The following is a 111,389-nucleotide window of genomic DNA, read 5'->3' as shown; positions in this document are numbered from 1 at the left end:
GGACATAACACCATCAAAGCAGAAGGGTCCGACAAAAAACGGAAACGCGCTACCCAGTCAAGGTCGACAACGAAACCGACGGATCAGCGAGCGCTCCGGCGTCGACCGGGCGGCGGGATCTGATGAGTTTCTTGATGTCGTCGAGGCCTTCCCAGATGTTGACGTTCATCCCGGCCAGTACCCGGTGCCCACCGTCGAGCCAGAACATGGTGAACTCGCGCGTGCCGAGATCGCCACGGGTGATCGACGCCTGGTACTGCGGTGCGTAGCCGACATACTCCATTCCGAGGTCGAACTGGTCGGTGAAGAAATACGGCAGCTCGTCGTAACTGCTTGGGGTACCGAGCATTCCATCGACTGCGACCGTGGGCTGCTTGAGGGCGTTGGCCCAGTGCTCGGTGCGGATCGGGACCCCGAACAGCGGATGTTCCGCGGCCGCGATGTCACCCACGGCGTAGATGTCACTGTCACTGGTCATCAATGTTTCGTCGACCGCGATACCGCCGTCGGCGATCACCAGTCCCGAGCGTTCGGCGAACTCGATATTCGGCGCGGCGCCCACCGCGACGAGAACCGCGTCGGCCTCGACACTGGACCCGTCGCCGAGTCGCAGTCCCGTGGCTTTGCCGTCAGCGGTGGTGATCTCCTCGACTGCGGTGCTCAACCGCAGGTCCACGCCGTGGTCCCGGTGCAGGCCGACGAACACCTCACCAGCCTCGCGGCCCAATGAGGACAGCAGAGGTAATGCGGCCGACTCCACCACTGTTACGTCGGTGCCCAGTCCACGCGCACTGGCTGCGACCTCGAGCCCGATCCAGCCTCCGCCGACGATCGCCAGCCGCCGTCCGTTGCCGAGTTGTGCCAGCAACTCAGTGGCGTCGTCGACGGTGCGCAGGAAGTACACGCCGTCGGCGTCCGAACCGGGGATCGGCGGTTTCCGCGAGCGGGATCCGGTGGCCAGCAATAACTTGTCGTAGTGTTCGTGGTCGCCGTCGTTGAAGGCCACCATGTGCGCGGTGCGGTCAAGGGTGGTCACCTCTGTGCCGAGCCGCAGATCGACGTCGTGCTCGGCATACCAGCTCTTCGGATGCACGGTGAATTCCTCGAGGGTCTTCTTGCCGGCCATGAATTCCTTGGACAGCGGCGGACGTTCGTAGGGCAATCTGTCCTCGGCAGCGAACAACACCACTTGTCCCTCAAAACCCTTCGTGCGCAGGGCTTCCGCGGCCTTGGCGGCGGCCAGTCCGCCGCCGATGATCACGAATGTGGGTGAGCCGGCCATATCGAGTCTTCCCTTCGGTAATCGAGATGTGAATCAGTACTTGAGAAATCAGTTTTCGATACGTCGGCGCAGGGTCTCGTCGAGCGATACCCGGACGAGTGCGGCGGCGAGTCGCGCATTGTGTTTTGGGGCCAGGCTCCCGAGTTTCCGCGCATCGGTGGGCAGACCCAACTCCTTCGCCGTGGACAGCGCGCGTTCATCGAAATACGGTTGCACCCAGGTCCAGACGTCCTGGATTTCGCGCAGGAAGATGTCGGCACCTGTGTGGCCGATGCCGTCGAATCCCTGCAAGGCCTTACTCGCCGCGGCCACATCGTGGCGGGCCCTGACCCGTAGGTTGCGAAGGTCGCCACCGTATTCATCGTTGACCCGGTTCGCGATACGGGTCATTCGGGTCGCCGAACTCTCGTCGTACCTGGCGTAGCCGGCGCGACCGAAGGCGGCGATCATGTCACTGCGGTCAGCCTTCAGCACGGCCGACGGAGTGCGAATCCCGGCGCGGAACAACTCACGGGCCGCGGCCACCGCGGTGTCCGCGGAGATGGGCTTGCTGGCCAACATGCACAGCGACAGCAGCTTGAACAGCGGCATCGGCTTGTCGCGGAGCGTGATCCCGGCATCCTCGGCATACGTGGTACCGGCTGCGTCGAGCAACCGCGCGACGACCTGTCGATCCCGTGCCATATCTCCACGCATACCCGTCCGCGCGGTGCGCAAACGCTACTTGGGGGGCAGTGCGGCCGCGTACCCGACGCCGCGGTCGACCCAGCTCTGCAGCTGCCGTTTGGTTTTCAGCCCGTCGGGCGCGACCCGCAGCCAACCGCGCATCTCGCGGCCGCCCATCACCATCAAGTCGACGTGTTGGCGTCGCAGCAACGTCTCGGTGTCGCCGGGCGCAACCCGGACCAGCAGGCCACCATCTCGGCTGGCTGCCACCGACATGTTGCCGTTCAACAGAAACGCGAGCCCACCGAACATCCGCTTTTCGTCGATGCCGCCGATCGGGCCGAGCAGTTCCCGGATCCGGTGGGCCAGATCCTCGTCATAGGCCATGCGGCCAGTCTCGCACTAATCAGCCGTCGGCTTTGGCTATCTTGCCGCTGCACAGTCAGCGAACACGTTAGATTCCTCAGGTGCTGATCGCGGCGTTGCGGGACCTGCAGTGGCGGCGGCGCCGATTTCTCATCGCGGTCGTCGGAACTTCCTTCGTGTTCGCGATGACGTTGGTGCTCACCGGACTGGCCAACGGTTTCCGGGTGGAGGCCGGTAACACTGTCAACTCGCTTGGGATCGACTACTTCATGATCCAGAACGGCGCGGCGGGCCCGTTTCTGGGTTCATCGCCCTTCGCTCAGACCGAAGTTGAACGCGCACAAAAACTTCCGGGTGTCCAGGCTGCCGCAGCGGTGGTCTACGCGGGAACAACGGCCCTCGACAACGGGACGCCGCGGACCATGAACCTGTTCGGTGCACCCACCGCCGGGCCCGGCATGCCGGCGATGTCCCTGGGGCGCGCGCCCGCCACACCCGACGAGATCGCGGTGTCATCCACACTGGGGCGCAAGATCGGCGACCAGATGCACATCGCCTCCCACACATTGCAGGTGGTGGGAATCGTCAACAATTCGACCGTGCTGGCGCAGCAGCCCAACCTGTTCCTGACGACGGTGGGCGCGCAGCGCCTGGTGTACGGCGGGCAGCCCGTCATCGCGTCGGTCGGAATCCGGGGCAACCCCACCAAGGCGCTCGACGGCTACCGTCTGGTTGACCGTCGCGGTGCCATCGACGACATGATGCGGCCGCTGAAGGTCGCTGTTGATGCCATCAGCATCATGGCCGTCCTGCTGTGGGTGGTGGCCGCGACGATCATCGGCATGTTCATCTACATGTCCGCGATGGAACGCACCCGGGACTTCGCGGTGTTCAAAGCCGTTGGGGTGAAGACGAAATCGATGATGGCCGGGCTGGCGATGCAGGCCGTGTTCGTGGCCGTCTGCTCCGCGGCGATCGGAGTTCTTTTGGCCATGCTGCTCGGGCCGATGTTCCCGATGCGGGTGGACGTCCCGGCCGGGGCCTACCTGTTGTTGCCCGTCGTGGCCATCACCATCGGACTGATCGCCAGCCTGGCCGGCATGCGCAGAGCGGTGACAATCGATCCAGCGATGGCATTCGGGGGGCCATAGACCATGAGCGGCTTACAGATTCGCGACCTGGTGGTGGAATACGGCAAGTCCGCCGACAAGGTCAGGCCGATTGACAATTTCGAGCTCGAGCTGTCGGCAGGATCGCTGGCGATCCTGTTGGGGCCCAGCGGTTGTGGGAAGACGACGCTGCTCTCGTGCATGGGCGGGATCCTCAAGCCCACGTCGGGCCGGATCCTCTTCGACGGCATCGACGTCACCGCGCTCGGGCCCAAGGCACTCACCGACTACCGCCGCAACACCGTCGGCATCGTGTTCCAGGCGTTCAACCTGGTGCCCAGCCTGACCGCCGCGGAGAACGTCATGGTGCCGATGCGGGCCGCGGGTATGAGCCGGGGCGCAGCCCGGCAGCGCGCTGCGGAGCTGTTGGACCGCGTCGGACTGTCGCATCGGATGACACACCGCCCCGGTGACATGTCCGGGGGACAGCAGCAGCGGGTCGCGGTGGCCCGGGCCATCGCACTGGACCCGCCGCTGATCCTGGCTGACGAGCCGACCGCGCACCTGGACTTCATCCAGGTCGAAGAGGTCCTGCGGCTCATCCGAGAGCTTGCCGACGATCGCGTCGTGGTGGTCGCCACCCATGACAGCCGCATGCTGCCGCTCGCGGACCGGGTCGTCGAGCTCGTCCCGACCGTCGCCAGCACCGAGCGGGAGCCCGAGGTATTCGAACTCGACGCGGGTGACCTGGTGTTCGAGCAGACGACCATCGGCGACCTGATCTATGTGGTCAAGCAGGGCCGTTTCGAGATCACCCGGGAGATGCCCGACGGGGCGACGATGCTGTTGTTCACCGCCGGGCCTGGTGAGTACTTCGGCGAGATCGGGCCGCTGTTCGGCATACCGCGCACGGCGACGGTTCGCGCGCTCACCGACGGGGTCGTCGTCGGCTACACGGTGAAGGATTTCCGGGCCCGGCTGGGCCCGGATCGAATCCACGAACTCATCGAGCACCGCGCGATTCATCTGGCCGACGAGCCGCCGTCGGCCGACATCGCCTGAGGCTCAGTCCAGGTCGACGCGGACCGACAGCAGATCGGTGCCCATCACCCGCACCACGGCACTGTTCAGCTGCGGAAGTTGCCGCAGCCTGGCGGCCGGGTCGTCATCGGGCATCAGGTGCGCCGTGCCGCTGCGCCATTCGCCGTTGATACGCACGCGCACAGCGGGATTCGCCTTGATGTTGCGGACGAAGTCAGCATGCTCGCCGTGCTCGGACACCAGCCAGAAGGCGCCGTCGATGACCCGGCCGCCGATCGCGGTGTGCCGGGGTTCGCCGGACTTGCGCCCGATGGTCTCGAGCATGGTCACCGGCAGCTGCCGGCCCACCGGATTGACCAGGCGCCGCTGCACGGTGTGGACCACACGCCGCTTGAGTTCATTGAGGTTGGGCATGTGCCCATCTAACGCGAACGGACCCAAAAGTCCCACCACCATGAGGTGAACAGGAGCATTTGGGTCCGCTCGCGTCATTCAGTTGTCAGGCGGCCACCGTGGCGGTCTCCGCCGCCGGCTCCAGCGCCTGGGTGATGATGTCGGCGACGTCGGTCATGGGCCGCACATCGAGTGCGTCCAAGACCTCGGCCGGCACGTCGTCCAGGTCGGGCTCGTTGCGTGACGGGATGAAAATTGTTGTCAGCCCGGCACGTTGGGCTGCCATCAGCTTCTGCTTGACCCCGCCGATGGGCAGCACCCGCCCGTTCAGCGTGACCTCGCCCGTCATCCCGACGTCAGAACGCACCTGCCGTCCGGTGGCCATGGACACCAATGCGGTCACCATGGTCACGCCCGCCGACGGACCGTCCTTGGGCACCGCGCCCGCAGGCACGTGCACGTGGATGCGACGATCCAGCGCCTTCGGATCGACACCCAACTCCGCCGCGTGCGACCGCACGTACGACAGCGCGATCTGCGCCGACTCCTTCATCACATCGCCCAGCTGGCCGGTCAACTGCAGGCCCGGTTCACCGTCGTTCGAGCCCGCCTCGATGTACAGCACATCGCCGCCCATGCCCGTGACGGCCAGGCCGGTCGCCACCCCCGGCACCGCGGTGCGTTCGGCAGACTCCGGCAGGAACCGCGGACGGCCGAGGTACTCGACCAGATCCGGTTCATCGACAATGACGCCCGTCACTCCGCTGGCAGCCAGCCGCGTGGTCACCTTCCGCAGCGCCTTCGCCAGCAGTCGCTCGAACTGCCGGACACCCGGCTCGCGGGTGTAGTCCGCGGCGATCTTGCGCAGCGCCGCATCCGTCACCGTCACCTCGTCGGTGGTCAGCGCCGCCCGTTCGGCCTGCCGGGGCAGCAGGTAATCCCGAGCGATGGCGACCTTGTCGTCCTCGGTGTAGCCGTCGAGAGTGATCAGTTCCATGCGGTCCAGCAGAGCCGAGGGGATGTTCTCGATGACGTTGGCCGTCGCCAGGAACACCACGTCGGACAGGTCCAGATCCAGGTCCAGGTAGTGGTCCCGGAACGTGTGGTTCTGCGCCGGGTCCAGCACCTCCAGGAGCGCCGCTGCCGGATCGCCACGGTAGTCGGAGCCCACCTTGTCGACCTCGTCAAGCAGCACAACGGGATTCATCGAGCCGGCTTCGCCGATGGCCCGCACGATGCGGCCCGGCAACGCGCCGACGTAGGTGCGACGGTGCCCACGGATCTCGGCCTCGTCGCGCACGCCGCCCAGGGCCACGCGGACGAACTTACGACCGAGGGCCCGCGCCACCGACTCGCCCAGTGACGTCTTGCCGACGCCGGGAGGACCGGCCAGCACCATGACCGCGCCCGAGCCGCGCCCGCCGACGACGGTCATGCCGCGCTGTGCGCGACGGGCCCGCACCGCCAGGTACTCGACGATGCGGTCCTTCACGTCGTCCAGACCGTGGTGATCGGCATCCAGCACCGCACGAGCGGCCGTCAGATCCGTCGAATCCTCGGTCCGCTCGTTCCAGGGCAGGTCCAGGACGGTGTCGAGCCACGTGCGAATCCAGCCGCCTTCCGGGGTCTGCTCGCTCGAGCGTTCCAGCTTGCCGACCTCGCGCAGGGCGGCTTCGCGCACCTTCTCGGGCAGATCGGCCGCCTCGATACGGGTCCGGTAGTCAGCGGGTTCCTCCGCCCCCGTAGAACCGTCGAGTTCGCCCAGCTCTTTGCGGATGGCGTCCAACTGCTGGCGCAGCAGGAATTCCTTCTGCCGCTTGTCCATGCCCGCGCGGACGTCCTCGGCGATCTTGTCGTTGACCTCGACCTCGGCCAGGTGCTCGCCGGTCCATTCGATCAGGCGGCGCAATCGCGCGGCCACGTCCGTGGTCTCCAGCAGTTCGCGCTTCTGCACGTCGGTCAGGTACGAGGCGTAGCCCGCGGTGTCCGCCACCGCGGACGGCTCACTGATCTGGTTGACCGCGTCGACGATCTGCCAGGCCTCCCGCCGCTGCAGGATGGCCATAAGCAGCTTCTTGTATTCGGCTGCCAAGGTCCGGGTCTCCTCGGTGGCAGCAGGCTCCTCGAGCTCGTCGACCAGAACCCACAAGGCGCTGCCCGCGCCGGACGTGCCGGATCCGATGTGCGCACGTCGCTCACCACGGACCACGGCCGCGGCACCGCCGCTGGGCATCCGGCCGACCTGGACGATCGACGCCAGGACGCCGTGGGTGGGGTAGCGGTCGTCGAGGCGGGGCGCGATGAGCAGCGTGCCGGCCTCACCGGCGGCAGCGGCGGCCTGGGCCGCATCGACCGCGGCCCGCGCGGCCTCATCGAGTTCGATGGGCACGACCATGCCCGGCAGGACGATGGGCTCGGTGACAAACAGGACGGGAACAGCGATGGGCGCTGTTGTGGCGTCGGACATCCGTACCTCCAAAGTTGAATCTCCTGCGCTCAACCTTTGAGGGCCTCGATTTGTTCCGTGATCACCGGCCCGCGCTGTACCCGCGCTTCCCACCGCGCCCCGGCCCGCTTGCCGATGACGAACGTCGCTGTCATCAGGACGGCGGTGGTGACGAGCGCCAATACCGAGGTCACGGCATTGGCGACGTCCACCGACGTAGAGAAGATGACTGCGAGATGAAGTGCGGTCCCGATGATCAAACCGACTCCCCACATCGCTGAGAGCAGAATGTGCACTCGCCGGCGATAGGCGACCGCAGCAGGGCTGGTATCGGGTTGTCCGGCCTGTACCCGTTCCGAGACGACGACACTATGTGGCGACCGTGATTCGCGCACAAGAGCGGGAGCCTGCCGTCTCGGGGGTAACGGCAGGCTCCCGTGCTACTAGTGAAGCACCCAGAGCACTGACCTGCGGTTGCCGATACCGAAGAGTGACGTCGCAGTTGGCTAACGGTTGGGACTCGGAACCGGGCTCATGGGTGGAACCGACCCCACCCTCGACAGCATGATTAGAACGTGTTCTAGTTCAAGGGTGCTCGAGGACACCTTGCAGAAGCTCAGCGCCGACGAGGTCGCGCGGCTACGGGCCATCTATGAACCGTTGACGCAGTCCGTGCGCGAGCTGATCGATGCCACCATCCGGACGGAGACCGGTGCCGACACCGTTGCGGCCGTCAAGGCCGAGATCGACGCCGCCACCGCCCAGCTGCGGGCCAACCAGCTCGAGGGCTCGTTCGGCATCCGGTTCGGGGCCCACGGCAGCGAAATGCCTTGGGGCAACGCCGTGATCGGGGTGCGCAACCCGATCGCGCCGCCGGTGGACCTGATCCGGGCCGAGGACGGCAGTGTGTCGGCCGACTTCCATCTCGGCGCCGCGTACGAGGGTCCGCCGGGGCACGTGCACGGCGGGGTGTCGGCGATGATCCTCGACCATGTGCTGGGTGAGGGGGCGAGCCTGCCGGGCCAACCACGGCTGACCGGCACGCTCACCATGCGCTACCGGCGCATGACGCGGCTCGGCGATCTGCACACCGAGGCGCGCATCGTGCGGACCGAAGGCATCAAGACGTACTGCGTCGGGCACCTCGCCGATGCCGAGGGCGTCACGGTCGAGGCCGAGGGCGTGTTCATCACACCGCGCTGGGCGCGGGACTGACCGGGAGGTTCCATGGAGAAGGTCATGGTCACGCTCCGGCGTGACACGGCGGACGACGCCTGGTGTGCGCGTCTGCGTACCGAGGTCGCCGATGAATTGCTGGCGCTGGGCGTGCCCGGCCTGGCGGTCAACGTCAAGGACGCCGCGGTACGGGACTCGCTCATGTTGCTGACCACGCTCGACCCGCCGGTGGTGGCGGTGATCAGCGTGTGGACCCAGCAGTACTACGGCGCGCAGATGACCGCGGTGCTGGAGCGGCTGCGCGCAGAGTGCACCGAGTTGGCGGCCTACCTGGTGACCGAATCGGTCCCGATGGCCGGTCCGGCCATTATCCTCGGTGAACGTACCACCGGCCTCGCGAACGTCGCGCTGCTGCGCCGTCCGGACGGGATGGACGAACGGGAGTGGTTCCGCCGCTGGCATATTGACCATACTCAGATCGCGATCGACACCCAGTCCACGTTCGGTTACACGCAGAACGCGGTGGTGCGTGCACTGACGCCCGACGCCCCGGAGCTCGGCGCGATTGTCGAGGAGTTGTTCCCCATCGAGGCGACCACCAGCCTGCACGCCTTCTTCGGGGCGGCCGACGACGCCGACCTGGCCGACCGCGCGGGCAAGATGGCCGCGAGCACGTCGGCCTTCGGTGCCAACGTCAACGTGGACACCGTGCCCACCAGCCGGTACATCATGCGAAACCCGTTTGGAGACAACCTGTGACCGACCCCGCCGCGCTCGTTCAGATCGACGACACCAACAGGGTGCGCACCCTGACCCTGAACCGGCCCGACGCCCTCAACGCGTTCAGCGAGGCGCTGTACGACGCCACCACGATCGCGTTGACGGAGGCTGCGGCCGACCCAGACGCCTCGGTCGTCCTGCTCACCGGCGCCGGCCGGGCTTTCAGTGCCGGCAACGACCTTGTCGAGATGCAGGAGATGGTCACCAATCCCGAATATCAGATGGGGGAGTTCGGCTTTCCCGGGCTGATCGAGGCGCTGACGGCGTTCCCGAAGCCGTTGATCTGTGCGGTGAACGGGGTCGGTCTGGGAATCGGCACCACAATCCTCGGCTACGCGGATCTGGCGTTCATGTCGACGACCGCGCGGCTCAAATGCCCGTTCACCAGTTTGGGGGTGGCATCGGAGGCGGCGTCGTCATACCTGTTGCCGCGGTTGGTGGGCCGGCAGAACGCGGCCTGGCTGCTGCTGTCGTCGGAATGGGTGAATGCCGAAGAGGCCCTGCGCATGGGTCTGGTGTGGCGCGTGTGTGAGCCCGACGACCTGCTGCCGGAAGCTCGCCGGCATGCGGAAATCATTGCAGCGCGGCCGCTTTCGAGCTTGATGGCGGTCAAGCACGCGATGGTCGAGCCGACCCGTGACGCGATCGTCGCGGCGACGCAACGGGAGTCCGGCCAATTCGCCGAGTTGCTCGGTGGTGCTGCCAATGCCGACGCGCTGAGCGCGTTCGTGGGGCGTAAAGGCTAACCCGCTTTATGCACCGGGCAGTCGGTGCGGGCCGCTTCGATGATGGCCCGCACCGTCCGCCGGCAGCGGCCGCAGTCCAGGCCCGCACCGCATTTCTCGGCGATCTGCTTCGAGGTGGTCGCGCCATCGGCGACCAACTCGGTCACGACCTGACTGGTCACTCCGGTACAGAGGCAGACGAACATCAGCCGGCCTCCTCATCGAACGACTCGACCGACGTGAGGTGGGCCAGGGTGCCCACGAAAACCGTCGGATAGACACCGAAGCCGGCCGCGGACATCCATTCGGCAGCGGCGTCGGGGTGATCGATCCAGCGGCGCGCGGCGGCTTCGCTCTCGATCTGCTGCAGGATCAGCACCTCGTGGCCGTCATCGAAGGCCCGGTACACCCAGACCTTGCACACACCGGCATCCCGGAAGCGCCCGGCGGCGTCGTGCACCTTGTCCATGAGGGCGGGGACGTCCTCGACCGCGGTGACGACACCGACGATGACGGACGCAACGGCATGCTCGCCTGGGGGCGGCTCGGCCAGGTCGATCTTTTCGACCACCTCACCGGCGAATACCGCCGGGATGTCGTCCACGCCGGACGCATCGAAGAATTCGAATATCGCGGGTGAGCGCAAGACTTCGCGCACAGAATTCGGATTGCGAATACCGACGGTGGCCAATACCCGCCCCGGCTCCCACAGGGACGAATACACGACGACGTGGTGTGCCGAGAGCTCGGTCAGAATCGATCGGTGCGACTTCAGTCGCAGCCACATCGCTTCCACGTCGTCGACGCGATAATCGGCGGCAAGGATCAGCGAGTGCAACGGCTGCTCGCTCATCGGTCCTGCCATTCGGGGTCGCGGGGACCGCGGACGCGCGGCCCGCGGCGGTTAGTGCAGTCTAACCTTACTTAGGGCAGCCAGTCCATAGCTGCTGGCCAGCGCCGGAGTCGCGAATCGGGAAATCGGGCAGGCGCGGCAGAATCGCGGCGGAAACGCGGGGCGATCCGGTCGCCCGCAGGGGACCCGCTGCACTAGGTTTGCACAAGGCGCGACGTTGTTCCGCGCCAGTGACACTTGACCCAGCCCCGATGGTGTTTAGGAGCCGAAATGCAAGGCGACCCCGAAATCCTCAAATTGCTCAACGAGCAATTGACCAGTGAACTCACCGCGATCAACCAATACTTCTTGCATTCCAAAATGCAGGACAATTGGGGCTTCACCGAATTGGCGAAGCACACCCGTGAAGAGTCGTTCGAGGAAATGCGCCATGCGGAAACGCTCACCGATCGCATTCTGCTGCTGGACGGCCTGCCCAATTACCAGCGGCTGTTCTCGCTGCGCGTCGGGCAGACGCTGCGCGAGCAGTTCGAGGCCGACCTGGCCATCGAGTACGAAGTGGTCAACCGGCTGAAGCCGGGCATCATCATGTGCCGTGAGAAGGGCGATGCCACCAGTGCCAACATCTTCGAGGCCATCCTGGCGGACGAGGAAGGCCACATCGACTACCTGGAAACCCAGCTGGAGTTGATGGACAAGCTCGGTGAGCAGCTCTACGCGGCCCAGTGTGTGTCGCGCCCGCCGTCATAGACCGGTTTCGTGACTGCGGCCTCGCCCTTCGGGGCGGGGCCGTTCTCGTCTGCGTCGCCGGATTCATCGTCGAAAAAACTAGAACTTGTTTCAGTCTTGGCGTAGCGTGCGAAAAGTGAGCCGAATCGGAGATTTCACCGACGACGACGTAACCGCCTGGGTGCTCAAGTCACCCGACATCGCTACGGCCATGGCGGGTTTCACGCACGCTGTGTACACCAAGGGTCGGTTGCCTTTGCGGGTTCGCGAACTGGCGCGTGCGGTGATCGCGCTCGACAACGAATGCGTGACGTGTCAGAACACCCGCGACGCGGCGGGCCCGGCGGCCGGCGTCGACGAGGACCTCTACAACCATGCGGGCGTCTGGCAGACCTGGCCCGGTTACTCCGACCAGGAGCGCATCGCGGCCGAGTTCGCCTACCGCTTCGCCACCGATCACACCGGCCTGCGCGACGACGAGGACTTCTGGGCCCGCGCCGCAGCGCATTTCAGTGACGAGCTGCTGACCGACCTGGCGCTGTCGTGTGCCATGTGGCTCGGTATGGGCCGGATGCTACGCACCCTGGACATCGGTCAGGCCTGCAAGATCACCCTCTGAGAGGCCCAGAAGTCAGACCAGGTCCGTCGCGTCGAAAATCCACGACATGTCGGCGGTCGCGAAGTTCTCCAGCCAGGACGGCGGTGCGAAGTTGGACAGCGCGCCCATGTCCCAGTAGTCCTTCCACAGCGTCACCTTGCCGTTCTCCACGCGATGCACCGTGACGAACTTGAGGACCGCGGATTCCCCGGTCTCCCAATGCCATTCCTCGTGATGCTCGTACATGGCGTCGGCGCCGTTGGACAGCAGCAGACCGTCGAAGTTCTCATATGACGCCAGCGGTGCCAGCCCGATCTTGAGGCGCTTGACGATGTCCTCGGGTCCACGCGCGGCGGCGGTCGGGCCGACCGGCATGTCCAGGTAGATGCAGTCGTCGGACACAAAGTCCTTCAACCGTTCCCAGTCCCGCGCTGATAGCGCGTGCCACAATCCGTGGATCGTATCCTCAACCGACACTGGCGAATTCACCTTCCTTGGCGACGGGCAGGGCTGGGCTCTGGCGGGCGAACCGCAGGAAGCGGCCGGTGCGGGTGGTGCCGACCAGCTCGGTCGGCACGCCGTCTCGGATCACCTGCCGGCCGCTGATGAATAGCGCGGCGACGGCGGCGTCGTTGCGGTTGACCATGCGGGACAGTCCGCCGTACTGCTCGACGGGAGCCTCGGCGTAGGCGTCCAGTGAGTCGTCCAGGCGCTCGGGGTCGATGATCACCAGGTCGGCACGGTCTCCGACGCGCAGATGTCCGGCGTCCAGGCGGTACCAATCGGCGAGTTCGCCGGTCAGTCGATGAACGGCCTGCTCGACAGTCAGGAAGGGAGCTCCGGCGCGTTCGGCATCGCGCACGTGCCGTAGCAGGCGCAGACCCATGTTGTAGAACGCCATATTCCGCAAGTGTGCGCCGGCATCGGAAAAGCCGAGCTGGATGCCGGGATCGCGGGCCAGCTTCTTGAGCACCTCGGGGCGGTGGTTGGAAATCGTGGTGCGCCAACGAAGGTCGCGGCCGTACTCGAGTACCAGATCCAGAAAAGCGTCCACCGGGTGCAGGCCGCGCTCGACGCCGACCGCGCCGAAGGTCTTGCCGGCCAGGGATTGGTCGGGGCAGCCGACGATCTCGGCGTCGAAGAAGTCACGGTGCCACACCCGGACGCCGAACTTGTTCTCGTAGTCCTTGCGGAACCGGCGGCGGTAGTCGTCGTCTCGCATCAACGCGTTGCGCTCGACCTCGTCACGCAGGTGCAGCGCCGCTGCGCCGGAACCGAATTCCTCGAACACCACGAGGTCGATGCCGTCGGCGTAGACCTCGAACGGCACCGGCAGGTGCTGCCACCGGAAGTTCCCGCCGAGCTTGTTCACCAGCCGGGCCACTGGGCCCATGATGGTGATGGCGTAGGGGTTGGCCTTGATGTCGGCCGCCGACAGCAGGCTCGTCTTGAGGTTTTCCCGGAACAGGCCGAGCGACTGGGCCAACTGGGACACCAGGTTCAGCGGATTCTGTAGGTCGGGGCCGGACTGCAGGATGCGGCCCGAGCGCCGCAGCTGCGTCTTGAGCCGGCGCAGTTCGCGTGCCTTGGCATAGGTCGACGGCAACGTGCGGGACCGGCAGGTGTCGCCGTCGATCTTGTCGAAAAGTAGCTGCTGCGAGGACATTCCGACGAAGCCGGCCTGCAGCGCGGCCGCCAGCATCTGCTCCATCTCGGCCTGTTCGCCGCGGGTGGGGCGGACGTCCTTGCGGGTGGCGCGGTCCAGACCCATGACGGCGGTGCGCATGTCGGAATGGCCGATGAACGCGGCCACGTTCGGCCCCAGCGGGCGAGCCTCGAGCGCGGTGACGTAACCCTCTGCGGTGTCCCAGGTCTTGTTCTCGTCGACGGCGGCGATGACGTGATCGCGCGGGATGGCCTCCACGCGGCCGAACAGGTCACCGGCGTCTTCAGCGCCGACGTGCACGGTCGAGAGGGAACACGAACCCAGCATCACGGTGGTTACGCCGTGCCGCAGCGACTCGGTCAGTCCGGGACCGGCGAGGACCTCGACGTCGTAGTGCGTGTGGATGTCCAGCAGGCCGGGAATCACCCACTTGCCGGTGGCGTCGACGACGTTCGGGCATCCGGTGTCGGCCAGATCCACCCCGATCGCCACCACGTGTCCGTCGCGAATTCCGATGTCCCGGATGGCCGCAGGCGTACCGGCTCCGTCGAACCAGCGTCCATTGCGGATGATGGTGTCGAACGTCGATGCAGAGGTCACCTAACTATAGAAGCCTGCCGCTCAGTCCCGTGTCAATGAAAAAGTGAACACTTTCTTGAAGATGTCTACTCGTCCTGGGGAAACCTGGGACGTCGCTCAGGATCAGGGCGGATACTGACTCGGGTGACCCCCTTGCAGCGGTACATCGCCGAGGAAATCGCCACCGACCATGTCGACGGGTTGCTATCCCGCCGGGAGGCCATGCGCAGACTCGCCCTCTTGGGCGTGGGCACCGCGGCCGCGACCGCACTGATCGCCGCGTGCGGCGAGAGTCGAGGTCCGACCGCGGCCCCGACGTCGACGACGGCGAGCAAGCCGTCGATCGAGCCCGGGCCGCCGCCCGGCCTGGAGAACGCCGTGCAGCCCGCGCCGATCACCTGGGCCGACGGCAAGCTGCAGGGATCGTGGGCCGCGGCCGCCCAGCCCCGCGGTGCGGTACTGGTGATCCACGAGAACAAGGGCCTGAACGACTGGGTCCGCTCGGTCGTCGGGCGCTTCGGCGGCACGGGGTACTCGGCACTGGGCATCGATCTCCTGTCGGCGCAGGGCGGGACCGCGGCGTTCAAGGATCCCGCGGAAGCGACTGCGGCACTGGGCAAGATCCCTGCGGACCAGTTCGTCGCCGACCTGCGTTCGGGGCTCGACGAACTGCAGCGACGGTCCCCCGGCGTCAAGCTCGCGGTGATCGGGTTCTGCTTCGGCGGCGGGCTCACCTGGCAGCTCCTGGCCGCCGGCGAGCCGAGGCTGGCGGCGGCGCTGCCGTTCTATGGGCCGCTGCCGGACCCGCATGATTTCGCCGGCTCGAAACAGGCTGCGGTGCTGGCCTTTTACGGCGCCAAGGACGAGCGGGTGACGTCCAGTAAAGACGCCGCGGCGGCTGCGCTGGAGCAGGCCGGCATGGCGCATCAGATCATCGTGGAGCCCGACGCTGATCACGCGTTCTTCAATGACACCGGTCCGCGGTACAACGCCGCGGCCGCCGCGGATGCGTGGCAGCAGACGCAGTCCTGGCTGGAAAGGTACTTGGCATGACGACGACGCGGATCGCAGTGGTGCTCGTGGCGATGTCGCTGGCGACCGGAGCGGGCGCGGGGTGTTCGAGCCCGGCACCGGCGCCGAACAGCACCCCGTCGGCGAATGCGGTACCGGTGACCGGCCCTGTGCAGGGCCCGGCGATCACCATCACCGCGCTGAATTTCGGTGATCCGCTGACCGTGCCGCCCGGCGCGAAGATCACCGTGGTGAACAGCGACGACGTCGCACACACCGTGACGTCGAAGGTCAAGGGACAGTTCGACGTCAAGGTCGGCGGCAACGCCCAGGCGACGTTCACCGCGCCGACGACGCCGGGACGCTACCCGTACTACTGCGTGTATCACCCTGGGATGGTCGGGGTGCTGATCGTCCAGTAGCCGGTCAGCGCGGCGGCGTCCAGCTCACCGGCAAGCGCTTGATGCCGTGGATGAACTGCGACCAGAGCCGGTCGGGCTCGTCGGTGGCCGTCAGGTCTGGCACGCGGCGGTGGATTTCCTCGAACGCCACCGCGATCTCGCGGCGGGCCAGGTTCGCACCGAGGCAGAAGTGTGCGCCACCGCCACCGAAACCCAAGTGCGGATTGGGGTTGCGGTGCACGTCGAACAGCCAGGGCCGGTCGAATTTCGCCTCGTCCCGGTTGGCCGAGCCGTACCACAACGTAACTTTCTGCCCGGCTTGCATTTTCACGCCGCTCAGCTCGAAATCCTGTGTCAGGGTGCGGCGCATGTAGATCACGGGGGAGGCCCAGCGGATGATCTCCTCGACGGCGGTGGGTGCCACCGCGTCGTAGTCGGCCCACCACCGCTCGCGCTGCTCGGGGAACCGGCTGAGTGTCAGCACCCCGTGGCTGATCGCATTGCGCGTGGTCTCGTTACCCGCGACCACCAGCAGGATGAAGAACGACGCCACCTCGCTCGACGTGAGTCGCTCGCCGTCGACCTCGGCCTGCACCAGGGCCGTGGTCAGATCGTCGTGGGGGTGGACGCGCCGATCGTCGGCCAGCGCGGTGGCGTAAGCGCCGATGTCCATGGCGCAGCGGAAGAACTCCTCGTAATCGGTGGTCAGGTCGGGGTCACCGAAGCCGAGAATGATGTTGGTCCAGTGGAAAATCCGTTCGTGGTCCCGCTCCGGAATACCCATCATGTCGCAGATGATCTGCAGCGGCAGGGGTCCCGCCAGGTCAGCCACGATGTCACCGTGACCGTCGGGGTGGCGCTCGATCATCGACTCGACCAGGCTGCGCGCCCGGTTGCGCACCGACGCTTCGGTCCGCGCCACCACTTTCGGGGTGAACGCGCTGCGCACGATGTTGCGTAGCCGGGTGTGCCGCGGGTCGTCCAGCACGATCATCGACCCGAAGTACTCGGCGAGTTCGGGGGCTTGCTCAGGGATCGTGATGCCTCCCGCGGAGCTGAAGATGTGCGGGTGGCGGCTGGCGAAGAACACGTCGTCGTAGCGGGTCAACGCCCAGTGGCCCGGACCCGGTTCGAACCCTTCCTGAGCCAGTTCGGCGTGAAATGAGATGGGTGCTTCGCGCCGCAACGTGGCGAACGCAGCGTCCCGGAACGCGTCGCGCCGGCCCCAGAACTTGATCGAACTGAGGTCGATGTCGGACAGCGCGAGGTCAGCCGGCGCAGCGCCGTTGTCGAGTAACGCTATGGCCATCTTCGGAGCGTAAGGCCCGGCCGGCAGTGGCGCGGCAGAATCAGCTGCGAAGAATCCGCTGAACATGATAGGCCGTTGGGGTGCGTAACCCACATGCAGGACAACCATTTACGACCTCCGATGAGGAAATCGCCCGGGCTTTACTGGACGTCAGCATCCCCACGCTGATGCTGTCGCTGGTGCACATGTCGGGTGATCCGGAGCTCATCCGCGGTGCGCTGCGCCCGGCCGGGCTTTTCCTCAACGAGGTTCAGGGCTACATGTCCGAAGACGACAAGGCGGCGGTACGCACGCTGGCTCTCACGGTGATCGCGGACTACCGCGACCGGGGCTGCCCCGAGCCGCAGCCCGTCGGCGCCGAGCTGCTCAAGGAGATGATGGAGTGGCTGGTCTGTGAACCGGTGCCCGACGAGTACGTCCCGATGGTGCTGGAGGAGATGGAGCTCGACGGGTTGGACATCCGAGCTGTCCGGGCGACTGACGCTGCCGGCCGTGACGCCGAATCGACCGCGAACTTCCCGGTGCTCGTCATCGGCTGCGGCGAATCGGGACTGCTCGCCGGGATTCGGCTGAAAGAGGCCGGGATTCCGTTCACCATCGTCGAACGCGCTGCCGGTGTCGGCGGTACCTGGTGGCACAACAGTTATCCGGGCGCCCGGGTCGACGTGGGAAACCACTTCTACTGCTACAGCTTTGAACCGAGCGATCACTGGACGCAGTTCTTTGCCGAACAACCCGAACTGCAGGCGTATTTCGAACGAATCCTGGACAAATACGAAATCCGCCCGTACGTCCGGTTCGAAACCGAGGTCACCGGCGCCACCTGGGATGAGGCGACCGCGACGTGGCAGGTGGCCGTCCGTGGGCCGGATGGGTCGGCAGAAACCGTGTCGGCCCGTGCGGTCATCAGCGCCGTCGGGCAACTCAACCGTCCTTATCTGCCGCCCATCCCGGGGCGCGACGACTTCAACGGGCCGTCCTTCCATTCGGCCGAGTGGGACCACGACGTCGACGTCACCGGAAAGCGCGTCGCGATGGTCGGCGCGGGCGCCAGCGGCTTCCAAATTGCGCCGTCCATTGCCGATAAAGTGGCTTCGCTCAACATCTTTCAGCGCACCGCGCAATGGATGTTCCCCAACCCCAACTACCACGAAAAAGTCGGCGACGGCGTGAAGTGGGCGCTCAAGCACCTGCCGTTCTACGGCCGCTGGTACCGCTTCCTGCTGTTCTGGCCCGGCTGTGACAAAGGCCTGGCCGCGGCCCGCGTCGATCCTGACTATCCCGACCAAGGGCGCGCGGTGAGCGAGATCAACGACGTCACGCGAATCATGTTCACCGAGTGGATCAAAGGCCAGATCGGTGATAATCCGGACCTGCTCGCCAAGGTCATCCCGGACTACCCGGCGACCGGCAAACGGACGTTGCAGGACAACGGCAGCTGGCTTCAGACGCTCACGCAGGACCATGTCGAACTCATCCGGACGCCTATCGCACGCATCGAACGCGACGCGGTCGTCACGGCCGACGAGCAGCGACACCCGGCAGATGTGATCGTGTATGCCACCGGATTTCACGCCGGAAAGGTGCTGTGGCCCATGGCCGTCGTCGGCCGCGACGGTCGGGTGCTGGCCGAGCAGTGGGGTGAACGCCCGACCGCCTACCTCGGCATCACCGTGCCGGGATTCCCGAACTTCTTCTGTATGTACGGACCGGGCACCAATCTCGCGAGCGGCGGCAGCCTGATCTTCCATTCGGAGTGCCAGATGCGGTACATCTCAGAGTGTCTGGACCTGCTGCTGTCCGGACACGGTCGGTGGATGGAACCGCGGCCGGAACGCCTCGACGACTGGGTGCAGCGCAGCCAGGCGGAGATGCGCAGCATGGTCTGGTCCCAGCCGTCCATCCGGCACTCGTTCTACAAGAACGCCGACGGCGACGTCTACACGCTCAGCCCGTGGCGTCTGGTCGACTACTGGACCTGGACGCGCAACGCGGACCCGGAGGACTACACCTTCGGGTGAGGGGCGGACGCGCTCAATTCACGGACTGGTCGTCAGTCAGGTCATGCCGGACCACGCGCACATGCCCGCGGGGCAGGCACGCGGCGTAGCCATGGTGCTTGCCGTAGAGCTCCCACGAGGTGTGCTCCTGGTCGGTGGGCACGTCGATCCGGTGTCCGTCCGCGAACGCCAGATGCAGGCTGCCGTTGTCATCCCACTCGGCGTGCGTGCATTTCTGGCCGGCGAAATCGAACAAGGGCCGTTCCTGGTTGCGCACGTCCGCCGGATTGATCGTGACCACTTCCTGCGGGTCGGTCTCGGTGGCAGGCAGAGTCAGGGCCAGGGGTGCCGAGATGACGAGCTCGTTGTAGTCCTCGAGGTTCAGCACCAGTCCGTCGCGGAATCCGATCCGCTGCACTGCGCATCCTTTTATCCACTGTTCGGTCATAACCCACTGTGTTCCGACCTCGCCTGGCGCGCAACATCGCGGGACAGCTGAGCGCTACCGGTTGACGAGGGGAAAGGCCAGTGCGCAGCCGGATTCGATGGAGTGTGTCCACGCGTCCTGCTCGGCGGAGGCCCGCAGGTGCCGGGGGCGCGCGGTCCACCCGCAGGTGCACGTCGCATAGGAGCAGCCGAGGCCGCGGACATGTACGCCCACCTCGTCATGGGAGATCGCCGTGGGCGGGGTGAGTGGCGGTGCCGTCATGATGCTGACCTCCAGGCCGTTCTTGTCGACAATTCTCGCGCCGCCCCATCACAGGATCGCGCAGCGACAGGTCACAACTAGGCCACTGGATACCTCACCCTGCCTGCCGTCGAACTTCCGGTGCGCCCCCCGGGCACGCCGGCCGGCCGTGAACAAGGTGGCAAATACTGATAACGGTTTGAACACAGGGCAGTTGGAAGCTGGCAAATATCCCCAGGTCGGTGGCCTGCGGAGGGATGCACTGTGGTCCAGGTAACGGGTAAAGTCACCGGTCAAAGGGTGGCTTGTCTCACCGCGATTCCGCGGTGGTTTCCGCGTGCCGAAGCACGCGTCATCGCCGGTCGTGCGGCGCCGCCATGCGGTTTTTGAAGGGGTTGTTTGCGTGGATGCGGTGCTCGGTTTGGCCATGACTCCGTCGTCCATGGGGCTGGTCCTGGTAGAGGGCAATGACGTCGACGGATTCACCATGGACCACGACGCCGTCGAGATCATGAACTCGGCAGATGCCACCGCCGCCGTGTTGCGCAGTGAGGCTCTGGCGGCGACGCGCGGCCTGCGGCTCAAGTCGATCGGGCTGACATGGAGCGACGACGCCGACGCCGAGGCCTCGATGCTGATGCGGTCGCTGTCGGAATCCGGGTTCGACAACGTGGTGCCGGTGCGGTTCCCGGAGGCCAACGAGGCGGTGGCCCGCGGCATCGCCGACGCACTGGGCTGTGGGACCACCGCGGTGTGCACCATCGAGCCCGAATTTGCGATCACCATGATCGTGCATGCGGCCAGCGGGGCGGTCCACACCGCCGTGAATCACTCCGTCGGCTCCCGGTCGGGGCTGACCAGCTGGCTCAGCGCCGTTTTCACCCGCGCGGACTGGCAGCCGGAGGCACTGGTGGTCATCGGCTCCGCGGGGAACTTCGAGGCCATTCTGCCGGGGCTGCAGGACGCACTTTCGGTACCGGTCTTCACACCGGAAGAAGCGGATTTGGCGCTGGCCCGCGGTGCGGCGCTGGTGTCCGTGCGGACGGGCGATTCCGACCTGTCCGAGCCGTACTACTTCGGCGACGTCCCCCGCCCCGACGAATGGCGTGGTGAGGATTATGGCTGGGACCCGACCTTCGACGCGTTCGAGGCCGCCGACGCGTTCGAGCGCAGAGCGATGATGCCGGTCGGCCGGCATCGGTCGACGGGATCATCCCGCTGGCAGCAGGTGTCGACTTCGCCCGCGCTGCCCCTCACCATGCTGGCCGTCGGATCGACGGCTTTCGTGGCGTCCGTGTCGATGGCGGTCACGCTGCAGTTCCTGCCCGGGCACGGCGCCGCGTCGACGTCCGTCACCAAGAGCCCGCGGCCCGCGGCTGCCGAGGAGGCGGTGGCCCCGGCAGAGCCTGCGGCGGTCCACGTGGCGCCTGCTGCCGAGCCATCGGCGGCGGTGTCGGCACCGGTCGAGGCGCCACTGCCTGACGCGCCTGTCGTCGAGCCGCAGGCCGCCCCGGTTGCCGAACCGGACCCAGCGGCGCACCCCGAGGGCCTGCCGGCGGCCGACGCGCCGCCCGCGGCGACCGACATCCCTCCGGCCGAGGTCCCGCCGAATTCGGTCGTCGTCGCGGTGCCCGCCGACGCTCCTGCACCGGCCGCTCCGGCGCCCGCTGATGCTGCCCCGCCGGCAGACCCCGCCGCGCCGCCTCAGTAAAGGGCGGGGTGAGGCCGCAACTGGCCGGCTACCGGCGTGCGGCTAACGAAAGTAGCGCCGGCGCCGAACTACGATATGTAGTGAACGTATCTCGGACCTGAGGATGGACCCCTTGCCCAAAACTGTGCGTTATGCGCTGGCCGTTGCCGCATCTGCGGTGATGATGCTGAGCGGCTCCGTGGGTGCTGCCGTCGCGGCGCTGCCCGAGTCTCTTCCGGTCGCCATGATCACGCCTGGCAGCGCAGTCGCGGTCGGTGTGGGTATGCCTGTCACGGTGACCTTCAGCCAGCCGGTGGCAGACCGGGGGCGCGCCGAGCGCACCATCGAGTTCTCCTCGGCGAAGATGACGAAGGCGCCCGCCGGGAAGTTCGCGTGGTTGGCGGACAACAAGGTGCAGTTCACGCCGAGCACATACTGGCCCGCACATTCGTCCATCACGGTGTCGGTCGGCGGTTTCAATCAGGATTTCCGGACCGGCTCGGCCACGCTCGGAGTCGCGAGCATCAGCGGGCACACCTTCACGGTGAGCATCGACGGCCAGGTCGTCAAGACCATGCCGGCGTCCATGGGCAAGCCCAAGCACCCGACACCGGTGGGGTCGTTCACCGCGATGGCCAAGGAGAATCCCGTGGTGATGGACTCGCGGACCATCGGCATCCCGCTCAACGACCCCGAAGGCTACAAGCTGACGGTCTACTACGCGGTGCGGGTCACCTCAGGCGGGGTCTACGTGCACGCGGCGCCGTGGTCCGTTGCGCAGCAAGGCAATTCGAACGTCAGCCACGGCTGCATCAACCTCAGCACCGATAACGCATCGTGGTACTACAACCAGGTGAACGTCGGCGACCCGATCGTCGTCAACGCCTGAGTGCCTGTGCCGTCGACTCGTCGGCGGGCAGGAACGCTTCGAAGCTCAGCTCCGCGGCGGTCAGGTCCAGCGCTGTGCCGAAGGTGGTGACGGTGCTCAGGAAGGTCAGCACCTGGCCGTCGGGACCGTCGATCTCCAGCGGCACCGCGACGCCGCCGAGATCGGACGATTCGACGTCTCCGCCGGGATAGGCCTCGATCTCTGTCAGCAGGTCGTGGAGCTCGGCCGACGCACTGGCGGCCACTTCGCGGCGCAGCCGGCCGATCACGTGGTGGCGCCACTGTCCGAGATTGCGTATTCGCGGCGCCAGCCCGTCCGGGTGTAGCGAAATGCGAAGGGCGTTCGGCGAATCCAGCAATGCCGGCGTCACGCCCTCGAGCAGCACGACAATGCCGGCATTGCCCGCGACGATGTTCCACAGGTGGTCGACGGCCAGGCACGGGAAGGGCTCGTACGCGGCAAGGACGCGGTCGATCCCGGTGCGCACGGCGCTCATCTCCGGATCGTCGAGTGAGCGTTCGGCGTACACCGGCGCGTGCCCGGCGGCCAGCAGCAGCCGGTTCTGTTCTCGCGCAGGGACATCGAGCACGCTGCCGAGCTTGAGTACCATGGCCCGGCTCGGCGTCGAGCGGCCGGTTTCGATGAAGCTGAGATGGCGGGCCGACACGTCGGCCTCGATCGCCAGGTCGAGCTGGCTGATGCGCCGCCGCTGACGCCACTGCCGCATCAGTGTTCCGAAGGGCTGTGGCGAGTGTGGCGGGGCGGCGCTGGCGACGGTCACGCCTCAAGTGTTGCGGCTGGCCGGCTCGGTGGCGACTACCTGTTAGGTAATTGTGGCGTTTACCTGATGGGGACAGCATCGAATCGTCCGGCAACCCCACAGGAGACGATCGAGATGCGCACTCATCCAGCCGAACCGTCGACGCAGGTGCCGCCCGTCTGGCTACGGGCGGTCATGGCGGCCGACCGGACCGGATCCGCCTGGTACGTCGGTACCGGATTCTTCTTCGCGCCGGTGTTGATGCTGGTGTCGCCCTGGCCGGCGCTCACCGCGGTGCTGTGGGTGGTCATCGCCGTCACCGGGTTGTGGCTCGGCCTCCTCGGCGTGGCGATGGCGACTGGTTTGGCGATGGTGTTGCGCTCGGGCCACGAGTTGCCCGACGACTATTGGCAGTCGCTGCTCGACTACCCAGATCGGCCCAAGATCACTGCGCGGCAGCTGGTCTCGCGTTAGCGCCGGTGTAGTCGACCTGCCAGTGCTTGATGCCGTTCAGCCAGCCGGACCGCAGGCGTTCCGGCTCGCCGAGTGGCCGCAGATCAGGCATCTGGTCGGCGATCGCGTTGAACATCAGATCGATGGTCATGCGCGCCAGGTTCGCCCCGATGCAGTAGTGGGCGCCGGTGCCGCCGAAGCCGACGTGCGGGTTGGGGTCGCGCATGATGTTGAACGTGTACGGGTCGTCGAACACCTCTTCGTCGAAGTTGGCCGACCGGTAGAACATCACCACCCGTTGGCCCTTCTTGATCGGCACGCCGCCGAGTTCGGTGTCCTCGGTTGCCGTGCGCTGGAATGCGGTGACCGGCGTTGCCCAGCGGACGATCTCGTCGGCGGCTGTCGCCGGACGTTCGCGTTTGAACAGTTCCCATTGGTCCGGGTGCTCGGCGAACGCCATCATGCCCTGGGTGATGGTGTTGCGGGTGGTCTCGTTGCCCGCCACCGCCAGCAGGATGACGAAGAAGCCGAACTCGTCGTCGGAGAGTTTGTGGCCCTCGACGTCGGCCTGGACCAGTCGGGTGACGAGGTCGTCGCGCGGGTTGGCGCCCCGGTCGGCGGCCATCGCCATGCCGTACATGATCAGTTCGACCGATGCGGTGATGGCGTCGTTGCCGGCGAATTCGGGGTCCATGTCTCCGACCATCTGATTGGACCAGTCGAACAGCTTCTTGCGGTCTTCCTGGGGAACGCCCATCAGACCGGCGATCGCTTGCAACGGCAACTCGCAGGACACCTGCTCGACGAAGTCGCCGTAGCCCCTGGTGGCCGCCTCTTGCGCGATCTGTTGTGCGCGCTTGCCCAGCTCGTCGCGGAGCAGCTCGATGGCACGCGGGGTGAACATGCGCGAGATGATCTTGCGCAGGTGCGTGTGGTGCGGTGCGTCCATGTTCAGCAGTACGAACTTGCCGCGTTCGATCTGCTCGGTGACCGTGCCGTCCTGGTAGCGGGGGATGGCGGTCTTGGTCTGGCTGGAGAACACGTCGCTGCGGCGGGATACCTCCTTGACATCCCTGTGCCGCGTCACCACCCAGTAGCCGCCGTCGTCGAAACCGCCCTTGCCCTTGGGCTGTTCGTTCCACCAGATCGGCGCGACATGGCGCAATTCGGCCAGCTCTGCCACGGGCAGTCGCTGGGCGTAGATGTCGGGGTCGGTGAAGTCGAATCCGGGTGGGATGTTCGGTGCCGACATGTGGCGCTCCTCACTCTGCAACGTGTTTCAATTTAGTACCGCGTGGCAGTCGGGGCCGCAAGGTTATGCCGATATTTCGGCTCAGATTCTGGGTGAACGCCGATGGCCGCCCATTCGCATCGGACTATTCGTCGTAGCCGGGCCGCTGCAGGAGTGCTCCGGGCGGCCGAGGTGGCGGTGGGATATTCGTACGGCCGCACCAGATTGATACGGCGAATTCCCAGCAATACCGCAGTCACCTGTAGCACCATTGGTTACCGGAGATGGACGGGAGGGCATCAGATGAGAATCCTGGACGACACCAGAACCCACGCCAAGATCCGCGTCGTGGGGTTTGCCTGCGCAGCATTGCTGCTGCCGCTCGGTAACGCGGCAACGGCCTGGGCCGACGGGCCGGCAACCGATACCAAATCCAGCGACACAACGGCGGCGGCGCCCGCGCCGGCTCCGATAGGAAAACCGGTGCCCGTGCCAGAGGCGGCCCCGGTCCCGCACCTGTCCAGCCCGGAAAATCTGCCGCCGTACACGACGTCCACTCCGGACGGTTCGCAGGACCCCGACCAGTTGTCCTATCTGAAGGACGTCTGGCATGCCGTGCAAAACCGTGAGATCAGCCCGAAGGAAGCGCTCGTGCTCCTGGCGCAGCGGCCCATGGACGCCAACGCGGCACCACCGGCGGGGATGCCCGCCGGACCGCAGGCCCTGGTGCCGGTCCAGCCGCCGGCTCCGCCGGACGCTCCTGCCGGTTAGCCGGCCTGACCGGCGTTGCGGACGGCCGTCAGCGCGTGGTCCACAACTCGATAGCATTCGCACGCGACCTGTCGCAGTGCGACTCGGTCGACGATTTCGATGTTTCCCCGCCGATAGGTGATCATGCCTTCGCGTTGCATGCGCGCCGCCGTCTCGGAGATGGTGGGGCGCTGGACGCCCAGCATCTGTGACAGGCTTTCCTGCGTGCTGGAGAACTGTTTGCAGTCGTATCGGTCGTGAGCGGCCAGGAGCCAGCGGGCCAGCCGTGCACGGACCGAGTGCTGGCTGGTACACAGCACGTTTTGTGCCAGCTGGATCAGCAGATAATCGGTGAACCGATCGATCGCGTCGTGCCAGGGGCCGGCGGCGGTGGTCACCGCCAGGAATTCGGCCACCGGAACGTACGCGGTATCACCGGCGCACCAGCAGACGACGGTCTGGCGGCTATTGCGCGCACCCAGGTGGCCGGCGACGCCGACCAGGCCTTCCGAGCCCACGCTGCCCACTTCGACGCCGACGCCGTGCTCGGATTCGGCCAGTACCGAGTACACCGAATCGAGGGGAAAATGGATGTGGCTCAACGGAGTTCCGGCCCGCTGGGCGACGTGGCCGATGGGGCTGAAGTCGACTTGGATATGCGGCATCAACTGATCGATGCCGCCCTCATCGAGGGTGGCGAGCACCGCATTGCGGTGTAGATCGCTCGAGCGGACCCCCATGGCAGCAAAGCTACTAGACCACGCGCTGGTCGCCGCTGGCGAGCCAAGTCGTGTGACACAGCTACGTTGCTATGTCAGATAGCCGACATAGCAGCTACTATTTTGGTCGCCGTTCCGTCAGTACAGCACGGCATAACCCTTATAGCGATCAAACGATTAGGTTCCGCATGTCTGATGCACTGGCCGACGACGCCGGCGCCGCGTCCGAACACTGGGAAGTGGCCGCGGTACTCGCCGGCGGCGATTCGCCGACAGTCGGCGGGTTCAGGTTCTTCGTCAACGAGCAACGGTGGGTGTGGTCCGATGAGGTGGCCCGCATGCACGGATACGCACCGGGCAAGGTGGAACCCACAACCGAGTTGCTCCTGAGTCACAAGCACCCCGACGATCGGGCGCGAGTCGCCGAAATCCTCGAGCGGGTACGGTCCGGCGGCCTCTTCAGCGGACGGCACCGGATCATCGACACCAGCGGCAAGACCCATTGGATGGTGGTGGTCGGTGACCACATGGTCGATGCGTCGGGGGAGGTCATCGGGACCCAGGGCTACTACGTCGATGTCACCGACGGCATGCAGGCTGACCTGACGTCGGAGGTCAAGCAGGTCGTGAAATCCCGCGCCGTCATCGAGCAGGCAAAAGGCGTGCTCATGGCGGCATACGGAATCGACGCCGACCGCGCGTTCGACATCCTGACGTGGCGATCACAGGTAACCCACGTCAAGGTCAAAGCCGTTGCCGCGCAATTCCTGGCGGCGGTGATGCGCGATGGTCTGTCGCCTGAGACCGTCAGCGCCATCGATCGGTTGCTCCTGCCGAATGATCCCGTGCCGAGCTAGTCAGGCCGTCAGGGCCTCGATGCGGGCGGGCACATGCTTGTGCCACGGGGTCCCGGCGAATTCGTCGCGCCAGTCGGCCGAGGTCAGGTTGTTGGGCGCGACCCCGGGCACGCGTTGTTGCCCGTCGGCGTCGGTGAAGTCCAGTCCGAAACCGTTCGGCAGCGCGGCATGCCCGGGCAGCATGACGTCGGTGACTTCGACGGACGCTTCCGCGGTGCCGGCGGCGGTCGTGATCCGGGCCCGCCCGCCGTCGACCAGGCCCAGCGCCGCAGCGTCTTCCACGCTGACCCGCAGCGCGCCGTCGGCGTCGCGCTTGCGCCAGCCGGGATCGCGGAAGATGTCGTTGGCGGTGAACGCCCGGCGCTCGCCGGCCGACAGCACGATCGGGTACTCGTCGGTGACCAGTGGTAGCCGGTCGGCGCCGAGCGCCGCGAGCTCGGCCAGCATCTCGGGGATCTCGAGGGCGATGCGCTTGTCACCGTGGCCGATCAGGCCCCAGTCGTCGTCGTACTCGTGCACGGTGAACGTGACGCCCGACCGGCTCTCGAGGATCGCGGTGAACAGCGCGTTGCCATCGGCGTGACCGGCCCGGCGCACCGCATCGGGATAGGCCATCGCGGCCTTCTGCGCCAGCCCCCACAAAGCTGCCGCACCGGCCAGGCCGTCGGGCAGTGTCGGGCCCAGGGTTTCGTAGAGGACATACGGGAGTACGCGGCCCAGTGCCGGGTTGGTGCCGACTGCGCCGAAGAATGCTCCCAGGTACGCGTCGAGGCCGTCGCGGGCGGCCCGGCGCAGCGGGTCGAGCTCGGCGTCGTCGACGACGCCGAGTGCCCGCACCAGCCGCGCCCAGATTTCCGGCTCCGGCAAGGTCCCGGACAGTGGCGTCATCACCGGGTGCCGCAGGTGAAAGGTGTTGTGCGGGAACTCGAGATTGAAGAACGTGGCTTCGGGCTTCTCGAACTGGCTCGCCGCGGGCAGCACGTAATGGGCCAGCCGGGCGGTCTCGGTCATTGCGACATCGACGACCACCAGCAGTTCGAGTGCGCTGAGCGCCTCCTGCACCGCGGCCGAGTCGGCGATCGAGTGGGCCGGGTTGCTGCTCTCGACGATCATGGCGCGGAAGCGGTCCGGATGGTCGGTCAGGATCTCCTGGGGCACCACGTTGGACGGCAGCAGCCCGGCGATGATGGGAGCGCCGGTCACCGGGGACCGGCCGACGCCGCCTGCCGCGAACAATGGCGCGAACGACGAATGTAGATGCTGTCCGCCGCGTTTGGCGAAGTTGCCGGTCAGGATCCACAACATCTTGTTGAGGTAGGAGCACAGGGTGCTGTTCGGCGCCTGCTGCACGCCGAGGTCCTCGAACACCGAAACGCTGGCCGCGCCGGCAATCCGGCGCGCCGCGGCGCGCAACAGCTCGGCTTCGACGCCGCAGCGCTGGGCGAAGTCGTCGACGTCCACGGTGCGCAGTGCGGCCCGCACCGGTTCGACACCAGTGACGTGTTCGGCGAGAAATGGTTCATCGCAGAGGTTTTCCTGGACCAGAACCGCGGCGAGTGCCGACAGACACCAGGCATCGGTGCCGGGCCGTACCCGCAGGTGGAAGTCGGCCATCTTCGCGGTGTCGGTGATCACCGGATCGATGACGATCATGGACCGCCGCGGGTCTTTGGCAATGTCCTGCAGCACCGTGCGGGCCCGTGGGAAGCTCTGCGACATCCACGGGTTCTTCCCGATGAACACCGACACCTCGGCATGTTCGAACTCGCCGCGGGTGTGCCCGCCGTAGAGCTGCGCGTCAACCCAGTACTCGCCGGTCTTCTCCTGCGCCAACGCGTTCGACCGGTATCGGGCCCCGAGTGCCTTCAGGAACGCCCCGCTGTACGCGCCGCCCAGGTGATTGCCCTGGCCACCACCGCCGTAGTAGAAGATCTTGTCGCCGCCGTGCTCGTCCCGGATCCGCGAGAAGCCTTCGGCGATCTCGGATATCGCAGTGTCCCAGTCGATTTCCTCGTAGCTGCCGTCGGGCCGGCGACGCATGGGAGCGGTGAGGCGGCCCGGGTTGTTCTGGTAGTGGTCCAGGCGCAGTGCCTTGTTGCACGTGTAACCCTGTGACGCCGGATGTGCCTTGTCGCCACGGATTTTCGACAGTGTGCGGCCGTCGACCTGGACCACGATGCCGCAGTTGCACTCGCACAGGATGCAGGCGGTGGACTGCCAGTCGGCCTGGGTCGCGGTCATGAGGTCGCCTTCCGTTGTGTTGTCGCGGCAGACACCAGGGCGCGCAGCTGCCGATGCACGAGGTCAAGGGGAGCGGTGGAGCCGGTGGTGCGGGCCACCAGAACGGCGCCTTCGATGGCGGTGGTGGCCAGCATCGCCAGTTCGGCGGCTTCCTCTGCCGGGGCGCCGTCGGCCCGGAGCTGTTCGTCGAGCTGGGCGAGCCAGCGGGTGAAGGCCGCGGCGGCGCGTTCGAGCACAGGCGGGTTGTCGGCCTCGACAGCGACCGCGACCACCGGGCAACCGGCCCGGAATTCGGTCTCGGTGAGTTGGGTGCGGAAGCCGTCGATCAGTACGTCCAGCGCTTCGAGTGCCGAGCCTGCTCTGGCGATCCGGCGCGCGATGTGGTCGCTGGCGAAATCGATTGCCTCACAGAGGAGTTCGGTGCGTCCGCCGGGGAAATGGTGATAGGCCGAGCCGCGCGGCGCGCCGCTGTGGGCGAGCACGTCCGAGATGGCCGTCGAATGTGCGCCGCGCTCGCGGATGAGCAGTGCCGCTGACACGATCATGCGTTCACGAGGACCAGGCATCCGTGACCTTCCGTCGGATTATGTATGCAACCATACATAATCCGACGGCATGGGTCTACGCCCGTGTGTGCACCGCTTGTGCCTCGGATTGCGGTCGCAGGCTGACCGCAATCCGAGGCACAAGCAACGTCAAGCAAGCCGCCTAGGCAAGGCGGCAGCCTCGATCAGACGGACGCGGCTTCGTTCAGCGCCTCGAGCCGGCTGGTGGCCTCGAGGTACTCCCGCACCCAGCGCTCGATCACCGCGGCGGTCTTCTCGACCTTGGTGAACTGACCGACCACCTGGCCGACGGGGTTGAAGGCGACGTCGACGCTCTCGTTCGGGTATTTGTGAGTGGCGGCCACCGCCATGCCGGAAACCATGTACTGCAACGGCATTCCGAGCGGCTTGGGGTTGCCCTCCCGCTCCCAGGCCTCGGTCCAGTCGTTGCGCAGCATCCGTGCCGGCTTGCCGGTGAACGAGCGGCTGCGCACGGTGTCCTTGCTGCTGGCCTTGGCGTACGCGGCGTGCTGCTGCTCGGTGTGCTCGCTCTCCTCGACCATCACCCACTGCGAACCGGTCCAGGCGCCCTGGGCGCCGAGCGCCAGCGCCGCGGCAATCTGCTGGCCGCTGCCGATGCCGCCGGCGGCCAGCACCGGAACCGGCGCGACCTCCTTGACCACCTGGGGCCACAGCACGATCGAGCCGATCTCACCGCTGTGCCCGCCGGCCTCGCCGCCCTGGGCGATGATGATGTCGACGCCCGCGTCGGCGTGCTTGCGGGCCTGCGACGGCGAGCCGCACAGCGCGGCGACTTTCCGGCCCTCGGCGTGGATGTGGTCGATCATGTCCTTCGGCGGCGTGCCCAGTGCGTTGGCGATGAGCGTGCACTTCGGGTGCTGCAGTGCGACCTCGACCTGCGGGGTCGCGGTCGCCTCGGTCCAGCCGAGCAGCTGCAGAGCGTCGTCGTCGCTGTGGTCGACCGGCACGCCGTGGTCGGCGAGGATCTTCTTCGCGAAATCCAGGTGTTCCTGGGGCACCAGGGCGTTGAGCTGCTTCTTGAGCACATCGGGATCCAGATCCACCTGGTCCATGCCCTCGTACTTGTTGGGGATGACGATGTCGACGCCGTACGGGTGGTCGCCGATGTTCTCGTCGATCCACTTCAGCTCGATCTCGAGTTGTTCGGGGGAGAAGCCGACCGCACCCAGCACGCCGAAGCCGCCGGCCTTGCTGACTGCCACGACGACGTCGCGGCAGTGGGTGAAGGCGAAGATCGGGTATTCGATGCCGAGCTGGTCGCAGATAGCGGTGCGCATATGAGTTCCTCGTGCTGGGGCCGTCGCAAAAGCGGCAAAACTGAAACGTGTTCTAGTTTACTACCTCGTGACAGTCTGGCGCGCAAGACTAAGCACGCATTTCGGCCGAGATTCTGGGGCGAATGATGTTCCGGAACGTCATCGCGGCACGAAGTGCCGTAGCCAGCCGGACCGGTCGCGGGGTGGGGCGGCGGCGCGCACCACCGTCCAGCCGAGCCGCTCGGCTTCGGCCGCCAGCCCGGGGCGCGGATTCACCGGAATCGGATGTCCCACGGCGTGCATCAGCGGCAGGTCCTCGTCGCCGTCGGCGTAGAAGTAACTCTGTTGCAGGTCAACATGATTGGCCCGGCTGAATTCCTCGACCGCCGCGGCCTTCCGGTGCCCCCAGACGATGGGCCGGACGATGTCTCCGGTGAGCGTGCCATCGCCGTCGACGGTGAAGTGGTTGCAGATGACGTGCTCGACACCCAGAGCGCGGGCCAGCGGCATGACGTGCATGGTGAGCGCCGACGAGCTCAGCACCACCGTGTGGCCCGACCGCTGATGGGCGCGCACGACCTCGCGCATGGTCGGGAAAATCCGGGCCTGCACATGGCTGTGGAACAGCTGCTCGCCCAGCGATTCCTGTTCGGCCAGCGACTCACCCCGCAGGTAGCCGCCGGCGCGCACCAGCAGCCGCTCAAACTCAATGCGGCCCAGCTTGTATCGGAGGGTCGCCTCGAGAATTCCGGTGAGCTCGCCGAAGGCGGCCTGGCGCTGCCGGAACCGGTGCGCGGCATGGATCGTCGCGATGAATCCGGACACCAGCGTGCCGTCGACGTCGAAGAAGGCACCGACGTTCGAGCCCGTCGCGCCGGGGTCATCGGCGTCGACCGCAGCGATCGGCCCCGTAATCGGCCCGGCGTTCGGCGCAGACATGCGACCAGTATGCCGGGATTTTCCCCGTCGCTTCGCTCGCCCCAGGTGACTTTCCCCGTCGCTTCGCTCGCCCCAGGTGATTTTCCCCGTCGCTTCGCTCGCCCCAGGTGATTCGCGCGCGGCCTCCCGGCTACCCGTCGGCCGGGCGGTAGCGTGACCCGTCATGGGACGCGTGGACGGCAAAGTTGCACTGATCACTGGCGGCGCACGGGGGATGGGTGCGGCGCACGCCCGGATGCTGGTCGCCGAGGGCGCCAAGGTCGTGATCGGGGACGTCCTCGATGAGCAGGGCGAGGCACTGGCCGCCGAACTCGGCGACGCCGCCCGCTACGTGCACCTCGACGTCACCGACGCCGACCAGTGGATCGCCGCGGTCGGCACTGCGACCGAGCAGTTCGGCCTCCTCAACGTCCTGGTCAACAACGCCGGCATCACCGCCCTCGGCAAGATCGGCGAGTTCGACATGGCCAAGTGGCACAAGTGCATCGACGTCAACCTCACCGGCACCTTCCTGGGCATGCAGGCGGTGGTGGCGCCGATGCGGGAGGCCGGCGGCGGCTCGATCATCAACATCTCGTCCATCGAAGGTATGCGCGGCGCCACGCTGCTGCATCCCTACGTCGCGTCCAAGTGGGCGGTGCGCGGTCTGACCAAGTCGGCGGCCATCGACCTGGGCAAGGACAAGATCCGGGTCAACTCGGTGCTCCCCGGTTTCATCCGCACGCCGATGACCAAATATTTTCCGGACGACATGATGACCGCGCCGTTGGGCCGGCCCGGGCAGCCCGATGAGGTAGCGACCTTTGTGGTGTTCCTGGCCAGCGACGAATCGTCGTTTGCCACAGGCAGCGAGTTCGTCGTCGACGGCGGTCTGACGACCGACGTGCCGCACAAGTTCTGACCTCACCGATTCCGAAACTGCGGGTCTGACGGGGCACAATGAGGTGCCCCCACATCGCGTATTCGGTTGTAGAAGCGCGTTCAGATGCTGACGTTTTCGGAGGGAGCAGGGCTATATCAACCGAGTTGCGCCGCGGTGCAGTGCTGGGTGCCGTCATGTCCCTGGTGCTGCTGTTCGCGTGCACCGGTGATCTGCCGCGCCTGCTGAAGCCCATGAGCGCGGCCACCGAAGTCGAGCTCGCGCAAGGCTGGCAGCTGGCGTCCGCGCAGGGCATGGTGGCCAGCGGCGCGCAGCTCAGCCTCGACGGATTTCCCGCTTCCGGTGCCGGCTGGCACCAGGTGCGGCACATGCCGGCGACGGTGCTGCAGGCGCTGCAGGACGACGGCACGTACCCGGACCTCTACTACGCCGACAACCTGCTGACCAAGGTGCCGCAGGACCTGTACAAGCAGGACTGGTGGTACCGCACGACGTTCGTCGCACCGACCGGGCACTCGACCTACCGCCTGAACTTCCCGGGTATCAACTACCGGGCCGAGATCTGGCTGAACGGGCACCAGATCGCTGACAGCCACCAGATCGCCGGCATGTACGTCGACCACACCCTCGACGTGTCGAAGTGGATCGACCCCGGCCGCACCAACACGCTCGCGGTCAAGGTCACCCCGGAGCGGGCACTGCAGGACGTCGACGGTGTGGAGCTGGCCGACAGCTGGTTCGACTGGATCAACTGGAACTATCTCGGGTACCAGGGGCCGGGTAAGAACCCGGCCAACGGCAACTCGTTCGTGGCCGATCGCAATGCCGGCATCTTCAAGCCTGTCACCCTCAAGATGTCGGGCGACGTGGCGATCACCGACGCCACCGTGAACAGCCAGCTGCCGTTGCCGCGTACCGACAGCGCCCAGCTCAGCGTCCGGTCTGGCCTGACCAACTACTCCGGCCAACGGGTCAACGGCGTGGTGCGGGCAACGATCACCCGCGCCGGTAAGCCGGCCATCGACATCGAGCGACCGGTGTCGCTCGGCCCGGGGGAGAGCCGCGACGTCACGTTCAGCCCCAATGACTACGAGGCGCTGCGGGTCCAGCACCCCGATCTCTGGTGGCCGTACACGATGGGCAAACCAGACCTGTACGACCTGCGGCTGCAGTTCCTGCAGTACGGCCAGGCCACCGACGAGTTCAAGCAGCGGTTCGGTATCCGGTCCATCGAACAGGGCCGCGACGGTAGTGAGGAGTTCCCGCAGCTGGGTTCCGGCGGCAACTTCTACCTGAAGGTCAACGGCCGCGAGTTCCTGGCGCGCGGAGCCACCTACACGCCCGACCTGCTGTACCGCGACGATCCCGATCGTGACGACGCGATCCTCCGCTACGTCAAGGACCTGGGTCTGAACATGATCCGCATGGAATCCAAGATTCCCGCTGCGCGCTTCATCGAACGGGCCGACGAGCTGGGCATCCCGCTGATGGTGGGCTGGATGTGCTGCAACCAGTGGGAGAAATGGCCGCAGTGGGGTCAGGAGGACCACCGGGTCGCGCAGGACAGTCTGCGCTCGCAGATCATGATGTTGCGTTCGCATGCATCGGCGTTCGTGTGGGCCAATGCCAGCGACGGTCACCCGCCGGCCGACATCCTCACCGAGTACCACGACATCCTGCGAAAGCTGCACTGGCAGAACGCCGTTGTCGACACGGTGTCGTCATACGCCACTGATCCGCAGGGCAACCGGCTGTGGGACGGTATCCAGATGGCCGGCCCGTACACCTGGCGGCCCCCGACGTACTGGTTCAGCGGCGACTACGCCGCCGCTCGCGGCGCGTCGGCCGAGCAGGGCGACAACGAGCACATCCCGCCGTTCGCGAGCCTGCGCAAGTTCATCCCGCCGGACAAGCTCTGGCCGATCAACGACATGTGGTACTTCCACGCCGGTTCCAACCCCGGCAACGAAGCGCTGGCGAGCATCCGCGACGCGGTCGTCCAGCGCTACGGATCATCAAGTGGCGCAGAAGAATTCACGCGCAAGGCGCAGCTCGCGCACTACGAGGCGACGCGGGCCCAGTTCGAGTCGTTCGCCGCGCTGGGCTGGGCCGACCACAAGATGACGATCTACTGGATGCTCAACAACCACTGGCCGTCGTTCTTCGGCAACATCTTCGACTACTACCTGCGGCCCGGAGGTGCGTACTACGGCGCGAAGAAGGGCCTGCAGCCGCTGTCGGTCACCTTCGACTCGTACGCCACGGGCGACCACAGCACCGCCAAGATCAGCATCACCAACCAGAGCCCGGAGAATGCCGTCGGCCTGCGGGTGCGCACCCGGATTTACGACATCAACGGAACGGTGCGCGACGACCGCACCAGCGACCCGTACGACGTGGTCTCAGGTGCCGCCGCGGTGGCCATGACGCTGCCGCGCGAAGTGCCCGACTCACGGGTGTTCTTCGTCCGGTGCGAACTGCTGAATCCGATCGGTGAGGTCGTCGCCGACAACGACTACTGGCAGTCGCAGCAGGACGACATCGGCAATCCCCGCAAGGACGACGCCTTCGACCTGCACCAGACCGGTTGGGCCGATATGACGCCGCTGAACTACATGACCAAGGCCGCCTTGGAGGTCAGTGCCGTCGGTTCGGTCAACGGCGAAGGCCAGCAGGTGGTCGACATCGCCCTGCGCAACCCGACCAAGCAACTCGCGTTCTTCGAGCGGGCGGAGCTGACCACTGCGCCGGACGCCGACGAGATCCTGCCGATCGAGTACAGCGACAACTACGTGACGGTCTACCCGGGGGAGACCGCGCACGTCCGGGGGCTGGTGCCGAAACCCGGCGTGAACGCGGGCTGGGTCCGGGTCGGGGGTTACAACACCCCGCCCGCGACGGTCCCGGTCACGGGCGGCCCGGCACCGCAGTCGGCAGCCGATGCCGCCTCTCGCGCCGCGGTCGCCGATCCCGGACTTGCCGAGCCGGACGTCCGGCCCGCGGCGCCGGACGTCGTACCGCGGGTTTCGCGGCCTGGCGCATAAGACATGATGAAGGCACACATGAAGGAGAGGCCGATGGCTGACGAACGATCCGCACTGGCCGAGCACACCGCCGAAACCGGGTGGCAGCGCCGCCAGGACGACCGGGTGGACGTCTACCTGCGTGGCGCTTCTCGGGTCCGCGTGATCTGGCAGGGCGACGACGCCATCAGCGGCAGCTCGCGCTTCCAGGACGGGATGATGGAGTCCTACACGCGCGAGCTCGGCACCGTGCGCGCCTGGCTGGCGGGCTGACTCAGTCCGCAGGGCCCTGCGGTAGCGCCGTACTGTGATCGCCATGGGCGTGCGTGCGGGCATCGTGGTGACCGGGACCGAAGTTCTCACCGGGCGGGTCCAGGACCTCAACGGGCCGTGGCTGGCGGATCGGTTGCTGGAACTCGGCGTCGAGCTCGCCCACATCACCATCTGCGGCGACCGGCCCGAAGACATCGAGTCCCAGCTGAATTTCCTTGCCGCGCACGGTGTCGACCTGATCGTGACCAGCGGTGGACTCGGGCCGACGGCCGACGACATGACTGTCGCCGTGGTGACCCGGTTCTGCGGCCGCGACCTGGTGCTCGACGAAGCACTCGAGGAGCGCATCGCGGAGATCCTGCGGTCCTTCATGGGCCGGTTCCCTGGCGCCGATTTCGACGCGGTCCGGGCCGCCAACCGTAAGCAGGCGCTGGTGCCCAAGGGTGGCAGCGCCGAGGGTGTCGAGATTCTGGACCCGGTCGGCACCGCACCCGGCGTCGTGGTCACCCGGGCCGGGGGCGCGCCGACGGTCATCGTGCTCCCCGGGCCGCCCCGTGAACTGCAGCCGATGTGGACCCGCGCCATCGAGACGGCCACCGCCCAGCGGGCGATTGCCGGGCGCACCATCTACACCCAGGAGACCATCCGGATGTTCGGTCTGCCCGAGTCGGGGCTGGCCGAAACCCTGCGGGAAGCCGAGACCCTGGTCGCCGGTTTCGCCGGCCTGGAGATCACGACATGCCTGCGTCGCGGCGAGTTGGAGATCGTCACCCGCTACGAACCCGACGCCGCCGAGAGCTACCGGCAACTGGCCGCACTGCTCCGTGAACGCCACGGGCACGAGGTCTTCTCCGAGGACGGCGCGCTGGTCGATGACCAAGTGGCGCAGCTGCTTTCGGGCCGTACCATCGCGACGGCCGAGTCGTGCACGGCGGGCCTGCTGGCAGCTCGGCTGGCCGACCGGCCGGGTTCGTCGGCCTATCTGGCCGGTGGCGTGGTGTCGTACTCCAACGAGGCCAAGGCCGACCTGCTCGGCGTCGACCCCGCATTGATCGCGGCGCACGGTGCGGTTTCCGAACCGGTTGCCGAGGCCATGGCGGCCGGCGCGCTGCAGCGGCTGCGCGCCGACGTCGCCGTGGGCATCACCGGCATTGCCGGCCCAGGCGGTGGGAGCGACGAGAAGCCGGTCGGCACAGTGTGTTTCAGCGTACGGCTGGCCGACGGCACAATTCACACCCGGACCATCCACCTGCCGGGCAACCGGGCAGACATCCGCGAGCGGTCGACGACGGTCGCCATGCACATGTTGCGCCGGGTGCTCAGCGGTCAGGCCGTCACAGCCTGACCGGCGCTACTGTGCGGCCGCCAGGTCGGCGGCGTCCCAGACCTCGAGAATCTTGGTCAGGATGTCTTCGGGCACACCAAGACCCGCGAGGTGGCTTTCGCCCGGCAGCGTGTACAACTCGGCATCGGCAATACGCGCCACCGCGTGCTGGCCGTGGGCGTAGGGCACGATGTGGTCGGCGTCGCCGTGCCACCAGTGCACCGGCACCTTGATGTCCTCCAGCCGGAAGCCCCAGTCGCGCGCGAACACGACGATGTCGGCGAACGGTGCCGCCAGCTGCTTGCGGCTGCCGTTGAGCAGATCGTCGAGGAACATGGCCTTGAACTCCGGACGGCTCAACAGGTTTCGGTCACCGTCGGGCGAGATGCGGGCATACAGGTCGAGGGCGGGGGAGCCGAACGGTCCGATCAGTTTGATCACCGAGCCGGCGACCCACCGGATGGGGGTGTCGGCGACCTCGATGATCGGCCGGGCGATCTTCGCCAGCTCCATCAGCCCGCTGCTGATGCCGTCTTCACCGATCAACGGAGCGACGCCACCGAGCACCGCGGCCAGCACCACCCGGTCGGGCATAGCTGCCGCTGCGGCCAGGGTGTAGGGGCCGCCGCCGGACAGCCCGATCACCGCGAACCGGTTGATGCCGAGGGTGTCGGCAACCGTGCGTAGATCGTCGGTGAAACCGAGCACGTTCTCGTACTGGTAGGGCGTCGACGAGCCGATGCCCGGCCGGTCGATGCCGATCAACCGGATGTCCTTGCGCGCGGCGAAGGAACGGGCCTCGGTCGGGATCTGCCGCCGCGCGCCCGGCGTCCCGTGCAGCCAGAACACCGCGCGTCCCTGCGGGTTGCCGAACTCGGCAAAACTGATCTGGCGGCCCTCGCCGACGGCAATGTTGCCTTCCAGCTTGGGGCGATCGATCGACATGGCCATGGCCGAATTGTCGCACGCCGCAATGGGCGGGCTCAGGGGCGCGGGTAGCGGTCCGCCCAGGGCGCGGCTTGCTCCAGTTGCCGGGCCAGTTGCAGCAAGATGGTCTCGTCCGGCGCTACCAGCTGGACGCCGATGGGCAGTCCGTCCGCGGTGCGGCCCAGCGGCAGGGAAATGGCGGCCCAGCCCGTCACGTTGGCCAGCGACGTCCAGCCGGTGGTGGCGAATTCGACGTCGAAGAATTCCCGGGTGCTGGCGCGGGGCTGGTCGAGCAGGCCGTACGGCGGCGGTGCGGACAGCAGTGTCGGCACCAGCAGGACGTCGTGGCCGGCCATCCCGGCGGCGAACCGCCGGGTCTGGTCGTGGACGGCCGCGATGGCTTCGGCGTAGGCCAGGCCTGTGGTGGCGAATCCCTCGCGGATCATCATCCAGGTGCTCGGTTCGAACTCGTCTTCGCGTGGCGGGCGGCCCAGGTGCGCCGCGGCCAGCTCATGCAGTTGGACGTTGCTGACCCGGTGCAGCACCGCGACGGCGTCGGCGACAGCGTCTGGATCGATGCTCGGCGCCGACGGCTCGACCTGATGGCCCAGACCCGCCAGCAGCGCGCCGGTGGCCTCGACGGCGGCGGCGACCTGCGGGTCAGTGCCCGGCCCCGGGAACGGCGAATCCACCGCGATCGCGATTCGTTGCGCCGCCGGGGTCTGCGCGATGGCGTCGAGGAACGGCTGGGCGGGCCGGGGAGCAGAGTACGGGTCGCCCGGTGCGCTACCGGTGACGGCGTCGAGCAGCGCCGCGCAGTCGCGGACGGTGCGGGTGAGGGCATGCTCGTTGACCAGCCCCTCCAGCCCGTGCCCGCCGCTGGGCGCGAACGAGGTCCGGGCGCGGCGAGGTTTGAGGCCGACGACGCCACAGCATGATGCCGGCACCCGGATCGAGCCGGTGCCGTCGCCACCAGAGGCGGCGGACACGATGCCGGCCGCGACGGCGGCGGCGGACCCTCCGCTCGACCCGCCTGGGGTGACCTCCGGTGACCACGGATTGACCGTAGGCCCGAAGAGGGACGGTTCGGTGGTGCAGTGGTTGCCCCACTCCGGGGTGTTGGTCTTGCCGAAGATCACCAGCCCGGCGTCCAGATACCGCTGCACGATCCAGGCGGTGTGGTCGGCGACATGGCTGCGCAGCGCCCGTGACCCCATGGCCTCCGGGGCGCCGGCCAGCGACGCCCCGAGGTCCTTGAGCAGGAACGGCACCCCGGCCAGCGGTCCGGCCGTGCCGGTGCGCAGCGTGCCGGACTCATCGAGCCGGCGGGCCTGTTCGCGGCCGCGGTCGAACAGATCGGTGACCACGGCGTTGAGCGGGCGCGCCGATTCGAGCCGGGTGATCGCGGCCTCCAGCAGCTCGGCGCTGGTCACCGCGCCGCTGGCCACCAGCTGCGCCTGCCCGATGGCATCGTCCACGAGATCGGTCACCAGGGCATCCTGCTGGCGCGTAATCGATCTGGCAACCGCGACCGGTTTGGCTCGGTCAGTCGATGCCGGCCTTGCTGTCTGCGCGGGTGCGGTAGAGGCTCGCCACTGTCGTCACGACGAGCGTGACGATGATGACGGCCAGCGACAGCAGCGTCGGGATCTGTGGCACATGCACAGGCTCACCGCCGTTGATGAACGGCAGCGTGTTCTCGTGCAACGCGTGCAGGACCAGCTTCACACCGATGAACCCGAGGATGAAGGCCAGGCCCTGCGACAGATAGACCAGCCGCTTGAGCATGTCGCCGAGGAGGAAGTACAGCTGGCGAAGACCCATCAGTGCGAAGACGTTCGCGGTGAACACGAGGTACGGCTCCTGGGTGAGGCCGTAGATCGCCGGGATCGAGTCGAGTGCGAACAAAAGGTCCGTGGTGCCCAGCGCGACGATCACCAGCAGCATCGGGGTCAGCACCCGCCTGCCGTTCACGGTGGTGTGCAACCGGTTGCCGTCCCACTGGTCGGAGGCCTTCAGGTATTTGCGGGCGAACCGCACCATCGAGTTCTCGGCGTCGTCGTCGTGCTCGGTGTCCCGGGCCAGCTTGACGGCGGTGTACACCAGGAAGGCGCCGAAGAGGTAGAAGATCCACGAGAACTGCGAAATGGCAACGGCGCCAAGGGCGATGAAGATGCCACGGAAGATCAGCGCCAGAATGATGCCGATCAGCAGGATCTCCTGTTGCAAGACCCTGGGCACCTTGAAGCTGGCCATGATGATCAGGAAGATGAACAGGTTGTCGACCGACAGGCTGTATTCGGTGAGCCAGCCGGCGAAGTACTCCACGCCGTAATCGCCGCCGTGGAAGTTCCACACCCAGATTCCGAAGGCGATTGCGAGGCCGACGTAGACGGCCAGATAGCCGGCGGTTTCCCGGGTCGTGGGCTCGTGGGGGCGGCGGCCGATCACCACCACGTCGAACAGCAGTACGGCGATCGTCACACCAAGGGTGATCGACCATTCCAGCGTAGAAACATTCATGCGAGGGTGCCTCCGGGCGTCAGTGAACGACCGAGGTCTCTACCGCCGCCGCAGCGGCCCGCGATACCGGCTGCCCGACGTTGGACAACGTGATGACGACACCGCGGCGAAGGAATACTCCCCTCGAGAGCCATTATCGCAGACCGGCGGCGACCCGTCGCGCAGCCGGGGTCACGCCGTGACCAGAACGGTCAGTCGAGAGCTGTCACGTTCGACGCGCATTCCGGCGCGACGTGCGGCGGAGGCGACGGCGGCGGCGTCGTCCGGCTCGGCCCGGCTACCGGCCAGCGCTCGTGCCAACCGTCCTTTGTGGGCCTTGTTGAAATGGCTGACGACGGTGCGGCGCCCGTCGGCGTGTTCGGTGTACACGTCGACCGTCACCGCGCCAGGGATCTTGCCGAGCGCCTCGTACGAGCCGGACCGCAGGTCGACGATGAGCTCATGCTGCTGGAGTTGGGCCAGGACAGGCTCAAGGACGGGCTTCCAGCGGCTGGCCAGGGTGCCGCCGGCGGGCAGCTTCGACGATGCCGACAGGCGGTACGCGGGAATCGGATCGTCCGCGCGCAGTAGCCCGAACAGGGCCGATCCGACCGCCAGCCGGGCCCGGGCGCGGATCGCGGTGGCACCGCGCAGCGAACCGACATCGAGGGCGTCGTACAGCACCCCGGTGTAGCGCTCGATCGCCGGCATCGTCGGCGCGCTGTGCAGTTCGGCGTTGCGCTGTATCTCCGCGTCTTGCGAGGCGGAGATGGCGAGGGCCTTGCGGCTGGCTTCCGGGTCGGCTGCCAGGGCGACAAGTTCGTCGACCAGCGTCTTCCGGAGCGGCGTGAGTTCCGGCACACTCAACGTGCCGAGCTGCAGCGGTGGTCCGTCGCCACCTGGGCGCTTGGTCTCCGAGGGCGGCAGCAGCACGATCACGGCGAAGACGGTAGCCGACGCTGGTTGGTACGGCGCGTACCATCTACCTGTCAATCGTTGGTGTTTGCTTTGCCGCTGTTGTCACGGTGGCCTAAAGTTCGGTACCTACTGACGTCGGGGCCGAGGTCGGTAGGCCGAGGTTCCGTACCTGCGGTGATTACCAGAAATGCTGGGGTGGTTATGGGTAGGAACGCCAAGTTTGCCGTTGATATGCGGGTTCGCGTCAACCGGGGCGACGCCAAGGACGTGCACGGCGTGATCGTCGAGGACTACGGCGACCATGCGGGCTATTCCGTCGATGTCGGGGAAAAGCACATTGTCGACGCCGCCCGCCGCTGGGCTGTTCTGCTGGACAGCGGATCACTCGTTTTCGCCGACGACGCGCATCTGAAGCCGGAGTAGTCCGGCGCCATCAACCACATGCGATGAGCAGCGGGACCAGCTGCTCGGCATCTGTCCACGATCCGTGCTGTCCGATCAGAGCAGATTCAAGAGGTTCCACCTTCCTGCGTAGCAGTCCCGCATTGTCTCGCGCCGCCGCGACGACGTCGCCGATCCGGCTCCGCGCCGCGTCACTGACCCGCGCACCGAACCACCCTTCGTCGATGGCCTCGTCTCTGGTCCGGACCCAGGCTTTGCTGTCCAAAGTTTCCCGCCACCTGTCCGCGACGGCGTCGGCTGCCCCGGCGGCGACGTAGACGTGCCGGGCGCGCGCCTCCCCGGCGACGGCGGCAACGCCGTCCAGCAGATCAGGATGCGAATCGAGGTCGACGGCCTCGGCTTCGTCGAGGTTGACCATGCCGTGGTCGGCCACGACCGCCAGCAGCCCACCGGCCGGTAGGGCGTCGACGATCGATTCGACCAGCCGGTCCACCTGCCGTAGTTGCATGCGCCACGCGGTCGACCCCGCGCCGTACAGATGACCGAGCATGTCGAGGTCGGCGTGATAGCCGTAGCAGAACCCGCCGCCGGCGACGGCCTGCTGCACCCGGGCTGCGAGGTCGCCGAGCCGATGCACCCCGACGTACTGCCCGCCGCGCAGCACCGCCCGGGTGAGCCCCGAGCCGGTGAATTCGGCGCCCGAGATGACGCTGACGTCGATGCCGGCCTCGGTGGCCCGATCGAAGGTGGTCGGCAGCGGTTGGACTTCCTCCGGCACCAGCACGTCGCGGAGATCGGCGCCAAAGGGATGTGGCGTCCAGCGCAGTGCGTTGACCACGCCGTGGTCGGGGATCCGGAATGAGTAGCCGACCATGCCGTGTTCGCCGGAGCGTCGGCCCGTGCCCACCGCGGCGAGGCCTGCGCTGGTGGTGGCGGGGTAGCCGACACGCAGGGTCCGCCCACGCAGGCCCGCCAGCACGGGACCGTCGCCCGAGTAGGTGTCCAGCAGCTGCGCGCCGAGGCCGTCGATCAGCAGGACGCAGGCACCTCGAATGCCGGCGGGCAGGTCGATGGGGCGATGGACCCCGTCGAGTTGCGCTCCTGTCACACCCATCGCTGCCAACACCGCCGGCACCACGTCGGCCAGATGCGGCGCGTCGGGTCGCGGGCTCGGGACGTCCATGGCCGCGAGCTTAGGGATTTCCCGCCCGGGGGTAAAAGGGTTATCCGCCCCAGCCGCGAGTGCCGTCCCAGCCGCCGCACATTCCGTTGAAGCAGCCGTGGCCGAATCCGCCGGTGCTGGGGTTCCAGCCGCCGCAGCCCTGCCAGTTCGCGCCGTCGCCGCAGCCGCCACCGCCGCCTTGGCCGTCAGGTCCGCCGTAGCCGTTGTCGGCAACCACAGTTCGGTCCGCACCGAAGCTTCCGGAGAGCGTCATCGCCGCCGCCGGAGCGGCAACTATCGCTGCTGTGGCGGCCACCGCGGCGACCGCTGATGTCGTGAATTTCCGCCTAATTAGCATGTCTACATAATGCTCTCCAGAGGCCGGATATTCCAGCCTCTGGAGAGGAAGTGAAATTTCGAGCGAGCCTCACGCGCACGGGAGTGTCATCCAAGAAAAGTCACAGGTTTCCTACCGGGACCCGGGTCGCTGCCGCTGTTACCCTTTCCCCGTCATGAGTGTTGTGCCGAGCGGTGAAATCAAGGCACTGTCCGGCCTGCGCATCGTCGCCGCAGTGTGGGTGGTGCTGTTCCACTTTCGTCCGCTGCTACATGAGGCTTCCCCGCCGCTGAGCGAGGCCCTCGCCCCGATACTCGACTGCGGCGCCCAAGGCGTCGACCTGTTCTTCATCCTCAGCGGATTCGTGCTGACGTGGAACTACCTCGAGCGCATGGGGCCCGCGTGGTCGACGCGCGCGACACTGCATTTCCTGTGGCTGCGACTGGCCCGAGTGTGGCCCGTCTACCTGGTCACCATGCATCTGGCCGTGGCCTGGATCATCTTCACGCTGAATGTCGGCGACTTCCCGTCGCCGGCTGCGGCCACCCTCACCGGCCCCAACTATCTGCGCCAGCTGTTCCTGGTCCAGCTGTGGGTGGTGCCGTTCTTCGACAATTCCAGCTGGGACGGCCCCGCGTGGTCGATCAGCGCGGAATGGCTGGCCTATCTGCTGTTCGGGTTGCTGGTCATCGTGCTGTTCCGCGTCGCCCGGGCCAGCCGGGCGCGCGCCCTGCTGTGGCTGGCCTTTGCCGCAACGTTGCCGCCGCTGCTCTTCCTGGCCGCGACGGGTGAGTTCTACACGCCCTGGAGTTGGCTGCCGCGCATCGTTCTGCAGTTCACGGCCGGTGCCCTGGCATGCGCCGCCGTGCGCAAACTGAATCTGACCGACCGCGGCCGGACCCTCGCCGGCGTGCTGTCAGTGGTGCTGCTCGGCCTCATCGTGGGCCTCGTGTACTGGTTCGACGCACATCCGATCCCGACGGTCCGTGATGACTTCGGTCTGGTCGACATCTTCTTCCTGCCTCTGGTGGTGGCCTTGTCGGTCGGCACCGGAACCCTGCCCGCGCTGCTGTCGACCCGGGTCATGGTCTACGGCGGCAAGGTCTCGTTCAGCCTGTACATGGTCCACGAATTGGTGCACCAGAGCTGGAACTGGGCAGCTGCGCAGTACCGCATCGACATGTCCCCGAGCTGGGGGACCAAGTTCATCGTGCTGGCCCTGCTGGCCGGGTCCTTCGCCGGCGCGGTGCTGCTGTTCCACTACGTCGAAGAACCGGCGCGACACTGGATGCGCCGCATGGTCGGCCCCGCCGACAACTCGAAAGCTGTTGCAGGGCAACGTAAACTGCAGGCGATATCTGACGACGACGTCAAGCGCGCCGAACGGGCGGGCTGACCGAGTACGTCGAATCACCGACTGGATCATGGGAGAGCAGTGCGTCATCTGACCACCTTGTTGTTGGCAGCTGTGCTGTGCGTGGCGTCTGTGGTGAGTGCGCCCGGATCGGCGCACGCCTATCGAAACGTGCGCCCGGGTACGCCGCCCGACCGCGTCGCGGTGATCAGCGATTCGTATACCAACGGCACGAACTTCGGTGGCCAGGGTCCGCGGAGTTGGACGGCGCAGGCGGGCCGCAACCTCGATGCCTGGGGCGTCCCGATCGCCGCGGACGTCGCCGCCGAAGGACGGGCCGGGTACGTCGTGCGCGGCGACCACGGCAGCATCTTCCGGGATCTGACCGCGCGGGCGGTGCGTCCGGACGATGCGCTCGTGGTGTTCTTCGGCTCGCGCAACGACCAGGGTGCCGACCTCATGCAACTGTCGGGGATGGCGCACGACGCGTTCGCACTGGCACGGGCGACGGCGCCGGGTGCCAAGCTGCTGGTGATCGGCCCGCCGTGGCCAACTGCTGACGTGCCGCCCGCGGTGCTCCAGATCCGGGACGTGCTCGCCATGCAGGCCGGCATGGCCGGTGCGACTTTCGTCGATCCGATCGCCGAGCGCTGGTTCGTCGATCGCCCGGATCTGATCGCGCCCGACGGGGTGCACCCCACCGATGCCGGGCACGACTACCTGGCGGGGCTCATCGCGCCGCGGATCAAGGCGGAATTGCCTACTCGTTGATCGGCAGGTCGTCCCGCACGTCGTAACGGACGTCGTTGCCGCCGTCCTCGCGGGCGCGTTCCATGGCCTGCGCCGCGACGGCCAGCAGCGCGTCGATGACGATCTCGGGCGGGTGCACCGTCAACGGGGCCAGCGGTGTCACCACCACACCGATGCTCGCGGTCACTCGTGACGGCGTGGACTTCATGGCGCCCTGGACCCGGTCGATCAACGGCGACGCGTCGGGGGTGGTGAAGGTGTCCGCGATGATGAAGTCGCTGTCGGAGATGTGTGCGGCGATCGCGTTGCGCCGCACGGTCTCCCGCAACGCCTGGCTGACGTCGATCCGGGCCCGGTTGGCGCGCCGGGGGCCGGACACGGACGACAGCAGGGGAAAGCTGTCGATGCTGACCACGGCCAGCACCATGTGACGGTCGTCCTGCCGGTTCCGGGCCGCGAGCAGGTTCGCGGCGCGTGAATACAGGCCGTCCTTGTTGAGCATGCCGGTGAGCTGTTCGATCTCACTGTGGTGGATGTCCGTGGAGCTCAACCCGATCGCCACGCGGCAGGTGAAGAACACGAAGACGTTGAGCAGCGCGATGATCAGCACGGCGCAGGCGGCCAGGGCGGGGTCGCGGGACCCGATCTGGATAGCCAGGTATCCCAGCGTGAGCCCACCGAGGGTCCAGGGGCCGGCGAGCACGCTGGGACGGTGCAGGAACGCCACGTAGCCGCTGGAGAAGATGAACGCGCTGGTGGCCAGGAGTCCGAGCAGGGGATCGGACATGATCAGGCAGGCGGCGCTCATCGGGATCGAGCCGAGGGACACCGCGACCGCGGAGAACCGCTGGGACGGCCAGGAATGGCGGAGCCAGAAGGCGCCGATTCCGAGCGCGAAGACCCCGATGGCGATGGCGACCGCTTGGCGCACCGGCCCGTGCGGGCCGGCCGGGCTCAGGATCAGCAGCGCGGGAACCATGCCGAGTACGGCGTTGAGAGCCGCGATCACGCGACAGGTTCTGGTCTGCAGGCCGCGCGCGGCGAGTAGTGAGGTGAGCCAGTAGTAGTGGTTCAGTCCGGCAGCGGTCATGCGGGTACCCGACGGTCTCCCGCGGCGGCCGACCGGCGAACCGGTGGGCCTGTCACGCTGCGTTCCATATGCAGCAGATTAACAACCCCGCGGCGGGATTTCGGTGGCCGTCGGCAAACTCTGTGTAGTGCTCGGCCTTTGGTTCTGTGCCCGTGGGCGAACGGAAAGGCGGCGTGCGCCGGTTCTGGTGATTTCCCTGCGGACCGCCGGCCGGCCGCCTAAAGTGTCTGCGGAACAACGGCTTTGACCTCTGCGAATGAGGGTCGCCGGCCGGATCCCGCCGCAACAGCGCGTGACGCAAATCACCACCAAGTCTTGACTCAGTCCAAAAAAGGGCGTAGAAGTGAACACGTGACAACCGACTACACGGAGCAGCTGCGTTCGGCAGATCTCCGTGTGACCCGGCCCCGCCTCGCAGTCCTCGAGGTCGTGTCCGTGCGTCCGCACGCCGATACGGAGACGGTCTTCGACGCGGTCCGCGCCATCCTGCCGGAGGTCTCCCGTCAAGCGGTCTACGACGTGCTGGCAGCCCTGACCACGGCCGGGCTGATCCGGCGCATTCAGCCCTCGGGGTCGGTGGCGCGGTATGAAACCCGCGTAGGGGACAACCACCACCACGTCGTGTGCCGTTCCTGCGGCGCCATTGCCGACATCGACTGTGCCACCGGCGAAACGCCGTGCCTGACCCCGTCGGACAGTCACGGCGTGCTAGACGGCTTCGTGGTCGACGAGGCCGAAGTCATCTACTGGGGCATGTGCCCCGACTGCGGGACCGCCACAAGTTCACGATCACATCCGTGATCGCAGCCCAATTCACCACCCTCGAAAGGAAGTGCAGTGCCTGAGGAAACTCATCCTCCGATCGGAGAAGCACAGACCGAGCCCGCCGAAGGCGGTTGCCCGATGCGCATCAAGCCGCCTGTCGAGGGTGGTAGCAACCGGGACTGGTGGCCCAATGCGGTCAACCTGAAGATCCTGCAGAAGAACCCGCCGGCCATCGATCCGACCGACGAGGGCTACGACTACCGACAGGCCGTCCAGAGCCTCGACTTCGAGGCCTTCGAGCGCGATTTCGACGAGCTGCTGACCAATTCGCAAGAGTGGTGGCCGGCCGATTTCGGCCATTACGGCCCGCTTTTCGTCCGGATGTCGTGGCATGCCGCCGGCACGTACCGGGTCGCGGACGGCCGCGGCGGTGGCGGCCGCGGTATGCAGCGTTTCGCGCCGCTGAACAGCTGGCCCGACAACGTCAGCCTGGACAAGGCCCGTCGGCTGCTCTGGCCGCTCAAGAAGAAATACGGCAAGAAGATCTCGTGGTCCGACCTGATCGTCTACGCCGGCAACCGCGCGATGGAGCACATGGGCTTCAAGACCGCCGGCTTCGCCTTCGGTCGTCCGGACTTCTGGGAGCCCGAGGAGGACATCTACTGGGGTGCCGAGCACGAGTGGCTGGGCTCGCAGGAGCGCTACGCCGGCGTTGGTGACCGCACCAAGCTCGAGAACCCGCTGGCCGCCAGCCACATGGGCCTCATCTACGTCAATCCCGAAGGGCCCGAAGGCAATCCGGACTACCTGGCCGCTGCCATCGACATCCGCGAGACCTTCGGTCGCATGGCGATGAACGACATCGAGACCGCGGCCCTGATCGTCGGCGGCCACACCTTCGGCAAGACCCACGGCGCCACCGACGTCGAGAACGGACCGGAGCCCGAGGCCGCCCCGCTGGAGCAGATGGGCTTGGGCTGGGCCAACTCCGGCCTCGGCAACGAGACCGTCAGCAGTGGCATCGAGGTCACCTGGACGCATACCCCGACCAAGTGGGACAACTCGTTCCTGGAGATCCTCTACGGCAACGAGTGGGAGCTGACCAAGAGCCCCGCGGGCGCCAACCAGTGGAAGCCCAAGGACAACGGCTGGGCCAACTCGGTGCCCATGGCTCAGGGCACCGGCAAGACCCACCCGTCGATGCTCACCACCGACCTGTCGATGCGGTTCGACCCGATCTACGGTGAGATCACCCGCCGCTGGCTGGACCACCCGGAGGAGTTGGCCGAGGAGTACGCCAAGGCCTGGTTCAAGCTGCTGCACCGCGACATGGGTCCGGTGGTGCGCTACCTCGGCCCGCTGGTGCCGAAGCAGACCTGGCTGTGGCAGGACGTCGTGCCGGCCGGCAGGACGCTGTCAGAGGCTGACGTGGACACCCTGAAGACCGCCATCGCCGAGTCGGGCCTGTCGGTGCAGCAGCTGGTCAACACCGCGTGGAAGGCGGCGTCCTCGTTCCGCTCGAGCGACATGCGCGGTGGTGCCAACGGTGGTCGCATCCGGCTGCAGCCACAGCTCGGCTGGGAGGTCAACGAGCCCGACGAGCTGGCTCAGGTGATCCGCAAGCTCGAGGAGATCCAACAAGCGTCACCGACCGGTGTGTCCTTCGCCGACCTGGTGGTGCTCGGCGGTGTCGTCGGACTCGAAAAGGCCATCAAGGACGCCGGTTTCGACGTCGCGGTGCCGTTCACGTCGGGCCGTGGCGACGCCAGCCAGGACCAGACCGACGTCGAGTCGTTCGCCTACCTCGAGCCCAAGGGCGACGGCTTCCGGAACTTCGTCGGCAAGGGTGACACGCTGCCGTCCGAGTACCGGCTGATCGACCGTGCCAACCTGCTGGGTCTGTCGGCGCCGGAGATGACCGTGCTCCTCGGCGGTCTGCGCGTGCTCGGTGCCAACCACGGTGGTTCGGACCTCGGCGTGCTGACGCGGAACGTGGGTCACCTGACCAACGACTACTTCGTCAACCTGACCGACATGTCCACCAAGTGGGCCCCGTCGCCGGCTGATGACGGCACCTACGTCGGCACCGACCGCAGCAGCGGCGCACCGAAGTGGACTGCCAGCCGGGTCGACCTGCTGTTCGGCTCGAACTCGCAGCTGCGAGCGCTGGCCGAGGTGTACGCCGAGGATGACGCCAAGGAGAAGTTCGTCAAGGACTTCGTCGCGGCGTGGACCAAGGTGATGGACGCCGACCGGTTCGACGTCCGGTAACAACCTGATCCAGTACCCCGTGGGCCGTTCGGTCCACGGGGTACTGTCTTTTTGTGCTCCTCGACGAACTCCGCTGGTTCGTCGTCCTCGCTGAAACCGAGCACGTCACCGACGCCGCCGCGGAGCTGGGGGTTGCCCAACCGACGCTGTCGCGGGCCTTGGCCCGCTTGGAAAACCAGTTCGGCACACCACTTTTCGATCGCATCGGTCGCCGTCTTCAGCTGAACGGCTACGGCCGGATCATGCTCGAGCATGCCCGCCGCAGCATCGCCGAGATGGATGCGGCGCACAGCCGGATCGACGCTCTGCTGAATCCGGACAGTGGCCTGGTGCGGTTGGCCTTTCTGCATTCGACGGCCAATTGGTTTGTACCCGAGGCGCTTCGGCAGTTCCGGGCGCTGGCCCCGGCTGTACGGTTCGAGCTGTTCCAGGGGGCGGCGCACGACATTGCGGAGCGGCTGCGTACCGGGCAGGCCGATGTCGCGATCACGTCGCCGCGGCCAGCGCAGGTGCCGTGCATGTGGCGGGTGTTGTATGTCGAACGGCTTTGTCTGGCGGTGCCCGCCGATCACCGCTTGGCCGGGCGGGCGCGCGTGCGCTTGGGTGAGGTGGCCGACGAGACCTTCATCGCGCTCGGCGCGGAATTCGGGCTGCGTCAGCTGACCGATCAAGTCTGGGCCGAGAGTGGCATCACGCCCGAGATCGCGTTCGAAGCCATGGAGATTCCGACGATGGAGGGTCTGGTGGCCGCGGGCTTCGGCGTCGCGGTGGTGCCGGTGCCACGGCCGGGTCGTGGCGCTCCGTCGGTGACGTACATCCCATTGTCCGATACCCGGGTGAAGCGCGAAATCGGCATGGCATGGGTCCGAGGTCGCGAATTGCCGCCTGCCGCAGGGCGATTCGCCGAGTTCGTGACCGCGGGTGGCTTCTGATGCGATGTGCGCATCATTCAACCTAAAATGATGTATTGGACACATGAATAGGGCGTTCCTAGCCTTCTGCTTGTGACTGTTGAAGCGCCTGTCTGGACCGGCCATGCGCGGGGATCCACTGACTACCGCAGGCTGCTCGGTGCGCTGTTCTGTGCCGGCGTCGCGACCTTCGCGCAGCTGTATTCGCCGCAGGCGGTCCTGCCGCTGATCGCCCGCAGCCTGGGCACCGGCGCCGCGGCATCGGCACTCATGGTGTCGGCATCGACAATCGGCCTGGCGCTCGGGGTGATCGGCTGGTCGACGCTGGCCGACCGAATCGGCCGAGTGCGGGCGATGTCCTATTCAGTTTGTGTTGCAACGGGTTTGGCGTTGCTGGTGCCCTTCGCGCCGACGTTCCAATTGCTGCTTGCCGGCCGACTCGCCGAAGGCCTGGCACTCGGGGGAGTGCCGGCGATCGCCGTGGCCTACCTCACCGAGGAGATCGAAGCCGGCCACGCCGCGCGGGCAGCCGGCACCTACGTCGCCGGCACCACGATCGGCGGGTTGCTCGGCCGTCTGGTGGCCGCACCGGTGGCCGAGCTCACCGACTGGCGGTGGGCCATGTTCGTCGTCGGATTGCTCTGCAGCGCAGCGGCTGTCGGGTTCATGCGGCTCGCCCCCGAACCCCAGGGGTTCGTCCCGGCCGGCGAGCAATCCGAGGGCTCCCTGGCATACCGGCTGGCCGCCAACCTGCGCAACCCCAGGCAGCTGGTGCTCTACCTGCAGGGCTTCCTGCTGATGGGCGGATTCGTCGCGATGTACAACTTCCTCGGCTTCCGGCTGAGCGCGGCGCCGTTCGGCTTGCCGCAGACCGTCGTCAGCCTGGTATTCGTGGCCTACCTGGCGGGTACCTGGGCGTCGGCGTGGGCCGGAGCCGCCGCCAGTCGCTACGGCCGGCGTCCGGTACTGCTGGGCAGTGTCGTGGTGATGGGTGCCGGTGTGCTGATCACGCTGAGCCACAACGTGTTCACGGTCCTTGCCGGTCTCCTGGTCGCCACCGCGGGGTTCTTCGGCGCGCATGCCACCGCGTCGGGCTGGACGGGCCAATTGGCCACGGTGGGCAAGGCACAGGCCGGCTCGCTGTACAACTTGGCCTACTACGCCGGGTCGAGTGTCATCGGATGGGTCGGCGGCATCGCCTTCGACGTAGCCGGGTGGACGGCGGTGGCGGCCGTCATCGTGACGCTCGAGGTCGTCGCCGGGGTGGCGGCCGCTGCCGCGCTGCGCGATTGACCGCTAGTGCACTCGCTGCCGGATTCGCTCTTTGATCAGGTCCGGCAACGCATCGGCGGGCAGCAAGCTCGGGAGTAGCTCGGGTTCCAGGGTCAGCGCGCGAAACACCAGGGCGACGGTGACGTCGTGCGGCGGTCGGGAGACCACCGTGATCGACGCCCCGGCGCGGAGCACGCCCGGCGTCACGATCCGGAGGTAGGTACCAGGTACGGCTTCTTTGGTGAAAGTCTTGACCCAACCGCGGATTTCGAGCCACTCGGCAAAGGTGCGGCACGGGATGCGCGGCCGGCTCACTTCGAGGAGTGGACCGCCATCGCCGATCTGCCAGCGTTCGCCGATAAGGGCGTCGTTCACCTCGAGCCCCGTGGTGGTGAGGTTCTCGCCGAACGAGCCGTTGCTCAGCACCCGGTCGAGGCGTACCTGCCACTCATCGAGGTCTTCGCGGGCGTAGGCGTATACCGCCTGGTCGTCGCCGCCGTGGACCTGCTGGTCGCCGATGGTGTCACCGATCAGGCCGCTGCCGAGGCCGCCCTGCATGGGTCCCGGTGCCCGAACCGGCACCGGCTCGGAAGTCGGGCGCTTGTCGATGCCGGTGACCAACTCATCCTTGTCGGGGCTCGGCTGTGGGACCGCCAGATTCACCGTCAGGATCGCTGCCATGACGGAAAGCCTAGAGGCGGCCGCGGCACGGGGCCTGTCCTGCCCGATCACCATTCGATCACATTTTCGATAAAGATCGCGCGCTGACCTGCACTTATGTGGGATAAGGCGCGCGCGTGGGGTTAAAGTGACGGTAGTGAAATTTGTGAGGAGAGGGACCACAGGGGTCGCGACCCCCGCGTAGACGACGCGGCGTCGTGTGCCCCAGTGGCGCACGAAGAGAGGTGTCGATATGCGACGGATGATTGTGACGATGGCGAGCGCAGCACTGCTTGCGACACCCATCGCGATGGCGGCGCCGCTGGTGGCCGCGCCCCTTGCCTCGGCCGACAACACGACCTGGACCGGCGGCACTCACCGGCAGGCCATCGATTTCGTCATCCAGCGTGCGCTGTCGCAGCGCGGGGTGCCGTTCGTCTACGGCGGCGGCAACGCCAACGGTCCCAGCCTGCCTCCGGCCAGCGTCACGACCGCGGCGGCCCCGGTGAGCCAGCCGGCGCCTCAGGTGGGCCTGCAGCCGATGGGTGTCACGCAGCCGGCTGCTGCGCCTCAGTCCAACGCCCTCATCCCCGGTCTGTCGGGTCTGTTCGGCCCGACACCGGCGGCGGGCGCCATCACGCCCGTGCCGACCACGCCGGGCTTCGACGCCTCCGGTTTGATCCAGTACGCGTTCGCCGGCGTGGGCATCAAGCTGCCGCGGTCGTCGGGCGAGCAGTACAAGGTCGGCCGCAAGATCACTGCGGACCAGGCGCTGCCGGGCGACCTGCTGTTCTACGGCCCGGCCGGTTCGCAAAGCGTCGCGATGTTCGTCGGCAACGGGCAGATGGTCGAGGGCACCGAGCCGTCCGTCACCGTGGGCCCAGTCCGCACCAACGGCATGGATCCGTACCTGAGCCGCATCATCGAATGGCAGTAACGGCCACGACAGACAGCGCAGCAGCACCCCCGCGCTGCGGTCTCGGCTTCGTCTTGACAGACTGTGGGGTATGGCACAGATAACCCTGCGTGGTAACCCCATCAACACCGTCGGCGACCTGCCCGCTGTCGGCTCCGCGGCTCCGGCATTCGCCTTGACCGGTGTCGACCTCGGTCCGGTCAACAACGAGCAGTTCAGCGGTAAGCCCTTGGTGCTCAACATCTTTCCGTCGATCGACACCCCGGTGTGTGCCACCAGCGTCCGGACCTTCAATGAGCGTGCGGCCGCCAGTGGCGCCACAGTCTTGTGCGTGTCCAACGACCTGCCGTTCGCACAGAAGCGCTTCTGCGGTTCCGAGGGCATCGAGAACGTCTCCACCGCGTCGTCGTTCCGCGACAGCTTCGGCGCCGACTACGGCGTCGCGCTGGCCGACGGCCCCATGGCCGGCCTGCTCGCCCGCGCCATCGTCGTGATCGGTGCCGACGGCAACGTCGCGTACACCGAACTCGTGCCCGAGATCGCCCAGGAACCGGACTACGACGCGGCTCTCGCAGCCGCCAAGTAACACCAGCTGTTCAGCTGACGGGGTGCGTGCCAGGGGCACGCACCCCGTCAGTCTTTTTTGCATCGGGCATGATGACCTGGTGCAGCTGCGATCACCGATACCGGCTTTGTCGTTGCGAGCCATCGTCGTTGTCGCCGCCTTGTCGGTGGTCGCGACGGTGCTGATCATCGGTACCTGGGTATGGATCGGTGTCACCAACGACCAGTACAGCCAACTCGACCGTCGGCTGGACTCCCTGAGTAGCCTGCCCGACGTCAACACCCTGCTGAGCATTGCCAAGCAGAGCCCCACTGGCACGCCACAGGCCGAGGGGTCGCTCGTTCGCACGGTGCGGATCGGCGCGGCGACGGTCTCGATGCCGCCGGAGATCGTGCTGCCGCAATTCGAGAACGGATATGCCAACACCACGATCAACGGCGTCGAGTACCGGGTCCGCACCGTCACGACGGGGTCGGCGTCGATCGCACTCGGGGCGCCATTGGCCGAGGCGCGGAGTCAGATCCGCACACTGCACATGCGCATCTTGGCCATCTGCAGCGGCGTCATCGTCGGCACGTTCCTCGTCGGTGGCTCGATGTGGTTCGTCATGATCAACCCGTTCCGCAAGCTCGCCCAGCAGGCCAGGCAGATCAACGCACAGTCGAAGCCCGAAGAGGTGCACGTACGTGGCGTCTCGGAGGCCGTGGAGATCGCGGAAGCGGTCGAGGGCATGTTGTCGCGCATCGGTGAGGAGCAGGCCCGGACCAAGGCTGCGCTGGAATCGGCTCGCGACTTCGCCTCGGTCGCCTCGCATGAACTGCGTACCCCATTGACGGCGATGCGCACCAACCTCGAGGTGCTGTCCACACTCGACCTGGGCGTGGAGCAGCGCAACGAGGTGATCAGTGACGTCATGCGCACCCAGAGCCGCATCGAGGCGACGCTGACGGCATTGGAGCGGCTGGCACAGGGCGAACTGACCACCGCCGACGATCTGGTCCCCGTCGACATCACCGAGCTGCTCGACCGGGCTGCCCACGACGCCGTGCGGGTGTATCCGGACCTCAACGTCGCTCTCGTGCCGTCGGCGACGGTGCTGATGCTCGGACTGCCCGTCGGGCTCCGGCTGGTGGTCGACAACGCGATCGCGAACGCGGTCAAGCACGGTGGCGCGACGCGCGTGCAGTTGTCGGCGGTCAGCTCGCACGACGGCGTGCAGATCGCCATCGACGACAATGGCACCGGCGTACCGGAACACGAGCGCGACGTGGTGTTCCACCGCTTCGCCCGCGGTTCGACGGCGTCGCACTCTGGCTCCGGACTCGGCCTGGCGCTGGTCGCCCAGCAGGCCGAACTGCACGGCGGCACAGCATCTTTGACGCAGAGTCCGCTGGGCGGCGCGCGGTTGCTGCTGGAGCTACCGGTGCCGCACCCGGAATCCGACTGAGCTAGATGCAGGCGGCGAAGATGCAGAATCCGCCGTCAGGTTCCCAACCACCGTTCCAGGTGCCGGGCGGGTTCCAGCCCCACGCCGGAGGCGGCGGGGGACCCCAGCCGGGGCCGCCGTCGCCGTCCCAGCCGTGGTCGTGACCCCAGCGGGCCGGGACCGGGGCCATGCCGGTATCTGCACTGGCAGTACCCGCACCCAGTCCGACGGCGCCGGCAGCGATCCCGCTGGCAACGGCCATACCAACAATGAGCTTTATCGATTTCATAGCTATCCCATTCCTCGACTCAGGTGACCACCACGGAAATTGCGGTGCTCGCTGTTTCTCGGTCTGTAGCCATTCTCGTTAGTCAAGCTATGTATGGCCTGTGCATGCCTTAGGTGGCGGCTTTCGGAATCAGATGCAGGCGCCGAACAGACACACACCGCCATCGGGTTCCCAGCCACCGTTCCAGGTGCCCGGCGGGTTTCCGTCCGGCGGGGGCGGCGGTCCCCACTGAGGTGGAGGCGGTCCCCAGTTCCGGTCCCGGTCCGGTGGACCCCAGTCGTGGTCGGGAGGCGGCGGGCCCCAATTCGGTCCGGGCGGCGGCGGTGGCGGGCCCCAGTCGGCACTGGCGACACCGGTGCCCAGCGCGAACGCGCCGGCGGTGAGGCTGCCGGCGATCGCCAGGCGCGCAATTATTTTCGCTGATCTCATCGTCAATGGTCTCCGTTCTCGGCTGTCGACGGCAGGGCATCGAGCTCCGGTCCGACCATGGAACGTCGTCAGGTTGTGGATGAGCTGTGCCCGACGTATGTAGTGGGTCTCGATTTGGGCAATGACAGTCGCCCCGGATTCGTGCGCACGGGACCCGCGCCGCCGCGCTCCTACAATTGGCCGATGTCTGCCAACCCTCGGTTCGCCCGTGCCGGAGCCGCGCAATGCTGATCGGCGTCGTCGCGGCTCTGGTTGCCTGTTTCAGTTACGGCACCGCTTCGGTCCTACAGTCGCACGCCGCGCGCAAGTCGGCCGGCGACGCCGGCGAGACTGGCGAAGCCGGCCCCACTCTGCGCTCGACGATCGCGGCCATGCTGGCGCCGCTTTTCCTCGCCGGCATGGCATTGGACGGGCTGGGGTTCCTCGGCAGCCTGGTGTCGGCGCGACTGATCCCGCTGTTTCTTTCCCAGACCATCATGAGCGCCAATCTCGCGGTGACGGCCGTCCTCAGCGTTGTGGTTCTCGACGTGCGACTGCGGGCCCGGGATTGGGCCGCCATCGCCACAGTCCTTGCGGCTCTGTGTGTTCTGGGCTTCAGCGCCGGTGAGCTCGGCAACGCGGTGCCGGGCCGGCACATGCATTGGAGCGTCTTGGCGGTGTCGCTGCTCATCTTCGTCTTCGGGGTCGCGCTCGTCCGGTTGCTCGGCAAGAAGGCGGCGGTGCCGGCGGGGCTCATCGCCGGTGTGCTGTACGGCGCCATGGCCGTCGCGGTCCGGATCGCCCACGGTCTCGACCCGCTGCGGTGGCATGAACTCATCTCCGACCCGGCGGCGTGGGCGGTCGTGATCGCAGGCGTGGGCGGGTTCTACCTTTTCACCGTCGCGTTGCAGGTGGGTTCGGTGAACGGAGTTGCGGCCGCACTCGTCATGGGCGAGACCGTGATCCCCGGTGTGGTCGGTGTTCTGCTGCTCGGTGATGTGGCCAAGCCGGGGCTCGGATGGTTGGTGGGGGTCGCATTCGCGACCGCAGTGGCCGGTGCGGTCGCGATTGCGATTTTCGGTACGGCAGAGCCGGATTCGGCCCCTTAGTCCTCCTTGCGGATCAGGCGGCCGAGCGCCTCGCGGTCCGGCGCCAGCAGTTCGTCGATCCGCCGCTGGTTCACGTCGGCCACGATGATCTCTCCGACCTCTTGATAGACGTTGCTGAACAGACCGTGCGACTTCATCTTCTCGGTCTGGTAGATGTTGTCCTCGGTCGGCGTCACGTAGTAGACGATCTCCGACTTGAATCGGTGGATCAGCCACACGTGGATCAGATCCATCAGGCGCTTCTGCCGCAGCTTCTCGGCGAAGGTGTTCTGGTCGCGCACCGTCAGGATGTTGCGGCCGTGCCGGTCCTTGATTGGGTCGACGACGACGTTCGCCAGCGGCTCGTCGCCGCTGCCGTAGATGCCCAGGTCCAGGACGTCGGACCCGGCTCGGCGGGGACGTAGCTGAACGTGCAGCTTCTCGCCGATCTGGTAGTGGTCGCTCCACATGGCCAGCCACTCTTCGAGCAGCTTCTTGGGTACCTCTGTCTGGACCAGGTGCTGGTGCTGAGTCGAGCCGGCGCCCATGGCCTTGGTGGTGGCCGTGCGACCCGACGACGCCGCCAGCGCGGCATCGCTGCGCGGCCCACCGACGAGCGTTTGCGGTGTGCGGTAGGGAGATTCGACCAGGCGCATCTTGCGTTGGAGCCTGGCGAGCGCCAGCATGCCCTCTTGCCGCAAGGACGTCGCGAACTCCTCACACGCCACCCCGTCCACCTGGTGGCCGCCGTAGGTGATGAAGTTGAAGACGAACCCCATCTTGCCGAGTTCCTCTGGGAACGCGCGCATTTCGTCGTCGGTCATGCCGGTGGTGTCCCAGTTGAACGACGGCGACAGGTTGTACGCCAGCATCTGGTCGGGGAACTCGGCATGGATGGCCTCCGCGAATTCGCGGGCCTCGGCCAGATCAGCGGTCTTGGTCTCCATCCACAGGATGTCGGCAAATGGCGCGGCCGCAAGGGATTTGGCGATGGCATAGGGGATGCCGCCGCGCACCTGGTAGTAGCCCTCGGGGGTCTTGGCGAGCTCACAGTCCCACGCCACGTCAGCCCCCAGTTCGCGCGCCTTCTCCCTGGCCGCGTACAGCGACGCGCGGGCGGCGAACTTTCGCCACTCCTCGGGGCTCACCGCCGTCCCCTCACCCTCTTTGGCCCGGAACTGCAGCACCTCGGCCACAGCCTCGCAGTAGGTGTTCAGTCCTGAATCCGCCTGCCAGGCCTCGACGAACTTCGACTCGACCTTGTCGAACACCGAGTCGACGGACTGCCCGGAATTCTGGTCCCAGGCAGCCGCGGCTTCGTCGATGAGGCCTGCGATGCCATGGCTGTCCAGCCATGCCTCGGCGGTGGCGTACTGCCCCTCGGGTAGCGCGTACAGCAGGTGCCCGCGCAGGTCGGTGACGCCCTTGTCATGGAACCGCCGGACCATGGCCAGGAAGCACGACTTGTAGGACGGAATCTTGAGATTGGTGGCGCCCAGCAGGAACGGCTGGTCGCGCTCATCGGCAGCACTGTCGATGAGGTTGGCGGCCTCGGCGTCGGTGCGGGCCACGATGATTCCGGGCACGCCCATCATGTCGAGCTGGAAGCGCGCGGTGTTGAGGCGCTTGAGCTGTTCGTCCGACGGGACCAGCACCTTGCCGCCCTGATGGCCGCACTTCTTGGTGCCGGGCCGCTGATCCTCGATGTGGTAGCCGGGCACGCCGGACTCGACAAAACGGCGAATCAGGTTGCGTACGTGCGCATCTCCGCCGTGGCCGGTGTCGGCGTCGGCGATGATGAACGGCCGGTAATCGATGGCCGGCGTGGTCGCCCGCTGTTCATCGGTCATCTGCAGACGCAGGTACTGCTGATTGCGGTCCGCGGTCAGCAGGGCGCGCACGAGGCCCGCGGCTTCGTCGGGCACCTGGCTCAGCGGGTAGCTGGCCAGGTCCGGCCCGGGGTCCTCACTGATGGAGCCCTTGGCCGAAGTCGCCCAGCCGCCCAGATAGATGCCTTCGATGCCGATCCGCTTCATCACCACCGCCTGGCCGGGGGAGTACGGCCCGAAGGTGGTGATGCTCTTCTTCTGCGCGAACAATTCCCGCAACCGCGGATAGAACGCTTCGGCGGCCTGCCTGGCCACCGGATAGTCCGACGGGATGGTGCCACGCTGTTCGACGACCTGACGCGCGGTGTAGAGCCGCGTGATGCCGTCGAAGCGGGGGCTGTCGAAATACTCCTGCACGGCGGCGACGTTCTGCTCGAACGACGTCGCAACTGCTTCGAGAGTCATGGACTGCTCCTTGCTGAGCTTGTTTCCGATGAGCCCTCCGAGCCTATCGCCGCGGGGCGGCCGGGAGTACGCGATCAGACATTCACATCGAAGCCGAGGTCGACGTCGCAGGCCGCCTGCCCGCCCCGGACGCCCCAGTTCTCGAGCGCGCTCTCGCGCAGCAGGATCGTGATGTGGTCGGCCGGAATGCCGAACGCGGCAAGGCGGCCCGCGATCTCGCGGTACAGCGCGCGCTTGGCGTCCACCGAGCGGCCGGCGAAACAGTCGATGGTCACCAGCGTGTAGCGCTCGGGGTGCGCCAGATGCGGCGCGTGCGAAAACCGGTGCGGTTCATGGACCAGCAGCCGGACGTGCTTGTCGCCGACCGGGATCTGGAACGCGGCCACCAGCGCACCGTGGACGGCATCGATGATGGCGACCTCGTCGGCCTGGCGGTACTGACGGCGTACTTCGATCAGTGAACTCGGCATGGCCCAGATCGTCACACTCGATCCGCCGTCAGCGCACCTGAATTTCCGCTGGTGTCACGACGACGCCACCACGACCAGGAGTGCCCCGACGCCCGTCAGCGTCACCGCCGTGATCGCGGCCGTGTGCTCCTGCACCCAGTGCCGCATCCGCTCCAGGCCCTTCTCGGCGTAACGCGAGGCGACCAGGTGCGTGAGGATCGGGGCGGCGGTGGTGGATCCCGCGACAGCGACGAAAAAGGCGATGGCGCCGGCTTTTTCGACGGGAGTGGTCAGGAAGGCGTCGATGGCCACGCCGCCGGCGACGCACGCCAGGATGAACTTGGGGTTCGCGACGGCGAAGACCGCGCCCATGAGCCCCGTGACCAGTGGCGACGCGGTTTGCAGCCGGGTGAGCCAACCGGTGGCCTGGGCATAGTGCGTGCGCCGCAACCAGGTGAGCACGCCCAGTGCGATCAGGGCGATACCGATGCCGAGCTGTAAGCGCGAACTGGTCGCGGCGGCGTGTGACTGCCCGACGGGTGACACCGACACCACCGCGCTGATGACGGCCGTGATCCCGGCTAGCCACCCGCCCAGGTAGGTCAGACCCGCGCCGCGGGGCCGGTCGGAGTACAGCAGGAGCAGCACCGGCGGCAGGACCGCCATCGGGGACAGCGCCACGACGAGCGCGTCGGGGATCAACCACGTCACGCTGTCATCTTGCCTGCGCGCATCCTGCCTTGTGGCTGCCCGCCGCAGACGCGCGGTCGGTGATCGGGCACGCTGGAGCACACGATGGCAGCCCGCATATCCCTCTTGGACGACCCCGCCGACCTGTCCGCGCTGCGCGCGACGGGCGCCGACCCCGACAAACTGCTTGCGTCATTCGCCGAATGGGCCGATGCGGCGGGCACCGCGCTGTACCCGGCGCAGGAGGAAGCGCTGATCGAGCTGGCCAGTGGCGCCAATGTAGTGCTGGCGACGCCAACGGGTTCCGGCAAGTCGCTGGTGGCCACGGGCGGGGCGTACTTCGCGCTTGCGGGTGCGGACGCGAGGAGCAGTAGGGAAAGCAGCCGGCGAACTTATTACACCGCGCCGATCAAGGCCCTGGTCAGTGAGAAGTTCTTCGCCTTGTGCGACGTGTTCGGCGCCGCCAACGTCGGCATGCTCACCGGCGACGCGGCGGTCAACGCCGGCGCTCCGATCATCGCCTGCACGGCGGAGATCCTCGCCAACATCGCGCTGCGTGAGGGCGCGCAGGCGGACATCGGACTGGTGGTGATGGACGAGTTCCATTTCTACGGCGACCCCGATCGCGGCTGGGCGTGGCAGGTGCCGCTGCTCGAGTTGCCCAGAGCTCAGTTCCTGTTGATGTCGGCGACGCTCGGCGACGTGACCGTCCTGCGTGAGGACCTCACTCGGCGCACCGGCCGGCCGACGGCGCTGGTCGCTGGGGCCGAGCGCCCGGTGCCGCTGTTCTACAGCTACGCCACCACCGCGATGCACGAGACCATCGCCGACCTGCTGCAGACCAAACAGTCACCGATCTACGTCGTCCACTTCACCCAGGCTGCCGCGCTGGAGCGGGCCCAGGCGCTGATGAGCGTCAACGTGAGCACCAAGGAGGAGAAGGCGGCCATCGCCGATCACATCGGCGGCTTCCGCTTCACCACCGCGTTCGGCTCGACGCTGTCGCGGCTGGTCCGGCACGGCATCGGCGTGCACCACGCGGGCATGCTGCCGAAGTACCGGCGTCTGGTGGAGCAGCTGGCCCAGGCGGGCCTCTTGAAGGTCATCTGCGGCACCGACACTCTCGGCGTCGGCATCAACGTGCCGATCCGCACGGTCGTGTTCTCGGCGCTGTCGAAGTACGACGGCACCCGCACACGGTTGCTCAATGCCCGCGAGTTCCACCAGATCGCCGGGCGGGCCGGACGGGCGGGCTACGACACGGCGGGCACTGTCGTGGTGCAGGCACCCGAGCACGAGGTGGAGAACCTCAAACAGTTCGCCAAGGTCGCCGACGATCCGAAGAAGCGGCGAAAACTGGTGCGCCGCAAGGCACCCGAGGGCATGGTGCCCTGGGGCGAGAACACCATGAAGCGACTGGTGGAGGCCGCGCCCGAGGCGCTCACCAGCAACATGCGAGTCTCCACGGCAATGATCCTCGACGTCGTCGACCGCCCCGGTGACCCCTGCCTGGCCATGCGCCGGTTGCTCGGCGACAACCACGAGCCACGCAAACGACAGTTGCGGCACATCCGCGAGGCGGTCGGCATCGCGCGCTCGCTTCTGCAGGCCGGGGTGCTGGAACGATTGCCGGAAGCGGGGCCCGACGGGAGGCGCTACCGGCTGACCGTCGACCTGCCGCCGGATTTCGCCCTGAACCAGCCGCTGTCGACGTTCGCGCTCGCCGCGGTCGAACTGCTCGATCCCGATTCGGAAACTTTTGCCCGCGATGTGGTCTCGGTGATCGAGGCCACGCTCGAGGATCCGCGCCAGATCCTGGCTGCGCAGTTGAAGAAGGCCCGCGGCGAGGCCGTTGCCGCGATGAAAGCCGAGGGCATCGAATACGACGAGCGCATCGAATTGCTCGATGACGTCACCTACCCGCGGCCACTCGATGAACTGCTGACGCACTGCTTCGAGGTGTACTGCCGCACCAACCCATGGGCGGCTGACGGGCACCCGGCCCCCAAGTCCGTCGTCCGCGAGATGTGGGAGCAGGGGCTCACATTCAAGGAGTACGTGAGTGCCTACGGGCTGACCCGGACCGAGGGCGCGGTGCTGCGCTATCTGTCCGACGCGTTCAAAGCGCTGCGGTCCGGTGTTCCGGCCGCCGCCCGGACAGACGAGCTCACCGACATCGTGGAGTGGCTGGGTGAGCTTGTGCGCCAAGTTGATTCGAGCCTGCTCGACGAATGGGAACAGTTGACCAGTGCCGATCAGGTCGACGAGGTGGCCGTCATGGCACCGGTGCGTCCGCTGACCGGCAACGAGCGGGCGTTCACCGCGATGGTGCGCAACGCCTTGTTCCGCCGGGTGAAGCTCTGGGCCCGGCGCCGCTGGGACGAACTCGGGGCCCTCGATGCCGGGTCGGGATGGACGGCGCAGCGGTGGGAAGCAGCGGGGGAGCGGTACTTCACCGAGCACGAGGACATCGGCACCGGGGCGGACGCCCGCGGGCCGGCCATGTTGATCTTCGACCGCGCGCCCGGCGTGTGGCGCGTCCGGCAGATCCTCGATGACCCGGCCCACGATCACGACTGGGGCATCGACGTGGAAGTCGACCTGGCGGCGTCCGATGAGGACGGCGCCCCGGTCATCCGGGTCGTCGATGCGGGGCTTTTCGGTAGCTGAGCGCGGTTCTCGGGCACACTGTGCGCATGAGTGCACGTGCCGCCGAGCCCGTGAGCGGAACCCGCGGGTTCCTGCCTGCGGTCGAGGGGCTGCGGGCCGCCGCGGCCTTGGGCGTGGTGCTCACGCATGTGGCGCTGCAGACGGGTTACACCGACGGCGTCGTCGGCCGGTTGCTGGCCCGCTTCGACCTGGCGGTGGCCGTGTTCTTCGCGTTGTCCGGGTTCCTGCTCTGGCGTGGCCACGCCGCTGCGGCGCACGGGCTGCGGTCCGATCCCGAGGCGGCGCCCTACTACCGTTCTCGGCTCGTCCGGATCATGCCCGCCTACCTGCTCACGGTGGTCGCGGTGCTGACCCTGCTGCCGGACGCCCACGGTGCCGACCGGACGGTGTGGATCGCGAACCTGACCCTCACCCAGGTCTTCATTCCGAAGACACTGATCGCCGGGCTCACGCAGATGTGGAGCCTGTCGGTCGAGATGGCGTTCTATCTCGTGGTACCGCTGTTGGCGCTGACGGTCGCGAAACTGCCACTGCGCCTGCGGGTTCCGGTGATCGCCGGCGTCGCCGTGCTCAGCTTCGGCTGGGGTTATCTGCCGATCCCGGCGTACCACGGGGCCAACCCGCTGAACTGGTTGCCGGCCTACGCCTCGTGGTTCGCCGTCGGGATGTTGTTGGCAGAGTGGATGTTCCGGCCCTACGGCTGGCTGCATCAGTTGGCCCGGCAGCCCACCATCCTGATGATCGTCGCCGCCCTGGCCTTCCTGGTCGCGGCGTCTCCGCTGGCCATGCCGGGTGGGCACCACCACGCCACGCTCGGCCAGTTCATCGTGCGGACGGCTCTGGGGGCCGTCATCGCCGGCGCGCTGTTGGCGCCGTTGGTCCTCGGCGCTCCGGACGATCGACACCGGGTGCTGGGGAGTGCACCGATGGTGACGCTGGGCCGCTGGTCGTATGGCCTGTTCCTGTGGCACCTGGCCGCGTTGGACATGGTGCTCGGCATGGTCGGGCGGACGACGTTTCCGGGGGCGCTGCCGGTGGTGATGGTCTTGACGACGACGTTCGGATTCGCGGTCGCCGCGGTGAGTTATGCGCTCCTGGAGGAGCCGTGCCGGTTGGCGCTGCGGCGCTGGGAAGCCCGGCGGCAGACTCGCATGCCGGTGCGGACAGCTCTCGGCTAGCTGTCGCCACGACCTACAGTTGCAGGGTGCGATTCAAGCGCCAAGGGCCGCTCGACCAGATGAATGCCGCGGTGGCGGATCTCGAACTGCCCACCGCAGTCTTCAAGACCTGCCCGTGGCAGCCGCGGGATCTTGTCGAGGAGGGCCTGCGGCAGTGGTTGCGGTGTTGCGGGGCGGCCATGCGGGACGGGCAGGTGATCGGGATGCCGTCGCACGCCGTCGATGAGGCCTGGCATGGCTTCATCCTGTGCACTGCAAGGTATTCCGCGTTCTGCGACGCTGCGTACGGCCAGTTTCTGCACCATCACCCCGAGGGCGGGGCTCCCGCCGGTGCGGTGGTCGAGCCGATGCACGCGCAGCTCCGCCGCACGGTCATCGCCTGGGAAAAAGTCGCCGGGCCCGACGAAGTCTGTGTGCTGTGGGATCTCGACCATCGGGTCGGGGTCGACGAGCCGTGGGGTATCGCCGCGACTCGGGTCGACGAGATTCGGTCGGCCTACCGAGCTTTGCAGGTCCGAACGAGGTGACGGCGGGCCGCCCACGCGATAGCCTGAGCCGTTACGGAGGCCGGTGGAGAGGACGGACGAGCATTTGAAGACCGAGCGAGAGCGTTTCCGACCGCCTGTGATCGTCGGCGGCATACTGCTTGCCGGCGCGTTCGCGGTGGCCGGTCCGGCTGCGGCGGACCCCGCCACACCGACGACGCCCGCACCCGGCCAGCCGGTCGTGGAGCCGGCAGGCGGTCCCAGCGGCCCCGTCGCCGCGCCGCCGATGGGGCCGCCGACGGTGCCCGAGATCGAGAACCCGCAGTACGGCGCCGGCAACACGCCGGGCCAGTTCGGGTATATCCGGGACATCTGGCACACCTTCCACAGTGGCAACCCGCTCGAAGCGCTCACCATGGCGCCTGAGGAAGGGCCCGGGCCCCCGCCCGGTGCGGGACCGGCGCCGAAACTGCCTCCCGGCTTCATCTCGCTCAACGACCCGGCGTCGTCGAACCCGATCGTCGACACCGGACCCAAGACCGGTGGGCCCGCCCTGCCGCCGGGTTACTACCCGCTGAATGGCCCGCCGCCGCCCGGGTATTACGACCCGAAGCCGGGTTCCGCATCGCCGGCGCCCGCGCCTGATGGGCCTGATGCGACACCGCCGCCTGTCGCCGGATTCGTGCCCACCCCGTCGCACTGAGCATTCGGCATAATGTGATTACATATGCTAAGTAATCGCAGTCGACGTGGGGAGCAAGTGCATGACCTCGATCAAGAAAACCTTGTCTGCCGCCGCCATCGCGGGGTCGCTCGCGGCGGCGGCGCTCGGTTTCGGCATGCCGCTGGCAGCCGCTCAGCCGCCGCCACCGGCGCCCGGACAGGGTGAGGTTCCGCCGTCGTGGGCTCCGAAAAAGCCGGCCGAGGTTTGGGACGGTCAGCCCGTCGTGTGGACCTCGGCCTGGGGTGGTCGCTGGGGCGTCTGGATCAACGACAACTTCATCACCCTGACGTCGAACCCGGTCACCAACGGCGGTTAAACCGCCGGCGTCACCATCGCGCTGCGACGTTGGTGCCGATCTGGTTGGCGATCTGGACCGCCGTGTCCGCCGGATTGGCACTGCATGTGTTGATGTCGATGATGACGTTGTTCTTGTGTGCCAAGGCGCGGCCGCATGCCCAACCGGGTGCGGCCGCGTCTTGTTCTGTCGAGACCACGCTGAGGGTGTCGTGCGCATTCGTCATCGGCCCGACGGTCCACTGCGACTGACTCTGCGTGTGCGTGTAGTGCTTGCATGCCGGCCACTGCTGGGCTGACGTGTTGAAGAACTCCTGTGCCTTGTCCTGCGTCGGGAACAGCACCACCGCCTGCTTCAGGTAGTGCGTGAACTTGTCGCCGTCGTTCATGCTCTGCTCGCGCTCGGCCCAGAACCCGCTGCCCGCGTAGACCGTCGCTTCCGCAGCGCCGTCGATGACGAGGCACTCGGGCGGTGCCATCGTGCTGCTGTTGTCCGACATCGTGGCCTGGGCGCCGAGCACCGTCATGGCCGCCGATCCCATGGTCGCGTTCACCTGCTCGGGGTTCAGCAGCAGCCCGTCCAGTTCACGTTCGACCAGCGGCCGGGCCACCATCGGCGGCGTGGTCACCGGCACGGCCTTACCCGGGGTGCTGCCACATCCCGCGGTCAGAACACCAACCACGGCAACGGTGACTGTGGCGACTGAGCTGCGCATATATCCTCCCGTCGCGGCAGCGGCGACCTACTGACGTCCCGTGCTGTCCTCCGCAGCGCGGTACTTCAACATTTCTATTGTTGCGTCAATTGAGGTCGGGCCGCCGTTGCTCGACGGTGTTTCGCGGTAACGATGAACGATGTTCTTGATAACAGGTTCGCCGCGACGCCGCAGCCTGACGATCAGTTCGATACGTCGAGGATTTTGATCGCGAAGACCAGCGAGTCGCCCTTCTCGATGCCGGCACTCGGCTGGCCGTCGGGGTAGCCGTCGGCAGACGTCATCGCGACGGCGACGGTGGAGCCCACCTTCTGACCGGCGATGGCCTTCTGGAAGCCGGGCACCACGCGCATGAGCGAGAAGGTGGCGGGGGCGCCGCGGTCATAGGCGCTGTCGAACTTCGATCCATCGCGACCGTTGAAGCCCGCGTAGCAGACGGACACCGTCGCGGTTTCCGGGACGACGGGCCCGGTGCCGGCCTTCAGTGTCTGCACCTGCGTCTGGTTGACGCTGAACGGGCCCTTGACGGTGACGACGGGCGCCGTGGTGTCGGTGGATCCGGTGACGGCGACGCTGCCGGTGGCCCCGTTGAGCGTCCACTCGGGCGAACCGGCCTGTCCCTCGGCCATCGGGCAGCTGCGGGCAGCTGCTGTCGACGAGTTGTCCAGGGCGGTCGCCGGGGACGGGGTTGTGGTGACCAGCGGAGCCTGGGTGGTGGTCGCGGCCGCGGGTTTGTCGTCGGAACCACATGCGGTGAGGGCGACGGCGAGTGATGCGGCGCAGGCGGTCAGTGCAACGGAGGAAGACACGCGGGAGAGGTTCACCGGTGTCACGCTACCCGGGCGGGATCGGGATGAGGACTGCGACCAAGAAGTCGGATTTATCGGTGAACAGCCGCAGATCCCAGGTGGACAGCAGCAGGTCCGGGGTGAGGCCGGCTTGGCTGGCGTCCTGGAAGAACTGACCGAACTCGTAGTCACGGCCCGCGCCGAAACCGATCACCACGCGGCCGTCGTCGGCCAGGTGCGCGCGCAGCCGGGAGAGCACCTGCACCCGGGTACTCGGGGCGACGAACGTCATCACGTTGCCGGCGGACACGATCAGGTCGAACGGCTCGGCGATGCCGCGAGCCGGCAGATCGAGTTCGGCGAGGTCGGCTACCAGCCAGCGGGGTCCGGGGTGGTCCTCCTCGGCGGCCGCGATGAGTGCAGGGTCGACGTCCACCCCGACCACGTCGTGGCCGGCCGCAGCGAGGTATCCGCCGACCCGGCCGGGGCCGCAGCCGGCGTCGAGAATCCGCGCGCCGCGGGAGGCCATCGCGTCGATCAGGCGGGCTTCGCCCACGAGATCCTCACCGGCGCGAGCCAATGCCCGAAACCGTTCGATGTACCACTGCGAGTGGCCAGGATCGGCTTCGACTTTCTGCATCCACAGGCTCTGCTCGACCATGCGTCCATTGTGGCAAGCCCGAGTTGCACCGGCTGACGGCGTCCCGATCAACGCGGCGTACTGCCGACGACGCTCTTGGCGATCAGCATTGTCGCGGCCTCCCGGATGTGGTCCGCGTCGATGCCTGCCCAGGCGAGCAACTCGGGCGCAGTCCCGGACCCGGGCATCCCGCGAACCGCCAGATGTGCGAGACGAATATCGGTCACATCATGAGCGGTGAGGGCGTCAAGAACCGCCGACCCGAGTCCGCCCTCGGGGTGGTGGTCCTCGGCGACAACGACGCGGCCACCGGTGGCGCTCAGGGCTGCGGCGACGGTGGCGGCATCGATCGGCTTGATCGAGTAGCAGTCGATGACCCGAGCGGTGATGCCGTCGCTGGCCAGTTGGGTTGCGGCGCTGAGGCATTCGTGCACCGTCACGCCGGCGCCGATCAGTGTCACGTCGTCGGCGTCGGATAGGCGCAGGAGCTTCGCGCCGCCCACCGGGAACTCCTCGGTGGCGTCGTACAGCACGGGGTAGGCACCGCGGGTGGTGCGTAGATAACAGATGCCTGGTGTGGCGGCCATCGTCTGCACCAGCGCGGCGGTGCTGGTGGCGTCACTCGGATACAGCACGACGGCATCGTGCACGGCACGCATCATCGCGAGGTCCTCGAGCGCCATCTGCGACGGGCCGTCCGCGCCGATTTCGACACCGGCATGCGAGCCGACGAGGTTCAGGTTCGCTCTCGAGATGGCGCCCATGCGGATGAAGTCGTAGGCCCGCGTCAGGAACGCGGCGAACGTGGACGCGAACGGGATGTATCCACGGACGCTCAGGCCGGTGGCCGCGGCCACCAGCTGCTGTTCAGCGATGAACATCTCGAAGTAGCGGTCGGGGAATGCCCGGGCGAATTCGCCCGCATGGGTGGAATTTCCGACCTCGCCGTCGAGCGCGACGACGTGGCGATTGTGACTGCCGGCGCACACCAGCGCGTCGCCGTATGCCTTACGGGTGGCGACGGTGTCGCCGAGTTGGTAGGTCGGTGCCGGCACCGGCTCGATCGCACCCCAGCCGTCACCCGGTTGGGGCGTCGGCGGAGTCGGGCCGCGCACGATCAGCCTGCGCTGTCCGCCGAGTTCGGCGATGGCCCGCTTTGCCATGTCTTCCGGGAACGGCTTGCCGTGCCAGTCCGGGCTGTCCTCCACCTCAGAGAAGCCTTTGCCTTTGATGGTCTTGGCGATGATCACCGTCGGGCGGTCCACCGCCTCTGGCGCCGCGACGCTTGCCATCGCTTCATCGATGGCGGTGAGGTCGTGGCCGTCGATGACAAGACTGCGGGCCCCGAAAGCCTGGCAGCGCCGCTCGTACGCGGCGATGTTCCAGCCGAGGTCCGTCGGGCCGCGCTGTCCCAACCGGTTCACGTCGATGATGGCGATCAGATTGTCCAGCTTGTAGTAGGACGCCTTGTCGAGGGCTTCCCACATGGAGCCTTCGGCCATCTCGCTGTCGCCGCAGAGCACCCAGGTGCGGTAGGGGGGGCCGTCGAGGTACTTACCGGCAAGGGCGACACCGACCCCGTCCGGCAGTCCCTGGCCGAGGGAGCCTGTCGCGACGTCCACCCACGGGAGCACCGGGGTGGGGTGTCCTTGCAGGCGGTGCCCGAACCTGCGGTAGCCGGTCATCAACTCGTCGTCGGTGATCGCTCCGACGGCTGCGAAGACCGAATACAGCAGCGGCGAGGCGTGCCCCTTCGAAAAGATGAGGTGGTCGTTGGTGACGGCGGACGGGTCGCGCCAGTCGTACCGCAGATGGCGCGCGACGAGGACGGCGATGAGATCCGCTGCCGACATGCTCGACGTGGGATGACCGGATCCCGCGCTGGTACTCGACCGGATTGAATCCACCCGGAGGCGAGCGGCAACTTCGGCCACGGTGTCCATGGGGGTGGGCGGCGGTGTGGTGGTCACGGGAAGCTCATACCCGATGTGGGGCTCAGTACACCCTATTCGGGCTTGAGATGCCGCCACCAGCAGGTGATGTAAAGACTCATCGACGCCACCAACGTCACGATCACCCACAGCACGACGGACACGTCGATCCATGTTCCGATGGGTGGCGCGTCGGGCAGCGCGTTGCGCAATGGCACCACAGCGAAAAGCATTGCGGCAAACCATGTCGTCATCGGCGGCTGGAACTTGCGGCGGTTGCGTGCGGTCTGGATCGCCACGACCGCGCCCAGCACGGCAATCGTGACGAGTGCGCCGACAAGCACCGCGGCGAACGCTGCTGTGCTCGGTGAGCGCTGCGTGTCGACGCGATAGACGCCCGGTACGGCGCCGTTCCCGTCAGTCGGAATGTGGAACATCCAGCCCGGCACACGATCGAAAAATGCGGGCGCCACGCGGATCGGTACGTGCGAGGCGCCACGGAACAGTTCGACGGTGATCGGGCCCGATCGGTAGTGATCGAATGGGTAGCCGCCAGGGTCTCCGGACAAGATCAGCGCGACGGGGAAGACGTCGGGCACCATGCCTTTCGTCCACGTGCGGCGCGTGGGTGTCACTGCGGATTGCACTGCGACACTGAGGTCTTCGAGCAGCCCATGGGTTTGCGGGTCCAGTAGCGCGGGCCCGGGCACCACCGTGACGTTGGCGACCATGTCGCCTTTGACCGCATGGACCTCGTTCAGGTCGATGGTCACGGTGGTGCCGTCTGCTGTCGGTATCGGTCCGCTGACCCGGCTCGGGTGTCCCAGTCCGGTACTCGCATACAGCGCAATCGTCGTGATGTACACCGCGATGACGACCACCACGCCAGCGATTACCCGGACCTTCATCGACGACCCCTCCCATGGCACTGGCAGGAGTGTAAATTAGTTTCGCGTCGACTGTTCAGATCGCGTCGAGCTCGGCTGGGACGGTCACTTCCAGCAGGCGCAGCAGGGCGGCGATCTTGGCGTCGAGTCGCGACCCGATCTCGGCGATCCGGCTATCGCCGAAACTCCCGAATCTGGTCGACGGCTGGTCGACGCTCAGATGCACAGCGCCATCGGAATCTTCGTAGATGGCCACGCGCATCGGTGCGTAGAGCATGATGCCGGGATCGTGGCGGAACATCGTCTCGGCGATCACATTGTTTCCCACCAGGTACGTCACGGCGCGCGCTCGGTTCCCGGCCAGCATCATCATCGGCGTCGCATCCAGGGTCCAGAAGTTGACGAAAAAATGCGGTGCGTGCGCTGCGGTGTACTGCTGCACCGCGGCGAGGTCGCCTGTTCCGATGACTGCGGTGAGCTCTGCGAAATCGATTGTGGGAACCAGGCGTTCGAAATTCTGACGCAGGCCCTCGAACGTGTCGCCGGTGCCGAGGACGAAGCGATTGACCTGGTGGGCAATGGTGGTCATGTCAGGCTCCAACCAGGGCGGGCTCGGCCTTCGCGGACGCGGAAGCTGCGAGCTTGAGCTTGCGCAACGACACGATGTGCAGCGCCGCAGCGAGTGGGACCAAGGTGGTCGGAATCAGGACCAGTGGCAGCAGAGCGATCTGCTCGGTGGATGGCGACAACTGAAGAATATGTGCCAGGCCCGGCGCCGCGGTGACGCCGAGTGCGGTCGCGACCACGAGGTCCAGCAGGCCCAGAACGTTGAACCACGCCAACCGGCGGTTGACGCGCCCGTGCCGGAGCTCGCGGGCGAGGTAGATTGCGCCCAAACCGATTGCGATATCACCCAATCCGGCGGGCAGTGCGAATCCGGCCGGTAGGTCACCCAGCGCCATGACGATCAAGAAGGCGGCCCCTTCCACCCGGAAGATCTGAGCGACGGCCAGCCACCATTGCGTGTCCGGTTGATCGAGGATTCGCGACACCACAGGTACCCGGGTTGCCAGCAAGACCGCCACGAGGGGCACCACCATGGCCAGGGCCAGCCACGGCTCGACCTTCGCCGGCGCGAATCGATACACGCCGGCTCCGGCCAGCGCGGAACTCGCGAAAACCCAAGCCAGCCAGGATGTTCCGAACGCGAACGCGACGGTGACTGCAGCCCGACGTCCCGAGCCGGTGGCGACAGCACCATGGAACAACATCGCGATGATTGTTGCGACGGTGCCGGCTGATCCGGCCACCACAATCGCCCATGCATAGCCCATGACGTTCTCCTGATCTGTTGATTTCGTCGAACACTTGGTTAGTTTCCGAACAGCATGTTCAATTGAAGGGAGCAGGCCGAAATTCCGTCAACAACCAATGGGGGCGAGATGTCCACAACCGAACATGGCACGAAATATGTTCGGAATTCCGGTGAGCGACGTGCGGCAGCCGGTGACCGGCGGGTCAGGCGCACCCGCAAGCTGCTCCATGCGGCGTTCCTGGAACTCGTCGTGGAAAAGGGCTATGACAAGACCACCATCCAGGACATTCTCGACCGCGCCGACGTCGGCCGCTCGACGTTCTACGTCCACTTCCGTGACAAAGAAGCGCTGCTGACGGCGAGTTTCGATGAGATGCGTGATCAGCTCGAGGAGGCGCTCTCAGCGATTCCGATGTCCGGTGTCGTCGACGTAACCTTGCCTGCAACAATGCTTTTCGGTCACGCTCACCGGCATCAACAGATCTACCGCGCATTGTGCGGCCGGCACGGTGGTGACGTGGTCCAGCGTCACTTGAGGCATCTGATCGGCGACGTGCTGCGTAAGCACCTGCAACCCCAATTCGCCTCGGCGGCGTCGGCGGTGCCTGCCGAAGTGGCCGCCGAATTCCACACCTCGGCGACGCTCGGGCTCCTGGCGTGGTGGATCGACCACGACTTCTGCAACGGCCCCCAATGGCTCACCGCGGCGTACCGCACGCTGGCGCTGTCCTGATCTCTCGCCCGTCAGCTACGCCGGGTGTCTCGCACTGCTGGGTAGGCACCGCGCGGAGTCCACGATCTCGGCATCCATGTTCCGCTGCATCATGGTGAGTGCCGCTTTCCCGAGTTCCGGGTCGATATGAGCGACCGCATCGGCCGGGACCACGACGTTGTAGTGCCGCAGGTAGCCGTCGAGTGCGCTGTAAAGGATGCACTGTTCGGTCACTTGGCCGGTGAGAATCAATGTGCTGACGCCGAGCCGCCTGAGCAGATAGTCGAGTGCAGTCGCATAGAACACGCTGTGCCGCACCTTGGTCACGAAGACGTTCCCGTCCATCGGCACAAGAGGTCGGACCAACTCCGGGTAGCGCCCGGCGAGCGCGATATCGACGATGCCCTGGCGGCCGGCACTGAAGTCTTCGTGGTTGTCGTTGACGTACACGACCTCGACACCGTTATGTGCGCGAGCCGCTGTGAGCAGCTGTTGCAGGGGATCGAGAATCTCCGCGACGTTCTGCGCCAGTTCATCGCCATCGGCGTGCTGGTAGTCGTTGAACATGTCGATGATGAGCAGAGCGGTATCACTCATCACCGGTGCATACCCGCAGTGGCCCGTCGGCACACCTGGTCGCCGCAGCTGGGCACCTCACTGTGCCCCGTCACGCAGGATCTGTTGCAGCCCACGCAAAGGGTCGTTCCGATCAGGGGCCGGCCGGGGTGACTGCAGCGCCGACGTCACGTTTCCCGCCGCGGGTGGTGCTGCCGGCGGCAGGGCTTCGGGTCGCGGGGGCGGGGGCACCGCAGCGGGCCGGGCTGCTGCGGTTAGTTTGGCTTCCAGGCGAGGCAGCGCTTCTGCGCGGACCCGGCGGCGTTGGGGCTCCGTGTCGGCGTTGTCTGCGAAGCAATTGGCGGGCGCACTGGTGACGACGCCCTTGGCCGCGGTGTACTGGCGGACAGCGCTGTCATGGTCGGCAGCTGCCGCAGCTCGATCGCCGAGCGTTTCCCGTACCAGTTCGAGATTTACCCGGGCCGGGCATGACTCGGCGGGCGCGGTATGGGCCAAGGCTTGGCTGAAGTCGCGGTCAGCGTCGTGGAGCTGATTCCGCAGCACCGCGAGGGCACCACTGGCGTAGAACGTCCGGGCCGGCTCGACGACGTCGAACAGGCGCAGGATCGCAACATCATCGGATAGTGCTGCGGTGTCACGGTGTGCGTAGTGGTCGGCCGCAGAATTGCCCACCACAGACACAGAAGCCAGTTTGAGGGCGACGATCAGCACGGCCACCACCACTGGCGCGGAGCCGAGCAGTAGTCGGCGGCGTAGCCATCGTCGGTCGCTGTTCACAGCCGGACTCGATCCAGTCGGGTGCGGGCGACTTCGCGCAACACGAGATACAGCTCGATGAGAATGAGGATGGCGGCAGGTCCGGTGAGCGCCCAATAGAGTTCTGTCCCACTGCTGGCGCGGCGGGTGTCTTGTTGGACCGGCGCCGGCGGTTCCGCGAGCGCTTCGGTGGGAATGGATGGGCCGGTGCGTTGTACGTACTGCACTCCGATCTGTTCGGCGACGGACTGCAGTGACGGTATCCCGTCGCTGCCGTAGCCGAGCACCGCGCCACCGGCGACGGAATTGTCCGGCAGCTCGAATTCTCCTTGTGGCGTGCGTCCTTTCGGCGTGCCCGCGCCGAGGTAGTAGACGAGATTCTCGGCCTGCGGGTACTGCTGGGCAGCGCTGAGCAGCTGATAGCGCAGTACCGTGCTCGCGGCGCCGGCATCGGTGGCTGCCGCGTCGGGCGCCGCATAGGTCGCGGCTGCGGTAACCACCGGCTTCAGACTCCAGGAATCTGCCGACAGCGGCCATTCCAGCCGCGGTCCCGACGCGAAGCCGATGACCGCGAATCGGGCCTTGGGATAGTGATCGATCAACTGGGTCACGTCGGAATTTACTTGAGCCGCAGGTGAATTTCCATCAGGACCAGGAGCCGCCATCTCGGGTGAACGGTCGATGACCAGGAAGACATTCGGCTCGCGGGCGTCGGCGGGGTCTTGCGCTGAGGCGGTGGCGCCGAGCACCGGACGCATGGCTGCGGCCATCAACAGGAGCGCGGCGACACTGAGCCCCGTCCAGCGCCACAGCGCCGAACGAGAGGTTGCGCCGCGAGTCAGGCGCCACCAGGCGGCGGCCCGAGTGGCGACGAGTGTTGCGGCCAACAGCACCAGCAGCACCGGCGGCAAGACCGGATTCAGTGTCATGGCCGGACCGCCAACCATCCCGACCAGACCGCCACCAGCAGCAGGGCGGTCAGCAGCGCGATGTCAGGGGTCTCAGCCGGGTTGGTGGTCACGGATCGGGTGCTCGCCTGGGGCGGATGGCTTCTGACATCGCGTAGCGCCGCGGTGACATCCGCATCAGCGGGATAGGACCGGCCACCGGTATCGCGCACGAGCGTGTCAATCGAACCGGCTCCGGTTCCGACGACGAGTGCGTTGATCTGAATGCCGCCTGTGGCTGCGAGGTCTCGAAGCCGGTTGCCGCTGAACATCTGAGCGTCACTTTGTGCGGAGGTGTCCGGTCCGACGTAGACGAGGGATCGCGGTTGCGCCGATTTGGTCGTGAATGAGGGAAACCCCGTCATGCACAGGGCGAGTAGATCATCGACGCCTGGGACGTAGTCGGTGTACGACACCGGCGCGACGAACGGTTCCGCATCATTGCGGCGCTGGTCGTGCGCGTATGCGGTGAATTCCGCTGCGGCGTACTGATAGTCGCGCGTCAGCGGGATGACGCGCCGATTCGCCGATGTCAGACCGATCCGCTCGGTCCCGAATTCGCGAACCGAATCGGCAAAGAACTGCAACGCCTTGCTCACCGTGGCATCGGTCACCGGTGCGCCGACACAGACCATGATGTCTTGTGGCGCAGCAGCGTCGGATCGGCGCGCCAGCGACGGCATGCCCGTCGGCCGCGCCGTCGCCAGGACGGCACCGCAAAAGCCCACCAGGAGAAGCACGATCGCCGACCACACCGTGATCGTGTTCCGGCGCCGTGCGCGGCGGTACTCGGGCAACCTGGTGAGACGGCTGGTGTTGGCGAGCGGGATCAATGCGCCGGGCCGGCTCCGGTGCGGCCAGAGCAGGGCGAAGGCCACACCGGCCGCGAGCGCGACGCAGCCGGTGATCACAGCAGCCCACCACATCAGTCCCATTGCATGATCAGCCCTTCAGCGGCTGCGCATGCCGCAGCGACGTCGACATCAGAGCGCGGATTGAACTGCACATCGACGAGTTCGGACAGCAGTGGTGCGGCATCACCCACGGGGCTCGCGGCAATGGCCCCGAGGTGCATGTACTGCACCCGCACGCCGGTCACCGACTGGAGGAACCTGCGCACCGCGCGGCTCAGTGCGGCCCCGGCTGCCGGTGCCGGCACATCACCCGAGCCATACCGTTTGGCAATGGCTCGGATGTCGCGCACTGCGCGGAGCTTGATCACTTCGCCCTTGACGACCCGGATCAACCGCGCATCGGCGAACCGCCGAGTCGGCGTCGTCGCGATGAACAGCCATGAATACCAGGCGATCACCAGGAGTACCAGCACAGCGGCGACCCACGGCCACCACGCGGAGTAGGGCGTGGGGTCCATCACGTACCGCAGCAGATCATCGTCTGGCACGCCCGTACACCCCTGTCATCGCCGTGAGTGCAGTCCTGATCTCGGCACTGGCGTCGATCCGCGCATGCGGGATCCCCAGCTGGGCCATGAACTCTGAGAACTGCTGCGTGCGTTCGGATTCAGCCTTTCGATACGCTTTGTCGACGGCCTGGTCGAGCGCGGTGGGCGGCAACAGCAGGCGACCGTCCGCGGTGTCGAAGCCTCGGCCGGTATCCGCACCGACAAGAGGCGACATATCGGTTACAGCGGCCCACAGCACGTCGTGCCGAGCCGCCAACGATCTCAGCACCTCGCGTAGTGAATCTGTGATGTCCGGCTCGTCAGAGACGATGAATACCAGTAATTGGTGTCGGTAATGCCTTGCCACCCAATTGAGTTGGACGAGTATGTCGCTGTGTCCGGGGCCGTCGGCGGCGAGCTGGCGATAGTGGTGCAGCATGCGCTCGATGTGGCTTTCCCCGCGTCGCAGCCGGATGTTGACGCAGCCACGTCTGTCGCCTGCGACCATTCCGATTTCATCGGAGCGGCGCAAGGTCACCAGACCGATCGCACCGATGACATGCATGACGATGTCTCGCTTCAATTCTCCCGAACCGGTGAGTGCCGCCACGTTCCGCCCCGCGTCGGCGACCACAAGGATTTTGTGGTGCTTCTCGGAGACGAACTGTTTGACCAGTGTGTGGCCAGACCGAGAACTGGCCTTCCAGTCGATGTCGCGGACATCGTCACCGGGAACGTATGGTCGCAACTCGTCGAATTCCAGGCTGCGGGTGTGGATCAGCGCGTAGTGGCCGCCCTCCAGCAGGCTGCCCGCATCGCGTCCGAAATGAGCCTTCGCGGCGTCGAGATATCTACCCATGTCGGCCTCACGGCACCGGGACCGTCTGCAGTACCGCGTCGACCACGACGTCGGGGCTGATCTGCGCGCTTGCGGCTTCGAAGCCGAGAATGAGCCGGTGCCTCAGCACGCGATGCGCGAGCAGTGAGATATCCTCGGGCACAACGTGTCCGCGGTCGCGCAGGAGCGCAAGTGCGCGTGCGGACCTGCAAAAGGCGATGGTGGCGCGCGGACTGGCGCCGTATTCGATGAGACGGGCCAGGTTCGGGGGCAGATGTTGGGCCGGCTCGCGTGTGACGCCGACCAACCGGCTTGCGTACGCGACGAGCGCGCGATCCAGATGGACAGAGCGCACGATCTCCTGCATGCGGCGGACGTCGTCGAGGGTTACCACGGGGGCCGCACGTTGCGTGCGGTCGTAACGCCCGGCGTCCATGCGGTCGATGATCTCGACCTCGTCGACGGTGGACGGATAAGCCACGAGTTCTTTGAGCATGAAACGGTCGGTCTGCGCTTCAGACAGGGGATAGGTGCCTTCCTGATCCACGGGGTTTTGCGTGGCGATGACGAGAAACGGCTCGGGTATCGGATATTCGACGCCGGCGATGGTCGTCTGACGTTCCTCCATCGCCTCGAGCATGGCGCTCTGCGTCTTGGCGCTCGAGCGGTTGACCTCATCGAGCAACACGATGTTGGCGTGCACAGGCCCCAACTGAGTGGTGAACGAGTTCGTGTCCGCCTCGTAGATCTGAGTACCGATGATGTCGCTGGGCAATAGATCTGGCGTGCATTGGATGCGTCGAAAGCTGCCACCGACGGCAGCTGCCAGTACCCGCGCCGCCGTGGTCTTGGCCAGACCGGGAACACTCTCGATCAGTAGATGTCCGCCGGCGAGCAGCGCGATGAGCATGGTTTCACGCAGCCGCTCCTGGCCCACCACCAGGTGAGAGAACGCGGATGCCACTGCGCCCACGATGTTTCGGGCCTCCGCGATGTCGCGTGGGCTGGGCTGCAGTCGGGAGAGTGTCATCGAACCTTCCACGTAGGGACGCCATCACGGTTTGAGCATCACCTTGACGGCACCATCCTGCTTCTTCTGGAAAATGTCGTAGGCGTGCGGCGCATCATCAAGGGGCAGAACGTGACTGGCGAATGTGTCGACGCCCAGTGGATCATCGTCGCCGAGCAGCGGCAGGATGTCCTCGACCCACTTCTTCACATTGGCCTGGCCCATCCTCAGCTGTACCTGCTTGTCGAACAGGGTGAGCAGGGGCAACGGATCGGACATGCCGCCGTATACGCCGATCAGCGATATGGTGCCGCCTCGTCGGACGATGTCGATCGCCGAGTAGAGCGCATCCAGCCGATCCACCCCGAAGTTCTGCATCATCGGTTTGGCCAACGCGTCGGGCAGTGTCGCCGTCATCCGCTGCAATGTCTGTGCCACCGGCGAACCATGGGCCTCCATGCCCACCGCATCGATCACGGAGTCGGTGCCGCGGCCGTCGGTCAGCGTTCGAATGGTGTCGCCTATGGTGCCGTCCACCGCGTTGAGGTCGACGGTGTGAATACCGCGTTCCGCCGTGCGCGCCAGCCGTTCCGGAACGCGGTCGACGCCGATCACTCGATAGCCGAGGTGGTGGGCGATCCGGGCACACATGTCGCCGATCGGTCCCAGGCCCAGGACAGTGACGCTGCCGCCTTCGGGAATGTCGGCGTAGGCGACCGCTTGCCAGGCGGTGGGCAGCACGTCGGACAGATACACGAATCGCGAATCCGGTGGTCCCTCAGGCACTTTGATGTGGGTGAATTGTGCCTGGGGCACCCTGAGATACTCGGCCTGGCCGCCCGGAACCTGGCCGTACAGTTCCGAATAGCCGAACAACGCCGCGCCTTTTCCATGGTCGCGAACCTGCGTTGTCTCGCATTGCGTGTAGAGCTGGTGGTTGCACATGTAGCAGTGCCCACAGGAAATCTGGAACGGCACCACAACCCGGTCGCCGACGGCCAACCCGTCGACGCCGCTGCCGACTTCGCGGACGATGCCCATCGGCTCGTGCCCGAGGATGTCGCCCTCGTGCATGAACGCCCCGAGCACCTCGTACAGGTGCAGGTCCGACCCGCAGATGTTCGTCGATGTGACTTCGATGATGGCGTCGGTCGGTGCGTGGATCTCGGGGTCCGGCACCGTGTCGACCCGAACATCTCGTCGGCCATGCCAAGTAACGGCCTTCACGGCAAGACTCCTATCGCTGATTCCGACCATCGCCGGGGTGCGTGGACGGTTTGCAAGAATCCAGCTGTGGCTACCCCAACAGCGGTATCCCAAAACCCAAGGCGTCGCGCCATGTCCTGCTCGGAGAACCGGTGATGAAATCAAGCAGCGCTTTCGACGACTTCGTCGACCTGTTGGACTATCCGATGTTCGTGGTCACGGCCCGGGCCGATGGCCGGATGGGCGGATGCCTGGTCGGTTTCGCCACCCAGGCCAGCATCGACCCGCCGAGGTTCCTGGTCGGCTTGTCTCGTCAGAACCACACGACCTCGATCGCGCGCGCGGCCACCCATCTCGCGGTTCATGTGTTGCCGCGCGAGGACGTGCCGTTGGCCGAATTGTTCGGCGGGGAGACGGGTGATGCCGTCGACAAGTTTGAGCAATGCGACTGGTATCTCGGACCGGAAGGGACCCCGATTCTCGCGGCAGCGATGGGGTGGTTCGTCGGCGAGATCGTGCAGAGATTCGACATGGGGGACCACGTCGGTCATCTACTGGTACCGGTGACGGGATCCGCGGCCAACGCCGGGCGCCGGCCCGTGTACTTCACCGACGTGAAGGACCTCAGCCCGGGGCACGGGGCGTAGCCCGATTGCCGAGCGCGACAATTGTCGGATGACGGAAACTGCCGCAACGCCCCCATGCCCTGAATGTGCCAGTGAGTACACCTACGAGTCCGGAGCGCTCTACGCCTGCCCTATGTGCGGCCATGAGTGGGCTGAGGGCGACAACGGGGAGGGCGACACCGACAGCGGGCGCGTGGTCAAGGACGCCGTCGGCAACGTACTGGTCGACGGCGACACCGTCACGCTCGTCAAGAGCGTCAAGGTGTCGGGTGGCGGCGGCGGTGCCATCAAGGTGGGCACCAAGGTTCGTGGCATCACGCTCATTACCGACGGTGTCGGCGATCACGACATCGATGCCAACGTGCCGGGTTTCGGTCGCCTCCAGCTCAAGTCGAGCGTCGTCAAGAAGTCCTCCTGAGTCCGATTCGCCGAGGGCGTTGTACAGCACGATGCTCGTGGCGACGCCCGTATTTGTCCATGAGCTTGTCTGCCAAACAGTCGGGACCCCCACCTTGGGCGGACGCGTTGTGGCGCCGTGTCGGGGGTGCGGTGTACGTTCGAACGTATGAGCGAACGTTTGGTGGACCCCGGCGCCGGTGAGGGGTTGTTGCTGGGTCGTATCGCCGAGCTCGAGCGGGTGAAAGCGGCTGCGGCGGCCGAGCAGGCGCGGCTGGCGGCCGCGGTGGAGGCGTGGCGGATCGAGGAGGCGCGTGCGGGTGGTCCGCGGGTGTCGCGGGCCGCATTGGGCTCGGAAATTGGGTTGGCGCGGCAGGAGTCCCCGCATCGGGGTGAGCGGTTGATGGCGATGGCCCGGATTTTGGTGGCGGATATGCCGTGCACGCTGGCAGCACTGGAGGCGGGTGTGCTGTCGGAGCATCGGGCGGAGCTGATCACCAAAGAGGCGGCGTGTTTGTCGGTGTTGGATCGTCAGCTTCTGGACGTTGAACTGTGTGCGGACCCGGCCCGCTTGGCGGGGTTGGGGAACACGCAGGTTTCGGCGGAGGCGGCGCGGATCGCCTATGAGTTGGATCAGCAGACGATGGTGGAGAAGATGACCCGGGCGCGGGCTGCGCGGCATGTGCGGTTCCGGGTGGGCCCTGACGGCATGATGTCGATGTCGATGACGGTGCTGCTGCTGGCTGCGCAGGGTCAGCTGGTGCGCCAGACACTCGCGCGTGAGGCGGCTTCGGTCGTGGCGGCGGGGTCGGGGCGCAGTCGTGCGCAGGTCATGGCGGACGTCGTGGTGGAGCGGGTCACGGGCCGCAATCCGGTCGAGTCGCCCGTGCCGGTGACGGTCAATCTGGTGCTCTCGGATCAGACGCTGCTGGCCGGGGGCGAGGAGCCCGCGCAGTTGGATGGCTATGGGCCCATTCCGGCGGTGCTGGCTCGCGACCTGGTGCTGGCTGCGGCCGCTGATGAGAAGGCGGGGGCAGCGGTGCGGCGGTTGTATGCCCAGCCCGGCACCGGCAAGTTGGTGGCGATGGAATCGAAGGCGCGGGCGTTTCCGAAAGGCTTGGCGCGGTTCATCGCGTTGCGCGACCAGATTTGTCGGACCCCGTACTGCAACGCGAGGATTCGGCACACCGACCACGTCACGCCGCATGTCAAGAGTGGGCCGACCAGTGCGCACAATGGGGATGGGCTGTGTGAGCACTGCAATTACGTCAAAGAAGAACCCGGCTGGCAGGCGGCCGCGAGTTACGACCGGTACGGCCGGCACACGATCGCGCTGACTACGCCTTCGGGAGCGGTCTACACCTCAACGGCGCCACCGACGCCGGAGGGATTGCGCATCTTCACCCGCGATGTCCACATCGCGCGCATCAAACCCGCCGCCTAGTCAATCAACCGGCGACTACGGCCAGGTGCCGGGTCGTGGCGCCGGGCCGGCCGGCGGAGCGGGACGCAGTGCTGCACCGGGCGCAGGCGTGTTCTGCAACGCGCCCAAACACAGGCCGAGTCGTCCTGGCAGACAAGGGATGTTGCCCGAACCGCCATAGCTGTTGTTGGGTTGGTTCTGCGACCAGCAGATGCCGGTACGGGGATCGAGGATGGTCCCGCCCGCGCACGGAGCGGTCGACGCCGTCGGCGGACTGTCCCACGGGGCGGACAACAAGAGCATGCCGCTGCAGATGGATACCGTCAGGAAGTTGGACGACCGTAACCGCAATTTCATGGTCATGTTCTCCCTATGCGGTGATTTTGGTCTGGGCTTCGATCACGTCGGCGGCATCGATCACGACTTGTTCCTGGCCCTGGAGAGCATCTGCATTGAGCTGCAGGACAAACAGTGCATCTTTGGCGGGAATGATCACCGTTTTCTGCGCGACGACCCGTGCCTTGCCGTTGTAGGTGTAGGTACCGGCTGACTGGATTGCTTCAAAGCCGCTCAGCGAGCTCTTTTCCGGTTCGCCGAGGGGCTTGAAATCTGGCAGGTTTTCCAGCTGGCCGGGGGCGTACTTCAGGATCATCGCCGGATCAACCTTGCCGGTCAGCTTCGAAGCGATGGCGATCATTGTTGGCGGATCGCTGGGGTCGGCCGCTTTGTCGTAAACGATTGCGCCGTAGGCCCAAGCCGGGGTTTTGTCCCCGGCGCTACTCCAGCCCGGCGGGAACGGAAAGTCGAAGTCCGGTGTGCCGGGTTGGTTGGGTTTGAACGGTGTCTCGGCGATGTTGTTCTCGGTGATGTAGTCGTTGATCGTCTTGTTGGGGCCGGCAACCTGCGGCCTGGAAGGCGCTGTCGCGCTGGGCGATCCAGGCGAGGAGGGCACGCTTGGCGGTCCCGACTCGGTTCTGGTCGAGGTGCTACATCCGGCGAGCGCGATCGCCACGGCCGCCAGCGCCACCGTCGCAGTCGTCAGCACATTGGTCATCGGCCTGCAACTCCTCGCGTCGCCTTCTCTACGCGTGAGCGTAGTCATCGATTGACGGATGCGTCAGATTATTGACCGCCGAGTCATCCCGGCGGCCCGGCGCCCTTCCGGCCTGTTTGCTGCCGTACTAGCGTCAGGGCAGCGGCAGTTCACTTCGGAGGGGTAGGTGTCATGCGGGTTCTGGTCACTGGCGGTACCGGTTTTGTCGGCGGTTGGAGCGCGAAAGCCATTGCCGACAAAGGGCATTCGGTCCGATTCCTGGTCCGCAATGCCGCCCGGCTGCAGACGAGCGTTGCCAAGCTGGGTGTCGATGTCACGGACCACGTGGTCGGCGACATCACCGATCGGGACTCGGTGCTGCGCGCCTTGGACGGGTGCGATGCGGTGCTGCATGCCGCGGCGCTGGTTGCCACTGATCCCAACCAGACGGCGCAGATGCTGAGTACCAACATGAACGGTGCGCGCAACGTGCTCGGCGGCGCCGTCGAACTCGGCCTGGATCCGATCATTCACGTATCCAGCATCACGGCGCTGTTCAATCCCGACGTCGACAAGCTCGACGCCGACCTGCCGGTGTTCGGCGGTACCGACGGCTACGGCCGGTCCAAGGCCCAGGTCGAGATCTACGCCCGTGGGATGCAGGACGCCGGTGCACCCGTGAACATCACCTATCCCGGCATGGTGATGGGTCCGCCCGTCGGTAACCAATTCGGTGAAGCCGGAGAGGGGGTGGCCCAGGCACTTCAACTCGGTGCGATTCCTGGTCGGAGCGCCGCGTGGACTGTGGTCGACGGGCGGGATCTGGCCGACCTGCACGCGGCGCTGTTGGAACCCGGAAAGGGGCCACGTCGCTATATGGCCGGCGGCCACCGCATCCCGGTGGACGAGTTGGCTCGGCTGCTGAGCGAGGTCGGAGACAAGACCATGCTCTCGGTTCCGGTTCCCGATACGGTCCTGCGAATCGCTGGGCAACTGCTCGATCGGCTGGGCCCGTTCCTGCCATTCCAGACTCCGTTCACCGAAGCCGCCATGCAGTACTACACCCAGATGCCGGACTCGGACGATACGCCGAGCGAGCGCGAACTGGGCATCACCTACCGCGACCCACGAATCACTCTGGCCGACACGGTCGCCGGGCTCCGCGCGCTCAACCGCTGAGTCGACACATTCCCCAGTTCTGCGATTGCCAGGAACTGCTGATAGTTTGCGGCCGTGTCCGTGCTGAACCGCAGAGCCTTCCTGGCCGGTCTCGGGGCAGCCATCACGATTCCCCCCGCTGTGGCGACCATCGAGGTCGCGCGTACAGCGCTGGCCACTGCGGTTACCGCGCCCCACGCCGCGGCCTCGGCGGCGCAGACGCCGGAACTCGCCAGGACCGCGGTCAGGCAGGGCATGACGGCGCTGCTGCCGCCACCACCGCCCGCGGCACGCGTCGCGCTGCCCGGCAGCGGCGTGCTGAGCGTTCTCCCGGGGCAGGGCGATCTCCTGGCCCTGACCGTCGACGACGGCGTCGACAGTGACGTCGTGCGGCTGTACACCCAGTTCGCGAAGGACACCGGCATCCGGCTGACGTTCTTCGTCAACGGCTCTTATCGGTCGTGGACCGACAACGCGTCCCTGTTGCGGCCGCTGGTCGAATCGGGCCAGATCCAGCTGGGTAACCACACCTGGTCGCATCCGGACCTCACCACGCAGTCGCCGGCGCAGATTGCCGACCAGATCCAGCGCAACCATGCGTTCCTGTCCAACACGTACGGGGTGGATGCGCGTCCGTATCTGAGGCCGCCGTACGGCCGGCACAACGCCGCTGTACGGGCCGTCGCCGCCGACCTCGGCTACACGCTCACCACCATGTGGACGGGTTCCTTGGCGGACTCGACGGTCATCACCGAGGACTACATCGTGAAGATGGCCGACACGCATTTCCGGCCGCAGAACATCGTTCTCGGCCACCTCAATCATGCCCCGGTGACTCACGTCTTCGATCGGCTCGCCGACGTCGTCCGGAGTCGCAACCTGCGGACGGTCACTTTCAACGACGTCTTTCTCCCCAACCACCCGACGCCATAGACCTTGTCGCATCTGGCGAGTCGCATCTGGAGAAAAGAAATGCGCCGACCCGTTCAACGGCGTAGAAGTTGTGGAGCCGGATTGGTGACGACTAAAGGGGTTCGATGGTGAGGCAACGGGTTGCGATCGGTGCGGTCGGCACTGCGGTCTTCGTCGGGTTCGCCGGAGTCGGCTGCACAAATGAGAAGCCGTCGTCGGAGCAGCCGAGTTCGACCAGCAGCTCGACCAGCAGCACTACCAAGGCCACGTCTTCGACGTCCAGCACAGCTGCTTCGCCCACGGCGTCCGTGTCCGGCAATCCGCCGCCCGGTCAGGCCGAGGTGACCGTCGACGGTGTGCGACAGAACATCACCGGCAATGTGGTCTGCACCAATGCGGTCGGTAATTTCAACATCGCCATCGGCCAGAAGGTCTCAGGTGTGGCGGTGGTGCTGACGCCGGATGCCGCGACCGTGCATTCGGTGATCCTGGGCAACGTCAATGGCGTCATTCTCGGCTACCAGCAGGGTATGTCGGGTGGTCAGGCCACCGCGTCCAAGGACGGCAACACGTACACCATCAGCGGTAGCGCGACCGGGGTGACGGCAGCGCTACCGCCCGTGATGGTGACCAAGCCCTTCGAGATTCGGGTTACCTGCAGCTGAGCCTCACGCCGCGATCTGCGTGACGTTGCGGTCCTTGTGCGACTCGGGGCGTGGGCGCGTCATCATCGAGTGGGACCGGCCATAGGCGAAGTACAGCACCACGCCGATCGCCATCCAGATGAGGAACCGCAGCCAGGTCTCGACTTGCAGGTTCAGCATCAGCCACAGGCAGGACAGCGCGGCGAGGATCGGCACAACCGGTACGAAGGGCACGCGGAAGCCACGCTCGAGGTCGGGCCTGGTCCTGCGCAGGATCGGAACGCCGATCGCCACGAGGATGAAGGCGACGAGCGTGCCGATGTTGACCATTCCGGCGAGCGTGCCGAAGTCCACGAACGCCGCCAGGACCGCGCACACGACACCCACGATGACCGTCAGTCGCACCGGCGTGCCGTGCTTGCCGGTGTGCGAGAGGCGGCGGGGGAGCAGACCGTCGCGGGACATCGCGAACAAAACGCGGGTCTGCCCGAGGAACATGACCATCACGACGGTCGAGAGCCCGGCCAGTGCGCCGATCGAGATGATGTTCTTGGCCCAGGTGTCTCCGTGGAGTGCGAATGCCGTTGCAAGGGTGGACGTTTCACCTTGCAGTTGGGTGTAGGGCACCATGCCGGTGAGAACGAAAGACACCGCGACGTAGCAGACGGTGACGATGGCCAGCGCACCGAAGATGCCGCGAGGGACGTCGCGCTGCGGGTTACGGGTTTCCTCCGCGGCGGTGGCGACCACGTCGAAGCCGATGAAGGCGAAGAAGGCGATGCTGGCCGCCGTCAGCAGGCCCAGCCACCCGAAGCTCGTGCCGCCGGTGCCGGTGAGGAACGCCAGCATCGACTGATGCACGCCGTCGGCCTTCGCGGACGGCTGCGCGGCCGGGATGAACGGCGTGAGGTTCGAGGCCTTGAAGTAGGTGGCACCGACGACGAGGATCAGCACGATCACCGAGAGCTTGATCGCGACGGCGACAGCGGAAACCCGCGACGACAACTTGGTTCCGGTCGCCAGCAGGAACCCGACGATCGCGATGATCACCAGTGCGCCCCAGTCGAACTTGATGGACCCGAGATGCACGACCGGTGGCACCGCGCCGCCGAGCACTTCGCCGAGATATTGCGACCAGCCTTTGGCGACGACCGCCACCGCGAGCGCGAACTCGAGGATCAGGTCCCACCCGATGATCCACGCGACCAGTTCACCGAAGGTGGCGTAGGCGTAGGTGTAAGCGCTGCCGGCGACGGGCACAGTCGAGGCGAACTCGGCGTAGCACAGCGCGGTGAGCCCGCACGTGATCGCCGCGATGATGAACGCCACCGACACGGCCGGTCCCGCCATGTTGCCCGCGGTCTGAGCGGTAAGGGTGAAGATGCCGGCGCCGATGACGACGGCAACGCCGAAAACAGTGAGATCCCTTGCCGTCAGGTCTTTGCGGAGCTTCGAGTCGGGTTCATCGGTGTCCCGGATCGACTGCTCGACTGACTTGGTGCGGAACAGCCCGCCGCCGGCGCCCATCAGATGGCTCCGTCGAGCCGCTGTTCGGCGAACAGGTTCGCGGCAGCGCCGATGCTGATGCCCGTTTCGCGCGCGGCCGCGATGATGTCGCGGCAGCGGTCGAAGATGCGGCTCACGTCGGCTTCGACAGTCGCGCGTTCTGCGCCGTGCAACTCGCCGGCCACCTGGATGAGGCCGCCGGCGTTGGCGACGAAGTCAGGTACCCAGGTGATCCCGCGACGGCCGAGCAACAACTCGACGTCCGGGGTCGCGAGTTGGTTGTTTGCGGCACCGCAAATCAACTTCGCCTCGATGGTGTCAGCGCTCATAGGCGTCAGAGTAGCCCCGAGGGCACACGGAGCATAGACATCGACCGGGGCGTCGGCAACCGAATTGAGCAGGCGCACCGACGGGTACGCGTTCGAGAGGTGCTGCAGTGCCGCGTCGTTCACGTCGGTGGCGTAGACCTCCGCACCGTCGGCGAGCAGCAGGCCGATGAGTTCGCGACCCACCTTGCCGACGCCCTCGACCCCGACGGTCCTTCCCGCCAACGTTGCTGCGCCCCAGACGGATTCGGCACCTGCGCGCATGGCGTTGAAGACGCCCAGCGCGGTCAGGCGGGCGCTGTCGCCGGAGCCGCCCGCGGCGGCGCTGCGGCCGGTCACGTGCTCGGTGTACTTGCCCATGACGTCCAGGTCATCGGTGTTGGTGCCGACGTCACCCGCGGTGACATACCGTCCACCCAGGGTGTTGACGTAGCGGGCGAAAGCGGCGAACAGTGCTTCGCTCTTGTCGCTCGTAGGGTCGCCGATGATCACGGACTTGCCGCCGCCCAGGTTGACGCCGGCGGCTGCGGCCTTGTACGACATGCCCCACGACAGCCGCAGCACATCCTCGAGTGCCTCGAATTCGTCGGCGTACGGGTACATGCGGCAGCCGCCGAGGGCCGGTCCCAGGGCCGTCGAGTGAATGGCGATGATCGCCTTCAGGCCGGACTCGGCATCCTCGCAGAACACGACCTGCTCGTGGCTGCGGGAGCTCAACTTGTGCGAGCGACCGAATACTCCGGCTGGGGTGGACACCGGTGTGGTGGACACAGAGGTCACTACTACTTCCTTTCTGGTGCCGCATGTTTGGCGGCGTGGGTTGACACTGCCGTAGGTGTGGCGGCAGGACAGCTGGGTGGCCCGTCAGGCCGGGATGCCGAGCTCGCGCAGGCGTGCCCAGTACAGTTCGACGTTGCCTAGTTTGATGTCCTCGTATCCGCGGACCATGTCGGGCAGCCCGGCTGCCTCGACGGCCGTGGCGTAGTTGTCGACGGTGAGGCCTGCGGCGAGGCGGAGCACCATATCGGAGTAGTGAGACAGCAACTGCCGCTCCACTTTCCGGACGTGGGCGTAGCCGAACGGATCCAGCTTGGTGCCGCGCAGCACCTTGGCCTTGGCGAGGAGTTTAAGCGCCACATGCGATTTCGGCCCGAAGCCGACCTTTTTCGCGCGGCCCATGGCACGCAGCGCCGGCGGATGCAGCTTGTACGTGAGGTTCTCCCCACCGGGAACCTGTGCCTGCACGTCGGCAAGGAACGCCGGATCGACAAGCAGGCGTGCGACCTCGTACTCATCCTTGTAGGCGGTGAACTTGTGCAGCCCGCGCGCCACCGCCTCGCTCAACGCGGTGCTGCCGGTGATGGTGCGCTCAGACTGCCAGATCGCCTGGACGGTTTCGATGTAGCGCCGCGCGACTTTCGCGTTCTGGTAGCGCACCAACTCGCCGGCCCGCAGTTCGACCAGCCGGCGTACCTCGCCGTCGAACGTGGTGCTGGCCAACAGCTCCGGGCTCGCCACGGCCGGCACTGCCTTCGGCCGAGCCGCGTCCACGGCGGCGGCGAAGGCGGCCGGATCGGCGACCGCAACGCGGCCCCAGCGGAAGGCCGCGATGTTGGCGGCGACCGCGACACCGTTGATGCCAATGGCCTCTTCGATGCTTGCCTCGGGCAGGCGCAGTCCGCCGTTCTGGAAGGCGGCGCCGACGACCAGGAAGTTGGCCGCCGCAGTGTTGCCGAACAGGGCTTGTGCCGCGGCGAGCGCGTCGAAGTGGGTCAGGGTGTGGGTGTTGGCCGTCAGCCGGTCCAACAACAACTGGGTCGCCGGGTAGGCAACAGACTTGTCGTACACCATGTCGCCGGTGGGCGTCTGGCTCGTCGAAGCGACCGCGATGGTGCGCTCCGCGCTGCCGTAGGCCAGGTTCCCGTTGTCGGTCGCGGTCAGCAGGTCGATCGCGATGATGCAGTCGGCGCTGCCCGAGGTGAGCCGGTTGGACGGCTCCAGCGCGGTCGTCGAGAACCGCAGGTGTGACACGACCGGGCCGGCCTTCTGGCTCAGGCCGATCTGGTCGAGGCTCTCCACCTCGTAGCCCGCGCGCAGCGCTGCGGTGGCCAGGACCTGGTTCACCGTGACGATACCGGTGCCGCCGATACCGGCCAGCAGGACGTTCTGGGTGCCGCTCGGAACACCGAATCCCGGATCGGCGACGCGCGGCGGTTCGGCGCTCTTACGCCGGGATGTCTTGCGGCCCTTCTTTTCCGGGGCCAGCTCGACCGTGACGAACGACGGGCAGTCGCCGTCGAGGCACGTGTAGTCGGTATTGCAGGACGTCTGGTCGATGCGAGTCTTGCGGCCGAATTCGGTGTCGACCGGTTGGACGGACAAGCAGTTCGACTTGGTGCCGCAGTCGCCGCAGCCTTCACAGACGGCTTCGTTGATCACGACGCGGGTGTTGCGGGTGGGCAGCGTGCCGCGCTTGCGCTGGCGGCGCGCGTCGGCGGCGCAGTGCTGGTCGTAGATGAGCACGGTGACGCCCGGGATCTCGCGCAGCACCTTCTGTGCTTCGTCCAGCCGGTCGCGATGCCACAGCAGCGTGCCCTTCGCGAGAGCTTTCTTGTTGTGCCGCTTGGGTTCATCGGCACAGATGATTATCTGCTTGACGCCTTCGGCGGTCAGCTTGTGGGTGAGGCCCGCGACGACCAGACCACCCTCGACGTCCTGTGCGCCGGTCATGGCGACGACTTCGTTGTAGAGCAGTTTGTAGGTGATGTTGACCCCTGCGGCGATGCAGGCCTGGACTGCGAGCTGACCGGAGTGGAAGAAGGTGCCGTCACCGACGTTCTGGAACAGGTGTGGAACATCGGTGAACGGAGCCTGCCCGATCCACTGGCTGCCTTCGCCGCCCATCTGCGTGATGCCGACGACGGCGCTGTCGCTGCGACCCGACATGGTGACCAGGGTGTGGCAGCCGATGCCGCCGCCGCCGATCGAGCCCTCGGGGATCGCGGTGGACCGGTTGTGCGGGCAGCCGCTGCAGAAGTACGCGGTTCGTTTGGCGGACAACACTTCCAGTGACAGTGCGGGCGGCGGCGTGCGCTTCAGTTCGACATGATCGCGCAGCACGCGACGTAGCGGCGCCAGCAGGCGGGCGGCGGTCAATTCACCGCCGACCGGGAACAATGGCGCTCCCGCGGCATCATGTTTGCCGATGATCTGCGGGGCTTGGGCGGTGCCATAAAGGATTTCGCGGATCTGGGTTTCGATGAACGCGGTCTTGTCCTCGACGACCATCACCTGCTCGAGGCCGCGCGCGAACCCCATGACCGACTGCTGGCCCACTGGGTAGGGCATGCCGATGCGCAACAGGCGAATTCCGGCACGGTGCAGCGCCGTGTCGTCGACACCGAGGTCGAGCAGCGCCTGGCGGACGGCGTCGAAGGTGGTGCCGGTGGCGGCGATGCCGAGCTTTGCCCGGGCTGGGTCGACTTCGAGTACGTCGAGAGCATTGACGTCGCCGAAGGCGCGCACCGTCGCCCAGCGCGGGCCGTAGAGATCGGCCTCGGCCAGCAGGCTGTCGGCCGGTGCGGCCATCGGACGCTGGAGATAGGTGAACGGCTTTCCGTCCCAGAGGATTTCGGGATCGGTGATCGCGAGGTCGGCCACGTCCGCGTCGACCGTCCATGCGCCGTCGGCAACGTCGGCCACGATCTTCATGGCCACGACACAGCCCGAGGCCCGCGACAGTGCGACGCCCTGCATGCCCATCGTGATGATCTCTTCGGCGTTGCGCGGGAACAGGACCGGGATGCCGAAAGCCGCAAGGGACCGCTCGCTCACGGCGGGTACGGTCGACGACTTGGACGCCGGGTCGTCTCCGACGAGCAGCAGGACGCCGCCGCGTGGATTCACCCCGTACATGTTCGCGTGGCGCAGCGCGTCGGTGGCGCGGTCGACACCCGGCCCTTTGCCGTACCAGACGCCGATGACACCGTCGTGGGTCGCCCTGCCTGCCGGAAGGTCGGTCTGACTGCCCCATACCGAGGTGGCGGCGAGCTCCTCGTTGAAGCCCGGGGTGAAGACGACGTCGTGTTCGGTCAGCACGCTCGGCATGCCCAACAGCATCTTGTCGACGCCGCCCAGGGGGCTGCCCTGGTAGCCGGAGACGAAGGTGGCGACGCGGCGTCCCGCGCGCAGATCACGGACGTGCTGCTCGACCAACATCCGGGCGATGGCCTGCACACCGGTCAGGAGCACCGGTCCGGCGCCGGAGCGGTACCGGTCGTCGAGGTCGTAGGGCGCGGCGGGCTCCGCCGCTGCGCGTTCGGTTCGGGACAAGACACTGGTCATCGACAACCTCCACACTTTCCGCCGCTCAGATCACCAGTCGTCAAGCGCGAACTATGGCAATCAGTGCAGCGAAATCTGCCCCTGTGGGTTATCTACGTCAACAGTCGGCGAAAATATTGATCAAACTGCTCAATTGTGACGTGGCACACTGTGACGCACGCATCATTTTGTTCGATGTTGGGTCACGTGCTGCACGAGGGGCAGTGATCGGTATTCGACCGGAGTCGCCATGGCAAGCATGGTCTCGGAATGCTTGACGCCGTCGATGCGGTGAACGCGCTGGATCACGCTGAGCAGTTCTTCCTGCGTCTGGGCGGCAATGCGGGCCAGCAGATCCGCTCGCCCGGTCGTGGCATGGACCTCCAGTACATGCGGGATGTCCTGCAGCGCCGCGATGATGGCGTTCATCTTGGTCTGGTCCGTCTCGATGAAGACCAGTGCATGTACCGCGAACCCGAGCTGGGACAGGTTGATGTTCGGTGGGTAGCCCCGCACCAGCCCGGATTCTTCGAGCCGCCTCATCCGGGCCTGGACCGTGTTCCGGGCGACCTTCAGTCGCGACGCGAGCTCGAGAATCGGCGTCCGCGGGTCGGCGGCCAGCTCCGACAGCAGCGCGGCGTCCAGAGCGTCGAGCTTGATGGTCATGCGGCATTTTCCCACGGGGACACCGCGGGTTTACTCCGATTCGGCGACAGTCGTCTGCGCTTCGCACCGGACGTCGAAGTTGACCGAATTGGCGATGAAACACAGGTGGTGGGCACGCTCGTGCACGTCGGTGAGCGCGTCGCGGTGGCGGCCGTCGGCGATCTGCACGACAGGCCGCAGCACCACCTCGGTGAAATATCCACCGCCGTCGGGGGTTTGGGCCATGGTGCCCGACGGGTGGTCGGTGTACCCGGTCACGACGATGCCCTCTTGAGAACACAGGGCCAGGACCCACAGCATGTGACATTGCGACAGGGACGCCACGAGCAGTTCCTCCGGGTTCCAGCGCTGCGGGTCGCCGCGGAACGCCGGGTCAGCACTACCCGCGATCGTGGGCTTGCCATCGGCGCTGACGTCGTGAGCACGGGCGTACTCGCGGTAACCGGAGGTGCCGCTGCCGGTGTTGCCCGTCCAGGTGACCTCGAGCTCGTAGTGGTGCGTTTTCGCCATGGTTCAGTGTCTACGAGATCAGTGATCACTCTTCGACTTGGGGGCTGATTCGGCGTGGCTGCTTCCGCCGTCGTGGCCAGCGTGATCGCTGCTCTTCGCAGTGCGCTTGGCGGACGGCGTGGAAGCACTTCCCCCACCCGCGGGCTGCTTTGTCGCCTCGGCCGATTGTTCGGTGTGCGAGTCAGAGGCAGCTGCCGACTTCGGCGCTGAGGACGGTTTTGATTTGGTCGATGTGGTGCTCGGTTTCGGTGACGTGGCGTTGTCGGTTGGTGACTCTGCTTGTGCGTCTGGGGATTTGGCTCCCGTGGTGCCTCGGCCGGCACGGGTCCGTGGCGTAGCGGTGGCGGCGGCGGTCTTCTCGCCAGTCTGGACGGCTGTGGCAGTGGTCGCGGCGGTCTTCGCGGCGAGTTGCGACGGCGCGGGGGTCGAAACGGCGGCCGCAGCTGTCGAGCGTGAGGCCAATAGATGCGGGGCGCTGGCAATCGCGTTCGCCAACCCCTGCACCGACGACACGACATTGGCGACGGCGGTCAGCGGGTTATGTCCGCTCAGCACTGTGCTCACTCCCGTGGTGGAGAGCGTGGCGACGGCGTAGTAGACGCCCACCGCCGCACTGAGGACCTTGACCACATAGATCACCGGGGTGAGTGGTGCGAGGTGGGGTGCGAGCGTGGCGGTGATGGTGTGCGTCGCAGTTGCGGCCACCGAGCCCGCGGCTCCGATGCCGCTGACCAACTGTTTCACCTGGGTCGACGACGAGGCGCCGGGAAATGCGGTGACCGCGCCGACCAGATTCTGCAGGTCGGTTGCCGTGGAATTCACTTTCTGCACCGCCGTGTACTCGCCGGTGCCCGAATCAACTTGTGCGTTCAGCACCAGCAGCGGGAAGTCGGGTGTCTGCCAATAGATCACGTCGGATGCGACGGCTTGGGCCGCGCCTCCGAGGCCGCCGAGGTATTGGATCGGATTGAAAGCGGCATCAATGGTCGCCGCCGTGAGCGCGTACCGGTAGTCGGCACCCCGGGTCACTGTCGGGTGTGCCGTCGGCACAAGCGGTACCGCGGTCGTCGCCACGACCGCCGCCGAGCACAGCACCGAGAGAGCCGATGCCTGGGCTTTGACCCACATGGGAATTACCTCCTTGATTGTCCGCCGCAGCGAAACTTTCGAAAATCTATGGCATGAGGCCTGTTTCGCTTACCGGCGGGTGCACGGTGTCAGCAGACCCGTCAGCGCTCGCGTGCTGGACGAACTTTGCTGTCAGCCTGCGGCTTGGCTTCCTTGTCCTTGGTGCTGCCAGTCGGTTTCGCGCCGGTGGCCGCAGTTGTATCCTTTGCTGCACTTGCCTTGGTCTCCGGTTTGGCGGTTGATGTCGCGGTGCCCTGACGTGTCGCAGTGCCCTGACGTGTCGCGTCGGTGGTCTTGTCACGCGCCCGCTGTGCCGGTGCGGGCTTGGTCGGCGCTCTTCGCCCAGCCGGAGTGGCCTCGGCGGTTACGGGAGTGCCGACGGGAGCTTTCGGCTGAGCCGGCTCGGCCGGTAGCGGGGCAGTTGGAGCGCCTACTTCCACCTGCGGGCGGCGGAAGTAGGCCCGGTCGATCTGCGGTCGGAGCCAGCGGTCGACGAGGGACGTGTTCAGGCCGATATCGCGCAGCGGCTGAGTGAGTGGCAGTCCTGCCGTGGGCACCACGTAGTGCGTGGTGGTGCCGCCTGCGGCGTTGGTGTGGACGGTTTTGAGTGTTCCTGGTGTTGCCGGGTTGGCCGCTGACCCGTAGTCGGTGTGCACGAATCCGATACCCATCACGGCGTTCAGGACGGCCAAACGTGTTGGCTTGTCGGGCCAGTCCGAGAAGCCGTCGTATTCGCGAACGATCTCGGTGGTGGGGTAGGACGTTGGCACCGGGACGTTCGGGGCGAAGAGTTGCAGTGCGGGATTCTTGGTAGTGATGCCGCCAGTGGTGTTCTGCGGGTCGCCGAAGGTCACGAATCGCAGGTTGTCGGTAGTCGATCGGTTATGCGAATCCTGCAGCAGCCGTGAGAGTTTCACGTAGTTCAGGACTATGGCACCTTGGCTGACCCCGGCCAGGGTGACGGTGCTGTCGGCGGGCACTTGGGCCAGTGTGGCATTCACGGCGCCGGAACCGGCGAGGGCGTCCGCCGCGAACAGTAATCCGGCGGGGTAACCGATGCCGTTGATGGCACCGGCGGACCTGAGGTATCCGCCGGCCAGTCCGAGGGCCTCCTGCGGCGTCGGTGTGACGTCACACAGGCAGGTGCCCTGCAGGTAGAAGGCGACGTCTGGACCGTCCTTCTGAGCGGCTGCCGATGGGTCGATGCTGAGCGACGCGCAGAGGCCGACCGCCAAACCTATTGCGCTAAAGCGAAATAGACCGTGCACGGAGCAGTTTCCTATCTGTACGGAAGGATGGAGACTCTGGTTGGAGCGCAGAGCAGCACCACTGGTGCGACGCTGTCGCGTGGGAAGCTGCTCAGGAATCTCGCCGATAGATCGGCGATGGTGATGGCGACACTGATGGCGGGACCTCGCCCGTGCGTGTACTAAACCTGCCTGTCCGCGACCTACCCCCGGTTTGGTACTTCAGTACAGCTTTGACGAAGCGAAATTAACACTGTCACAGCATTTCTGCTCGCCATGAGACGCAGCTCACCGGGCGTCGTGCACCCACTCAGCCTCGGAACACCACCCAGCGCATCGCGCAATACATATAGGCGGCTTCGCAGATCCCCGCGGTGATGCGGGCGACGTGGTACTCGACGCCGAGAGCCGACAACCCGGTCGACACACCAAGGATGAACGCCAGGTAGTTGACCGCCACCACGACGATGTAGACGGCGAGTTGCGGGCCGACGGCACTGTGCGAGCTGAAGTTGAAGATCCGGTTCAGGACATAGCTCAGCCCGAACGCGCAGACGTACGAGATCGTGACCGCCACCGCCAGCGGAAGGCTCAACCCATCACGTAATGCAGTCAGGAGCAGCAGGTCGACCGCGAACGTGCAGCCGTTGATCAGTGCGAACCCTAGAAAAGTCGGCGCGACAACCGATTTGAACCCCCACGGCAACCGGCTGACCACCAGTTCGCAGCTGCGGTGAAAACCGTCGACAGCGCGCTGCAGGCCACTCGCCGAGTCGACGGTCACGCGGGCACTGTGTCATGTGCCGGCGTCGACCAGGTTGCCGCGAGACGAACTCTGTACTTCGGACCCGGGCCGCGTCCCGTAATGTCCTCACCGATGAGCGCCGCCCCGAGGAGTGCGACGGCATGAGTCTGGCCACGGTCAGCCAGGCCGTCGCGACGTTCGCCGTCACCAACATCGACGACCTTGTGGTGCTTGCGGTCTTCTTCGGCAAGGCACGGGGCCATCGCAGCGCGGAGGCGCGGGTGGTTGCGGGCCAGTATCTCGGCTTCGTGGCCATCTTGGTGGTGTCGACGAGCGCCGCCTTTCTCGGTGCCGCCCTGCTGCCGAGGACTGCGCTGCCTTATCTCGGCCTGCTCCCAATCATGTTGGGGCTCAGGGCCGCATGGGTGGGCTGGCGGAGCCGGGTTGCCGAACCGACGGGAACCGAGGACGCCGCACCGCCGTCCGCACCGGGTACGTGGCAGGTCGCGGGCATCACGTTCGCAAACGGCGGTGACAACATCGGTGTCTACGTACCGATGTTCGCGGTCGCCACTACCGGCACGCTCGCGGCGTATGTCACGGTGTTTCTGATCGGGGTCGGCGTGTGGTGTGCGGCAGGCCGCTACTTCGCTGCCCACCCGATCGTGGCCAATGCGTTTTCCCGCTGGGGCCACATCATCTTTCCCGTCGTGCTGATTGCCATCGGTACCACGATCCTGGTCGACGGCGGCGTGTTCGCCGGATGAGTCGTGGCGCGAGAGCGCCGTTCACGCGTTTTGCCGTCGGGCCGCCAAGAGCTGGGTAAGTTCACCCGGGTGACGAGCAAACGACTGTCTCCGCTCGACTCGATGTTCCTGGCGGCAGAATCTCCCGAGACGATGATGCATGTCGCGGGCCTGATGCAGTTCCGGCTGACGTCGGGCGACGCAGGGGACATCCTGGATCAACTGCGGGACGAGATCTATGGGTCCAACGAGATCGAGCCACCGTGGAACATGAAGCTGCAGACCCCGTGGTTCCTGCTGAACCCGTTGCAGCGGTGGGTCGAGGACACGAAGTTCGACGTCATGTATCACGTTCGGCGTTCTGCTCTGCCACGGCCGGGCGATCAGCGTGAATTGGGAATCCTGATCTCCCGCTTGCATGCTCGCCAATTGGACCTGACGCGTCCACCGTGGGAACTGCACATCATCGAAGGCCTCGACGACGGCAATGTCGCGTTGTACGTGAAGATGCACCACTCACTCGTCGACGGCTATACGGCGATGAAGACGCTCATCCGGTCGATGTCGACCGATCCGTCTGATGCCGAAACACCCTTGTTCTTCCGGAATCCGGTGCCCAAGCGGGACCGGAAGCAGGACGAGAAGGACAGCAGCCTCATCCCCGACATCGGCGGTTTGCTGCGGTCCATCACCTCAGAGTTGTCGACGGTCATCGACCTGCCCGCTGCCTTCGCCAAGCTGGCAATCACCGCCGTCAGCAAGAGCAATCCACTCGTCGGGCCCGGCCAAGCGCCACACACCATCTTCAACGGCCGCATCGGTCGGAGCCGCCGGTTCGCGACGCAGCAATACGACATCGCCCGGCTGCGGGCCGTCGCCGAGGCCACCGGCGGAACTCTCAACGACGTCGCGCTCGCCATCTGCGGCGGCGGCCTGCGCGACTATCTGCTGGGACTCGATGCCCTACCCGCGAAACCTCTGATCGCCATGCTGCCGGTCAACATTCGGCCGAAAGACGATCCCGGCGGCGGCAATGCCGTCGGCGCGATTCTTGCCACCCTGGGTACCGACATCGTCGACGCGCGTGAGCGGATCGAAGCGATCAGCGCGTCGACCCAGGCCGCCAAGAAGCAGTTGTCGGGCATGACCAGCAACGCGATATTGGCCTACACCGCCGCGCTGATGGCGCCGTTCCTCGTGCAGACCGGTGCCGCCACGATGGGGGCGCCGAAGGTGGCGCCCGCGTCGTACAACGTCATCTTGTCGAACGTGCCGGGCCCGGACTACCCGCTGTACTTCCGGGGCAACGAACTCGTGTCCAGCTATCCGGTGTCGATTCCGGTGCACGGTGTCGGACTCAATATCACCTGCCAAAGCTATTCGGGCACTTTGAATTTCGGCTTCACCGGCTGTCGTGACTCGATGCCTCACATGCAGAAGCTCGCCATCAAGACCGGTGAGGCGTTGGCCGCGTTGGAAAGCGCCTATGGCCTGGCGTGAAAACTCTGCGTAACGGTAATTGACCCAAGTGTTGAAACGACCCGTCGAAACGGGTCCATTGGTGCTACCTTCACCGGACCAGTTAGCACCGGAGAGTGAGTGTGCAATGAGCGCAACAACGTCAGCTTTCGCTCGTTTGTCAGTGGCGGTGGCAACGTTTGGGGCTGCGGCTGCCGTGGTCGGGTTGGTCGGCTTGCCGATCGCGCACGCCGACGACGGCCTGACGTGTGCGGACGGCCTCGTGGCGTCCGGGAACACCTGCGTGCCCGCAGGCGATGGCGCCGCCGCGCCGGTCGCACAAGGTCCCTTCGACGCACCAGAATCGTCTCTTGACGATCCCAGCTTGTTCACGCCGCCGTTCGAACTGACCGAAGGAGAGGTCGCTTCGCCCGGGTACAACGCCGGGGGCGGCGGCGGTCGGCGATAAGCCGGCCGCAGATTGCCCAGATCTCGCTTCTCACGGCCCGGCCCTACGTCGGCCCGCATGGCGTAGGGCCGGGCCGGGAGAGAGGCTGGCTAGATGGCAGACGGTCGGTGGGGGTGCGGTCCTCAATCAGACACGGTGACCGTCACCTGAGCTCTGCCGCTGCGGCGCCTAGACGGAACCGTCGCACCCGCGGATGCCACCGGTGACCACCTTGGGCGGTTCCGGCGTGGGGTTGAAGCCACGAATCGCGCCCGGCGAACTGATCCGGGGTGTGACGGAGACATTGACCGGCTTGCCCGGAGGTTCCGGCTGCGGGTTGAATGCCTGCGCCGTGCCCGACGCCAAGCCGAAGCCGACCAGGGCCAAGCCGCCCGACAGCAGCGCCGTACCCGCGACCTTCTTGATGCTGTGAATGCTCAACATGATGGCTCCCTCTCGCTGGATCGGCCTGTCTGACCGTTGGCAGCAATACTGAGGTGCGGTCCTTGGCGGATTCTTGGTTGCCGATCAGCCTGCGCCGAGGGCGAATTGAGTCATTCAACCGCGGAGTGCGTCGCGAGCGCGGCGCAGGTGTACCGACTCGATCGGGTTGGCCGCGTGGTCGGCCGCCTGGTCGTAGGCTTCGGCAGCCTCGGCGGTTCGACCGAGCCGCGCCAGGAGCGAGGCGCGGACCGCGTGGTAGACGTGGTAGCCAGGTAAATCGATTGCGTCAACCAGGTCCAGTGCCGTCTGCGGGTTGTGCACCTCGGCGATCGCCACGGCGCGGTTGAGAGCGACGACGGGTGTGGGCGCAACGACCATCAATAGGTCGTACAGTGCGAGTATCTGGTGCCAGTCGGTGGCGGATGCAGAGGGTGCGTCACTGTGCACGGCGTTGATGGCAGCCTGGATCTGGTAAGGGCCGGGCCGGTTCTGGCGCAGGCAGTGCCGAACCAGTGCCTGGCCTTCGGCGATGTAGCCGTGGTCCCACTGACTTCGGTCCTGGTCGGCGAGTAGGACCAGATTCCCTTCGGCATCGGTGCGGGCAGCGCGTCGTGCCTCGGTCATCAACATCAGCGCGAGGAGGCCCAATACCTCGGGCTCATCGGGCATCAGCTCGGCCAGCAGTCGGCCGAGACGCACCGCTTCTGTGGTGAGATCAGCTCGTACGAGATCGTCGCCGGAGCTTGCGGTGTGGCCTTCGTTGAAGATCAGGTACACCACGGCGAGCACTCCGTGGATGCGGTCGGGTAGGTCGCTGTCGTGGGGCACCCGGTAGGGGATGTGCGCGTCGCGAATTTTTCGTTTGGCGCGGACAAGGCGTTGAGCGACAGCCGTTTCCGAGACGAGGAAAGCGCGCGCGATCTCGCTGGCCGACAGGCCACCGAGCAAGCGGAGCGTGAGCGCCACTCTCGCCTCGAGGGCCAGCGCCGGGTGGCAGCAGATGAAGATCAATCGGAGGCGGTCGTCGCGCACAGGTCCGGCTTCGAGTTCATTCGCGTCGGCCACCGGATAGAGCAGGGCCGCGTGCGCGTGCCGCTCGTCGCGCGTGGACTCTCTACGGAAGCGGTCGACGATCGCATTTGCGGCAGTGGTGATGATCCATCCGGCTGGGCTCGGCGGTGGCCCAGTCCGCGGCCATCGGTCCAGAGCCTTGGCGAAGGCGTCCTGGACCGCTTCTTCGGCGAGGTCGATGTCACCGTATCGGCGGACCAGGACGGCCACCGCCCGGCCGTACTCGCGGCGGAACACATCGGCGATATCCTCTGGCGGCATCGGCGACGTTGGCGGCACGGTCGAGCTCAGCCCTGTGCACCGAATCGAAACGGGCGTACTTCGATCGGGAGGAGCCGGACGGCTTCAGCCTGCTTGCGCGCCCATTCGAGAGCGGAGTCCAAGTCGGGTACGGCGATGATGGTGAAGCCGCCCAGATGCTCTTTGCCTTCGGCGTACGGGCCGTCGGTGGTCAATATGGCGCCCTCGTGGGCCCGCACCACGGTCGACGCATCCGGGCCGTGCAAACCGCCGGAGAACACCCATACTCCGGCCGCACGCATGTCGTTCTCGACCACATTCAGTGCATCCATGATCGGCTCCAGTACCTCGGGCGGCGGCGGATCGCCGACCGGCTGATGCATGGCAAGTAGGTAGTGCATGCTCGTCACTCCTCGGTCAGGGGGCGGCCAGACCGCCGCCCCTCACCTTCTACACGAACGACCATCCCGATTATCGACACCCTAGCGAGGGCAGTAGTCCCGCCCGTCGGACCGATCGACGACATCTTGATCGACGCCACCGTCGACGCGGCGCTCACGGCGTGTGGTGCGGTCGATCGGTCGTGAGGAGCGCGGCGGCGAGTAGTGCTGCGCCGCAAACACTCACAGTGGCAGGCCATCCGTATGAGGCTGCTGCGGCCGCACCGAATGCCGTCCCTACGCTGCCGCCGACGAAGTAGACGAGCATGTACGCACTGTTGAAGCGTGCGGGCGCACATGGGTCGATGGCCAGGATTGTCGTCTGGTTCGCAACCTGTGCCGCGAACAGGCCGCCGTCGAACATCGCCAGAGCGACCATCGTCGCCGCGGAGTTGTGCAATCCGAGCGCAAGTATGGGGCAGGCGATGCCGGCAGCCGTAAGGCCCAGCAGCACGACCGGCCGGAAACCGAACCGGTCCGTGCAGCCACCCGCGATGCGCGTCGCGAAGATCCCGGCGATGCCGGCCAGCGCGTAGAGCCCGATCTCGTTGGCGTGCAATAAGAACGGCTCACGCGACAGCGTGACCGCGATACCGGACCAGATCGCGCAGAAAGCGAAGAACCACAGGGTGCCGCGCAGCGCGCCGCGACGCAGCACCGCGGTACGCAGGAGGAGTCCGGGGGTCGATACCAAGCCGGCGAGGTAGCCGTGCTCAACGGTTCCCGTGGCAGTCGGCAGCAGCAACAGGCAGGACGCGGAGACACCGACGGCCGCCGCGGCCACAACGAGAAGCATGGCCTGCCAACCGATCACGTCGGTCAACCAGCCGCCGACGATCCGGCCGGCCAATATGCCGGCGGAGATGCCGGCGGTGACGATACCGAGGACGGTCGAGCGGCGGTGGTCGGGCGCAATGCGTCCGACCACCGAGCTCAGGCCTGCCCCCACGGACGAGAAGGCCCCCGTCAGAAGTAATCCGATACCGACCAGCCAGGCCGTGCCGGCCGCGGCGGTCAGCGCCAGCGCACCGCCGAGCGCCAAGAACTGCAGCGCCAGGACGCGCCGCGGAGAGAACCTGTCAACCAGTGGCACGAGCAGGGCCAGACCCAGCATGTAGCCCACCGGGCCGCCCGCCAGCGCAGTGCCGACGGCGGCCGGGCCGGCGTCCAGCGACCGGGTGAGATCGGCGATCGCCGGCTGAAGAGGATAAATCGTTGCGGTACCCAGGGCGGCCGCCACGGCCATGAAAAGTACTGTGCCTCTGGTGATTACCGGTTTCGGTTGGGAAATTGCGGTCACGCATCGACGCTAGCGATGGAACCGCGCTGGGCGCTGGCGGGTTTCCGCCATCGCAGTCGGTCAGCTCTTCCAGACCACCTTGTCGGCGCCGCCGATATCCCGGTAGACCACGCTGTCGGGCGCGGCGCCATCGCGGACGTCGAAGTAGATGCGACCAGTGGCGTCCCTTCGTCACGCTCCTGTTTCAGGAGGCGGCTGTGTTTGTCCTTCTGAAGGGGTATCCAGCGACTGGGATCACGAAACTGCTTGGCGCGAAGACCGGGCCGGCCACCTGGGAGAAGTTGCCTAGATCGGGCATTGGCGCGTCTGCATCGATGTCGTGCTGCGAAACGACGCCCAGGGTGTGGCCCCGGTGGCCGACGGCCCAGGCCTCACGGTTCTCCTGCCAGCGATGAGTCGGCGATCGGAGGGCTCCGCTGCACCGGAGACATCCTTCGCGCCGGCCCACAGTGCGGTCGCCGAGAGGCGGGCCACCAAGACCGACCAGCGCACCGGGGCCCTTGTAGAGCACACCCGATCGCCGGTGGCGTCGGCTGCTGACAGCGGGGGGCTTCGGCGGGGCAGAAGATGGCGTCGACTTCGGCGATCAGCGCTATCACCATCGCGGGGTCATCCACACCCAGGGACTGGGCCAACTCATCTGGCGCGATGGTGTCAGGCGCCGCCGGCGCCGCAATCATGCTGTACTGCATCACTCTTCACCTCCTTGCACTGTCGGCATCACACCGACCATTCAAGAACGTGCCGGTACCGGTGCCGGACTGCGACGCTGCGCAGCCCGGCACTCCGGTCCGGGTCAGGCGTTCACCGGCTCCTTGGCCGTAGCCTTGTCGGCAACAGGACTGCCGTCCTCGGTGATCACGCGATTCTCTTTGATCGCCTTGGCTTCACCGGCTCTGCCGACCGTGATCTTGCGGGGCTTGGCCTTCTCCGCCACCGGGATCACCAGTCGAAGCACCCCGTCGTGGTAGTCCGCGGTGATCCGGCCGGTGTCGAGGTTGTTGCCGAGCACCAGTTGTCGGGAGAAGACGCCTCGCGGGCGCTCGGCGGCCAGCATCTCCCGCGCGGAGTCCACAGGCGCGCGTTCGGCACGCACGGTCACCACATTGTTCTCGATGTCGAGGTCGAGCGAGTCGGCGTTGACGCCGGGCAGATCGAACTCGACGTGGAACTCATCACCGTCACGCCAGGCGTCCATGGGCATTCCCGCGGGCCGTGCCGCGGTGCCGAGGATCTCTTGGGTGAAGCGGTCAAGGTCGCGGAACGGATCAGTACGCAACAGCATCGTGGCCACCTCCAGGTTTCCTTTCTCTTTAGCCATCTGTGCGCTGCCAGCCCGATTATCTGTGTCGGCTGGCATAGATTTGTTTTAGCACTCGGCACCGGCGAGTGCAAGTAGGTGATTCGGGAAAATTTTTGGCCGCCCGCCGTGGCGCGTCATAAGGTTTCGTCACGGTTGCAATTGCGCAAAGGTACGGCAGCCCACCCGCTGCGCCAGACCGCACGCTGACCGGCGGGCCTTAGTCTTGGCTGCGATGACTGGACTGAACTCCCACGTGAAGCGCTGGCGCACAGTGCTTCACGTCGTGGTGTCCGCGATGACGGTGGCCATCGTCGGACTTGTCGGCACTCCGGTGGCTCATGCGGCCGCGGCTGGGGCGCGACTGGTGGTGCAGCACACGTGGCAGGACGGTTTCATCGCGCGCTACGTCATCACCAACTACAGCACTGTCCCGATGGCGGACTGGAAGCTCGAATTCGACATGCCGATGGGGCAGTCCATCTCGCATACGTGGAATAGCACCTTCACCCAATTTGGCACTCACTACGTGATCACCCCGGCGAGCTGGAATCGCGTCATTCCACCCGGTGGATCTGCCAATGGCGGAATCCGCGGCGTACTCAGCGGAACGTACACGCCACCGTCGAATTGTGTGCTCAACGGCCAGGTGTACTGCTCCTAGCGATGACGGTGGTCTGATCATGAGTGCGGCGTTGACGGACTGGTTGTTGGACTCCGACCCGACGCTGCGCTGGCAGGTCGAACGCGACCTGCTCGACGCCCCGTCCGAGGTGTGGGAAGCGACGCGGGTGCGAATCGCGACCGAGGGCTTCGGCGCACGCCTGCTCGCACTGCAAGAAGCCGATGGGCAGTGGGCCGGTGGGGCCTTCTTCCCGGCGGATTACGACTTCGACGACCCTGAGCGGGCCGAGGACGGCCAGCCGTGGACAGCCACCACGTGGACGCTGAACACGTTGCGGGAGTGGGGACTTGACGCATCGGTCTTGCGGGAACGCCGCACGGCGGAGTTGCTCGATGCACATTGCCGCTGGGAGTACGACGACCTGCCCTACTGGTCGGGTGAGGTGGATTGCTGCATCAACGCGTGGACGTTGGCCAACGGAGTGTGGCTGGGCACGGACGTCAGCGGCATCGCAGACTGGTTTCTCGAGCATCAGCTGCCTGACGGTGGGTGGAACTGCGACTGGGTCGAGGGGTCGCGCCGGTCGTCGTTCCATTCCACGCTGAATTCCCTGAAAGGACTGCTCGCTTTCGCGACGGTCGCCGGCGGAGACGTCGACATCCGCGCAGCGCGCCGCCGCGGCGAGGAGTATCTGCTGCAGCGCCTGCTGATCAACCGGCTGACGACGAATCAGCCAGTGGGACAATGGATCAAAGACTTCAGCTATCCCATTCGCTGGAAATACAGTGCCCTGGGTGCGTGCGACTACTTCCGCCTGGCCGCCACACACGATGGCACCGTTCCCGACCCGCGGATGACCGAGGCCATCGGCATCGTTCGTGCCGCGAGGCAGTCCGACGGTACGTGGCTGCAAACGGGCCGCCAACCCGGGCGGGTCTGGTTTGAAGTCGACGTGCCGGCCGGGCAACCGTCGAAGTGGCTCACCCTCTACGCGACGCGGGTGCTCGACTGGTGGGAGGCTGCGAACTGACTGCGGCCCAGACGCGTCTCAGCTGCGAGATGCGCGGAAGGCGCGCGGGCTCATCCCGTGCCAGCGGCGGAAGGCCTGCGAGAAACTCGACAACTCGACGTATCCCAGCCGATTGGCCGTCTCGGCGACCGTCAACCGGCCTTTGATCAGCATTTCCTCCGATAGTCTCTGCCGGATTTCGTCGAGCAGTTCGCGATAGGACGTGCCCTCGGCGCCGAGGCGGTGACGCAACGTACGGGGGCTCATCATCAGCATATGGGCGATCTCGTGTGCATTAGGCGGCTGCGCCGGGGACGCCAGCAGCAGGTCACGAACCTGTCCTGACAGCCCGGTTCGGCTGCGCCGCTCCTCCAGGAGATTGCGGCACTGCTCCTGTGTCGCAGCGGAGTTGTAGGCATTGGCTTGTGGCAACGGCAGGTCGAGGAGGGCGACGGGCAGGATCAGCAGGTTTTCGGGTGCGCCGAATTCCGGCTCGGCGTCGAACGCCGCGAGGTACCGGTCGAGGCTGGACGGGCGGGGATGGGTGAACTGAACTCCGAAGGGTGGCAGTTCAGTCGACAGTTCGCGCTTGATCACGGAGATGGCGGTGGCCAGCCGGTCGATGTCGAAGCGGCGAACCAGGTCCGGTGTGCCCGGGGCCTCCAGGACGATGTGGAACTCGTCGCCGACCACTCGAGTTGCGAGGGTGGAAGACGCGAAGGTCAGATCGAGATACCGCACTCCGACATCAATGGCGCTGCGCAAGGTCGGGCTGCTGATCAACGCGAACCCGAAGATCCCGTAGGTGGCCAGACGATAGCGGAGTCCCGCCTCGACGCCGAGGTCGTCGGGATAATCAAGTGCCTCCAGCAGATTCGTGACGACCGCCAATTCCTGCCGGGCCGTGACCTCGGCGCTCGGGCGTTGCAGACCGTGAACGGTCAAGCGGGAGCCGGCAAGGCAGGTCTCCGGGCTCACACCGCGTTCGCCGGCCAGCCCGAGGAGCACGCCGACACTTGCCGGTGTACGGGGAATGTCCCAATCAACCACATTGCCAAACCTAGTAAGTCGAGGCGCACTCGCATTGCCACTTCGAGTAACTATTTGGCCACTTGTGCTCTCCCATCTGCGTCTATTGGTTCGTAGCGTGATTGTCGACGCATGTCTCAGAACGGAGAAACTCGTGAACATTCTCGGTCAGGCAATCACCAAGGCACAGGAAGCGATTCTCGACCCGGTCCTCAGCCGCGCGCAGTCGACAATCCCAATGCCCTTGCAGATCAAGGGCATGCACCTTTACCAGAAGACGAAAAAGTCGGTCGTCGGTGACAAGACCCCGGTGTTTGTCGAGCAGCCGATTCCGGCTGCCGCGGATGTGCCGTTGGCAGAGATCGACATGAGTAACCCGTTCATGTTCCGCCAGGGCCGCTGGCAGTCGTACTTCAAGCGGTTGCGTGACGAGGCCCCGGTGCACTACCAGCCGAACAGCCCGTTCGGCCCGTTCTGGTCGATCACCCGGTACACGGACATCGTCACCGTCGACAAGGACAACGAACGGTTCTCCGCTGAGCCGCAGATCATCATCGGTGACCCACCCGAGGGCCTCGACGTCGAGATGTTCATCGCCATGGACCCGCCGCGTCATGACGAGCAGCGCGGAGCGGTTCAGGGCGTGGTGGCACCCCAGAACCTCCAGGAGATGGAGGCACTCATCCGGACCCGGGTGCAGGAGGTCCTCGACGGGCTGCCGGACGGCAGGCCGTTCGACTGGGTCGACACCGTGTCGATCGAACTGACCTCACGCATGCTGGCGACTCTGCTCGACTTCCCGTACGACCAGCGCCGCAAGTTGGTGTACTGGACCGATACCGTCGCCGGCAGCGCCTCGGCCACCGGTGGCGAGGCCGATATGGACGAAATGTTCGCAGCCGCAGCCGATATGGCCGGCGCCTTCAGCGCTCTGTGGCACGACAAGAAAGCGCGGCTGGCAGCCGGTGAGAAGCCCGGATTCGACCTCATCACCCTGATGCAGTCGTCCGAAGACACCAAAGACCTGATCGACCGTCCGATGGAATTCCTCGGCAACCTGATTCTGCTGATCGTGGGCGGCAATGACACCACTCGCAATTCGATGACCGGCGGCGTGCTCGCTCTGAACCAGAACCCTGACGAATTCGCGCGGCTCAAGGCGGACCCGGGACTCATCAGCAAAGCGGTGCACGAGATCATCCGCTGGCAGACCCCGCTGGCGTACATGCGCCGCATTGCCAAGCAGGACACCATCCTGGGCGGGCAATTCATCCGCAAAGGCGACAAGCTCGTCATGTGGTACGCCTCGGCCAACCGCGATGAGCGCAAGTTCGAGAATCCGGACGACTTCATCATCGGCCGCCACAACGCCCGCCATCACCTGGCCTTTGGCATCGGCATCCACCGCTGCATGGGTAGCCGTCTCGCCGAGCTGCAGCTCAAGATCCTGTGGGAGGAGTTGCTGGCGCGATTCGAGGACATCGAGGTCGTCGGTGAGCCCGAGTACACACAGTCCAACTTCGTGAAGGGCTACTCCAGAATGATGGTGAAGGTCACCAGGAAGCAGGCGGCCTAGCGCATATCCTGGTTGACAGACGCCGCTCTGTGCGACGCCCGGACCTCCGGGAGGCAGCGATGTTCGAGGAAGCGCAATTGTATGCACCGGTGACGCGTTCGGGCGACGACGTCACCGTGCATCTCGCGGCGGATCATCCCGGTGCCGTCGATCCGGAATACCGAGCGCGGCGCAACGCCATCGCTGCGCTCGCCATGGACTGGCAGCCCGGCACACCACCACCCATCGCGACCTACACCGACGACGAGCAGGAGGTCTGGCGCATTGCGTGCGCCGAGCTTCACCGGCTCCATCAACGCCGGGCCTGCGCCGTGTACCTGCAGGGCCGCGAGCGGCTCGGGCTTCCCGAGGATCGGATCCCGCAACTCGTCGAGGTCAACGAGAAGCTCAAGCTACTCACCGGGTTTCAGTACGTGCCAGCGGCCGGCCTGGTGCCGCTGCGGGAGTTCTACGGGATGCTGGCAGACGGAATATTCCACTCCACCCAGTACATCCGGCACCATTCCGTGCCGCTCTACACGCCCGAGCCGGACCTGATCCACGAGGTGGTCGGCCATGGCAATTGCCTGGCCCATGAGCGTTTCGCGACGCTGTACCGGCTGGCCGGGCGGGCTGCCCAGCGGGTGAAAACGACTGAGGCGCTCGAATTCGTCTCGAAGGTCTTCTGGTTCTCGTTGGAGTTCGGTGTGGTCCGCGAGCACGGCGAAGTGCGCACCTATGGCGCCGGCCTGCTGTCGTCCTTCGGGGAGATCCAGCAACTCGATTCTGCGGACCTGCGGCCGCTCAATATCGGCCGAATGGGTGTGCAGACCTACGACATCACGCACTATCAACCAGTTCTTTTCTGCGCCAAGGGATTCAACGAGATCGAAGATGTGATCGGCGGCTTCTTCGCCGACGTGGACGACGAGCTGGCGCACCGCCTGATGCACGACGCCGCTGAAGTCACGGGTAGGTGATCGCCGGCTGGACCACAGCGACGCATTCCCCGAATCCGATGCTGGCGGCGCCCGGGCGGCGAGCTCTGGCCGTCAGCAGGACTTCGTCGCCGTCTTCGACAAACGTCCGAATTTCGCCGTTGGGCAATGTGATGGGGTCGTTTCCGCCATGACTGAGCTCCATCAGACTGCCTTCGGAACCCGGGGTGGGTCCGGACAGGGTGCCGGTGCCGAGCAGGTCGCCCGGGTGTAGGTCACACCCGTTGCTGGTGTGGTGGGTGACCATCTGCGCGTCGCTCCAATACATGTGGCGGCTGGACGAGCGCGAGACCAGGTGCGGCGGGTGGCCGGCGGCGCGCATCTGGGCCGTCCTCAGATGGGCCCGCAGTTCAATGTCGAGTCCGCCCTGTGCCCGGTGTCGTGGACTGTCGAGGTAGGGCAGTGGGGTTGGATCCTCCCCGGGTCGGTCCACCGGTATCCGGAACGGCGCCAATGCTTCTGGAGTGATCACCCACGGGGAGACGGTGGTGCCGAAGCTCTTGGCCAAGAAGGGGCCCAGGGGCTGGTATTCCCAGGCTTGCACGTCGCGTGCGGACCAGTCGTTGAGCAGGCAGTAACCGGCGATGTGAGTTTCGGCGTCATCGATGGTGACCGGCTCACCCAGCCCGTTCTCCGGGCCCATCCACACGCCGAGTTCGAGCTCGAAATCTAGCCGTCGGGTTGGCGCCAGTTCAGGTTTCGGTGCGCCGGGAGCCTTCAGCTGTCCGTGCGGTCGGGTGACCGCGGTGCCGCTGACCCGCACACTGGAGGCACGGCCGTGGTAGCCGAGCGGAGCCCATTTGTAGTTGGGCAGTAAGGGATTGTCCGGCCGGAACAGGGCACCGATGTTGCGGGCATGGTGGATGCCGACGTAAAAGTCGGTGTAGTCACCGATGCGGGCGGGCAGCAGGACGTCGACGTCGGTCAGCGGAGTGAGGAGTCTTGCGACTGCCTCTTGCTGCGGTGTCCCTTCGGTGAGTAGGGAATGCAGTGCACGGCGAAGCGCGATCCGTGGACCCGAGCCCAGGGCGAACAGGGTGTTCAGCGTGCCATGTGCGGCAGCTTCGGCCGCCATTTGAGCCTCACTTGTCAGCAGCCCCGACTCGGACAGGGCGCGCAGATCCAGGACCATGTCTCCGATGCGGACGACGCCGTGGGGTGCGCCGGCTACGCCGGCCGCCACACCGAAAGGGAGGTTCTGCAAAGGGAAGTCACCGGACTCGGCCGAGATAACCCAGCTGCGCAAGCGCGGATCGTGCGTGAAATCCAGTGTGGTCACGGCTTGCCCGGGTCGAATCGCTTGGTCAGGCCACTCCAGCAGTCGGCGTAATCCTGTTGCCGCTGTGGCAGAGTCGCCGCGTAGGCGGTGACCTTCTGCGGGAACCGGGTTTCGAACATGAACGCCAGTGTGTCTTGCTGCTTGACCGGCTTCAGTTTTTCGGTACTGGCGGCGTGGAAGGCGTTGGCGTCGGGGCCATGGGGAGTCATGCAGTTGTGCAGGCTGATCCCACCGGGGACGAAGCCATCAGGTTTGGCGTCATAGACACCGCGCACGAGTCCCATGAACTCGCTCATGACGTTCATGTGGTACCACGGTGGCCGGAAAGTTTTTTCGGCGACCATCCAGCGTTCGGGGAAGCACACGAAGTCGACGTTGGCGGTTCCGGGCGTCTCACTGGGCGAGGTGAGCACCGTGAAGATCGACGGGTCGGCGTGGTCGAACAGCACAGGGCCGACAGGGGAGAAGCGCCGCATGTCGTACTTGTATGGCGCGTAATTGCCATGCCAGGCAACAACGTCCAGCGGCGACTGGCGCACTTCGGCCTGCCACAGCGTGCCGCCCCACTTCACGTACAGCGTGGATGGGATCTCG

115 protein-coding genes and 2 pseudogenes (1 of these 117 running past the window's edge) are annotated in these 111,389 nt (G+C 66.4%); 49 read left to right on the top strand and 68 right to left on the bottom strand.

The features are described 5' to 3' along the window. Positions 1-49: 49 nt before the first annotated feature. The 3 genes from AC3WTE_RS11055 to AC3WTE_RS11045 are packed head-to-tail and all read right to left on the bottom strand — an operon-like array spanning position 50 to position 2,335. The gene (locus AC3WTE_RS11055) at positions 50-1,282 is read right to left on the bottom strand and encodes an NAD(P)/FAD-dependent oxidoreductase (protein WP_492437511.1); all 1,233 of its coding nucleotides are present in this window, start codon (positions 1,280-1,282) and stop codon (positions 50-52) included. Positions 1,283-1,330: 48 nt separating this feature from the next. Then, on the bottom strand, positions 1,331-1,966 hold the full coding sequence (locus AC3WTE_RS11050) for an endonuclease (RefSeq protein WP_492437510.1): 636 nt from the start codon (positions 1,964-1,966) through the stop codon (positions 1,331-1,333). Between the two features lie 36 nt (positions 1,967-2,002). Continuing rightward, the gene (locus AC3WTE_RS11045) at positions 2,003-2,335 is read right to left on the bottom strand and encodes a TfoX/Sxy family protein (protein ID WP_492437509.1); all 333 of its coding nucleotides are present in this window, start codon (positions 2,333-2,335) and stop codon (positions 2,003-2,005) included. Between the two features lie 80 nt (positions 2,336-2,415). Here AC3WTE_RS11045 and AC3WTE_RS11040 point away from each other — a divergent pair, with 80 nt between their 5' ends. Both AC3WTE_RS11040 and AC3WTE_RS11035 read left to right on the top strand, forming a co-directional pair. After that, on the top strand, positions 2,416-3,465 hold the full coding sequence (locus AC3WTE_RS11040) for an ABC transporter permease (protein WP_459365371.1): 1,050 nt from the start codon (positions 2,416-2,418) through the stop codon (positions 3,463-3,465). 3 nt (positions 3,466-3,468) lie between these two features. Beyond that, positions 3,469-4,485 carry an ABC transporter ATP-binding protein gene (locus AC3WTE_RS11035; RefSeq protein ID WP_492437508.1) on the top strand — a complete coding sequence of 339 codons (1,017 nt, stop codon included), beginning with the start codon at positions 3,469-3,471 and terminating at the stop codon, positions 4,483-4,485. A gap of 3 nt (positions 4,486-4,488) precedes the next feature. Here AC3WTE_RS11035 and AC3WTE_RS11030 read toward each other — a convergent pair whose 3' ends face one another. The 3 genes from AC3WTE_RS11030 to AC3WTE_RS11020 all read right to left on the bottom strand — a co-directional run bounded on the left by AC3WTE_RS11030 (position 4,489) and on the right by AC3WTE_RS11020 (position 7,599). Further along, on the bottom strand, positions 4,489-4,878 hold the full coding sequence (locus tag AC3WTE_RS11030; RefSeq protein ID WP_492437507.1) for a nitroreductase family deazaflavin-dependent oxidoreductase: 390 nt from the start codon (positions 4,876-4,878) through the stop codon (positions 4,489-4,491). Positions 4,879-4,963: 85 nt separating this feature from the next. Next, positions 4,964-7,324, bottom strand: a complete 2,361-nt coding sequence (lon, locus tag AC3WTE_RS11025; protein ID WP_492437506.1) for an endopeptidase La — start codon at positions 7,322-7,324, stop codon at positions 4,964-4,966. A gap of 29 nt (positions 7,325-7,353) precedes the next feature. Next, complete coding sequence (locus AC3WTE_RS11020) at positions 7,354-7,599, bottom strand: hypothetical protein (protein WP_492437505.1); 246 nt, start codon at positions 7,597-7,599, stop codon at positions 7,354-7,356. 268 nt (positions 7,600-7,867) lie between these two features. Between AC3WTE_RS11020 and AC3WTE_RS11015 the strand changes: the two genes are divergently transcribed. Genes AC3WTE_RS11015 through AC3WTE_RS11005 form a run of 3 tightly spaced genes read left to right on the top strand, consistent with a single transcriptional unit; the run spans position 7,868 to position 10,005 of the window. Continuing rightward, positions 7,868-8,518 (top strand): PaaI family thioesterase, encoded by a 651-nt coding sequence (locus tag AC3WTE_RS11015; RefSeq protein ID WP_492437504.1) that lies wholly within the window; start codon positions 7,868-7,870, stop codon positions 8,516-8,518. A 12-nt stretch (positions 8,519-8,530) separates the two neighbouring features. Continuing rightward, positions 8,531-9,238, top strand: coding sequence for an EthD domain-containing protein (locus tag AC3WTE_RS11010; RefSeq protein WP_492437503.1), 708 nt, complete (start codon positions 8,531-8,533; stop codon positions 9,236-9,238). Beyond that, positions 9,235-10,005, top strand: coding sequence for an enoyl-CoA hydratase/isomerase family protein (locus AC3WTE_RS11005; RefSeq protein WP_492437502.1), 771 nt, complete (start codon positions 9,235-9,237; stop codon positions 10,003-10,005). Before AC3WTE_RS11010 ends, AC3WTE_RS11005 begins: the two co-directional genes overlap by 4 nt. On the opposite strand, the gene AC3WTE_RS11000 is transcribed toward AC3WTE_RS11005, so the two are convergent. Further along, entirely contained in the window at positions 10,002-10,190 is a 189-nt protein-coding gene (locus tag AC3WTE_RS11000) for a (2Fe-2S)-binding protein (protein WP_061001233.1), read from the bottom strand. The genes AC3WTE_RS11005 and AC3WTE_RS11000 overlap by 4 nt on opposite strands. Beyond that, on the bottom strand, positions 10,190-10,837 hold the full coding sequence (locus AC3WTE_RS10995; RefSeq protein WP_492437501.1) for a fatty-acid--CoA ligase: 648 nt from the start codon (positions 10,835-10,837) through the stop codon (positions 10,190-10,192). The genes AC3WTE_RS11000 and AC3WTE_RS10995 overlap by 1 nt, the downstream gene beginning before the upstream one ends. 270 nt (positions 10,838-11,107) lie before the next feature. On the opposite strand from AC3WTE_RS10995, the gene bfr reads away from it, so the two are divergent. Further along, entirely contained in the window at positions 11,108-11,587 is a 480-nt protein-coding gene (bfr, locus tag AC3WTE_RS10990; RefSeq protein WP_267317631.1) for a bacterioferritin, read from the top strand. Positions 11,588-11,702: 115 nt separating this feature from the next. Beyond that, on the top strand, positions 11,703-12,185 hold the full coding sequence (locus tag AC3WTE_RS10985; protein ID WP_492437500.1) for a carboxymuconolactone decarboxylase family protein: 483 nt from the start codon (positions 11,703-11,705) through the stop codon (positions 12,183-12,185). Between the two features lie 12 nt (positions 12,186-12,197). Here AC3WTE_RS10985 and AC3WTE_RS10980 read toward each other — a convergent pair whose 3' ends face one another. Together AC3WTE_RS10980 and AC3WTE_RS10975 are read right to left on the bottom strand one after the other, a co-directional pair. Then, on the bottom strand, positions 12,198-12,641 hold the full coding sequence (locus AC3WTE_RS10980) for a nuclear transport factor 2 family protein (RefSeq protein WP_492437499.1): 444 nt from the start codon (positions 12,639-12,641) through the stop codon (positions 12,198-12,200). After that, entirely contained in the window at positions 12,631-14,430 is a 1,800-nt protein-coding gene (locus AC3WTE_RS10975) for an N-acyl-D-amino-acid deacylase family protein (RefSeq protein WP_492437498.1), read from the bottom strand. The genes AC3WTE_RS10980 and AC3WTE_RS10975 overlap by 11 nt, the downstream gene beginning before the upstream one ends. A gap of 123 nt (positions 14,431-14,553) precedes the next feature. On the opposite strand from AC3WTE_RS10975, the gene AC3WTE_RS10970 reads away from it, so the two are divergent. Both AC3WTE_RS10970 and AC3WTE_RS10965 read left to right on the top strand, forming a co-directional pair. Further along, positions 14,554-15,462: a dienelactone hydrolase family protein gene (locus AC3WTE_RS10970; RefSeq protein ID WP_492437497.1), complete on the top strand. Its 909-nt coding sequence runs from the start codon at positions 14,554-14,556 to the stop codon at positions 15,460-15,462. Next, entirely contained in the window at positions 15,459-15,842 is a 384-nt protein-coding gene (locus tag AC3WTE_RS10965; RefSeq protein ID WP_492437496.1) for a cupredoxin domain-containing protein, read from the top strand. The genes AC3WTE_RS10970 and AC3WTE_RS10965 overlap by 4 nt, the downstream gene beginning before the upstream one ends. A gap of 4 nt (positions 15,843-15,846) precedes the next feature. On the opposite strand, the gene AC3WTE_RS10960 is transcribed toward AC3WTE_RS10965, so the two are convergent. After that, positions 15,847-17,130: a cytochrome P450 gene (locus AC3WTE_RS10960; RefSeq protein WP_492437495.1), complete on the bottom strand. Its 1,284-nt coding sequence runs from the start codon at positions 17,128-17,130 to the stop codon at positions 15,847-15,849. Positions 17,131-17,210: 80 nt separating this feature from the next. On the opposite strand from AC3WTE_RS10960, the gene AC3WTE_RS10955 reads away from it, so the two are divergent. Next, positions 17,211-19,151 carry a flavin-containing monooxygenase gene (locus tag AC3WTE_RS10955; RefSeq protein WP_492437494.1) on the top strand — a complete coding sequence of 647 codons (1,941 nt, stop codon included), beginning with the start codon at positions 17,211-17,213 and terminating at the stop codon, positions 19,149-19,151. A gap of 13 nt (positions 19,152-19,164) precedes the next feature. Here the strand turns inward: AC3WTE_RS10955 and AC3WTE_RS10950 are convergent, their stop codons facing one another. Further along, positions 19,165-19,578, bottom strand: coding sequence for a DUF6188 family protein (locus AC3WTE_RS10950; RefSeq protein ID WP_492437493.1), 414 nt, complete (start codon positions 19,576-19,578; stop codon positions 19,165-19,167). Between the two features lie 54 nt (positions 19,579-19,632). Next, positions 19,633-19,839 carry a hypothetical protein gene (locus AC3WTE_RS10945; RefSeq protein ID WP_459365355.1) on the bottom strand — a complete coding sequence of 69 codons (207 nt, stop codon included), beginning with the start codon at positions 19,837-19,839 and terminating at the stop codon, positions 19,633-19,635. 382 nt (positions 19,840-20,221) lie between these two features. On the opposite strand from AC3WTE_RS10945, the gene AC3WTE_RS10940 reads away from it, so the two are divergent. Together AC3WTE_RS10940 and AC3WTE_RS10935 are read left to right on the top strand one after the other, a co-directional pair. Continuing rightward, the gene (locus AC3WTE_RS10940) at positions 20,222-21,529 is read left to right on the top strand and encodes a DUF7159 family protein (RefSeq protein ID WP_492437492.1); all 1,308 of its coding nucleotides are present in this window, start codon (positions 20,222-20,224) and stop codon (positions 21,527-21,529) included. A gap of 103 nt (positions 21,530-21,632) precedes the next feature. Continuing rightward, positions 21,633-22,397, top strand: a complete 765-nt coding sequence (locus AC3WTE_RS10935) for a L,D-transpeptidase (protein WP_492437491.1) — start codon at positions 21,633-21,635, stop codon at positions 22,395-22,397. Here the strand turns inward: AC3WTE_RS10935 and AC3WTE_RS10930 are convergent. Beyond that, the gene (locus AC3WTE_RS10930; RefSeq protein ID WP_492437716.1) at positions 22,387-23,124 is read right to left on the bottom strand and encodes a helix-turn-helix domain-containing protein; all 738 of its coding nucleotides are present in this window, start codon (positions 23,122-23,124) and stop codon (positions 22,387-22,389) included. The two genes, AC3WTE_RS10935 and AC3WTE_RS10930, sit on opposite strands and share 11 nt — an antisense overlap. 120 nt (positions 23,125-23,244) lie before the next feature. Here AC3WTE_RS10930 and AC3WTE_RS10925 point away from each other — a divergent pair, with 120 nt between their 5' ends. Beyond that, the gene (locus AC3WTE_RS10925) at positions 23,245-23,631 is read left to right on the top strand and encodes a hypothetical protein (protein WP_492437490.1); all 387 of its coding nucleotides are present in this window, start codon (positions 23,245-23,247) and stop codon (positions 23,629-23,631) included. Here AC3WTE_RS10925 and AC3WTE_RS10920 read toward each other — a convergent pair. Further along, the gene (locus AC3WTE_RS10920; RefSeq protein WP_492437489.1) at positions 23,603-24,862 is read right to left on the bottom strand and encodes a cytochrome P450; all 1,260 of its coding nucleotides are present in this window, start codon (positions 24,860-24,862) and stop codon (positions 23,603-23,605) included. The two genes, AC3WTE_RS10925 and AC3WTE_RS10920, sit on opposite strands and share 29 nt — an antisense overlap. 282 nt (positions 24,863-25,144) lie before the next feature. Here AC3WTE_RS10920 and AC3WTE_RS10915 point away from each other — a divergent pair, with 282 nt between their 5' ends. Beyond that, complete coding sequence (locus tag AC3WTE_RS10915) at positions 25,145-25,612, top strand: hypothetical protein (protein ID WP_492437488.1); 468 nt, start codon at positions 25,145-25,147, stop codon at positions 25,610-25,612. Here the strand turns inward: AC3WTE_RS10915 and AC3WTE_RS10910 are convergent. Next, positions 25,609-26,331: a Crp/Fnr family transcriptional regulator gene (locus AC3WTE_RS10910; RefSeq protein ID WP_492437487.1), complete on the bottom strand. Its 723-nt coding sequence runs from the start codon at positions 26,329-26,331 to the stop codon at positions 25,609-25,611. The genes AC3WTE_RS10915 and AC3WTE_RS10910 overlap by 4 nt on opposite strands. Before the next feature lie 167 nt (positions 26,332-26,498). On the opposite strand from AC3WTE_RS10910, the gene AC3WTE_RS10905 reads away from it, so the two are divergent. Then, positions 26,499-27,167 (top strand): PAS and ANTAR domain-containing protein, encoded by a 669-nt coding sequence (locus AC3WTE_RS10905; RefSeq protein WP_492437486.1) that lies wholly within the window; start codon positions 26,499-26,501, stop codon positions 27,165-27,167. Here the strand turns inward: AC3WTE_RS10905 and AC3WTE_RS10900 are convergent, their stop codons facing one another. The 4 genes from AC3WTE_RS10900 to AC3WTE_RS10885 form a co-directional block, all read right to left on the bottom strand. Next, positions 27,168-29,408 carry a molybdopterin-dependent oxidoreductase gene (locus tag AC3WTE_RS10900; protein ID WP_492437485.1) on the bottom strand — a complete coding sequence of 747 codons (2,241 nt, stop codon included), beginning with the start codon at positions 29,406-29,408 and terminating at the stop codon, positions 27,168-27,170. It abuts the gene before it with no gap. Continuing rightward, positions 29,405-29,974 carry a TetR/AcrR family transcriptional regulator gene (locus AC3WTE_RS10895; protein ID WP_492437484.1) on the bottom strand — a complete coding sequence of 190 codons (570 nt, stop codon included), beginning with the start codon at positions 29,972-29,974 and terminating at the stop codon, positions 29,405-29,407. Before AC3WTE_RS10895 ends, AC3WTE_RS10900 begins: the two co-directional genes overlap by 4 nt. 164 nt (positions 29,975-30,138) lie before the next feature. Further along, positions 30,139-31,272: a nitronate monooxygenase gene (locus tag AC3WTE_RS10890; RefSeq protein ID WP_492437483.1), complete on the bottom strand. Its 1,134-nt coding sequence runs from the start codon at positions 31,270-31,272 to the stop codon at positions 30,139-30,141. A 138-nt stretch (positions 31,273-31,410) separates the two neighbouring features. After that, positions 31,411-32,154 (bottom strand): HAD family hydrolase, encoded by a 744-nt coding sequence (locus AC3WTE_RS10885; RefSeq protein WP_492437715.1) that lies wholly within the window; start codon positions 32,152-32,154, stop codon positions 31,411-31,413. 199 nt (positions 32,155-32,353) lie between these two features. On the opposite strand from AC3WTE_RS10885, the gene AC3WTE_RS10880 reads away from it, so the two are divergent. The 4 genes from AC3WTE_RS10880 to AC3WTE_RS10865 all read left to right on the top strand — a co-directional run bounded on the left by AC3WTE_RS10880 (position 32,354) and on the right by AC3WTE_RS10865 (position 37,711). Continuing rightward, positions 32,354-33,091: a glucose 1-dehydrogenase gene (locus AC3WTE_RS10880; RefSeq protein WP_492437482.1), complete on the top strand. Its 738-nt coding sequence runs from the start codon at positions 32,354-32,356 to the stop codon at positions 33,089-33,091. A 155-nt stretch (positions 33,092-33,246) separates the two neighbouring features. Then, complete coding sequence (locus AC3WTE_RS10875; protein WP_492437481.1) at positions 33,247-36,114, top strand: glycoside hydrolase family 2 protein; 2,868 nt, start codon at positions 33,247-33,249, stop codon at positions 36,112-36,114. Positions 36,115-36,147: 33 nt separating this feature from the next. Next, positions 36,148-36,366, top strand: a complete 219-nt coding sequence (locus tag AC3WTE_RS10870) for a hypothetical protein (RefSeq protein ID WP_459365344.1) — start codon at positions 36,148-36,150, stop codon at positions 36,364-36,366. Between the two features lie 43 nt (positions 36,367-36,409). Beyond that, the gene (locus AC3WTE_RS10865) at positions 36,410-37,711 is read left to right on the top strand and encodes a competence/damage-inducible protein A (protein WP_492437480.1); all 1,302 of its coding nucleotides are present in this window, start codon (positions 36,410-36,412) and stop codon (positions 37,709-37,711) included. A 6-nt stretch (positions 37,712-37,717) separates the two neighbouring features. Here the strand turns inward: AC3WTE_RS10865 and AC3WTE_RS10860 are convergent, their stop codons facing one another. From AC3WTE_RS10860 to yaaA, 4 genes are all read right to left on the bottom strand, one after another. Further along, complete coding sequence (locus AC3WTE_RS10860; protein WP_492437479.1) at positions 37,718-38,641, bottom strand: alpha/beta fold hydrolase; 924 nt, start codon at positions 38,639-38,641, stop codon at positions 37,718-37,720. A 32-nt stretch (positions 38,642-38,673) separates the two neighbouring features. Continuing rightward, positions 38,674-40,107, bottom strand: a complete 1,434-nt coding sequence (locus AC3WTE_RS10855) for an amidase (protein WP_492437478.1) — start codon at positions 40,105-40,107, stop codon at positions 38,674-38,676. 55 nt (positions 40,108-40,162) lie between these two features. Continuing rightward, positions 40,163-41,140: a TerC family protein gene (locus tag AC3WTE_RS10850; RefSeq protein WP_492437477.1), complete on the bottom strand. Its 978-nt coding sequence runs from the start codon at positions 41,138-41,140 to the stop codon at positions 40,163-40,165. Positions 41,141-41,311: 171 nt separating this feature from the next. After that, positions 41,312-42,058: a peroxide stress protein YaaA gene (yaaA, locus tag AC3WTE_RS10845; RefSeq protein ID WP_492437476.1), complete on the bottom strand. Its 747-nt coding sequence runs from the start codon at positions 42,056-42,058 to the stop codon at positions 41,312-41,314. Positions 42,059-42,238: 180 nt separating this feature from the next. On the opposite strand from yaaA, the gene AC3WTE_RS10840 reads away from it, so the two are divergent. Then, positions 42,239-42,460, top strand: coding sequence for a hypothetical protein (locus AC3WTE_RS10840; protein ID WP_492437475.1), 222 nt, complete (start codon positions 42,239-42,241; stop codon positions 42,458-42,460). A gap of 10 nt (positions 42,461-42,470) precedes the next feature. Here the strand turns inward: AC3WTE_RS10840 and AC3WTE_RS10835 are convergent, their stop codons facing one another. Next, positions 42,471-43,622 carry an alkaline phosphatase family protein gene (locus AC3WTE_RS10835; RefSeq protein WP_492437474.1) on the bottom strand — a complete coding sequence of 384 codons (1,152 nt, stop codon included), beginning with the start codon at positions 43,620-43,622 and terminating at the stop codon, positions 42,471-42,473. Between the two features lie 40 nt (positions 43,623-43,662). Then, on the bottom strand, positions 43,663-43,959 hold the full coding sequence (locus AC3WTE_RS10830) for a hypothetical protein (protein ID WP_459365337.1): 297 nt from the start codon (positions 43,957-43,959) through the stop codon (positions 43,663-43,665). Between the two features lie 154 nt (positions 43,960-44,113). Between AC3WTE_RS10830 and AC3WTE_RS10825 the strand changes: the two genes are divergently transcribed. After that, on the top strand, positions 44,114-45,334 hold the full coding sequence (locus AC3WTE_RS10825; protein WP_492437473.1) for an acyltransferase family protein: 1,221 nt from the start codon (positions 44,114-44,116) through the stop codon (positions 45,332-45,334). A 39-nt stretch (positions 45,335-45,373) separates the two neighbouring features. Then, positions 45,374-46,063 (top strand): Rv0518 family GDSL lipase, encoded by a 690-nt coding sequence (locus tag AC3WTE_RS10820; RefSeq protein WP_492437472.1) that lies wholly within the window; start codon positions 45,374-45,376, stop codon positions 46,061-46,063. Here AC3WTE_RS10820 and AC3WTE_RS10815 read toward each other — a convergent pair. After that, positions 46,053-47,132, bottom strand: coding sequence for a diguanylate cyclase domain-containing protein (locus AC3WTE_RS10815; RefSeq protein WP_492437471.1), 1,080 nt, complete (start codon positions 47,130-47,132; stop codon positions 46,053-46,055). The genes AC3WTE_RS10820 and AC3WTE_RS10815 overlap by 11 nt on opposite strands. A gap of 351 nt (positions 47,133-47,483) precedes the next feature. Here AC3WTE_RS10815 and AC3WTE_RS10810 point away from each other — a divergent pair, with 351 nt between their 5' ends. The 4 genes from AC3WTE_RS10810 to AC3WTE_RS10795 all read left to right on the top strand — a co-directional run bounded on the left by AC3WTE_RS10810 (position 47,484) and on the right by AC3WTE_RS10795 (position 52,372). Then, a complete protein-coding gene (locus AC3WTE_RS10810) occupies positions 47,484-47,933 on the top strand; it encodes a Fur family transcriptional regulator (protein ID WP_492437470.1) in 450 nt (149 codons plus the stop codon). Between the two features lie 36 nt (positions 47,934-47,969). Beyond that, positions 47,970-50,168: a catalase/peroxidase HPI gene (katG, locus tag AC3WTE_RS10805; RefSeq protein WP_492437469.1), complete on the top strand. Its 2,199-nt coding sequence runs from the start codon at positions 47,970-47,972 to the stop codon at positions 50,166-50,168. A 53-nt stretch (positions 50,169-50,221) separates the two neighbouring features. After that, positions 50,222-51,100: a LysR family transcriptional regulator gene (locus tag AC3WTE_RS10800; RefSeq protein ID WP_492437468.1), complete on the top strand. Its 879-nt coding sequence runs from the start codon at positions 50,222-50,224 to the stop codon at positions 51,098-51,100. A 66-nt stretch (positions 51,101-51,166) separates the two neighbouring features. Beyond that, positions 51,167-52,372, top strand: a complete 1,206-nt coding sequence (locus tag AC3WTE_RS10795) for an MFS transporter (protein ID WP_492437714.1) — start codon at positions 51,167-51,169, stop codon at positions 52,370-52,372. 3 nt (positions 52,373-52,375) lie between these two features. Here AC3WTE_RS10795 and AC3WTE_RS10790 read toward each other — a convergent pair whose 3' ends face one another. Further along, positions 52,376-53,032 carry an MOSC domain-containing protein gene (locus tag AC3WTE_RS10790; RefSeq protein WP_492437467.1) on the bottom strand — a complete coding sequence of 219 codons (657 nt, stop codon included), beginning with the start codon at positions 53,030-53,032 and terminating at the stop codon, positions 52,376-52,378. A 253-nt stretch (positions 53,033-53,285) separates the two neighbouring features. Here AC3WTE_RS10790 and ripD point away from each other — a divergent pair, with 253 nt between their 5' ends. From ripD to AC3WTE_RS10775, 3 genes are all read left to right on the top strand, one after another. Then, entirely contained in the window at positions 53,286-53,948 is a 663-nt protein-coding gene (ripD, locus tag AC3WTE_RS10785; protein WP_492437466.1) for an NlpC/P60 family peptidoglycan-binding protein RipD, read from the top strand. Positions 53,949-54,018: 70 nt separating this feature from the next. Further along, positions 54,019-54,513 carry a thiol peroxidase gene (tpx, locus tag AC3WTE_RS10780; protein WP_492437465.1) on the top strand — a complete coding sequence of 165 codons (495 nt, stop codon included), beginning with the start codon at positions 54,019-54,021 and terminating at the stop codon, positions 54,511-54,513. Between the two features lie 79 nt (positions 54,514-54,592). Then, on the top strand, positions 54,593-55,939 hold the full coding sequence (locus AC3WTE_RS10775; protein ID WP_492437464.1) for a sensor histidine kinase: 1,347 nt from the start codon (positions 54,593-54,595) through the stop codon (positions 55,937-55,939). 1 nt (position 55,940) lies between these two features. Here the strand turns inward: AC3WTE_RS10775 and AC3WTE_RS10770 are convergent, their stop codons facing one another. After that, positions 55,941-56,180: a hypothetical protein gene (locus tag AC3WTE_RS10770; protein WP_459365326.1), complete on the bottom strand. Its 240-nt coding sequence runs from the start codon at positions 56,178-56,180 to the stop codon at positions 55,941-55,943. 156 nt (positions 56,181-56,336) lie between these two features. Further along, positions 56,337-56,636, bottom strand: coding sequence for a hypothetical protein (locus AC3WTE_RS10765; RefSeq protein ID WP_492437463.1), 300 nt, complete (start codon positions 56,634-56,636; stop codon positions 56,337-56,339). 224 nt (positions 56,637-56,860) lie between these two features. Here AC3WTE_RS10765 and AC3WTE_RS10760 point away from each other — a divergent pair, with 224 nt between their 5' ends. Continuing rightward, positions 56,861-57,724: a DMT family transporter gene (locus AC3WTE_RS10760; protein ID WP_492437462.1), complete on the top strand. Its 864-nt coding sequence runs from the start codon at positions 56,861-56,863 to the stop codon at positions 57,722-57,724. Here the strand turns inward: AC3WTE_RS10760 and aceA are convergent. The 3 genes from aceA to AC3WTE_RS10745 all read right to left on the bottom strand — a co-directional run bounded on the left by aceA (position 57,721) and on the right by AC3WTE_RS10745 (position 61,157). Beyond that, positions 57,721-59,997 (bottom strand): isocitrate lyase ICL2, encoded by a 2,277-nt coding sequence (aceA, locus tag AC3WTE_RS10755; RefSeq protein WP_492437461.1) that lies wholly within the window; start codon positions 59,995-59,997, stop codon positions 57,721-57,723. The two genes, AC3WTE_RS10760 and aceA, sit on opposite strands and share 4 nt — an antisense overlap. Before the next feature lie 74 nt (positions 59,998-60,071). Beyond that, the gene (locus AC3WTE_RS10750; RefSeq protein WP_492437460.1) at positions 60,072-60,467 is read right to left on the bottom strand and encodes a tautomerase family protein; all 396 of its coding nucleotides are present in this window, start codon (positions 60,465-60,467) and stop codon (positions 60,072-60,074) included. A 54-nt stretch (positions 60,468-60,521) separates the two neighbouring features. After that, complete coding sequence (locus AC3WTE_RS10745; protein WP_492437459.1) at positions 60,522-61,157, bottom strand: GAP family protein; 636 nt, start codon at positions 61,155-61,157, stop codon at positions 60,522-60,524. 84 nt (positions 61,158-61,241) lie between these two features. On the opposite strand from AC3WTE_RS10745, the gene AC3WTE_RS10740 reads away from it, so the two are divergent. The 5 genes from AC3WTE_RS10740 to AC3WTE_RS10720 all read left to right on the top strand — a co-directional run bounded on the left by AC3WTE_RS10740 (position 61,242) and on the right by AC3WTE_RS10720 (position 66,509). Further along, complete coding sequence (locus tag AC3WTE_RS10740; protein ID WP_492437458.1) at positions 61,242-63,806, top strand: DEAD/DEAH box helicase; 2,565 nt, start codon at positions 61,242-61,244, stop codon at positions 63,804-63,806. Positions 63,807-63,832: 26 nt separating this feature from the next. Then, positions 63,833-64,984, top strand: coding sequence for an acyltransferase family protein (locus AC3WTE_RS10735; protein ID WP_492437457.1), 1,152 nt, complete (start codon positions 63,833-63,835; stop codon positions 64,982-64,984). 26 nt (positions 64,985-65,010) lie between these two features. After that, a complete protein-coding gene (locus tag AC3WTE_RS10730; RefSeq protein ID WP_492437456.1) occupies positions 65,011-65,511 on the top strand; it encodes a UCP032817 domain-containing protein in 501 nt (166 codons plus the stop codon). 43 nt (positions 65,512-65,554) lie between these two features. Continuing rightward, a complete protein-coding gene (locus AC3WTE_RS10725) occupies positions 65,555-66,172 on the top strand; it encodes a hypothetical protein (RefSeq protein WP_492437455.1) in 618 nt (205 codons plus the stop codon). Between the two features lie 61 nt (positions 66,173-66,233). Further along, positions 66,234-66,509: a hypothetical protein gene (locus tag AC3WTE_RS10720; protein ID WP_492437454.1), complete on the top strand. Its 276-nt coding sequence runs from the start codon at positions 66,234-66,236 to the stop codon at positions 66,507-66,509. A gap of 10 nt (positions 66,510-66,519) precedes the next feature. On the opposite strand, the gene AC3WTE_RS10715 is transcribed toward AC3WTE_RS10720, so the two are convergent. The 7 genes from AC3WTE_RS10715 to AC3WTE_RS10685 all read right to left on the bottom strand — a co-directional run bounded on the left by AC3WTE_RS10715 (position 66,520) and on the right by AC3WTE_RS10685 (position 72,783). After that, positions 66,520-67,203, bottom strand: a complete 684-nt coding sequence (locus tag AC3WTE_RS10715; RefSeq protein WP_492437453.1) for a sensor domain-containing protein — start codon at positions 67,201-67,203, stop codon at positions 66,520-66,522. 182 nt (positions 67,204-67,385) lie between these two features. Further along, complete coding sequence (locus AC3WTE_RS10710) at positions 67,386-68,027, bottom strand: FKBP-type peptidyl-prolyl cis-trans isomerase (protein ID WP_492437452.1); 642 nt, start codon at positions 68,025-68,027, stop codon at positions 67,386-67,388. A gap of 10 nt (positions 68,028-68,037) precedes the next feature. Further along, positions 68,038-68,652, bottom strand: a complete 615-nt coding sequence (locus AC3WTE_RS10705; protein ID WP_492437451.1) for a class I SAM-dependent methyltransferase — start codon at positions 68,650-68,652, stop codon at positions 68,038-68,040. A 47-nt stretch (positions 68,653-68,699) separates the two neighbouring features. Further along, on the bottom strand, positions 68,700-70,601 hold the full coding sequence (locus AC3WTE_RS10700) for a transketolase (RefSeq protein ID WP_492437450.1): 1,902 nt from the start codon (positions 70,599-70,601) through the stop codon (positions 68,700-68,702). Positions 70,602-70,636: 35 nt separating this feature from the next. Further along, a complete protein-coding gene (locus AC3WTE_RS10695; protein WP_492437713.1) occupies positions 70,637-71,470 on the bottom strand; it encodes a DUF4436 domain-containing protein in 834 nt (277 codons plus the stop codon). Between the two features lie 55 nt (positions 71,471-71,525). Next, positions 71,526-72,038, bottom strand: coding sequence for a DUF302 domain-containing protein (locus AC3WTE_RS10690; protein WP_492437449.1), 513 nt, complete (start codon positions 72,036-72,038; stop codon positions 71,526-71,528). Between the two features lies 1 nt (position 72,039). After that, positions 72,040-72,783: a DUF8737 domain-containing protein gene (locus AC3WTE_RS10685; RefSeq protein WP_492437448.1), complete on the bottom strand. Its 744-nt coding sequence runs from the start codon at positions 72,781-72,783 to the stop codon at positions 72,040-72,042. A 108-nt stretch (positions 72,784-72,891) separates the two neighbouring features. On the opposite strand from AC3WTE_RS10685, the gene AC3WTE_RS10680 reads away from it, so the two are divergent. Beyond that, entirely contained in the window at positions 72,892-73,497 is a 606-nt protein-coding gene (locus AC3WTE_RS10680; RefSeq protein WP_492437447.1) for a TetR/AcrR family transcriptional regulator, read from the top strand. A 15-nt stretch (positions 73,498-73,512) separates the two neighbouring features. Here the strand turns inward: AC3WTE_RS10680 and AC3WTE_RS10675 are convergent, their stop codons facing one another. From AC3WTE_RS10675 to AC3WTE_RS10640, 8 genes are read right to left on the bottom strand one after another with little or no spacing between them, the layout of a single operon-like run. Then, on the bottom strand, positions 73,513-74,073 hold the full coding sequence (locus AC3WTE_RS10675; protein WP_492437446.1) for a cysteine hydrolase family protein: 561 nt from the start codon (positions 74,071-74,073) through the stop codon (positions 73,513-73,515). Between the two features lie 57 nt (positions 74,074-74,130). Beyond that, positions 74,131-74,829 (bottom strand): hypothetical protein, encoded by a 699-nt coding sequence (locus AC3WTE_RS10670; protein ID WP_492437445.1) that lies wholly within the window; start codon positions 74,827-74,829, stop codon positions 74,131-74,133. Further along, entirely contained in the window at positions 74,826-75,737 is a 912-nt protein-coding gene (locus AC3WTE_RS10665; protein ID WP_492437444.1) for a vWA domain-containing protein, read from the bottom strand. Before AC3WTE_RS10665 ends, AC3WTE_RS10670 begins: the two co-directional genes overlap by 4 nt. Beyond that, positions 75,734-76,681 (bottom strand): hypothetical protein, encoded by a 948-nt coding sequence (locus tag AC3WTE_RS10660; protein ID WP_492437443.1) that lies wholly within the window; start codon positions 76,679-76,681, stop codon positions 75,734-75,736. Before AC3WTE_RS10660 ends, AC3WTE_RS10665 begins: the two co-directional genes overlap by 4 nt. Further along, positions 76,681-77,157, bottom strand: a complete 477-nt coding sequence (locus tag AC3WTE_RS10655; RefSeq protein ID WP_492437442.1) for a hypothetical protein — start codon at positions 77,155-77,157, stop codon at positions 76,681-76,683. Before AC3WTE_RS10655 ends, AC3WTE_RS10660 begins: the two co-directional genes overlap by 1 nt. Beyond that, the gene (locus AC3WTE_RS10650) at positions 77,144-78,016 is read right to left on the bottom strand and encodes a DUF58 domain-containing protein (protein WP_492437441.1); all 873 of its coding nucleotides are present in this window, start codon (positions 78,014-78,016) and stop codon (positions 77,144-77,146) included. The genes AC3WTE_RS10655 and AC3WTE_RS10650 overlap by 14 nt, the downstream gene beginning before the upstream one ends. A gap of 7 nt (positions 78,017-78,023) precedes the next feature. Beyond that, positions 78,024-79,025: an AAA family ATPase gene (locus AC3WTE_RS10645; RefSeq protein WP_492437440.1), complete on the bottom strand. Its 1,002-nt coding sequence runs from the start codon at positions 79,023-79,025 to the stop codon at positions 78,024-78,026. 24 nt (positions 79,026-79,049) lie between these two features. Next, on the bottom strand, positions 79,050-80,231 hold the full coding sequence (locus tag AC3WTE_RS10640; RefSeq protein WP_492437439.1) for a zinc-dependent alcohol dehydrogenase: 1,182 nt from the start codon (positions 80,229-80,231) through the stop codon (positions 79,050-79,052). Between the two features lie 134 nt (positions 80,232-80,365). Between AC3WTE_RS10640 and AC3WTE_RS10635 the strand changes: the two genes are divergently transcribed. From AC3WTE_RS10635 to AC3WTE_RS10625, 3 genes are all read left to right on the top strand, one after another. Beyond that, positions 80,366-80,857: a flavin reductase family protein gene (locus AC3WTE_RS10635; RefSeq protein ID WP_492437438.1), complete on the top strand. Its 492-nt coding sequence runs from the start codon at positions 80,366-80,368 to the stop codon at positions 80,855-80,857. A 28-nt stretch (positions 80,858-80,885) separates the two neighbouring features. Further along, positions 80,886-81,254 (top strand): zinc ribbon domain-containing protein YjdM, encoded by a 369-nt coding sequence (locus AC3WTE_RS10630; protein WP_492437437.1) that lies wholly within the window; start codon positions 80,886-80,888, stop codon positions 81,252-81,254. A gap of 147 nt (positions 81,255-81,401) precedes the next feature. Then, positions 81,402-82,676, top strand: a complete 1,275-nt coding sequence (locus AC3WTE_RS10625; protein ID WP_492437436.1) for an HNH endonuclease — start codon at positions 81,402-81,404, stop codon at positions 82,674-82,676. 15 nt (positions 82,677-82,691) lie between these two features. Here AC3WTE_RS10625 and AC3WTE_RS10620 read toward each other — a convergent pair whose 3' ends face one another. Next, positions 82,692-83,018: a hypothetical protein gene (locus AC3WTE_RS10620; protein ID WP_492437435.1), complete on the bottom strand. Its 327-nt coding sequence runs from the start codon at positions 83,016-83,018 to the stop codon at positions 82,692-82,694. 7 nt (positions 83,019-83,025) lie between these two features. Then, positions 83,026-83,709 (bottom strand): envelope biogenesis lipoprotein LpqN, encoded by a 684-nt coding sequence (gene lpqN / locus AC3WTE_RS10615; protein WP_492437434.1) that lies wholly within the window; start codon positions 83,707-83,709, stop codon positions 83,026-83,028. A 171-nt stretch (positions 83,710-83,880) separates the two neighbouring features. On the opposite strand from lpqN, the gene AC3WTE_RS10610 reads away from it, so the two are divergent. Together AC3WTE_RS10610 and AC3WTE_RS10605 are read left to right on the top strand one after the other, a co-directional pair. After that, on the top strand, positions 83,881-84,867 hold the full coding sequence (locus AC3WTE_RS10610; RefSeq protein ID WP_492437433.1) for an NAD-dependent epimerase/dehydratase family protein: 987 nt from the start codon (positions 83,881-83,883) through the stop codon (positions 84,865-84,867). 129 nt (positions 84,868-84,996) lie between these two features. Further along, the gene (locus AC3WTE_RS10605; protein WP_492437712.1) at positions 84,997-85,779 is read left to right on the top strand and encodes a polysaccharide deacetylase family protein; all 783 of its coding nucleotides are present in this window, start codon (positions 84,997-84,999) and stop codon (positions 85,777-85,779) included. Between the two features lie 91 nt (positions 85,780-85,870). On the opposite strand, the gene AC3WTE_RS10600 is transcribed toward AC3WTE_RS10605, so the two are convergent. Then, complete coding sequence (locus AC3WTE_RS10600; protein ID WP_492437432.1) at positions 85,871-86,059, bottom strand: hypothetical protein; 189 nt, start codon at positions 86,057-86,059, stop codon at positions 85,871-85,873. A 7-nt stretch (positions 86,060-86,066) separates the two neighbouring features. Here AC3WTE_RS10600 and AC3WTE_RS10595 point away from each other — a divergent pair, with 7 nt between their 5' ends. Beyond that, on the top strand, positions 86,067-86,423 hold the full coding sequence (locus tag AC3WTE_RS10595) for a lipoprotein LpqH (RefSeq protein WP_492437431.1): 357 nt from the start codon (positions 86,067-86,069) through the stop codon (positions 86,421-86,423). Between the two features lie 3 nt (positions 86,424-86,426). Here AC3WTE_RS10595 and AC3WTE_RS10590 read toward each other — a convergent pair whose 3' ends face one another. From AC3WTE_RS10590 to AC3WTE_RS10555, 8 genes are all read right to left on the bottom strand, one after another. After that, a complete protein-coding gene (locus tag AC3WTE_RS10590) occupies positions 86,427-87,929 on the bottom strand; it encodes an amino acid permease (RefSeq protein ID WP_492437430.1) in 1,503 nt (500 codons plus the stop codon). Then, positions 87,929-89,014 (bottom strand): Glu/Leu/Phe/Val dehydrogenase dimerization domain-containing protein, encoded by a 1,086-nt coding sequence (locus AC3WTE_RS10585; protein ID WP_492437429.1) that lies wholly within the window; start codon positions 89,012-89,014, stop codon positions 87,929-87,931. Before AC3WTE_RS10585 ends, AC3WTE_RS10590 begins: the two co-directional genes overlap by 1 nt. Positions 89,015-89,098: 84 nt before the next feature. After that, positions 89,099-92,578, bottom strand: a complete 3,480-nt coding sequence (locus AC3WTE_RS10580; protein ID WP_492437428.1) for an indolepyruvate ferredoxin oxidoreductase family protein — start codon at positions 92,576-92,578, stop codon at positions 89,099-89,101. Between the two features lie 162 nt (positions 92,579-92,740). Then, the gene (locus tag AC3WTE_RS10575) at positions 92,741-93,223 is read right to left on the bottom strand and encodes an Lrp/AsnC family transcriptional regulator (protein ID WP_492437427.1); all 483 of its coding nucleotides are present in this window, start codon (positions 93,221-93,223) and stop codon (positions 92,741-92,743) included. Between the two features lie 30 nt (positions 93,224-93,253). Next, entirely contained in the window at positions 93,254-93,733 is a 480-nt protein-coding gene (locus AC3WTE_RS10570) for an OsmC family protein (RefSeq protein WP_492437426.1), read from the bottom strand. 18 nt (positions 93,734-93,751) lie between these two features. Beyond that, positions 93,752-94,861 carry a hypothetical protein gene (locus AC3WTE_RS10565; RefSeq protein ID WP_492437425.1) on the bottom strand — a complete coding sequence of 370 codons (1,110 nt, stop codon included), beginning with the start codon at positions 94,859-94,861 and terminating at the stop codon, positions 93,752-93,754. A 101-nt stretch (positions 94,862-94,962) separates the two neighbouring features. Continuing rightward, positions 94,963-96,096, bottom strand: coding sequence for a PE-PPE domain-containing protein (locus tag AC3WTE_RS10560; RefSeq protein WP_492437424.1), 1,134 nt, complete (start codon positions 96,094-96,096; stop codon positions 94,963-94,965). Between the two features lie 322 nt (positions 96,097-96,418). Next, entirely contained in the window at positions 96,419-96,892 is a 474-nt protein-coding gene (locus AC3WTE_RS10555; protein ID WP_492437423.1) for a GtrA family protein, read from the bottom strand. 122 nt (positions 96,893-97,014) lie between these two features. Between AC3WTE_RS10555 and AC3WTE_RS10550 the strand changes: the two genes are divergently transcribed. The 3 genes from AC3WTE_RS10550 to AC3WTE_RS10540 all read left to right on the top strand — a co-directional run bounded on the left by AC3WTE_RS10550 (position 97,015) and on the right by AC3WTE_RS10540 (position 99,526). Further along, positions 97,015-97,620 (top strand): cadmium resistance transporter, encoded by a 606-nt coding sequence (locus AC3WTE_RS10550; protein WP_492437422.1) that lies wholly within the window; start codon positions 97,015-97,017, stop codon positions 97,618-97,620. A 69-nt stretch (positions 97,621-97,689) separates the two neighbouring features. After that, positions 97,690-99,099, top strand: a complete 1,410-nt coding sequence (locus AC3WTE_RS10545; protein ID WP_492437421.1) for a WS/DGAT/MGAT family O-acyltransferase — start codon at positions 97,690-97,692, stop codon at positions 99,097-99,099. A gap of 148 nt (positions 99,100-99,247) precedes the next feature. After that, on the top strand, positions 99,248-99,526 hold the full coding sequence (locus AC3WTE_RS10540; protein WP_492437420.1) for a hypothetical protein: 279 nt from the start codon (positions 99,248-99,250) through the stop codon (positions 99,524-99,526). Positions 99,527-99,694: 168 nt separating this feature from the next. Here the strand turns inward: AC3WTE_RS10540 and AC3WTE_RS10535 are convergent, their stop codons facing one another. The 6 genes and pseudogenes from AC3WTE_RS10535 to AC3WTE_RS10510 form a co-directional block, all read right to left on the bottom strand. Further along, the gene (locus tag AC3WTE_RS10535) at positions 99,695-99,949 is read right to left on the bottom strand and encodes a hypothetical protein (protein WP_492437419.1); all 255 of its coding nucleotides are present in this window, start codon (positions 99,947-99,949) and stop codon (positions 99,695-99,697) included. A gap of 114 nt (positions 99,950-100,063) precedes the next feature. After that, positions 100,064-101,281 carry an RNA polymerase sigma factor gene (locus tag AC3WTE_RS10530; protein WP_492437418.1) on the bottom strand — a complete coding sequence of 406 codons (1,218 nt, stop codon included), beginning with the start codon at positions 101,279-101,281 and terminating at the stop codon, positions 100,064-100,066. A 26-nt stretch (positions 101,282-101,307) separates the two neighbouring features. Next, complete coding sequence (locus AC3WTE_RS10525; RefSeq protein WP_492437417.1) at positions 101,308-101,661, bottom strand: YciI family protein; 354 nt, start codon at positions 101,659-101,661, stop codon at positions 101,308-101,310. Between the two features lie 154 nt (positions 101,662-101,815). Next, positions 101,816-102,946 (bottom strand): MFS transporter, encoded by a 1,131-nt coding sequence (locus AC3WTE_RS10520; protein ID WP_492437416.1) that lies wholly within the window; start codon positions 102,944-102,946, stop codon positions 101,816-101,818. 114 nt (positions 102,947-103,060) lie between these two features. Beyond that, positions 103,061-103,162, bottom strand: a pseudogene (locus AC3WTE_RS10515) (DUF1942 domain-containing protein); the annotation flags it as partial. Positions 103,163-103,796: 634 nt separating this feature from the next. Further along, positions 103,797-104,285 (bottom strand): Hsp20/alpha crystallin family protein, encoded by a 489-nt coding sequence (locus tag AC3WTE_RS10510; protein ID WP_492437711.1) that lies wholly within the window; start codon positions 104,283-104,285, stop codon positions 103,797-103,799. Between the two features lie 250 nt (positions 104,286-104,535). Here AC3WTE_RS10510 and AC3WTE_RS10505 point away from each other — a divergent pair, with 250 nt between their 5' ends. Next, positions 104,536-104,964, top strand: a complete 429-nt coding sequence (locus AC3WTE_RS10505; protein ID WP_492437415.1) for a cellulose-binding domain-containing protein — start codon at positions 104,536-104,538, stop codon at positions 104,962-104,964. 19 nt (positions 104,965-104,983) lie between these two features. After that, entirely contained in the window at positions 104,984-105,955 is a 972-nt protein-coding gene (locus AC3WTE_RS10500) for a prenyltransferase/squalene oxidase repeat-containing protein (RefSeq protein WP_492437414.1), read from the top strand. A gap of 18 nt (positions 105,956-105,973) precedes the next feature. Here the strand turns inward: AC3WTE_RS10500 and AC3WTE_RS10495 are convergent, their stop codons facing one another. Continuing rightward, complete coding sequence (locus AC3WTE_RS10495; protein ID WP_492437413.1) at positions 105,974-106,984, bottom strand: AraC family transcriptional regulator; 1,011 nt, start codon at positions 106,982-106,984, stop codon at positions 105,974-105,976. A 217-nt stretch (positions 106,985-107,201) separates the two neighbouring features. Between AC3WTE_RS10495 and AC3WTE_RS10490 the strand changes: the two are divergent. Beyond that, a pseudogene (locus AC3WTE_RS10490) lies at positions 107,202-108,521 on the top strand (cytochrome P450); the annotation flags it as partial. A gap of 77 nt (positions 108,522-108,598) precedes the next feature. After that, positions 108,599-109,498, top strand: a complete 900-nt coding sequence (locus tag AC3WTE_RS10485; protein ID WP_492437412.1) for a phenylalanine 4-monooxygenase — start codon at positions 108,599-108,601, stop codon at positions 109,496-109,498. On the opposite strand, the gene fahA is transcribed toward AC3WTE_RS10485, so the two are convergent. Then, positions 109,485-110,795 (bottom strand): fumarylacetoacetase, encoded by a 1,311-nt coding sequence (gene fahA, locus AC3WTE_RS10480; RefSeq protein WP_492437411.1) that lies wholly within the window; start codon positions 110,793-110,795, stop codon positions 109,485-109,487. The genes AC3WTE_RS10485 and fahA overlap by 14 nt on opposite strands. Next, on the bottom strand, positions 110,792-111,389 hold the 3' portion of the coding sequence (gene hmgA, locus AC3WTE_RS10475; protein WP_492437410.1) for a homogentisate 1,2-dioxygenase. It continues 716 nt past the right edge of the window; the window shows 598 of its 1,314 coding nt (coding positions 717-1,314); its start codon lies off the right edge, out of view; its stop codon occupies positions 110,792-110,794. Before hmgA ends, fahA begins: the two co-directional genes overlap by 4 nt.

The sequence above is a fragment of the Mycobacterium sp. FW102-FHT13B02 genome, assembly GCF_058790275.1.
This window is presented reverse-complemented; position numbering and strand designations above follow the sequence as displayed.

Excerpts from the sequence above, each read along its gene's own strand:
- AC3WTE_RS10760 (WP_492437462.1), top strand. The coding sequence starts at position 56,861 with ATGCTGATCGGCGTCGTCGCGGCTCTGGTTGCCTGTTTCAGTTACGGC.
- AC3WTE_RS10900 (WP_492437485.1), bottom strand. The coding sequence starts at position 29,408 with ATGACCGCGACCCAGGCCGACTGGCAGTCCACCGCCTGCATCCTGTGC.
- AC3WTE_RS10825 (WP_492437473.1), top strand. The coding sequence starts at position 44,114 with ATGAGTGTTGTGCCGAGCGGTGAAATCAAGGCACTGTCCGGCCTGCGC.
- AC3WTE_RS10770 (WP_459365326.1), bottom strand. The coding sequence starts at position 56,180 with ATGGCCGTTGCCAGCGGGATCGCTGCCGGCGCCGTCGGACTGGGTGCG.
- AC3WTE_RS10750 (WP_492437460.1), bottom strand. The coding sequence starts at position 60,467 with ATGCCGAGTTCACTGATCGAAGTACGCCGTCAGTACCGCCAGGCCGAC.
- AC3WTE_RS10905 (WP_492437486.1), top strand. The coding sequence starts at position 26,499 with ATGTCTGATGCACTGGCCGACGACGCCGGCGCCGCGTCCGAACACTGG.
- AC3WTE_RS10620 (WP_492437435.1), bottom strand. The coding sequence starts at position 83,018 with ATGACCATGAAATTGCGGTTACGGTCGTCCAACTTCCTGACGGTATCC.
- AC3WTE_RS10910 (WP_492437487.1), bottom strand. The coding sequence starts at position 26,331 with ATGGGGGTCCGCTCGAGCGATCTACACCGCAATGCGGTGCTCGCCACC.
- AC3WTE_RS10485 (WP_492437412.1), top strand. The coding sequence starts at position 108,599 with ATGTTCGAGGAAGCGCAATTGTATGCACCGGTGACGCGTTCGGGCGAC.
- AC3WTE_RS11000 (WP_061001233.1), bottom strand. The coding sequence starts at position 10,190 with ATGTTCGTCTGCCTCTGTACCGGAGTGACCAGTCAGGTCGTGACCGAG.
- AC3WTE_RS10895 (WP_492437484.1), bottom strand. The coding sequence starts at position 29,974 with ATGCCTGGTCCTCGTGAACGCATGATCGTGTCAGCGGCACTGCTCATC.
- AC3WTE_RS10830 (WP_459365337.1), bottom strand. The coding sequence starts at position 43,959 with ATGCTAATTAGGCGGAAATTCACGACATCAGCGGTCGCCGCGGTGGCC.
- AC3WTE_RS10965 (WP_492437496.1), top strand. The coding sequence starts at position 15,459 with ATGACGACGACGCGGATCGCAGTGGTGCTCGTGGCGATGTCGCTGGCG.
- AC3WTE_RS10535 (WP_492437419.1), bottom strand. The coding sequence starts at position 99,949 with ATGTTGAGCATTCACAGCATCAAGAAGGTCGCGGGTACGGCGCTGCTG.
- AC3WTE_RS10735 (WP_492437457.1), top strand. The coding sequence starts at position 63,833 with ATGAGTGCACGTGCCGCCGAGCCCGTGAGCGGAACCCGCGGGTTCCTG.
- AC3WTE_RS10715 (WP_492437453.1), bottom strand. The coding sequence starts at position 67,203 with ATGCGCAGCTCAGTCGCCACAGTCACCGTTGCCGTGGTTGGTGTTCTG.
- AC3WTE_RS10680 (WP_492437447.1), top strand. The coding sequence starts at position 72,892 with ATGTCCACAACCGAACATGGCACGAAATATGTTCGGAATTCCGGTGAG.
- AC3WTE_RS10920 (WP_492437489.1), bottom strand. The coding sequence starts at position 24,862 with ATGTCGGCACCGAACATCCCACCCGGATTCGACTTCACCGACCCCGAC.
- AC3WTE_RS10835 (WP_492437474.1), bottom strand. The coding sequence starts at position 43,622 with ATGGACGTCCCGAGCCCGCGACCCGACGCGCCGCATCTGGCCGACGTG.
- AC3WTE_RS10665 (WP_492437444.1), bottom strand. The coding sequence starts at position 75,737 with ATGACACTGAATCCGGTCTTGCCGCCGGTGCTGCTGGTGCTGTTGGCC.
- AC3WTE_RS10635 (WP_492437438.1), top strand. The coding sequence starts at position 80,366 with ATGAAATCAAGCAGCGCTTTCGACGACTTCGTCGACCTGTTGGACTAT.
- AC3WTE_RS10950 (WP_492437493.1), bottom strand. The coding sequence starts at position 19,578 with ATGACCGAACAGTGGATAAAAGGATGCGCAGTGCAGCGGATCGGATTC.
- AC3WTE_RS11015 (WP_492437504.1), top strand. The coding sequence starts at position 7,868 with ATGATTAGAACGTGTTCTAGTTCAAGGGTGCTCGAGGACACCTTGCAG.
- AC3WTE_RS10815 (WP_492437471.1), bottom strand. The coding sequence starts at position 47,132 with ATGACCGCTGCCGGACTGAACCACTACTACTGGCTCACCTCACTACTC.
- AC3WTE_RS11050 (WP_492437510.1), bottom strand. The coding sequence starts at position 1,966 with ATGGCACGGGATCGACAGGTCGTCGCGCGGTTGCTCGACGCAGCCGGT.
- AC3WTE_RS10890 (WP_492437483.1), bottom strand. The coding sequence starts at position 31,272 with ATGCGCACCGCTATCTGCGACCAGCTCGGCATCGAATACCCGATCTTC.
- AC3WTE_RS10880 (WP_492437482.1), top strand. The coding sequence starts at position 32,354 with ATGGGACGCGTGGACGGCAAAGTTGCACTGATCACTGGCGGCGCACGG.
- AC3WTE_RS10915 (WP_492437488.1), top strand. The coding sequence starts at position 25,145 with ATGAGAATCCTGGACGACACCAGAACCCACGCCAAGATCCGCGTCGTG.
- AC3WTE_RS11055 (WP_492437511.1), bottom strand. The coding sequence starts at position 1,282 with ATGGCCGGCTCACCCACATTCGTGATCATCGGCGGCGGACTGGCCGCC.
- AC3WTE_RS10685 (WP_492437448.1), bottom strand. The coding sequence starts at position 72,783 with ATGGGCTATGCATGGGCGATTGTGGTGGCCGGATCAGCCGGCACCGTC.
- AC3WTE_RS10510 (WP_492437711.1), bottom strand. The coding sequence starts at position 104,285 with ATGCTGTTGCGTACTGATCCGTTCCGCGACCTTGACCGCTTCACCCAA.
- AC3WTE_RS10630 (WP_492437437.1), top strand. The coding sequence starts at position 80,886 with ATGACGGAAACTGCCGCAACGCCCCCATGCCCTGAATGTGCCAGTGAG.
- AC3WTE_RS10925 (WP_492437490.1), top strand. The coding sequence starts at position 23,245 with ATGGGGACAGCATCGAATCGTCCGGCAACCCCACAGGAGACGATCGAG.
- AC3WTE_RS10610 (WP_492437433.1), top strand. The coding sequence starts at position 83,881 with ATGCGGGTTCTGGTCACTGGCGGTACCGGTTTTGTCGGCGGTTGGAGC.
- AC3WTE_RS10705 (WP_492437451.1), bottom strand. The coding sequence starts at position 68,652 with ATGGTCGAGCAGAGCCTGTGGATGCAGAAAGTCGAAGCCGATCCTGGC.
- AC3WTE_RS10870 (WP_459365344.1), top strand. The coding sequence starts at position 36,148 with ATGGCTGACGAACGATCCGCACTGGCCGAGCACACCGCCGAAACCGGG.
- AC3WTE_RS10765 (WP_492437463.1), bottom strand. The coding sequence starts at position 56,636 with ATGAGATCAGCGAAAATAATTGCGCGCCTGGCGATCGCCGGCAGCCTC.
- AC3WTE_RS10565 (WP_492437425.1), bottom strand. The coding sequence starts at position 94,861 with ATGTGGGTCAAAGCCCAGGCATCGGCTCTCTCGGTGCTGTGCTCGGCG.
- AC3WTE_RS10720 (WP_492437454.1), top strand. The coding sequence starts at position 66,234 with ATGACCTCGATCAAGAAAACCTTGTCTGCCGCCGCCATCGCGGGGTCG.
- AC3WTE_RS10790 (WP_492437467.1), bottom strand. The coding sequence starts at position 53,032 with ATGGCAGCGATCCTGACGGTGAATCTGGCGGTCCCACAGCCGAGCCCC.
- AC3WTE_RS10650 (WP_492437441.1), bottom strand. The coding sequence starts at position 78,016 with ATGGGTAGATATCTCGACGCCGCGAAGGCTCATTTCGGACGCGATGCG.
- ripD (WP_492437466.1), top strand. The coding sequence starts at position 53,286 with ATGGCGAGCGCAGCACTGCTTGCGACACCCATCGCGATGGCGGCGCCG.
- tpx (WP_492437465.1), top strand. The coding sequence starts at position 54,019 with ATGGCACAGATAACCCTGCGTGGTAACCCCATCAACACCGTCGGCGAC.
- AC3WTE_RS11045 (WP_492437509.1), bottom strand. The coding sequence starts at position 2,335 with ATGGCCTATGACGAGGATCTGGCCCACCGGATCCGGGAACTGCTCGGC.
- AC3WTE_RS11030 (WP_492437507.1), bottom strand. The coding sequence starts at position 4,878 with ATGCCCAACCTCAATGAACTCAAGCGGCGTGTGGTCCACACCGTGCAG.
- AC3WTE_RS10675 (WP_492437446.1), bottom strand. The coding sequence starts at position 74,073 with ATGAGTGATACCGCTCTGCTCATCATCGACATGTTCAACGACTACCAG.
- AC3WTE_RS10660 (WP_492437443.1), bottom strand. The coding sequence starts at position 76,681 with ATGTGGTGGGCTGCTGTGATCACCGGCTGCGTCGCGCTCGCGGCCGGT.
- AC3WTE_RS10580 (WP_492437428.1), bottom strand. The coding sequence starts at position 92,578 with ATGACCAGTGTCTTGTCCCGAACCGAACGCGCAGCGGCGGAGCCCGCC.
- lon (WP_492437506.1), bottom strand. The coding sequence starts at position 7,324 with ATGTCCGACGCCACAACAGCGCCCATCGCTGTTCCCGTCCTGTTTGTC.
- AC3WTE_RS10505 (WP_492437415.1), top strand. The coding sequence starts at position 104,536 with ATGACTGGACTGAACTCCCACGTGAAGCGCTGGCGCACAGTGCTTCAC.
- AC3WTE_RS10625 (WP_492437436.1), top strand. The coding sequence starts at position 81,402 with ATGAGCGAACGTTTGGTGGACCCCGGCGCCGGTGAGGGGTTGTTGCTG.
- AC3WTE_RS10525 (WP_492437417.1), bottom strand. The coding sequence starts at position 101,661 with ATGCACTACCTACTTGCCATGCATCAGCCGGTCGGCGATCCGCCGCCG.
- lpqN (WP_492437434.1), bottom strand. The coding sequence starts at position 83,709 with ATGACCAATGTGCTGACGACTGCGACGGTGGCGCTGGCGGCCGTGGCG.
- AC3WTE_RS10500 (WP_492437414.1), top strand. The coding sequence starts at position 104,984 with ATGAGTGCGGCGTTGACGGACTGGTTGTTGGACTCCGACCCGACGCTG.
- AC3WTE_RS10570 (WP_492437426.1), bottom strand. The coding sequence starts at position 93,733 with ATGGCGAAAACGCACCACTACGAGCTCGAGGTCACCTGGACGGGCAAC.
- AC3WTE_RS10575 (WP_492437427.1), bottom strand. The coding sequence starts at position 93,223 with ATGACCATCAAGCTCGACGCTCTGGACGCCGCGCTGCTGTCGGAGCTG.
- AC3WTE_RS10865 (WP_492437480.1), top strand. The coding sequence starts at position 36,410 with ATGGGCGTGCGTGCGGGCATCGTGGTGACCGGGACCGAAGTTCTCACC.
- AC3WTE_RS10995 (WP_492437501.1), bottom strand. The coding sequence starts at position 10,837 with ATGAGCGAGCAGCCGTTGCACTCGCTGATCCTTGCCGCCGATTATCGC.
- AC3WTE_RS10550 (WP_492437422.1), top strand. The coding sequence starts at position 97,015 with ATGAGTCTGGCCACGGTCAGCCAGGCCGTCGCGACGTTCGCCGTCACC.
- AC3WTE_RS10945 (WP_459365355.1), bottom strand. The coding sequence starts at position 19,839 with ATGACGGCACCGCCACTCACCCCGCCCACGGCGATCTCCCATGACGAG.
- AC3WTE_RS10590 (WP_492437430.1), bottom strand. The coding sequence starts at position 87,929 with ATGGGCGCCGGCGGCGGGCTGTTCCGCACCAAGTCAGTCGAGCAGTCG.
- AC3WTE_RS10960 (WP_492437495.1), bottom strand. The coding sequence starts at position 17,130 with ATGGCCATAGCGTTACTCGACAACGGCGCTGCGCCGGCTGACCTCGCG.
- AC3WTE_RS10930 (WP_492437716.1), bottom strand. The coding sequence starts at position 23,124 with ATGCGGCAGTGGCGTCAGCGGCGGCGCATCAGCCAGCTCGACCTGGCG.
- AC3WTE_RS10860 (WP_492437479.1), bottom strand. The coding sequence starts at position 38,641 with ATGGCCATGTCGATCGATCGCCCCAAGCTGGAAGGCAACATTGCCGTC.
- AC3WTE_RS10740 (WP_492437458.1), top strand. The coding sequence starts at position 61,242 with ATGGCAGCCCGCATATCCCTCTTGGACGACCCCGCCGACCTGTCCGCG.
- AC3WTE_RS10645 (WP_492437440.1), bottom strand. The coding sequence starts at position 79,025 with ATGACACTCTCCCGACTGCAGCCCAGCCCACGCGACATCGCGGAGGCC.
- AC3WTE_RS10935 (WP_492437491.1), top strand. The coding sequence starts at position 21,633 with ATGGACCCCTTGCCCAAAACTGTGCGTTATGCGCTGGCCGTTGCCGCA.
- AC3WTE_RS10695 (WP_492437713.1), bottom strand. The coding sequence starts at position 71,470 with ATGAAGGTCCGGGTAATCGCTGGCGTGGTGGTCGTCATCGCGGTGTAC.
- AC3WTE_RS10850 (WP_492437477.1), bottom strand. The coding sequence starts at position 41,140 with ATGAATGTTTCTACGCTGGAATGGTCGATCACCCTTGGTGTGACGATC.
- AC3WTE_RS10690 (WP_492437449.1), bottom strand. The coding sequence starts at position 72,038 with ATGACCACCATTGCCCACCAGGTCAATCGCTTCGTCCTCGGCACCGGC.
- AC3WTE_RS10520 (WP_492437416.1), bottom strand. The coding sequence starts at position 102,946 with ATGGCCGTGGCGGCCGCCCTGGGTACCGCAACGATTTATCCTCTTCAG.
- aceA (WP_492437461.1), bottom strand. The coding sequence starts at position 59,997 with ATGACTCTCGAAGCAGTTGCGACGTCGTTCGAGCAGAACGTCGCCGCC.
- AC3WTE_RS11035 (WP_492437508.1), top strand. The coding sequence starts at position 3,469 with ATGAGCGGCTTACAGATTCGCGACCTGGTGGTGGAATACGGCAAGTCC.
- AC3WTE_RS10875 (WP_492437481.1), top strand. The coding sequence starts at position 33,247 with ATGTCCCTGGTGCTGCTGTTCGCGTGCACCGGTGATCTGCCGCGCCTG.
- AC3WTE_RS10530 (WP_492437418.1), bottom strand. The coding sequence starts at position 101,281 with ATGCCGCCAGAGGATATCGCCGATGTGTTCCGCCGCGAGTACGGCCGG.
- bfr (WP_267317631.1), top strand. The coding sequence starts at position 11,108 with ATGCAAGGCGACCCCGAAATCCTCAAATTGCTCAACGAGCAATTGACC.
- AC3WTE_RS11010 (WP_492437503.1), top strand. The coding sequence starts at position 8,531 with ATGGAGAAGGTCATGGTCACGCTCCGGCGTGACACGGCGGACGACGCC.
- AC3WTE_RS10840 (WP_492437475.1), top strand. The coding sequence starts at position 42,239 with ATGGGTAGGAACGCCAAGTTTGCCGTTGATATGCGGGTTCGCGTCAAC.